The organism is Pseudomonas cichorii, assembly GCF_019719005.1.
GTDB classification, from domain to species: Bacteria; Pseudomonadota; Gammaproteobacteria; order Pseudomonadales; family Pseudomonadaceae; genus Aquipseudomonas; species Aquipseudomonas cichorii_E.
Genome location: NZ_JAIGPJ010000014.1, coordinates 3,713 through 114,559, shown reverse-complemented (window position 1 = coordinate 114,559; position 110,847 = coordinate 3,713). Strand labels below are relative to the sequence as shown.

Genomic DNA, 110,847 nt, shown 5'->3' with positions numbered 1-110,847 from the left:
ACTGCTTACCCGCATCGCCTAGCTGAGCGCGCCACCCATATTGAGTTTGGTGGGGTTTATGGAGCGCTTACAGTTATTCCACCACCGCCTTGGTTTTTGAGCATTCCTCGTGCGGCCTGCTGAGTCTCAGCCTGGGTGTCGTGAACGCTTGATGCTCGGTCAGAATTGTTGCGCTTGTTCTCCCTCTTTCCGTCCGGGCGCTGGGAAATGGTGCGGTCCTGAGGTTCGCTCATAATGAAGCTCCTATGATGGAGTTTCCATATATAGACCTAAAAGTGGCCTTTTGCTTGCTCGGTAAGCTGGCTTCTAGCCTTAGCAGGATTGCCAGTAAAAGCGAGAAGATGAAGGCAATCAAACTTTAGCTCCTGAAAAAAGCGCTTGAATTATCATTCGCTCTGAAGAATTACCCGCAACTGCAAGTGAGGCAGCACTGACGCTACTTCCGATCGCCGATATAAATTGCATAGCGCTGCTCGGGATAGAGCGCTACCCCATCGACCTCAACTGAGACAAACATATAATGAAGACCAGTGTACGAAGTGCCTTCCCAATGATGGGAAAAATACCAACCTTGTTCATTTCGACGAGCTGGAACTAGAGTACTATGATTGCCATTAGCTTTTTCCAATGAAGCTTCACTTCCGTAGTTTTCAACCCTGAATTTTACTTGGATATCCGAACTACCCCCTTCATACATAAATCGCGCCTTGAAATCTATCCCCTGATTCTTAGCAACACTTCTCGAACAGTTATAATAAATATCTCCCGAAGGCTGTAGGGATTTCTTTTTGATAGTGGTGGAGATTTTTATAGGGTACGTGTCATTATGAATAGGTAATAAACTATAGTAAACATTCTGCTTAAGAACGTATTGGCCATATGAGACTTCGTCGCCACTTAAGTCTAAGTAGCTTGGCACAACATTAGGCTCTGATATTTGCAAATCCCCCTTACCAATAGTTTTCACACTTAAGACATGATCATGAAGACCCAATAACTCAACAAGAGATTGCCCAAGCATAACATTATTTAAAGGCGCGCTTTGCTGAAGCTTGGCAGCAATATCTACATGAAAGGAAGTAGCGGTAACTTCTGAGGCTCCAGTATATCCATACATCGCCCATAATACTGACTCTTCGCTTCCGTAATCCACGCCTACCCGGATACCCAGATCACTAAGTAAACCATTATCCTGCAGCGCAGGAATAACTTTTCCTTGAACAAACTCCACCAATAAGCTTGCACAGTTTACTGCATCTATAGCACTATTCCTCGCGTTGTCGCCACCGCCACGGAAAAAGGCCAGCACCGCATCTCCCATGATCCGGTGCACGTGTCCGTCCATAGCTAAGATGCATTCAATAGCACACTTTATTACCTGATTCTTGATGGTATAGACAAGGCTGGGAGGATAACAGACACCAAGTCGGGTAGACCCTTGGATATCCACAAATAGAGTTGTAACGTAGCCTTGAGCACTGCTTCCCTTTTCTAAGTGATCAAAGTCTGGATGTCCGCCAATTTTCGGTTCATTTGACCCTTCTTTCCCAAAGTACTGACGTATCTGTTGTTGAATCTTATACTCCTGAACATGGCTGGCTAAGGCTTCAGTTCCAGCATAGTCCTCTAAACTCACGGATTCAAAGCGCTGCGATTCCATAACAGCATCGAATGCTTGAGCGGATTTTATCAAAGTGGACGGTAGCTTGAAATCGCCAAAAATCTCCCCAATTTTTGACATCATTTAGCTCCTTGGACAATCATCAAACCCAATAAAACAATCAACCCATAGAGACTATGCTTGGAGCAGCTAGCAGCATGAGAAACCCTGCGAAACTTATCCGAAGTCACCACGGCTACTTCGTGAACCTGTATCGCTAAATCACGCTCCAATTCTGAATACTTAATTTCGTCGACTCTCTTTGCATATTCATGGGCCTTAAATCTTTTAGCCACAGATCCAAAAAAAAGAATTGAAGGGCTTTCTGAGTTTTCAGTCGAAGGCGGTGCGGTGCTGGCACTGGTCATGTTGGGCCATATAGTTCGTATTACGGCCAAACAACCGAGGAAGGATGCAGCAGCGATATAAATCAAGGCCATTATAACCCAGCATTCAGTATAATCATGAGCAATAAAGTCTTTAGACTTTAAAATCACTCCGCCGATTACCGCAATATTGAAGGTCATCAACAAGCCGCATTTGAAGTTTACCGTGCCGATATAGCTATCGTATCGCTTTAAAGCGTCGGACAAACACGAAATTTTTATTTTCTGTTCATCAGAAACTTTTCCATAATCTTCAGACATAAAACTCACATCCCTTTGGCTGGTGAATGTATCAATGTAGCAAAATGCCAGCTTTATCGCCAAGATAATCTTGTTGGAAAAAAATCAGTCAAAAAGCACTTATCCCCCTCCAGCTGACGGGGTTTTTGTATTTTTTATGCAAATCCGGATGTAGTGTAAAGGGTCCTCTAGGCCGAGCGGGCCTTGGGCCTCTGTAGGGCATGCGCAATTGCACCAGAGTGTAAAGGGATTGCGAGGAAATGAACCGACTCTCGAGATCAGATCTGGGCTGTTTCGCGCGCGAGCGGCGTTGCAGGTGGAGGCTTTTCGGGCCAACAAAAATGCTACCTAGCTGCGATCAATAGCCCTGACGATACCTTGCTACCGGGTCGGCAAAGAACGCAGAAAGCGGCACCAATGGCTGAGTTTGGCCAAGAGCTTACAAACCGATCCCTGACTTGGAGAGCTGATAGTGAGCGCTCCACCGGAGGAGCGCTGCTGCTTTCAAAAGTAGTTACCGAATGGCTTGGTGGCTAGCCTCTCCATCGGGGAGCCGACGGTGAAAGGCAGTTTCGACCGTCGCAGCTCCGCGTGTTTGAGCTCGACGCGCCTGCTTTTCTTTACCAAAAAGCATATTAATCAATAGGTTGCATTTCTCCGACAGACTTTATTCAGTAAGTCGATCGACAAAACCTCAACAATTGGTGCTGCGACAGACTTTATTTCTGATTAGGATGCGGGCTAGCCCTGAAATTACTGGGCTCGATCCGACAGACTTTATTCAGTAGGATCAGGTGGTGGTTTTAGAGAATTAAAACTGTCCCGGAGCCGGTGAGATCAGTCACTCCCGGCTCCTGCTACTCCTTTTGAAAAAACTCGCAATACGGTCCCACCAACCGATTTTCCTCGAAGCAGGTTCTGGGTTTTCCGCAACTGTTGTTAATGGTGCAATCTCCGCAACCTCAGCTGGTACTGTTACCTTTTTTGTTCTTTGGCGTATTTGCGCATCACTCCATGAGTATGTGTAATTAGATTCAGGAACGAAATCGACCCCGCCAATAGAAGGCATGGTGAAAGCGTAATGGCTCTTGTAGCTGTCATAGAAGCCGGCAGCCCCGTTGGCGTTAATGTGGACTTGACCATTTATGAGCGGAATATAGGCGCCACCCTGACCGTACTCGGCGACAGTCCAATGAGACAGCTCAGGGATAGTCATTGGGTCAGGGTCTTCTGGAGCATACTTGCTCTCGGTACTCTTCATGACCTTCGCCATCAGGGCTCGGGATTCCTCCAACGAATGAGGCGGTGGCTGTTTTTCAAGCTCTTGATAAAACAGCTTGAGACGCTGGCCTTTTTTTAGGTTTTCGGTCATTTATGTTCTCAAAATACGAGTTGGTACCAATGTGGACTTTCCATTGCGCCCAGAGCTTTACCGAGAGTTATCGACTGATCATCTTTACCCGCAGTGTTGGCCTGGCTGCCCGTCAGGTCGCTGACGTCGTCAATGATCTCATGGTTGTGCCTTATCCTCCCCTGCAGGTCCCTGGGTCATAGTTGCATCTGGATAGAGTCATCCCTCAGGCCGCATTTTTTCCTTGCTCTTGTCCCGTCATATTCGGCATAAAGTGCCACTATCCTCACAATCAGATGCCCACTCATGATCAAAGCCAGTCTCCGTAGCCACCTGACCTTATGGTGTGCGGGCTTGTCGTTGTTTACGCTCTTGAGTGTCGGCTTCTATGTTGGGCATATCGCGACTGAACAGATGAAGCAGGCGAGTGCCAATACGTCATTGAGTACCGCCAAGTCGGCCGCCGCATTGCTGGGTGCGCAGCTCTATGAGCGGCAACTGGAGATGCACCTGCTCAGTCAGGAAAGCCATGTGATGAGCGGCAATCTGGACGACCCGGCGATCCTTCGGTCGATGGAGCTGCGCAGCCAGTCCCATTCCGAATACGCCTGGATGGGAGTTGCCGACAGGGACGGGCGTGTGCGGCAGGCGGTGAATGGCCTGCTGGTCAATCAATCGGTCAAGGAACGCCCGTGGTTCAAGGCCGGTTTGCAAGGCTCCTACACCGGCGATCCTCATGAGGCAGTCCTGCTGGCCAAGTTGTTGCCCAATCCCAGTGGCGAACCTGTACGTTTCATTGATTTTGCAACGCCCATCCGCAATGCCGAGGGCACTGTCATTGGCGTGCTGAGTGCGCATGCTCACTGGAGCTGGATGGCCAGGATTGTTGAAGCGGCCGTTCTGCGTGAAGGCATGCTGGCCAATACCGAAGTGCTGATCGTCGATCAGGCGGGCGATGTTCTTTATCCACAGCAACGTGTGGGTGAAAAACATCCAGAGTTGCTTCAGTCACCACCGCCGGGGTGGTTCGTGGGCGATGGTTTTCTGAGCAGCGTTGTGAAAGTGCCGACCCCTACGATTTCAGGGCTGGCCTGGTACGTCGCGGTTCGCCAGCCACTTGATCAGGCGCTGCAACCTGCGCATAGCCTCTTTTACCGTTTGCTGGGGCTGGGCGTCATTGCTGCCATCGCATTTGGTCTGGCGGCCTACTATCTGGCGCTGTACCTCAGCCGTCCAATCGAGCAACTGGCAAGGTCCGCCCGGCAGGTACAGGACCAGCAGCCACATGTGAGCTTCCCGCTGAGCCACCCTGTATTGGAAATCGCTCAGCTCGGCCAGTCGATACAGAACATGACGCAATCGCTACTGGGCAAGGAACGCGAACTGCATGATGCCAACAGCTCACTGGAAGTGACGGTTGCACAACGCACTGCTGCCCTCACCGAAGCCAATGCCGAATTGCTGAAACTGGCGACTCACGATGCGCTGACGGGTGTGTATAACCGACGCATGTTCGATGAAAAGCTGAACGAGTGCAGCCAGCACTTCGAGCGGACGGGATGCCCATTCGCCTTGCTGTTCATCGATGCTGACCACTTCAAGCGCATCAATGACACTTATGGCCATGCCATCGGTGATGAAGTCCTGTACCAACTGGCTCAGCTCATTGAGAAGAACACTCGCTCTTCAGACTTCGTTGCCCGCTATGGCGGCGAAGAGTTTGCGGTGCTGTTGCCGCAGTTCGATAACCTGGAAAGCCCGCAGATTGTGGCCGAGAAGATCCGCGCTGCTATCGCCAACGCAGACTTTGCCTTGGTTGGGCAGGTCACCGTCAGCATCGGTATAGGCCTGTCCGAAGCCACCGATGCCAACACGACTGCGCTTATCAAGCGTGCCGACCAGCAGCTCTACCATGCAAAACTGGCGGGCCGAAACCGGGTTGTCCGCAATGCCAGCATGAATGACGTGCAGATATCCACATAGTGTCAGCCGGTGAATTCACACCGGCTTGTGGTGCTTTGCCTGTACTCGGGTAGATGGTTGTTCAGTTTTATCTTGTGCGACCGATACACTGCCTTGCCGACTGTCATTTGAAGGTAATAAAGCCTTCAAATGCTGACTTTGTTGGCGTGGAGGCGGGGCAATGTTTGCAGCGGTCAACGGGGTTCTGGAAAACATCAGCGTCAGGTCAAAACTGACGCTGGGCTTTGGCATGGTGCTGGTACTGACGATATTGATTGCCCTGACGGGCTGGTCGGGAATCACGTCGTTAAGTGAGCGCAGTGACAGAATTCTGGACATTGCCAAGCTGAACGAGCTGGCCAGGGACATGCGTATTGCTCGCCTGTCTTACACCATCACGTTCGATGCCGAGCACGCGGCATCGGTGGTGAAGATACTGGACAGTCTGGATAGCCACCTCGTCAAAAGCCGCTCGGCCTTCAATTCGCCACTCAACGTTCCACATATCGAGTCGGCCACTGCGGCGGTGAAACGCTATCGGGCGCACTTCAACGATTTCACCCAGGCCATTCAGGCCCGTGAGGCGACCCGGTCGGTTTTTGGCAATCACTCCGATGCAGCTCTGGCCGAACTGGCAAAGCTTGAAGGCAGCACGGCTTCCGGCGATCAGGCGCTACGCGATGCTGTGGATAAACAGCTGAGGCTGGTTCAACAGGCGCGTTTTCAATTGCGTGGTTACACCTACAGCCTGAGAGCTGACCTTGAACAACCCGCCAAAGAGGCCATTGATCAGGCGAGCGCCTACGCGAAGACACTTGGGGCGCTTCTGCCAAGTACCCAGAGCGATAGTGTGCAGCGACTTCAGACTGAGCTGACGGCTTACCGCTCGGTTGTCGGGCTGTTCAGTGACGCCCAGGCCTCGGCTAACAAGGCGCAACAGTTACTCAATGACGACATCAAGGCTTTGTTCGAGGCGAGCAACCAGTTGGCGAAAAACCAGTCGGACCAGCGTGCTGCCGATGTGCTGAGTGCGCGTAATGTGTTGGGCAGTGCTGCGTTGGGTGCCTTGCTGCTGGGCATTCTGGCAGCCTGGGTCATCACGAAATTGATCGTTGTTCCGCTGATGGAAACCCTGCGCAGTGCTGAACTTGTTGCCAATGGCGACTTGAGCAACGACCTGAAAGTGGTGCGTCGCGACGAACTGGGACTGTTGCAGAGCAGCATGCAACGCATGACGCTTAATCTGCGTGAACTGATCGGCGGCCTGCGTGATGGCGTGGTCCAGATCGCCAGTGCTGCCGAAGAGCTGTCGGCGGTGACCGAACAGACCAGCTCTGGGGTCAACAGCCAGAAAGTCGAAACCGATCAGGTGGCGACGGCCATGAACGAAATGACCGCTACCGTTCAGGAAGTGGCACGCAATGCCGAACAAGCCTCCGATGCAGCCGTCAACGCTACACGTGAAGCCCGTGAAGGTGATGCCGTCGTAGGGCAAGCCATCGCCCAGATCGAGCGACTGGCCAGCGAAGTCGGGAACTCCACTTCGGCCATGACCAGCCTCAAACAGGAAAGCGACAAGATTGGCACCGTGCTCGATGTCATCAAGTCCGTGGCGCAACAGACCAACCTGCTGGCACTCAACGCGGCCATTGAAGCAGCGCGTGCCGGTGAAGCCGGTCGGGGCTTTGCGGTGGTGGCCGATGAAGTGCGCAGCCTGGCGCAACGCACTCAGGCGTCGACCGAAGAAATCGAACAATTGATCATCGGGCTGCAAGGCGGCACGCAGCAGGTCTCCAATATTCTAGAAAACAGCCGCTCGCTGACAGACAGCAGCGTCGATCTGGCTCGCCGCGCTGGCGTTTCTCTGGGCAGCATTACCCGTTCGGTGTCGGCCATTGAATCCATGAACCACCAGATTGCGGCCGCCGCCGAGCAACAGAGTGCGGTCGCTGAAGAGATCAACCGCAGCGTGATCAATGTGCGTGAAATCTCCGAGCAGACTTCGGCGGCCAGCGAAGAAACGGCTGCCTCCAGCGTCGAACTGGCACGCCTTGGTGGTTATCTGCAAACACTGGTGCGCAAGTTCAAACTGTAATCCGGATCACCTGTGGATAACCCGCCTGTGGGTAACTTTCATCCTCAGTGTTCTATCCGCTTCAGCCCTCGTCCGCAAAGGCACGGGAGCTGAAGCGCGCCTTGCCACGTCTGCATTCCAGAAATTTTTTTACCCCGACTCCTGACTTTTTGATCAAGTTTGTGGTCCTGTGGGCCGATATGTCATTCGCGCAACTCTGCTGCTTAAAAAAATAAAATCTTCAGCTTTTGCATGGGCGCATCGAAAGAACATCACGGAGAGTTTATGAACAGCAGTTTTGCGAATATCAGCGTCAACATGAAGCTGGCTTTGGGGTTTGGTCTGGTGCTGGTTTTTACCGCGTTGCTGGCCCTTGTCGGCTGGAACGGCCTGGACAAGCTGATTTCCCGTACCGACCGAATCGGTGATATCACCGAGCTGGGCAACAAGCTGACAGTGCTGCGTGTGGCCCGCTTGCAGTACATGCTCGCCGATGGCGACGATACCGCTGCACAGAATGTCCAGACGCAACTGGATACGTTCAAGAACACCCGGCAGTCCATCCTGAAGAACTTCACCAACCCGGCGAATGCAAAGCTTCTGGATCGCCTGGGCGATCATCTCAATGCCTATGAAAAGCTTCTGAACCAGATGCGCACGGCCTATCGCAACAGCGCCACTGTGCGTGCGGAAATGGGAGTCACGGCCGCCAAGGCGAGTGACCTTATTTCGGCGATCAATGAATCCATCGTAAAGATGGACTCTTCCGATCCTGCGCGTTCAGATCTGCTGCAACTGATTGCCAGCGCCCGTATGGACGTGCAACTGGTACGTTACGAAGTGCGCGGCTATACCGGCAACACGACGGAAAAGACCGAGCAGATAGCATTCCAGCAACTGGAGGCGACCATTGCAGGCGTCGACAGGCTCAAGGCTGCGTTCAGTGCGACCCATGGCGACAAGGTCGCACAACTGGAAACGACCCTGCGCGCCTATAAGGCCTCTGTACAGAGCTTCAAGGAAGCAGACAGCGCCATCAATTCAACGCGCAAGGAAATGACCGCTCTTGGGGATGAGATCTTCAAAGTCGGCACCGAGCTCAACGTCATGCAGAAAACGCTGGTTGAGCGAGACACTTCCCAGGCGCGCAGCCTTCAGCTTGTCGGTGCGCTGGTTGCTCTGCTGCTCGGTGTTTTTGCGGCCATCATCATTACTCGCCAGATCACCCGCCCATTGCAGGAAACCCTGGAAGTCGTGAACCGCATTGCCTCGGGCGATCTGAGCCACACCATGGTGGTCACTCGTCGCGATGAACTGGGCGTGCTGCAACAAGGCATCCAGCGCATGGGCACCACGTTGCGTGAGCTGATTACCGGCATTCGTGATGGCGTCACCCAGATTGCCAGCGCTGCCGAAGAGCTTTCAGCGGTGACCGAACAGACCAGTGCCGGGGTCAACAGCCAGAAAGTCGAAACCGATCAAGTCGCGACGGCCATGCATGAGATGTCAGCCACGGTGCATGAAGTGGCGCGTAATGCCGAGCAAGCCTCGGTTGCAGCGTCCACTGCCGACAAGGAAGCGCGCGAAGGCGACAAGGTGGTGGGCGAAGCCATTCACCAGATCGAAAAACTGGCCACGGAAGTGCTGCGTTCCAGTGATGCCATGACGGTACTGGAGCAGGAAAGCGACAAGATCGGCAAGGTCATGGACGTGATCAAGGCGGTGGCCGAACAGACCAACCTGCTGGCGCTCAACGCTGCCATCGAGGCGGCTCGTGCCGGTGAAGCGGGGCGTGGTTTTGCGGTGGTGGCTGACGAAGTTCGTGGTCTGGCCCAACGTACCCAGCAATCGACCGAAGAAATCGAAAGCCTGGTCGCGGCACTGCAAAACGGCACCCGTCAGGTCTCCGATATCATGCTCGGCAGCCGCAACCTGACCGACAGCAGTGTCGCACTGACCCGCAAGGCAGGCACGTCCCTGGAAAGCATCACGCGCACGGTTTCCAACATCCAGGCCATGAACCAGCAGATCGCCGCCGCAGCCGAACAACAGAGTTCGGTGGCCGATGAAATCAGCCGCAGCATCCTGAACGTTCGCGATGTGTCCGAACAGACAGCCGAAGCCAGCGAAGAAACCGCAGCTTCCAGCGTCGAACTGGCGAGACTGGGCAACCAGTTGCAGATGATGGTGAGTCATTTCCGCGTTTAATCCTTTCGCGAATGAATTCGCTCCTACGGTGGGAGCGAATTCATTCGCGAATAACCCCCTCTCATATACTTTGGTATACGCAACTTATATAGAAGTCTGTTAACGGGCTACTTTTGCAGGTTTCACGTATTTCCCGCACTTCTATAAACTTGCTCATCAATAGAGCACTGTTGTTTTACTTATAACTCTCCGCTCAATGCTCACGGCCAGTTCTTTGAACTTTGCCGCCCTTGCCTGTACGCAATTGTTCGAGGTGAGCCATGAACTCTGTCTTTGAATCCGGTAAAAAACTGCCACCTCTCAAGTACGGATCGACGCGCAATCATGTGTCCGGTCTGGCTGACTTTATCTGTGTGCTGCTTCTGGCAGTGATCGCAATGCTGGTGTTTCACGGTGTCCATCAGATGGCGCAACCCCTGACGGCACTGGACAGTTCGCCCATGGTGCTCGATACGGCGCAGTTGCCGGAGTATGCCTTGCGCACAACACTGCGCATGTTTGCAGCGCTGGCGGCTTCGTTGATCTTCACGTTTGCTGTGGCCACTCTGGCGGCCAAGAGTCGCAAGGCCGAGATGATCATTATTCCGGCGCTGGACATATTACAGTCCGTCCCGGTTCTGGGTTTCATGGCCTTTACCGTGACCTTCTTCATGGGCATGTTTCCCGGTCGGCAATTGGGCGCAGAGTTTGCGGCCATCTTTGCCATTTTTACCAGTCAGGCCTGGAACATGGCGTTCAGTTTCTATCAGTCGCTGCGCACAGTGCCGAGCGATTTGAATGAAGTCAGTCGCCAGTTCGGTTTTTCGCCGTTGCTCAGGTTTTTCCGGCTGGAGTTGCCATTCGCCATGCCGGGGCTGGTGTGGAACATGATGATGTCGATGTCTGGCGGCTGGTTTTTCGTGGTGGCCTGCGAAGCGATTTCTGTGGGTGATACCCAGATCAACCTGCCAGGCATCGGTTCCTGGCTGGCCCTGGCTATTGCCCACAAGGACCCTGCTGCTGTGGCCTGGGCGGTGGGGGCCATGGCGCTGGTGATCCTGTGCTACGACCAGTTGCTGTTTCGGCCGGTGGTGGCCTGGGCCGACAAGTTTCGTTTCGAGCAGACCGCCTCGCAAAAACGTCCGCGCTCATGGATGTACAGCCTATTGGGGCGTTCGCGGCTGGTGCCTGCTGTCTGTGCAGCGTTTACAGCGCCCTGGCGTGTATTGATGGCCGTGAACTGGTCGGCTTTGGGGCGTTCGCGCAAGACCGCGTCCCCGCCCAAAGTGAACCGCCTGGCTGACAGCCTCTGGCTGGTCCTGGTGCTGGCCGGTTGTGTGGCCGCGAGTGTCTGGCTGATGCACTTCATCAGCCAGACACTGGGGCTGGACGATGTGGCGAACGCTTTTGGCCTCGGGTTGGTGACCATGTTGCGTGTGATTCTGCTGATCGTCATTGCCAGCCTGATCTGGGTGCCGATCGGTGTGTGGATCGGCTTGCGTCCTGTGTGGGCTGAACGGCTGCAACCGGTTGCGCAGTTTCTTGCGGCGTTTCCGGCCAACGTGCTGTTCCCGTTCGCGGTCATCGCCATTGTCGGGCTGAAGCTGAACCCGGATATCTGGCTCTCGCCGCTGATGGTGCTGGGGACCCAGTGGTACATCCTGTTCAACGTGATCGCCGGGGCCAGCGCCTTGCCGACTGATCTGCGGGAAGTGGCGGGGATGTTCAACATGCGTGGCTGGCAATGGTGGCGGCGCGTGGCCTTGCCGGGGATCTTCCCTTACTACATCACCGGCGCACTCACCGCTTCGGGCGGTTCGTGGAACGCCAGCATCGTGGCCGAGGCGGTGTCCTGGGGTGACAAGTCCCTGCAGGCCACCGGGCTGGGCTCGTATATCGCCAGTGCCACTCAGGCGGGTGATTTCGCCAGGGTCGCCCTGGGGATCGTCGTGATGTCGGTGTTCGTAATTGCCTTCAACCGCCTGCTCTGGCGCCCGCTGTACGGGTTTGCCGAGCGGCGTTTGAGTCTGGTCTGAGGAGTGGAAAGCATGATGACTATCGAAAAGCGCTGCCTGGTGGATGTCCGCGAAGTCCGGCATGTCTACGGCAAGGCCAGCAAAGAACGGCTGGTGCTGGATAACGTGACGCTCAGGCTCAATGAAAACGAGATCATCGGCCTGCTGGGCCGCTCGGGTTCGGGCAAGTCCACACTGCTGCGCTCCATTGCCGGTCTGGTGGTGCCCACCGCTGGCGAAGTGAGTTTCCCCGCCGGGCCGCAAGGGCGCGCACCCACCGTGAGCATGGTTTTCCAGAGCTTTGCGCTGTTCCCGTGGCTGACGGTGCTGGAGAACGTGGAAGTCGGCCTGGAAGCGCAGCGAGTGCCTGCCGAATTGCGCCGCAAGCGCGCGCTGGCGGCCATCGACCTGATTGGCCTGGACGGTTTCGAGAGTGCTTATCCCAAGGAATTGTCGGGCGGCATGCGCCAGCGCGTGGGCATGGCCCGTGCGCTGGTGATCGATCCTGATGTGCTGCTGATGGACGAACCTTTTTCGGCCCTCGACGTGCTGACCGCCGAAACCCTGCGCACCGACCTGCTGGACATGTGGTCGGAAGGCCGGATGCCTATCAAGTCGATCCTGATGGTGACCCATAACATTGCCGAAGCGGTGCTGATGTGTGATCGCATCCTGCTGTTCTCTTCCAATCCCGGTCGCGTGGTCAGCGAAATCAAGGTAGATCTGCCGCAGCCACGCAATCGTCAGGATCCGTCGTTCAGGGCGCTGGTGGAAGAAATCTACGTGCTCATGACTCAGGACAGTGACGCTGGCGAACTGCGTCAGGGCGTCTTTCCGGGGACCGGACTGGGCATGGTGCTGCCGCAGGTTTCCATCAACGCGCTGACCGGGTTGATCGAGGCGATTCATGCGCCGCCTTATGGCGCCACGGCGGACTTGCCGGAGCTGGCCAGTGCTTTGCACTACAACGCCGACGAGCTGTTCCCGATTGCCGAGGTCCTGCAATTGCTGCGCTTTGCCGAACTCAAAGGGGGCGATATCCGCCTGCTGCCGTCTGCGCGTCGTTATGCCCTGGCCGATGTCGACGAGCGCAAACAGTTGTTCGCCCATCACCTGCTGAGTTTCGTACCGCTTGTGGCGCATATCCGCCGCGTGCTGGATGATCGCGCCACCCACACGGCCCCGGCGCGACGTTTCCGGGACCAGCTTGAAGACTTCATGTCCGAAAGCGATGCAATGCAGACCTTGCGTAGCGTCACCCAGTGGGGCCGCTATGCCGAGCTTTTTGCCTATGATGAAGTGCTGGATCAGTTCAGCCTCGACAATCCCTCATAAGCGCTCCACGAAAACTGGCATATTCAGCGTTCATCAACCAGCGAGACCTGGGCAATGCGTGAGTCGAAAACCTTTGGCAAGGCGGCAATGGCCGTTCGACTGGCCGCATTGCTCGCGCTGGCGGTGGCCATTGCGATTGCCGATACGCTGACGGATCTGGAAATTGCGGTAGGAGTTTTCCAGATCGCCGTGGTGCTACTGGCGGCGCGCTTCATGCCTGCGGGCGGCGTGATCGCTGTTGCGCTGGGCTGCATGGGGCTGACGATCATCAGCTACGAGTTGACCACTTCTCGCTCCAGCGAAGCGGGGCTGATCAACTGCGGCATCAGCCTTCTGGCCATCGCCATGACGACGTATCTGGCGTTGCGCCTGGCGGCGGCGATTCGCACGGCTCATGAGGCGCGTACCCAGTTGGCGCAGATTGCGCGGGTCAACATGCTGGGCGAACTGACGGCGTCTATCGCACATGAGGTCAACCAGCCGCTGGCGGCGATTGTCACCAGTGGCAACGCCGGTTTGCGCTGGCTGGCCAACGAGCCGGCGAACCTGCCCAAGGCCCGACAGGCCATCGAGCGCATGATCGGCGATGCCAATCGGGCCAGCGATGTGATCGTGCATGTAAGGGCGCTGGCAAAACCGGCCTCGACTCACAAGGAATGGGTGAGCGTGGCCGATACCGTCGCCGAAATCGTTTCCCTCGCCCATAGTGAAATGAACCAGCAGGGCGTTACCCTGACAGTGGAAATTCCCGATGGCTTGCCGCCGCTGCTGGCTGATCGCGTGCAGATCCAGCAGGTGCTGCTGAACATGATGCTCAACGCGATGGACGCCATGAGCGGCCATGAGCCGGGTCAGGCCCAATTGCAGGTGGTGGTGGACTGGCGCGCAGGCTCGGATGTCCGGTTCTCTGTATCCGACAATGGCATCGGCGTCCCGGCGGAACATATCGAGCGGATTTTTGATGCCTTCTACACGACCAAGGAACAGGGGATGGGGATTGGTCTGGCAATCAGCCGCTCCATTATCGAGGCCCATGGCGGCCGCATCTGGGTGACGCCCGGCGAGCAGGGCGGCGCGACGTTTCATTTCACCCTGCCTACCGCAAAGATGGAGAGTTGATGAAAACAATCGTTCCGGCGCCGCAGGACGAAGAACCGATCATTTACGTGGTCGACGACGATCAGTCGGTGCGTTCGTCTCTGGAGGATTTGCTGGCCTCGGTCGGGCTGCGCGCCATGCTGTTCGGTTCAACCCGGGAGTTCCTCGACAGCCCGCGACCCGATGCGCCCGGTTGCCTGATTCTGGACGTGCGGATGCCGGGCATGAGCGGCCTGGATTTTCAGAGTGAGATGGCGAAGTGGGGCATCGGGCTGCCGGTGATTTTCATCACCGGGCATGGCGATATCCCGATGTCGGTGCGGGCGATGAAGGCGGGTGCTCTGGAGTTTCTGACCAAGCCTTTTCGTGAGCAGGATTTGCTGGATGCGATCCAGCAGGGGCTGGTGCGGGACCGGGCAAGACGTCAGGTCCGTGCCGTGGAAACCGAGTTGCAGCGGCGTCATGCAAGCCTGAATGCGGGGGAGCAGCAGGTGATGGAGCTGGTGGTCAGCGGCCTGTTGAACAAGCAGATTGCGGACCGGCTCAACGTGAGCGAGATAACGGTCAAGGTCCGGCGTGGCTCGGTCATGCGCAAGATGCAGGCTGATTCTCTGGCGGATCTGGTCAAGTTTGCGGAACGCCTTCAGTCATCAGGCGCGCCGCTCGATCAGTGATTGCTGAGGCTGATGATCTTGGGGAAGTTGGTCAGCCTGACCGAGGTCGAGCAGCGGCTGGCCTGGCACTGCCATGACTGCTTGCTGTCGATGCGGCCCTGTTCGGGGTTGAGGGTATCGGTCAGCCTCACGGGTCCGCTCATGGGCTGTTCGCTGACGATCTGCTCATCCGTTGGCTGGCCGATGGCCCAGGCCACCAGGACCCGCTCATCGCCCTTGTCGAAGTACAACAGGTAAGTGCTGTCGCTCAGGGTGCTGGCCCGGGCGTCGTAGGTGTAACTGCTGATGATTGGCGCGATGGCTTGCATCATGGCGTAGGCAGGCTTGGGCGACAGGTCTTCATTGAGCACCCCGAAGTTGTGCTCCTGGTCGTAGCGGTTCGGCCCGTCATTGAACAGGTCGTACCACCACAGGCCTTTGACATTGGGGATCGTGCGCGCCAGGAAAAAGATCCGCGCCATGTAGACGGCCTGGGTGACTTCGCTCTTGCCGCAAGGTCCCTGATGGCTGGGCCAGCCCATTTCCGTGAGGTAGAGCGGCACGGCACGGCCCACGCGAGTGCGGATGTCCTGCTCGTAGCGAGTCATCCAGCGCACCCAGGCTTCCGGTGTATTGCCGTTGGTGGCAGAGCAATGGGCGTAAGGATGCAGGGAAAGACCGTCCACCAGACCCAGCACGCCGCTTTCGATCAGGCCGTTGGCGAAGCCGCCATTCATGCCGTCGCGGGTAATTGCACCTGCCAGGATCTTCGCCGGGGGCCCGTTGACGTCGCGGGTGTTCTTGCGAATCACTGGCACGGTGCTGGTGACCAGATCGGCATAGTCCAGGCTGAGCTTGCGGTCTTTCGGCCCGTCCAGATCCCACTCGTTCCAGACCTCGTAGAAACTCACCTTGTTGCCCAGTTGCCGGCTGACGTAGTCGACATACTTCAAGAACGCTGCTGTTACCTCGGGCGTGCGGGGCTTGGCGTTGCCATGAAACGAGGTGCTGTAACCCAAGATGGCCGTTCTGTTGAGGTTCAGGTCAATGGCCATGTTCAGGTAGTTGCGCCATTGCGGGATGATGCGCCACTGGTTGGGGCTGGGTTCGGCGGTGGACCAGAAGATATCGTCCCTGACCGCATTGAAGCCTGCCTGCCCGGCGAGATTCAGCGGTTGCCTCAGTTGGTGATCGAAGTTCATCAGATGGGTGCCGATCCCCGTCAGAAAGACCGGCTCTTCCTGGGCCGATGCGTGACCGGCCAGGCAGCCAAGCAGCAGCCATGCAAGGGTTCTCATGTCGTGGCCTCAGTGCGGGACGTGGAGGGCAGTGATCTGCATGGGCGCGGGACCGTTCGCCTGCACATCCTCTTCACGCCGGGCGAACAGCACATGACCCACCGCCAGACCGATGAACAGGTTGGCCACCGTCACTTCGAAGATATCCGTGGTCCAACTGATCAGGCAGCAACAGAAACTGATCGCCAGCAACATGCGGCTCAACGGGCTTTGCTCGTTGATCAGGGCAAAGAACAGGGGAATCTGCAGCGCATACAGCAACAGCCCACTCACCCCCAGCATCACCCACAGGTAGACGACGCTGCTGTCGATGGTCATGAAGATGTCGGCGCCCGGAACCGGAAACATCGTCAGCGTACTGCCGACCATTCCGAACCCCGCTCCGGTCATGCCCCAGCCTGCCAGGGTCATGGCGTCGACGATGTTAGGCCAGGTGTTGTTCAGCCGATCATACAGCGACGCCAGCGAGCTGCCGCCGCTGCTGACTGTCCGGGCATCGAAGTCATGCAAAAGCCCAAGCGTCGGCAGCAGCAAGCCGGCCATGACCGCCAGGATGCAGGCCAGTCGACAGGGCCAGGTCATGCGCTGGATCAGCAGTAAACCGAGGGTCAGCACGAAGGCGACGGCGGGCGCCTTGCTGGTGGTCAGCACAATCCCGTAGAGCGCCACTGCGCTCAGCAGCAGGATGAGCGGCCGCGAACGGATGAACATCAGCAGGTACAGGCTGTAGAGGGCGATGAGGATCGACAGCAGGCTCGACATCCGGGCGAAACCGGCAATCCGGTCTTCATCGTCCGCACTCCATGACATATTGGCGCTGAGCTGCGTTTCGCCCACGCTGTAGGTGTAGCCTTTCCAGGGCACGAAGGTGTACTTGTCCAGCGCCAGGCCTGCCAGTGACGCCAGCAGGCAAAAGCCGATGGCCCAGGCGAGCAGTTTTCTGCGCCGGAACAGGTATTCGCTGCACACCAGCCCGAAAAACAGCGGGCTCAAGGCGAACAGGCTGAAGGCAATATTGAACAGGCTGGCGCCATGCAGCATCGCCAGCATCGCGAAAAACACCCACAGCAACATACACGCCCAGAACAGCCTTCCGGCCCTGAAAGTGCGCAACTCCAGGGCAAACAACAGGACGCACGCCATCTTGGGCACATAGAGCAGCGGGCTGATGCCTGCCTTGTCGAAGTAGAAGCGCAGCACGCCGGAAAAGGTTTCGACCAGAATCAGGCCGATGACCACCCACACGACGACGGTCGATTTATCGAATGACAGGATCGACGGCTTCTCGGCCGTCTTGTCCGCAGGGTTCAACTCCATGATGTCGGCCTTCTGAAGAGCGTCAGGAATTTCGGATGGGCAAAGCTACCGCCCTCGACCGCGACAGGCGGGTCGATAAGGGAAGAACTGAAGGAGGGAAGAGCAGGTCTGGAGCGAATGCTCGCAACGGCGTGACAAGGGATATATCAGTCGCAGATCACGATACTGTCAACTTTTAGAGGTGATCAACACAAGGTAGGACCGGATTTATCCGGGAAGAGGCCGACATCTTCACCGTCAGAAATCACGTCTTCCCGGATAAATCCGGTCCTACAGGCTGTTTCAGAGCATTACGGGTACTTGCGTCTGTCCGGAGCAGGCGGGAAGTACTGGTACAGCCAGGTCTCGCTCAGGGTGCGATCCCCGGTGCGGATGAACATGCGCATTTCCACCGGTTCTACCGAGTCGCTGTCAGGCAGCCAGTCGAAGGTGATGCGGTAACCCTTGATGTCTGGCAGCACCAGGATGTTGAAGTCCTGAACCTTGCCATGGGAAACCTTGAGCACCGGCTCGATACCTGTGCCTTCTGGCAGGCGGTCCAGACCGCCGCCGTGGAAGTCCACCGCAAAACGCCGTGCCCAGTATTTCGGGTAGTGCTCGCCGGGAGCCCAGCCTTCGGTGAAGCCGCCCATGCCCGAACGGGTCGCATTGACCTGAGCCAGCGGAGTGCTGACTGGTGGCAGCGGGCTCCAGAACAGCTTGTAACCGTAGTTGAGTGACTCGCCCGCCTTGACCTTGGCCTTGGGGGTCCAGAACACCACGATGTTATCCATCGTTTCGCCGGTGGTCGGGATCTCCAGCAGGCTGATTTCGCCTTCACCCCATGGTGTGGTCGGTTCGACCCACAGGCTCGGACGGCGGTGATACCAGACCACGGTGTCCTGATAGCTGGCAAAGTTGTGGTCGTACTGGACCAGGCCGAAGCCCTTCGGGTCCTTGTCGGAGAAGGCGTTGAATTGCAGTTTGGCCGGGTTGTTCAGCGGGCGGCAGATCCACTCGCCGTTACCGCGCCACATGGCCAGCCGGTCGGAGTCGTGCAGTTGCGGGTGAATCGAGTCGCACATGCGGCGCTCGTGGGTGCCACAACTGAACATGCTGGTCATCGGTGTGATGCCCAGTTGCTCGATGTCGGCCCGCGCGTTGATGTGTGCGTCGACTTCCATCACCACTTGACCGGACTGGCAATCGATGTCGAAGCGATACGCACCGGTGGCGCTCGGCGAGTCCAGCAGGGCGTAGACCACAAAACGGGTGGCATTCTTGTCCGGCGTCTCGAACCAGAACTTGGTGAAGTCTGGAAACTCTTCCTGACGTTTGGCGTAGGTGTCGATGGCCAGACCGCGTGCCGACAGGCCGTACTGATTGTTGCCGTCCACTGCACGGAAGTAGCTGGCGCCCAGGAACGACACGATATCGTTGACGGCAATTTGCGGGGCCTTGAACAGCTTGAACCCGGCAAAGCCCAGGTCGCCCTTGACCAGGTTCTTGTCGATGCCGCTGTTCTCGTAGTTGAACAGCTCGTGACGGAAATGCACTTCCCGCGCCTGTTTGGTCTTGGCGTCGAGGCTGTACATGCGTACGGGAGTCTTGAAGCCCATGCCGACGTGGAAGAACTGCACGTCCAGCTGGCCTTTGACGTCGTTCCACAAGGAGTGCGCGGCGTCGTAGCGGATGGCGTTGAACTGCAACGGCGTCATGTCCGCCAGTACCGGCGGCAGCACCTGCTTGGTGCTGACATAGGCCTTGCCGGCCAGTTGTTTGGCGTGAGCCTGCAATGTCGGGAAATCGAAATGCTCTATCTCGCCGTCCGCAGCGGCGGCAAGGGCTCGCGCAGCAAAAAGCCCCGAGGCCGGCAAGCTGCTGTAGGCGGCCAACGCCATGGAAGCTTTAAGGAGATTCCTGCGATTCATAAAAGTGAAGCCTCTGAGTAATTCTGTGCGTCCTGCACAAGAAAATGGCGCGCCAACGACTCCTTGCCGAACGCAAACTACCCACAACAGATAACAAAGACGAGATGCTGTTCCAAAATAGGTGCAAAAAAATGCCGCTCATCGTCAATGAACACGGGCTGAGAAGGGCGAGTGGCGAGGGATTTCAGGGCTGCTCCGGCAACACCGTGATGGCTGGTGACCGCTTGGCACAAGGCTTTCAGACGAGTCGGGTGCGGATGAGCGTTCAGGAAGGGGAGTGAGCGGGACGTCGGAAAGCTATTTGCCATGCAATATTCAGCAATCATTTTGCCATGCCTGTCGGGCACTCCAACCCGTCAGTCGAGGGTGTTAACAGGCTGGAATGGCAGATGCTTGTATCGTTGCCCTGCTACAGCTTGTGAAAGATATAGTCACAATCATCCGGGGCGGCCAGCGGGACATGGTGTGCAAGCAGGCGCTCACGCAGTTGCGGATCGTCGGCCCGTACTTTCCAGTTTTCGCTCCAGTCCTCCACGGCGGCCTCCTTGCTGCTGCGTATCGCATCCATCAGTTGCAAACGCTCCGGGAAATAGACGGCGAATGCATCCTCCTTCCAGCTGGCCACCTTGATGCCCAGTTGCGCGCAGACGGCTATCTTGGTTGCTGCATCAGCGATGTCGGCCTGTCTGGACCGGTTGACCAGTGCCTGAAGTTCGGGATTGGCTACGCCATCGGTACACAGAATGTCGCCGCTTTCCCAGGACTCGGGCGGACAGATCTTGTTGTCCTTGCTGACCTCGATGAACGGATTGATTTCCATCGGGTAAATCCGGCAGACCAGCGGGCGTTCTTCATAGATGCCGCACAGGTTGTCCGCACGCAGATTCGGGCATTGCTCAAGGGCATTGCCAGCGAACACAGCAATAACGCGAATGCTGCTCCGGGCATCGTTGACCGCGACCGACCGGCCAGCGCTGTGGGCGTATTGTCTTGAGTCGGCTGGCCAGGTCAGCTCGTTGAAAGCCTCCAGTATTACCGCCACATCGTGTCCGCGAGCCAGCCATTGCTCGGCTTCGTTCAGCGTCAAGGGTACAAGACGGCCTTTACAGCAGATACCGCAACCCACGCAGTTATATCGGATTACATTGCTTTGCATGTTCCATACCTGGAGCTACAGATGCATTGGCACGGACGAGCCTGTGCTCAGGCTTGAGCCAGACCGTCATGTTATTTTTTGGGGAGTGAGCTATAGACCTGATCGGATTCCACGCTCGACGTCAGGACGGGCTGCCTGCTTGCAGGCCAACTTGTAACCATTTATGTGACATAATTTTTCAAGCCTTATATTTCGTAACGTTCATTACGAAATGCTTTTATCCCGGCCGCGCAGACGCTGTCAAACATTTCGTAGCGATCATTATGAAAACAGTCGAATCTAAAAAATCGGGACGTCCGCTTTCTTTTGACCGCGATGTCGTACTTGAAAAGGCGATGTTTGCTTTCTGGGAACATGGCTATGAGTCCACGTCCATGGCCACGCTGACGAAAGCCATGGGGGTTACGGCTCCAAGCATCTATGCCGCCTTCGGAGACAAGAAACAGCTTTTCCTGGAGGCTGTGGATCTGTATCTCAAAAAGGGAATGGCTTCCAGGAAGGCGCTGGCTGCGAACGCGACCGTGCGTGAAAACGTGCTGAGTTCATTGCGTCATGCGGTAGAGATGTTTACGACCAATGCCGACTCTTGCGGGTGCCTGCTCGCCACGGCTGCGGTCAGTTGTTCGGAGTCGGCTGCTGATGTTCGCGAACATCTGGCTGCCATTCGGCGTGGCATGGAAGATGACCTCGTCTCAACGATCAGGGACGGTATCCAGAAAGGTGAACTTCCGCCTGGCACTGACGCTTCGGTTCTGGCGGGTTTTTTCATGGCAACCATTCAGGGGTTGGCGGCACTGGCACGCGACGGAGCGGATAGGCAGAGGCTGTTTGAGATTTTGGATGTCGCCATGTCTGTCTGGCCTTCTCCGAGATAGCGGTCAGAGACGCGGAATCACCTGACGAAAGTTTCACGATAAGCGTTATATCGTAACGCTATCATTCACGGCATTAGTCAGGTTCCGGGGTAGCGATGCGGGTTGATCTGGATGTAGGGCACGCTGACCTCGAAGGGCTGCCGCGTTTTCAACTGGCGGCACAACAGGCCCGCCGCCTGAGTCGGCTCAGGTACCTGGCTGTTGCCACGAGCATTACCGGGCTGGTGCTGGCGCTGTTCATCGATCTTTTTTCCCCAAGCTCCTTGTGGATGGCGGTGCTGGTCAACAGCGCGGCGGCCTTTTTGCTGCTGGCGGCGGGTCTGCAATCGGCTCTGTCGGTTGCCCGCTGGCGTGCTCGTGCCCTCGGCACCCTTGCGCCGCTGGAGCAGAACCCGACGTTGCCGGAGATCGACGAGGCGGGCTGGTACGAACGCCTGCTGACCCGGCTCAGCGATTCAGGGGAATCCCTGCTCGCGCAATTGGGCACTTCTGCATTGTGGCTTGCCGGCTGGTCGCTGCTGGCGCTGATCTGCATCCGCATGGTCTGGGACCTGAGTTTGCCTGGCACCGAACTGTCGTCGGTCGCCAATCTGGCGGGCAGTCTATTGCTGCTGATGGCTTTCGGCTTGCTGGTGCTGGAGCGGCAGTTCAGTCACGAACAAAACGCCCAATGGCCTGAAGCCGGGCAACTGGCGCAACTGACCCGCATGGTGATCGGCGTCTTGCTGACCGGAGCGCTGTGCCTGTTCTTTGCCAGTGTCGATCGTATCTGGCCGCCACGGCTGGCGGTACTGATCGGCATTCTGCCGACCTTGGTGGCCCTCGAACTCCTGTTGCGCGCTGCGCTGTCGTTCTTCACCCCACGCAATGAGCGTCTTGAGCCTCGCCTGATGGCCAGCAGTTTCATGGCTGACCTGCTGCACTGGCCGCCGCGCCCGTTGCTGGTGTTGCAGCGTGAACTGCATAACCGCTTCGGTATCGACCTGCGCCAGATCTGGGCGCTGAGCTACATACGACGCGCGTTTCTGCCGGTATTGGCGGTGGTTGCCGCTCTGGGTTGGGCGCTGACCGGCGTGCATGAAATCCCGATGCAGGGGCGCGGGATCTATGAGCGTTTCGGCAAGCCGGCCGAGGTGTTCGGGCCGGGCCTGCATGTCGGGTTGCCCTGGCCGTTCGGCAAGGTGCTGGCGGTGGAAAACGGCGTGGTTCACGAGATGGCCACCAGCGTTTCTGAGGCCAGTGCGGTGGAGCAGCTTCAGGACCCCGCCGAAGGTCCGCCGCCTGCCAGCGCCAATCGCCTGTGGGACGCCAGCCACATCAATGAGAAATCCCAGGTCATCGCCAGCAGCGCCGGTGACAAGCAGAGCTTCCAGGTGGTGAACATGGATGTGCGCTTTGTCTATCGCATCGGCCTGAGCGACGCCGCTGCGCTGGCCGCGACCTACAACAGCGCCGATGTGCCGACCTTGATTCGCAGCACCGCCAGCCGTGTGCTGGTTCATGATTTTGCTTCCCGCACCCTGGACGAACTGCTCGGTGAACAACGCACAGGACTGGCCGAAGACATTGGCAAAGCGGTCCAGGCCGACTTGCAGCGTCTCGATAGCGGTGTGGAAATCCTCGCCACCGTGGTCGAAGCCATTCACCCGCCAGCCGGTGCCGCCAATGCCTACCATGCCGTGCAGGCTGCGCAGATCGGCGCTCAGGCCTTGATCGCCCGTGAGCGCGGCGCGGCCAGCGCGCAGGCCAGTCAGGCGCAACTCAATGCCAGCGTCGCCCATGACCAGGCCAGCGCCAATGCCCGTGAAGTGCTGGCCACGGCACAAGGCGCAGACCTGCGTTTCAGTGCTGAACGTCAGGCCTACGCCAAGGCCGGGCAAGCTTTTCTGCTGGAGCAATACCTGACCCAACTCAGCCACGGCCTGAGCAACGCCAGATTGCTGGTTCTCGATCATCGTCTGGGCGGCAACAGTGCGCCGACCATCGACCTTCGCACCTTCACCCCACCGGCAGACCCAACGACGCCGCGTAAAGCCGTTCAGTAAGGAGTCGTCCCTTGAGTCTGTTCCATCATCACCATGATCATCACGACCACAGCGACCATGCCCATGGTGGGCATCATCACCATCATCACGACGAAGCTGCGGTGCCGGGGAAACGCACCTGGCTGCGCATGGGCCTGGCGGGCCTGCTGATCGTCTTTGCCCTGGCGGCGGCGAGTCTGGTGCAGGTCCGTTCCGGGGAGGCGACGGTGATTACCCGTTTCGGCAATCCATCCCGCGTCTTGCTGGAGCCGGGCCTGAGCTGGCGCTGGCCTGCGCCGTTCGAGGCGACGATTCCTGTGGACCTTCGCTTGCGCACCACTTCCAGCGGTTTGCAGGACGTGGGGACTCGCGATGGCTTGCGCATCATCGTCCAGGCCTACGTGGCGTGGCAGGTGCAGGGCGACGGGGACAACGTGCAGCGCTTCATGCGCGCCGTCCAGAACCAGCCCGATGAGGCCGCCCGGCAGATCCGTACTTTTGTGGGGTCTGCGCTGGAAACCACGGCCAGCAGTTTCGACCTGTCGAGTCTGGTCAATACCGATGCCAGCAAGGTGAACATCACCGGCTTCGAGAACCAGTTGCGTCAGCAGATCGAGCAGCAGTTGCTTTCCACCTATGGCGTGAAAGTCCTGCAGGTGGGCGTCGAACGTCTGACCTTGCCGTCGGTGACGCTCAGCGCCACGGTCGACCGTATGCGCGCCGAGCGTGAAACCATCGCCACCGAGCGCACCGCCGCAGGCAAGCGTGAAGCTGCACAGATCCGTTCGGCTGCCGAGCGCGATGCGCGCATCGTCGAAGCCGATGCCACGGTCAAGGCCGCGGATATCGAAGCGCAATCGCGGGTTGAAGCCGCCGAGATCTATGGCCGCGCTTATGCAGGTTCGCCGCAGCTCTACAACCTGCTGCGTTCCCTCGACACCCTGGGCACGGTGGTGACGCCGGGCACCAGGCTGATCCTGCGCACTGACGCTGCGCCGTTCCGGGTCTTGGTGGACGGGCCGCCAACGCTGGACGCCAAGAGCGGATCGCAACCATGAGTGAGCCTTCAAGCCCGTGGTTGCAGGCCAGCCGCCTGGCGTTTCTGGGGCTGTATGGCGTAACGCTGCTGGCGGCCTTGGGCTGGGTAACGTCCAACGTACGGCAAATCGATCCCCAGAACCGCGCCGTGGTCATGCGCTTCGGTGAGCTGGAGCGTGTACAGAACGCCGGTTTGCTGATTGCCTGGCCGCAGCCGCTGGAACGTGTGGTCCTGCTGCCTTCGGCGGACCGGGTGATCGAGCGTCGTGTCGAAACCTTGCTGCGTTCGCCTCAGGCCCAGAAGGCCGACGAGGTCGCCACCTTTGCCGTGCCCATGAGCGATGCACTGGCGGGCTCGGGTTTTCTGCTGACTGGCGATGCGGGTGTCGTGCAACTGGACGTGACGGTGTTCTACAAAGTGATCGACCCGTACGCCTTCGTCCTGCAGGGCGAACATGTGCTGCCTGCGCTGGATCGACTGGTCAATCGTAGCGCCGTGGCGCTGACAGCAGGGCGTGATCTGGACACCATTCTGGTTGCCCGGCCCGAACTGATCGGGGTCGACAGCAAGGCTGCTGAGCGGCGTGAGCGGTTGCGTGGCGATCTGGTGCGCGGGATCAACCAGCGTCTGGCCGAACTGGCTGCGACAGGTTCGGGCGTGGGCATAGAAGTGGCGCGGGTGGATGTGCAGTCCAGTCTGCCCAAGGCCGCCGTCAACGCCTTCAACGCCGTGCTGACCGCCAGCCAGCAAGCGGATCAGGCCGTGGCCAATGCCCGTAATGAGGCAGAAAAACTCACCCAGGCTGCCAACCAGCAAGCCGACCGAACCTTGCAGGTGGCCCACGCCCAGGCATCGGAGCGACTGGCCAAGGCCCAGACCGACACCGCGACCGTGGCCAGCCTCTCGCAGTCGATCCAGAACCGCAACGATCCCGGCCTGTTGCAACGCCTCTATCGTGAGCGGGTGCCGAAAATCCTCGGTCAGGCCGGATCGGTCACGACTGTTAACCCCAAAGACGATTCCCGCCTGATCATTCAGGGAGCCGAACAATGAGTGGCGAAGCCGTTCACACCCACGCCAGGCCCGAAGCCGCCAGCCTGTTGAGCCGTGCGGAACAACGCAGCGCAGCCCGTCAATTGACCCTGGCCATGCTGGCCCTGGGCTTATTGGGGCTTGGCCTGATCTGGCGGCTGATTGCGCCTGAACAGACCGGTGTCAGCCAGTTGTTGCTGGGCGCGGCCTCGCTGCTGGTGGCGATCCCGGTAATCAGCGCCGGCTGGCACAGCTTGCGTCACCCGAGCCTGCACGGCATCACCGACCAGTTGATTGCCTTGGCGATGCTGGGCGCATGGGCTACTGGTGATCTCATGACGGCGGCCTTGTTGCCGATCATCATGATCTTCGGTCATGTGCTGGAAGAGCGCAGCGTCATCGGTTCCCAGGAAGCCATTCAGGCGCTTGGCCAGTTGACCCGCAGCCACGCGCGACTGATCAAGGCCGATGGCAGCGTGCATGAAGTGGATAACTCGACGCTGCAGGCGGGCGATCAGGTCGAGGTACGGGCCGGTGACCGCGTGCCTGCCGATGGCCGGGTGCTGTCCGGTCAGGCCAGTCTTGATACGTCTTCCATTACCGGGGAGTCGGTCCCGCTGGAAGCGCAAGCGGGCATGGAAGTCTACGGTGGTGCCATCAACCTCGATGGCTTGTTGCGCATTGAGGTGACGCGCACCGGCGACCAGTCCACGCTGGGCAAGGTCATCGCGTTGATGCAGAACGCCGAGCGTTCCAAGCCGCCCATCACCCGTTTGCTGGAACGCTATGCCGGCAGTTACATGGTGCTGGTGTTGCTGATTGCCGCGCTGACCTGGTTCATCACTCAGGATGCACAGGCGATGCTGGCCGTGCTGGTCGCGGCCTGTCCTTGTGCGCTGGTGCTTTCGGCTCCGGCCACGGCCATTGCCGGGATTGCCGTGGCGGCCCGTCACGGGATTCTGATCCGCAGTTCGGCATTTCTCGAAGAACTGGCGGACCTGACTTCGCTGGTTGTGGATAAAACCGGCACCCTGACGTTTGGCACCTTGCGCCTGCAATCGATACAGGACAGCGCAGGGCATGCGGATCTGCTGCCGCTGGCCGCGAGCCTCGGGTCGGCCAGCAGCCATCCGGTCAGTCGCGCACTGGCCGGGCTTGTGGATAAAGATCAACTGCTGCCGCTCAGCGACATTCGCGAGCGCCAGGGGTTGGGCGTGGTGGCTTTGACTGCCCATGGCGAAGCGGCATTGGGGCGTCCCGAGTTGTTCGAGCAACTGGGCATTGCCACTCCAGCGGTGCCCGAGCATGACGGCCCGCTGGCCGGGCTGGCGCTGGACGGCGTCTTTCAGGCCTGGTTGCTGTTGTCCGACACCCTCAAGCCCGAGGCAAAGAAAGCGCTGGGCGAATTGCGTGAGCTGGGCCTGGGACGGCAGTTGTTGCTGACCGGTGATCGTCAGACCGTGGCCGACACGCTGGCGTGGGAAGTGGGGATCGTCGATGTCCAGGCTCAGGCTCTGCCAGAAGACAAGCTCAACCGGGTCAAAGGTGAAATTGCCCAGGGCTTCAGGCCCATGGTGGTGGGTGACGGAATCAACGATTCCCTGGCCTTGAAGGCCGGTGTCGTCGGCGTCGCCATGGGCGCAGGTGGCGCCGATATCGCCCTGTCTTCGGCGGATATCGTGCTGATCGGCAGCGACTTGCGTCGTCTCGGCACTTGCGTGCGTCTGAGCCGTCTATGTCGTCAGACCTTGCAAGTGAACGTGGTCATTGGCCTGGGCTGGACATTGGCTATCGTTGCACTGGCAGCCTTCGGTTTGCTGGGTGTCGCGGGCGCCATGCTGGCCGCGGTGCTGCATAACCTCAGCACCTTGCTGGTACTGGGCAATGCCGGGCGGTTGCTGCGTTTTCAGGAGCCCTTACTAAAATTGTAAGACGGCGCTCAAGCTTGAAGAACTCCGTTACAAATTGATGGTCATTCAAGACTAGGGTGATCCATGAAAGGCTGCACGTTTGGCTCGAATCATTGGGCACAAGGCCGTTCCCTGTAATTTTTTCCCTGCCAATAGCCTCGGTTGCGGTTGAACCGCCTGGACTGCCCTTTTCCAGCTTCTGGATAGGGGGGCAATTGATATGAACGTGCAACTTCCATCGGCCTTGCAGAATCTCCACCTGCCATTGCGCCTCAAGCTCTGGGACGGCCATGAGCTGGATCTGGGGCCTGCGCCCAGTGTCACGATTGTCGTCAAGGACCCGCAACTGGTGTCCGATTTCAGCCACCCAAGCCTCGGCCTGCTAGGCAGCGCCTTTGTAGAAGGTCGGCTGGAGCTGGAAGGCTCCATCAGTGAAGTCATCAGGGTCTGCGACGAGTTGACCCGCGCACTGCTGGAAAACGAAGACGCCAGCTCTCCCGTGCGAACCCGGCACGACAAGGCCACCGATGCGGCATCGATTGCCTATCACTACGACCTGTCCAACAGTTTTTACCAACTCTGGCTCGATCAGGAGATGGTCTATTCCTGCGCCTACTTCAAGACCGGCAGGGAGACGCTGGAGCAGGCGCAGCAGGACAAATTCCAGCACCTGTGCCGCAAGCTGCGTCTCAAGCCCGGCGAGTACCTGCTGGATGTGGGCTGTGGTTGGGGCGGTCTGGCGCGGTTTGCGGCCCGTGAGTATGGGGTCAAGGTGTTCGGTATTACCTTGAGCCAGGAACAGTTGGCGCTCGCCCGTGAGCGAGTCAACGCCGAGGGGCTGCAGGACAGGGTCGAGCTGCAATTGCTCGATTACCGCGATCTGCCTCAGGACCAGCGCTTTGACAAGGTGGTCAGTGTGGGCATGTTCGAACATGTGGGTCACGGCAACCTGCCGCTCTATTCCCAGTGTCTTTCGGGGGCAGTGAAAGAGGGCGGTCTGGTGATGAACCACGGTATTACGGCCCTGCATACCGATGGCCGTCCGGTGGGGCGTGGTGCCGGGGAGTTCATCGACCGTTACGTGTTCCCCAATGGCGAGCTGCCTCATCTGGCGATGATCAGCACGCATATCAGTGACGCGGGGCTGGAAATCGTCGATGTCGAAAGCCTGCGCCTGCATTACGCCCGAACCCTGGAGCAGTGGAGCGCTCGCCTTGAGGCGCGCCTGAGCGAAGCCGCTGCGCTGGTACCCGAACACACCTTGCGCATCTGGCGGCTGTATCTGGCCGGTTGCTCCTATGCCTTCGCCAGGGGATGGATCAATCTGCACCAGATTCTGGCGGTCAAACCCTTTGCCGATGGAGGGCATGGCTTGCCTCTGACCCGTGAAGACATTTATCGCTGACGCTACAGGATTGGCGAGATCAACCTGGCCACGCGCATGCCCAACTGGTGCAGGTGGCGGGTTTCGCGGCTTTCCTCAAGGGAAATCTCGTGGCTCAGGTTGAAGTCGTCCGTCAGCATGGCTTCAACCTCACGAGCGAAATCCGTATCGACGGTCAGCAGCATCAGCTCGAAATTCAGCCGGAACGAACGGTTGTCCAGGTTGGCGCTGCCGATGGCGGTGATTTCGTTATCTACCAGCACTACTTTCTGATGCAGGAAGCCCGGCTTGTAGCGGAACACTCTGACTCCGGCCCGAACCGCATCGAAGGCGAACAGGCTGGAGGCGGCGTACACAACGTAATGATCGGGACGTGACGGCAGCAGCAGCCGGACATCGACACCACGCAACACCGCCAGGCGCAATGCCGCCGACACGGCTTCATCAGGGATGAAATACGGGCTGGTGATCCACACCCGTTCGGTCGCCGCGTGGATGGCTTCGACAAAGAACAGCGAACAGGTTTCCTGCGCATCAGCCGGGCCGCTGGCCAGCAATTGGCACAGCACGCCCTGTTCGGGAAAGGATTCAGGCAGGTTCATGGGTGGCAATTCACGGGTGGCCCAGAACCAGTCTTCGGCGAATGACTCTTGCAGGCAGGCCACCACCGGGCCGATCACCTGCACATGAGTATCGCGCCAGGGTGAGAGTGGGGGCTTGAGGCCCAGGTATTCATCACCGACGTTGTGCCCGCCCAGATAGCCTTTCAGCCCATCGACCACGACTATCTTGCGGTGATTGCGAAAGTTGATCTGGAAGCGATTGAGCCAGCCGCCATGGGTGGCAAAGGCCTTGATCTGCACACCGCCTGCGCGCAGCTTTTCGCTGTAGGAAGCGGGCAGGGCATGGCTGCCTATCCGGTCATAGAGCACGAAAATCGCCACACCCTCGGCGGCCTTTTTCAGCAGCAGGGTTTGCAGACGGCGCCCGAGCTCGTCGTCATGAATGATGAAAAACTGTACGAGGATCGTCTGCCGGGCCTGCTCGATGGCGGCGAACATGGCATCGAAACTGGCTTGGCCATTGATCAGCAATTTGACTTCGTTATTGGCCAGAGCCGGCATGCGCCCGAGTTTAGGCATGGCGCGCAGCGAGGCATAAGCGTCCGAGCGCCGTGCGGCCACGGCCTCTTCGATCCAGGGCCGCCAGTTCAGGTTGGCGATGGCGTTGCGCATTTCACTGTTGGCATCGCGTCGCGCCTTGATGTAGGCGTCGAACGAGCTGCGGCCAAAGACCAGATAAGGAATCAGAGTGAAGTATGGAATGAAAAACAGCGGCATCGCCCAGGCAATCGCGCCTTGCGCGGTGCGCACGGTCAGCAATGCATGGATAGCGGCAGCGGTACCCACCAGATGGATGAAAGCCAGGACGTAGCCAAAGAAATACGGGCTATGGAAATCCATACGTAAACAATGCTCCTCACTTTTGCGCCTATAACAGACCACAGCCGCTCGGGATTGTCGCTATTTTAATCGTGGTGCAACTGGTCAACGCTTCTGTCGTCTAAGATGCGTCGGCCCGCTCAGGCTTGTCTGGGCAATGTTCTTACGAGGATTTTTTAAATGAACAAACGCGCGTTGGCGTTGATGTTTTGTCTGGCAGCACCCGTGGCTCATGCCCAGATGCTGCAACCAGGCTTGTGGGAACTGACCTCCAGCAACATGCAAGTCGATGGTCAGGCGCTGCCGGATCTGCAACTGATGCTGGGCCAATTGAAGAACCTGCCGCCTGAGCAGCGCGCCATGATGGAACAGATGATGCAGAAGCAGGGCGTCACACTGGGTGGGCAAGGCGTGCGGTTCTGCCTGACCGAAGCACAGGTCAAGTCGGACGATATTCCCCTGACCGACCCTAAATCCGGCTGTTCGCAGAAGATCACTGCTCGCAACGGCCAGACCTGGAACTTCCAGTTCAGTTGCCCCAAGGCTCAAGGCACCGGGCAGGCACAGTTTCTCAGTAATCGCGAGTTCACCACCAAGGTGGTCGGCACCTTCAATGCTACCGGCCAGCAACAGAACGGCAGCATGGATACTCGTGCCGTCTGGCTAGGGCCGCAGTGCGGTGCAGTGGCTCCACGGAGCTGATGACGTTCCACGTGGAACATTTTTCTTGTCGGTCATGTACTTACTGCCCGTAATCAGAGGATTCTCGTCGGTGCCAATCTTCATGTAAGGCTTCAAGTTTCACTTGTAACATGGTGTTATGTTATTACTATTGTTGCGGTGATACTTCATGAGCCGGGATGCTCGCCTTGTTTCGTGAGACCTGCCATGCACCGACGTCAAATCCTGCTCAACATGCTTCTGGCCAGCGCTGCGCTGGCCTTGCCTTTTGGGGCCTACGCCACGCAGATCAGCAATGCACGGCTATGGCGCAGCGATGACAAGCTGAGGCTGGTGCTCGACCTGAGCGGGCCAGTGCAATACAAGACATTCACCCTGGTTGCGCCTGACCGTTTGATCATCGATGTCAGTGGCTCTCGGCTGACCGGTGATTTCAGTCAACTGGCGCTGGATCGTACGGTGATCAAGTCGATCCGTTCCGGGCATTACGGCCATGGCGACGACACGCGGATCGTGCTGGACCTCACTGCTCCTGTGCAGCTCAACAGCTTTCTGCTCGGGCCGGAAGGCGGGCAGGGCCATCGCCTGGTGCTGGACCTGAGTTCCACCGCCAGCGCGCCGGTGCAGATGGCTGCTGTCGCGCCGCCGCCTCCGGTTCAGGCCCAGGCCACGGATAAGGCTCACCCGAAGCGTGACATCATGGTGGTGGTCGATGCCGGGCATGGCGGCAAGGACCCTGGCGCTGTCGGTTCCCGAGGCGAGCGGGAGAAAGACGTTGTGCTGTCCATCGCCCAATTGCTGGCCAAACGTCTGAAGCGTGAAAAAGGTTTCGATGTGCGGTTGGTGCGCAACGATGACTTCTTCGTGCCTCTGCGCAAGCGCGTGGAGTTTGCCCACAAGTCCAAGGCCGACATGTTTATCTCGGTGCATGCCGATGCTGCGCCGCGCCTGACGGCTTCCGGCGCTTCGGTTTTCGCTCTGTCCGAAGGCGGCGCGACATCGGCGACGGCGCGCTTCATGGCCCAGCGTGAAAACGGCGCAGACCTGCTGGGCGCGACTTCGCTGCTCAACCTCAAGGATAAGGACCCGATGCTGGCTGGCGTGATTCTCGACATGTCGATGAACGCCACCATCGCCGCCAGCCTGCAATTGGGCCATACGGTGCTGGGCAGTCTGGAAGGCATCACCACGCTGCATCAGAAGCGTGTGGAACAGGCGGGTTTCGCGGTGCTCAAGTCACCGGACGTGCCTTCTATCCTGGTGGAGACCGGTTTCATTTCCAATAGCCGCGACAGTCAACGGCTGGTGACGGCGCGCCATCAGCAGGCCGTGGCCGATGGGCTGTTCGAGGGCTTGCAGCGTTACTTCCAGCGCAACCCGCCGCTGGACTCCCACATGGCCTGGGTTCAGGAACAGAAGAAGCAGGCGCAAGCCTGACGCTGTTCAGTGGCAGCCATTCAAGCGACTGCAAGTGATTTTGCTGCGTGTGCCGTCGGAACTGGACACCCGCGTGATGGTGGTCCAGCCGATGCGCTGGATAGTGCCGATCCAGGCATCCCCATTCGAGGCCAGGCCGGTGAAGAAGGTCAGTTGATCGAACCGGCTGTTGGTCTGCGCCCAGCGTTTTTTACCAATCACTTCATAGCCCCGCAAATACGTGGTCGAACCCGCCGTGGCGACGCTGTAGCCATTACCTTGCGCATCGCTGCACGCCAGCAGGGTCGCGCTGCGAGTGCAGGTCGCCATATCCACGCTGGGCCGCGGGCCTGCGGCCATTATTTGCGTGCTGATCAATAACAGTAACGTGAACAAGCCTTTTGAAATGTGTTTCACGCAGACGCCCTTTGTCGAACGGGTTGGCAATTTTGCATCGTTATACTATAACATTGGCGGGTGATTAGAGCTGGCTGCCAAGGTGTCGATAACAGACCCGGTGCAGCCTACATCAACAAGGCGCAAGCCTTGCAACCTGGCCCGAGAATCCTGATGTCGAATCGTCTGCCTGTTACCGTTCTGTCCGGTTTTCTTGGAGCCGGGAAAAGCACTCTGCTCAATTACGTGCTGCGCAATCGCGAGAACCTGCGAGTAGCCGTTATCGTCAACGATATGAGCGAGATCAACATCGATGGCAGCGAAGTTCAGCGCGATGTCAGCCTGAACCGCGCCGAAGAGAAGCTGATCGAGATGAGCAACGGCTGCATCTGCTGCACGTTGCGCGAAGACCTGCTCGAAGAGGTCAGCCGTCTGGCTCAGGACGGGCGCTTCGATTACCTGCTGATCGAATCAACCGGCATTTCCGAACCCTTGCCGGTGGCCGAAACCTTTACCTTCCGCGATGAAGCAGGCAAGAGCCTGGCGGACATGGCGCGCCTGGACACCATGGTGACTGTGGTCGATGGTGTTAATTTCATGCTCGATTATCAGGCTTCCGAAAGCCTGGCGACCCGTGGCGAAACCCTGGGTGAAGACGATGACCGCTCGATTACTGACCTGCTGATCGAGCAGATCGAGTTTGCGGATGTGATCCTGCTCAGCAAGATCGACCTGATCAGTTCCAGCGAACGCGAAGAACTGATGGCCATCCTCAAGCGCCTCAATGCCCATGCCGAGATCGTACCGATGGTCATGGGCCAAGTGCCGCTGTCGACCATCCTCAACACCGGCCGTTTCGACTTCGAGCGTGCTTCCCAGGCACCGGGCTGGCTCAAGGAAATGCGCGGCGAGCACGTGCCGGAAACCGAAGAGTACGGCATCGCCTCCACGGCTTACCGGGCGCGTCGGCCTTTCCATCCAGAACGCTTTTTCAGCTTTATCGACCGGCCATGGACCAACGGCAAACTGCTGCGCTCCAAGGGCTTCTTCTGGCTGGCGAGCAAATACAAGGACGCCGGTAGCTGGTCCCAGGCTGGCGGCCTGATGCGCCATGGCTTTGCCGGGCGCTGGTGGCGTTTCGTGGCGCGGGCGCACTGGCCTCAGGATCAGGAGAACATTACGTCGATCATGGACAACTGGTCGCCTGAAACCGGCGATTGCCGCCAGGAACTGGTTTTCATCGGGCAAAACATCGACTTCGCCCAGCTCACGGCTGAACTGGATGCTTGCCTGCTCACCGATGACGAACTGGCCATGGGCGTAGAAACCTGGCGCTTGCTGCCCGACCCGTTTGGCGACTGGCACGCCGAGGAGGCTGCCTGATGCTCGCGCCGGTCTTGAAGTTCCAGCCCCGCGCCCGTCAGGTGCAGGGCAATACCCCTGAAGTGCTGGGACAGGTGCTGGAGGACGGCGTCAATCTGTCGGTCTGGCAGCGCCAGTTGCCTGCGCATATCGAGGACTTCGGCGCCTTGCTGTTGTCCTTGAACGAGCCGTTGGCGGAATCCATGACCCTGGACGTGCAGGGCGGCGATGTCGAGCCCAATCTGCAAGGCCTGGCCTCGGGCTATGCCGACCTGCAGGGGTATGACGGATTCATCGCGGACGTGTCGTGGCTGGTCAGCGCCTATGCCTGTCTGCTGGGCGCCGAGTGCGTCGGCTTGCGCTTGCGGGCGCTGGACAAGGCCATGTGCCCGCGCTTTCACGTGGATCACGTGCCAGTGCGACTGGTCACCACCTATGCCGGGATAGGCAGCCAGTGGCTCAAGGAAAACGCCATCGACCGCAAGCAGCTTGGTAGCCCGGAAGCGGAACCGCAGGACCCGGATCGAATCCAGCAGATCGATTGCGGCGCAGTGGCCTTGCTCAAGGGCGAGCGCTGGAGCGGCAACGAAGGCCTGGGACTGGTGCATCGTTCGCCACAACTGGAGCGCAACGAGCGTCGCCTGATTCTGACGCTGGACTGGCTGGCTTAATCCGGCGTCAGCCACTTGCCCTTGCTTTGCCCCTCACAAAACGGCTTGAGGTAAAGCGCGTCGCTGGCAATGCCGTAATAGTGGATATTCTCGTGATAGGGCATATTGGCGACCTGTGCGTTGCTGCAGATGCCAAATGCGCCGGCCGGGCAGCTTTGCGAGAAGGTCACTTCTGTTTTCTGACCTGCCAGTTGCGGTTTGCAGAAGCCGTCGCGAAACAGGTCTTTCGGGATATTCAGGTTTTCCTGACAGACTTTGACGTCTAACCTCTCAGCCTGGCTGTGTACCAGACACGCTTGGGCCAATACCTTGCCGGATGTCATTGCCAGCAGCATCAACGCCAATCGAACGGGCAGCCTCAGGGCTCGCATTGTCAGCTTTCCTTCATCATTGTTTGCAAACGACATTCTCCAGAAGCGACCCAGATGCTGCAGAACATCCCGACTCATGTGATCGGTGGCCCGTTGGGTGCCGGCAAGACCAGCCTGATCAAGCACCTGCTGAGCCAGAAACCGGACGATGAGCGCTGGGCGGTGCTGATCAACGAGTTCGGCCAGATTGGTCTGGATGCTGCGCTCCTGAGCGTGGACGCCGATGGTATCGCACTTGGCGAAGTGGCTGGCGGCTGCCTGTGTTGCGTCAACGGCGTGCCGTTTCAGATCGGCCTTGGGCGTCTGCTTCGCAAGGCGCGTCCCGACCGGTTGTTCATCGAACCTTCAGGCCTTGGCCATCCGCTGCAACTCATGGCTCAGTTGCGACAGGCGCCCTGGCTGGGCGTGCTCAGTGTTCAGCCTGGCGTGATGGTGCTGGACGCAATCGCCATGGCGGCAGGCCAGCCGCTACCGGCCACCCAGCAGCAAGCGCTGACGGAGGCGGGGCTAGTGGTGATGAACAAGTCAAAGAGCATCGACGAAGCATCACGTCAGCGGCTGGCTGAGGCATTGCCGGAACATTCGCTGGTCTGGGTCGAGCAAGGGCGGCTTGAGCTGGCTCAACTGCCAGGCTTTTTGGCGCGCGGAGTTGTGGATAACAGCTCTGTGGATAACCTCGTTCTACCCCGAAGCCTCGGGCAATTGCCCGCCGTCTGGGCTGATCCGGGCGAGCCGATTTGCCTGAGCCAGGAGAGCCCGGATGGCTGGAGCATTGGCTGGCGCTGGCATCCTTCCCGGCAGTTTGATCGGGTAGCGCTGCGGCAATGGCTGGAAAGCCTCGCCTGGCGGCGTGCGAAGATGGTTATCCACAGCCCCGAAGGCTGGTTTTCAGCCAATGGGCTGAAGGGCTCGGGCCTTGAATGGCAAGGCAGCGAGTGGCGGCAGGATTCGCGTCTGGAACTGATCTTCCAGACGCCGCAGGACAGCGTCACGCTGCAAGCGCAACTGGCTCACTGCTTGCGTTGCTGATGAGTCTCGCGCCACTTGTTCATTTCGATGATTTCGGCGCTAGGTGGTGGCGTTTTAATTTCAAACGGGTAGGGTGCGAGTTCGATCTGCGCCGAATGGGCACCGAACATGGTGATAGTGCCCGGATGACGCTGTTCGCCGGTGACCGTGAACTCGAAGCCATAGATGCGTGCCAGACGCCTGTGGCCCTGAGCATCGCGGACCAAGGCCAGGCGGCGCAGGGCGACATTGCCGTCCAGCAGTTCCAGATCGAGCCGGGCGCAATGCTGTTTGACGCGCTCCAGCGCTCGCTCGCGCAGACCGTGGGCATGCCACAACCAGGCTGCCGCACTTGCGAACAGCATCAGCACGAAAATGTTTCCCAGGGTCAGCATGGCAGAGTGCTCCTACGCAGGAGTCTTCAGCTTAACTGCCCAAAGTGATTTACAGCCATACTGCGCGACTTAAATTTCTTATTACTGCATTTGCATCGTGTTCAGGATCTTCCCATGAAACGTACACCCCACTTGCTCGCCATCCAGTCTCACGTGGTTTTCGGCCACGCAGGCAACGGCGCAGCGGTGTTCCCCATGCAGCGTATCGGGGTCAATGTCTGGCCGCTCAACACGGTTCAGTTCTCCAACCACACCCAATACAAGCAATGGACTGGCGAAGTGCTGGCTCCGCAGCAGATCCCGGCACTGATCGAAGGTATTGCGGCGATTGGTGAGTTGGGTAACTGCGATGCCGTGCTTTCCGGTTACCTGGGCAGCGCGGCGCAGGGTCGGGCGATTCTGACGGGTGTGGCGCGTATCAAATCGGCCAACCCCAAGGCGTTGTACTTGTGCGACCCGGTGATGGGGCATCCCGAGAAGGGTTGCATCGTCCCGGCTGAGGTCAGTGATTTCCTGCTGGAAGAAGCGGCGGCAGTGGCGGACTTCATGTGCCCGAACCAGCTGGAGCTGGACAGCTTTTCCGGTCGCAAGCCTGAATCCCTGCTCGATTGCCTGGCCATGGCGCGGGCGTTACTGGCACGAGGCCCCAAGGCTGTACTGGTCAAGCATCTGGATTACCCCGGCAAGGCGGCGGATGGTTTTGAAATGCTGCTGGTGACCGCCGATGCCAGCTGGCACCTGCGTCGTCCGCTGCTGGCCTTTCCGCGTCAGCCGGTGGGTGTGGGTGATCTGACATCCGGCTTGTTCCTGGCGCGGGTATTGTTGGGTGACGATCTGGTGGCGGCTTTCGAGTTCACGGCTGCGGCAGTGCATGAAGTGCTGCTGGAAACCCAGGCCTGTGGCAGCTATGAGCTGGAGCTGGTACGGGCTCAGGACCGGATTGCCCATCCGCGGGTGCGGTTTGAGGCGGTGCGGTTGTAATGCTCTTAGCGAATGAATTCCCATAGTGGGAATTCATTCGCGAACAACGTATTACAGGGATTCTTCCTTGATTTCCTGATAACGCTTTTCCAGTTCCTGGCGAATCTGGCGGCGTTGCTGGGCCTGGATGAAGCGGCGTTTGCCTTCGGCGGTTTCAGGCTCCAGCGGCGGGACGCTGGCCGGTTTGCGGTTGTCGTCCACTGCGACCATGGTGAAGAAGCAACTGTTGCTGTGGCGCACCGAGCGCTCGCGGATGTTCTCGGTCACGACCTTGATCCCGACCTCCATCGAGGTATTGCCGGTGTAGTTCACCGAGGCCAGGAAGGTCACCAGTTCACCGACGTGAACCGGCTCGCGGAAAATCACCTGGTCCACGGACAGCGTCACCACGTAACGACCGGCATAACGGCTGGCGCAGGCGTAAGCGACTTCATCCAGGTACTTTAGCAACGTACCGCCATGCACATTGCCAGAGAAGTTGGCCATGTCCGGGGTCATCAATACAGTCATCGACAGCTGGGCGTTTCCGGGTTCCATAGCGTACTCACACGGTCAAGGTCATCATGAGTGGCGCCTTATGCTGGCGCTCACGAGGGTGGTTCAACTACCTGCAACAGACAGTTATCGGGACGCTGGCGGAGTGAATGCCGTCACGCTTGAGGTCTATCTGTTTCCATATATTGCACCGGCTTTCTCTCGACGGGTGCAGTGTTACTCTCCCAAAACCCGTGGATCGGGTTTTTTCTTACGCTTTTCGTAGCGTTTTATTGATGCAGCTTCCGACTTTTCAGCTTCGCTGGCTATTCGGGAGCTTCAGGCATCATTTATCAATAAGGAGCCACACCCATGCATGCCGTCAATTTTATCCAGGATTTGGCAGTGATCATGCTGGTGGCGGGTGTGGTGACCATTCTCTTCCATCGCCTCAAGCAGCCGGTGGTACTGGGCTATATCGTTGCGGGCTTCATCATTGGTCCGCATACGCCGCCAGTCGGGCTGATCCATGACGAAGACACCATCAAGACCCTCGCAGAGCTTGGGGTGATCTTCCTGATGTTCTGCCTGGGGCTGGAGTTCAGCCTGCGCAAGCTGTTCAAGGTCGGAGCCACGGCGTTCATCGCGGCCTTTCTCGAAATTGCCCTGATGATCTGGATCGGCTACGAAATCGGCCAGTTCTTTGGCTGGAAAACCATGGACTCGCTGTTCTTGGGTGCGATCCTGGCCATTTCCTCGACCACCATCATCGTCAAGGCCCTCAACGACCTGAAGATGAAGAACCAGCACTTTGCCCAGCTGATCTTCGGGGTGCTGATCGTCGAAGACATCCTGGGTATCGGCATCATCGCTCTGCTGTCGGGGATCGCGGTCAGTGGCTCGGTGAGTTCCGGCGAAGTCTTCTCCACGGTCGGCAAACTGTCCTTGTTCATGATCGTGGCGCTGGTGATCGGTATTCTGCTGGTGCCGCGCCTGCTGTCTTATGTCGCGAAGTTTGAAAGCAACGAAATGTTGCTGGTGACGGTGCTGGGCCTGTGCTTCGGTTTCTGCCTGCTGGTGGTGAAGCTGGAATACAGCATGGTGCTGGGAGCATTCCTGATTGGCGCGATCATGGCCGAGTCTCGTCAACTGGTGAAAATCGAGCACCTGATCGAGCCTATTCGCGACATGTTCAGCGCCATCTTCTTCGTCGCCATTGGCCTGATGATCGACCCCAAAGTCCTGCTGGAATATGCCTGGCCCATCGCGGTTATTACCGTTGCCGTGGTGCTGGGCAAGATGCTGTCCTGCGGGCTTGGGGCTTTCATTGCCGGTAACGATGGGCGGACCTCGCTGCGCGTCGGCATGGGGCTGTCACAGATTGGCGAGTTTTCCTTCATCATCGCGGCGCTGGGCATGACCTTGCAGGTTACCAGCGATTTTCTCTACCCCGTGGCGGTGGCGGTTTCTGCCATTACCACGCTGCTGACTCCCTACCTGATTCGCGCTGCCGACCCGCTGTCGCTGCAACTGGCGTCCATCGTGCCCGGTCGCGTGGCGCGGGTGTTCAACATGTATGGCGAATGGCTGCGCAGCATCCAGCCTCAAGGGCAGGGCGCTGTGCTGGCGTCGATGATCCGGCGGATACTGCTGCAAGTCGGGGTCAACCTGGCGCTGGTGATAGCGATCTTCTTCAGCGGGGGTTATTTCGCCGGACGTATCGGCGCTTACATGAGTGAGTGGGTCAGCGATGTGGGCCAGCAGAAGGCCTGGATCTGCGGGGCAGCATTGTTGCTGTCGCTACCGTTCCTGATCGCGGCGTACCGCAAGCTCAAGGCGCTGTCGATGCTGCTGGCCGAGATGGGCGTGAAGCCGGAAATGGCCGGTCGTCATACCGTACGGGTCCGCAAGGTGGTGGCTGAGGTGATCCCACTGCTGTCGCTGGTGGTGATCTTCATTCTGCTGGCGGTCCTGTCGGCGAGCATTCTGCCGACAAGCGAGTTGTTACTGGTGATCGTGCTGATTGCGGCGGTGGTTGCAGCATTGCTGTGGCGCTGGTTCATCCGCGTGCATACGCGGATGCAGATTGCCCTGCTGGAAACCCTGGGCAACAACAATCAGGAGTCGTCCGGGCATTGAGCCCGGCGATACCTGTGTGCGGGGTGTCTTAGGCTTTGTACGAAAAGTGGCTGCGCTCGGTGATGCTGCGTTAAAAACAGGCTCGTGCGCGAGTCCGATCGGAATGCTCATTTACAACACGTAAAGTCGAGCGCGACTCCGACCGTTCCTCGCCTGTTTTTGCCTTGCCTGACCTTCGCTCGCCGACTTTTCGTACAGAGCCTAGCTTTCCAGCCAGACGTCCCGTGCCCAGTGCCAGACAGATTCCCAGTTCTCTTCGGTCACCAGCTCTTCTTCGCCGGACCACAGCACGACGGTGCCATCTTCTTCGACGCAGTAATAATCGTCGCCGTCCTGGCAGATCGGGATCAGTTCACGAGGCACACCCAAGTCCCAGGCAGTCGCGGCGACATCCGGCAGATAGGTGTGTGACTGAGGGTCGGTAACGGTGACTGGCTCAAGGCTGCCATACACGACGTCGCTGACGGTCAGAAGGAATTCCTTGAAGACGTAAGGGATATTGATAAACAGCTGTTCTTCGATCTCGACGAGCTGGTCTTCATCAGGCAGTTCGAGGGGAACCGGAACCGGCTCGTTTTGTTCACGCAATTGTTCGATGACTTCTTCCACGACATGGGTCCTCTAAGCTTGATGGCGCGGGTTATACAGTAGCCTAAAGCTTTTCTCAAAATAACTACCCGATCGGATAGGCTCTGTACGAAAAATCCTGGCCTGCCTGCTTTCAATTCATATCAAGCGTCGGACCTTTCAGACTTGCATTTGTTAGCAGCAGGCGACCAAAAATAAAAAACCCCGGAACAAGTCCGGGGTTCGGTGCTGCTGGGTGTGCCTGGGAATCAGCCGTTCTGGCGAATACCGGCAACCAGCCATGGTTGGTTGTCGCCCTGGGCGCGTTCCATGTTCCAGCTTTCGCTGAACACTTCGCCCTGGTCAAAGCGCGAAGTCTTGGAGACGCCGGAGAAGGTCAGGGTCGCGATGGTCTTGTCGGCACGATCATCCACACCTTCCAGCTGGACGCTCAGGTTGTCGATGTAGGTCGACTGGAAACCGTCGCCCAGATCGGCACGTTCCTTTTTCAGGAATTGCAGCATCTGTGGCGTCACGAACTCGGCGATCTTGTCCATTTCGTTCGCATCCCAGTGCTGCTGCAGCGACTGGAAGTGGCTGCGGGCGGCTTCCAGGAAGCGCTCTTCGTTGAACCAGGCCGGAGCGTTGATGACCGGAGCCGCAGGAGCCGACGAAGCGCCACCGAAGATCGAGTTTTGCGCAGGCTGGCTGGTTTCACGCTGGTAAGGAGCACCGGCACCGGCCATTTTCGGCTGTTGCTGCTGACGACGACGTGCAATGAAGCGGAAGATCAGGAAGGCGATGAGGCCCATGATCAGGATGTCGAAGATCTGCAGGCCGTTGAAGCCGTCACCCATGAACATTGCAGCCAGCAGGCCACCGGCAGCGATACCGGCCAATGGGCCCAACCAGCGCGAAGCGCCACTGGCAGCGGCAGCCGGACGACCGGCAGCGTTAGGAGCAGCAGCCGGAGTGGCCGGAGCGGCCTGGCGTGCCTGGTGCGACGGTGCCGAGCCCATGCTCTTGCCACCACCGAAACGTGCGGCGTTCACATCCAGACTCATGGTGAGTCCGATGCACAGCGCCAGAGCCATGCTTAGAAAACGTTGCATAAGGGTATTCCCGTTGTATGAATGCATGCGCGCCATGTTGCACAGGAGGGCAGTCGCTGGCTAGTGCGTTAATGTTTCGGACTTTTGCATAGGTCCTTAAGACCTGTCTATTTGGGCGGTAGGCGGAGAAACAAAACGCTGTGGGAATTTTCTTTGTCCGCCGCCGTAGGAGCGAATTCATTCGCGAATGAATTCGCTCCTACGGAGTCCGGTCAGATCGGCACCAGCTTCGCATAACCCATCATCAGCCACTTGCTGCCTTCGGAGAAGTTGACCTGCACCCTGGCCTGGGCGCCGGAGCCCTCGAAGTTCAGGATCACGCCTTCACCAAATACGGCGTGCTGTACGTGCTGGCCCAGCGTGAACTGGGTTTCGGGGATGCCGGTGCCCGTGAACAGGCTGCTGTTGCTGACTTTCTGGGTGCCACCGAAAGGACGACTGACGCTATTGGACAGGCGCACTTCCTGGATCAGCGTCGGCGGAATCTCGCGAACGAAGCGCGACACCTTGTTATAGGTTTCGCTGCCATACAGGCGACGGGTTTCTGCATAGGTCATCACCAGTTGTTGCATGGCGCGGGTGATGCCGACGTAAGCCAGACGGCGTTCTTCTTCCAGACGGCCGGGCTCTTCCAGGCTCATCTTGTGCGGGAACAGCCCTTCTTCCATTCCCACCAGAAACACGTAAGGGAATTCCAGGCCCTTGGCGCTGTGCAGGGTCATGAGCTGAATGCTGTCTTCGTGCTCCTGAGCCTGTGTGTCGCCAGCTTCCAGCGACGCATGGCCGAGGAAAGCTGCCAACGGGGTCAGCTCTTCGTCATCTTCATTGTTCTCGAAGTTGCGCGCAGCGCTGACCAGTTCCTCAAGGTTTTCCACCCGGGCCTGACCTTTTTCACCTTTTTCCTGCTGGTGATAAGTGATCAGCCCCGATTGCTCGATGACGGTCTGGGTCATCAGGTGCAAGGGCATTTCCATGACCTTGGCCGAGAGGTTTTCGATCAGTTCCATGAACACGTTCAAGGCACCGGCAGCGCGGCCGGTCAGGCCTTTGTTGGCCACCAGCTGACGCATCGCTTCCCACATGGAAATGTCGGTGTGGCGTGCATGCTCGCGAATCGCCTCGACCGTCTTCTCGCCAATGCCCCGTGCGGGGACGTTGATGACCCGCTCCAGCGCGGCATCGTTGCCACGGCCTTCCAGCAGGCGCAGATACGCCATGGCGTTCTTGATCTCGGCGCGCTCGAAGAATCGCTGGCCGCCGTAGATGCGGTAAGGAATGCGCTCGCGCAGCAAGGCTTCTTCCAGCACCCGCGACTGGGCGTTGGAGCGATACAGAATGGCAATGTCGTTACGCGACAGGCCGGTCTTCAAGGCGCTTTCAATGGTTTCGACCACGTAGCGCGCTTCGTCGTGTTCGTTGAAGGCGGCATACAGGTTGATCAGGTCGCCATCGCCCACATCGGTCCACAGCTCTTTGCCCAGGCGACCGCTGTTATTGACGATCAGGCCGTTGGCAGCCTTGAGAATGCTCGCCGTCGAGCGGTAGTTCTGTTCAAGGCGGATGACTTCGGTATCCGGGAAGTCCGACGAATACTGATGAATGTTCTCGATCTTCGCGCCACGCCAGCCATAGATGGACTGGTCGTCATCGCCCACCACCATCAGGCTGTCGCCGCCCTGGGCCAGCAGCCGCAACCAGGCGTACTGCACGGCGTTGGTGTCCTGGAACTCGTCCACCAGCACATGGCGGAAGCGCCGCTGATAATGCGCCAGCAGGCCCGGATGATCGCGCCACAGGTCCAGCGCGCGCAGCAGCAGTTCGGAGAAGTCGATGACGCCGGCGCGCTGGCAGGCGACTTCATAAGCTTCGTAGATCGACTTCATGGTGCCCAGGAACAGATCGCCGCTGGCCTGGATATGTTTGGGGCGCAGGCCTTCGTCTTTCTGGCCGTTGATGAACCACTGGGCCTGACGTGCAGGCCAGCGCTGTTCGTCCAGCCCCAGCTCGCGGATCACGCGCTTGACCAGACGTTGCTGGTCGTCGCTGTCCAGAATCTGGAACGTCTGCACCAGCCCTGCTTCCTGCCAGTGAGCTCGCAGCAGGCGATGCGCCAGCCCGTGGAAGGTGCCGACCCACATGCCTGCCGGGCTGATGCCCATCAGTTGCTCGATGCGATGACGCATCTCGGCTGCGGCCTTGTTGGTGAACGTCACCGACAGGACCGAATGCGGGGAGGCTTGCTCGACCTGCATCAGCCATGCGATGCGATGCACCAGCACACGGGTTTTACCGGAACCAGCGCCGGCCAGGACCAACTGACGACCCAGAGAGGCAGCTACGGCCTGACGCTGGGCATCGTTGAGGGAATTCAAAAGGAGAGAGAGATCATCGCGCATCGACGCATTCTAGGGTGCTGCGCCATGGCGGGCAAACCATGCTTTGTCATGGGTAATAAAAAGTCGTCGATGCTGACGATCGGTCATGTGCGACGGCGAATGGCGTCCCTTGTGTCGAAGTTGTGCAGAACAGCGCTGAAAGTCACAGTTTTATGATGGCGGCAGTTTGGTCTAGCCCAGCGCTTGTGTATGCTCGGCACATGCCAAGGTCTTATCAAATACAAGAACCCCGCCATGCCTTTCAGCTTCAGTGCCCACGATGCTTCTGACACCAGCCGGCGGGCCATTCGCAAGAAGTTCGCGACCCGGTTGAGGGTCGAGCGTACGCGCATGCTTTATCAGGGTTCATTGCTGCCGACCCTGTTCATGTTCATCAGTGGTCTGGTCTGCGCATGGCTGCTCTGGAGTCCTGAACGCTACGTGCTGGTCAGTATCTGGCTGGTCTGGCTGGCGGTACTTGTGGGCTTGCGTGTCATTCAGGTTGCAGCGTTCCGGGCGGCATCTCCCGAGCGTCAGGCGCAACCGGTCTGGCGGCGAATGTTTCTGCTCGGCGCGGTGGTCAGCGGTCTGACTCTGGCCTGTGCGGCCATGGCCCTGGTGCCCGTGACCAGTTTCGAACAGCAGGCCTGGGTGTTCGGCATGATCGGCGGCGCAACGCTGTGCGCCAGCGTGGCCTATGCCGTCAGCCTCACGGCGTTTCTCACCTTCAGCCTGTCGTGTCTGTTACCTCCCATCGCCTATCTGTTTATGGGCGGCGACGTGCCTTTGCGTGGCTGGGGCTGGCTGGGTCTGATTCTGTTGTTTGCCCTGATTGTGGTGGCCTGGCAGATCAATCGCCTGATACTGCGCAGCCTGTTGCAGCGTTTTCAGAACCAGGCCCTGATCGAGCATTTGCAGCAGGCACAGGCCAAGGGCGATGAACTCAATGAAATTCTGGGCCGGGAGGTCGAGCAGCGTCGTCAGGCCGAGCACAGTCTGCGCGAGGCTCAGGCCGGTCTTGAGGAGCGTGTTGCGCAGCGTACCCTGGAGCTTGAGGCCGCCAATCTGGCCTTGAGCAAAAGCCCGCCGCGTCTGGCCGAGAAGGTTTTCGATGCGGTCAGCGAAAGCATCATGATTTTCGACCCGCAGTACCGGATTCTCACCATCAATCAGGCGTTCTCCAGGCTCACGGGCTATACGCCTGAAGACGTTGTGGGACGTCAGGTCATGGATATCGCCAGCAGCCTTGATGCCCGCCGTCACTTCCAGGCCATTCACCACGCCCTGGAGCAGACCGGAAGCTGGCAGGGCGAACTGGTTGAGGCGCGCAAGAACGGCGAGTTGTACCCGCAATGGCTCCAAATGACGGTCGTGCGCGATATTGCAGGCAATGTCAGCCATATTGTCGGCTTCTTTACGGATCTATCGGCCAATCGCGAATCTGAAGAGCGTATGCGCTACCTCACGCATTTCGATGAGTTGACCGGTCTGGCCAATCGCTCGCAATTCAAGGAACGCCTGCGCGAAGCGAATCAGCGGGTGCGCCAGGGCGGAAGAAGCCTGGCGCTGCTGCATATCAATCTGGATCGTTTCAAGCTGCTCAACGAGAGCCTGGGCCATGAAGTCGCCGATCAGTTGCTCAAGCATGTTGCCCGCCGCCTGATCAGCGCCATGCCGGAGGCGGACACCATTGCGCGTCTGTCCGGCGATGAATTTGCCGTGCTGTTCGATGCCTATGCCAACCTTTCCAGTCTGGCGCGGGTCACCAGCCGCCTGTTGAGCAAGCTGCGCACGCCGTTGTCTGTGGCGGGCAATGAACTTGTGATCAGTGCTTCGGTGGGTATCAGCCTGCTGCCGGACTCTGCCCGTGAAGTTTCGGCACTGGTGAGTCAGGCCAATATGGCGATGCAGCATGCCAAGCATCTGGGCGGTAACAACTTCCAGTTCTTCACCGAAAGCCTGCGGGCCAGCACCCTGGAGCGCCTGCAACTGGAAATCCAGCTGCGCAAAGCCATTGAAGATCACCAGCTACAAGTGTTCTATCAACCCAAGATGCTGTTGGAAAATGGTCGTCTGGATGCGGCCGAAGCACTGGTGCGCTGGCGTCATCCGACACGGGGCATGGTGCCGCCGGGCGAGTTCATTGGTCTGGCCGAAGAAACCGGCCTGATTGCCGACATCGGTGAGTTCGTGCTGCGCCAGGCCTGCTGGCAGGCTTGTGAGTGGCAGCGTCAGGGCTTTGAGCCTATCCGGGTGTCGGTCAATCTGTCAGTGCACCAGTTGCGACAGGGCAAACTGGTCAGTCTGGTGCGGCAGGTCCTGGACGAGACGGGGCTGGCGCCGCATTTGCTGGAGTTGGAGCTGACCGAAAGCCAGTTGCTCGACAGTGTCGAACACATCATCGCGACCTTTCAGCAGTTGCGTGAGCTGGGCGTCAAACTGGCCATCGACGACTTTGGCACCGGCTACTCTTCATTGAGTTATCTCAAACGCTTCCCTGTGGACTACGTAAAGATTGATCAAGCGTTTATTCGTGGCCTCGATGACGGCACGGAAGATGCGGCAATCACCCAGGCGATCATCGCCATGGCTCACAGCCTGGGGCTCAAGGTCGTGGCCGAAGGTGTGGAAAACGAGAAACAACTGGAGTTTCTGAAGGCGCAGGGTTGCGATGAAGTTCAGGGCTATCTGATCAGTCGACCGCTCGAAGCGTCGATGATGGAGGGTATGTTGAGCCTGGCCCGGCAATAGTGGCAGCGTTCCAAAATGTAGGATTATTCCCACAAAAAAGGAAGATTTGTCATTCAGTGGCTTGTGTATGACGTTCAGGGCTCGTTTAACTGGGCGGCTCGCAGGTCATGTAGTATAACTACAAGAAAGCTACAACCCGCCCACCGCATCATTAGCGAGTCTGCCTCTTGAATCTGCTGCAACACATCGCCCAGTCACGTAATCTGCTGCGCAAGTCGGAGCTCAAGGTAGCCGACCATGTGCTGCTTGACCCTGCGGCCGTGATGCACAGTTCCATGGCTGACCTGGCCCATAGCGTCGGGATCAGTGAGCCCACCATCGTGCGCTTCTGTCGCGCCATCGGCTGTACGGGCTTTCAGGACCTCAAGCTCAAGCTGGCGCAGAGCCTTGCCGCCGGAGCGAGTTTCGGCCAGTTCGCGATTCACGAAGACGATTCGGTTGCCGATTACAGCCTGAAGATTTTCGACACCACCCTGCACACTTTGATGGAAGTGCGTGAAAACCTCGATCCCCATGCCTTGCAACTGGCCGTGACCGCCATGGCGGGCGCCAATCGTGTGGAGTTCTATGGTTTCGGTGCGTCGGGTGCGGTAGCGGCCGATGCCCAGCACAAGTTCTTCCGTCTGTTGTTGAGTGCCGCTGCCTACTCCGACCCGCACATGCAGGCCATGTCGGCAGTGACCTTGAAGCCAACCGACGTCGCGGTGTGCATTTCCCAGTCCGGTCGCTCCAAGGATCTGCTGATTTCGGCGAATCTGGTTCGCGAAAGCGGCGCCACACTCATCACGCTTTGCCCCAGCCAGACGCCTTTGGCCGAGCTGTCGTCGGTCAATCTGGCCATCGACGTGCATGAAGACACCGAAATCTACACGCCGCTGACTTCGCGTATCGCGCATCTGGTAGTCATCGATGTGCTGGCGATGGGTGTTGCCATGGCTCGCGGCCCGAGCCTGGTCAACCACCTCAAGAGCGTCAAGCGCAGTCTGCGCAGCCTGCGGTTGTCCCCCAAGTCGGTAAAAGCCCACGAGGACTGAAGGTCGCCAACCTTCATCAACTTGTCATGCATTCGCCGTCTGAGCGTCATGCCCCGGCGTCACTCTGTACTCCCGCAACGTACTGGGAGACAGGACATGGCTCGGCATTACGATGACTTACCCAACAGCACCGTCAAGACTCGTCGTCAGCAGGAAGACCAGCGCCGAATGGAGTTTCGTCGTGCGATTGAAAGCTACTGCGAGGCGCGGCAGCTCAATCAGGACCTCTGTGATTACATGGACAGCATGACCGGCAACCACTGGCAGGCTAGCCAGCCGTCCGCGGACGCCCGTCGAAGCGTTCGACAAGCTGGCTGATCTGCGCACGTTCGGTGCGGATGAACGCAAGGAATGCGTGAGCCACGGGAGACAGGCGTTTATCCCTGGCTTGTACCACGCACCAGCTGCGATAAAGCGGCAACTCGGCCACTGGCAGCTCTTTGAGGGTGCCGGTGGCGAGCTCCGCGCAGACGGCGTGACGGGTGAGCAGCGCCACTCCAAGTCCTGCCACCACGCATTCGCGCTGCGCTTCGCTGGATGACACTTCCTGTGTCTGGGTGAAATGCACGCGCTTTTCCTTGAAGTATTCCTCACAGGCCCTTCGGGTCCCCGAACCCGATTCGCGAATCAGCAGCGGCCAGGGCTCCAGGTCTTTGAGGCTCAGTTGTTCCTGCTCGCAAAGCGGATGGCTGGCCGGCGCCACGGCCACAATCGGGTTATTGAGAAACGGCAGGAACTCCAGTCCCATGTCCTGCGGCACCATGGACATCACCACCAGATCGTCGCGGTTGTCCGACAGGCGCCTGATGACCATGGCGCGGTTGACCACGGTCAGGTTGAGGATGACCTCGGGATGCTGGCGCTTGAAGGCTGCGAACAGGTGCGGAATGAAATATTTGCAGCTCGACTCGATTGCCAGTTTCAACTGACCCTGCAATGAGCCCTGCATGTCGGAAAGCTGCATATCCAGGCTTTCCAGGCGACCGAAGATGTCACGGCTGGCCAGTTGCAGCGCTTCGGCGGCTTCGGTCAGGTAGAGTTTTTTGCCGACATACTCGAAAAGCGGCTGGCCGATCAGCTCTTCAAGCTGGCGGATCTGCAGGCTGACGGCTGGCTGCGTCAGGGACATTTCCTCGGCGGCGCGGCTGTAGGAGCGCAGATCGCACACTTCATTGAAAATTCGCAACTGACGCAATGTCATACGCATCAATGACTTACGCATCTTCAACAACTCCTGCCAATGGCTGAAGTACTGACTATAAGCTTTTACTTATGCCTATCCCAATTTTTACTCATTTTTATTAATCGCTGATCAGGAATAGGGTGTGCCTGCGTCATTCAGCCACATACGCAGTTACAAAAAGACAAGTAACTACACTGCGTATGCGGCCCTGCGCCGACCGGCTCTGCCGGTTCGATTGTCCTTATGGTCGAGGAAGTGCCAGTGATAACAAAAATCCTGATCGCCAACCGTGGAGAGATTGCCGTCCGCATCGTGCGCGCATGCGCCGAAATGGGCATCCGCTCGGTTGCGATCTTTTCGGACGCCGACCGGCATGCCTTGCATGTCAAACGTGCCGACGAAGCCTATAGCATTGGCGCTGAACCTCTCGCCGGTTACCTGAACCCGCGCAAGCTGGTGAACCTGGCAGTGGAAACCGGATGCGATGCACTGCATCCCGGTTACGGCTTCCTCTCGGAAAACGCCGAACTGGCGGAAATCTGCGCAGAGCGCGGCGTGAAGTTCATCGGCCCGTCCGCAGAAGTCATTCGCCGCATGGGCGACAAGACCGAAGCGCGCCGCAGCATGATAAAGGCCGGTGTGCCGGTCACGCCGGGCACAGAGGGCAACGTTGCGGATATTCATGAAGCACTGATCGAAGGCGACCGTATCGGTTACCCGGTGATGCTCAAGGCAACTTCCGGTGGCGGGGGGCGCGGCATTCGTCGCTGTAACAGCCGCGAAGAACTGGAGCAGGCGTTCCCGCGAGTGATCTCCGAGGCTACCAAGGCCTTCGGCTCGGCGGAAGTCTTCCTGGAAAAATGCATCGTCAATCCCAAACACATCGAGGCGCAGATCCTCGGTGACAGCTTCGGCAATGTGGTGCACCTGTTCGAGCGTGACTGCTCCATCCAGCGCCGTAACCAGAAACTGATCGAAATCGCACCCAGCCCGCAACTGACACCTGAACAGCGCGCCTATATCGGCGACCTGTCGGTGCGTGCCGCCAAGGCCGTGGGTTACGAGAATGCCGGGACCGTGGAGTTCCTGCTCGCTGATGGCGAGGTGTATTTCATGGAGATGAATACCCGGGTTCAGGTTGAGCACACGATCACCGAAGAGATCACCGGCATCGACATCGTGCGCGAGCAGATTCGCATTGCGTCCGGCCAGCCGCTGTCGATCAAGCAGGAAGACATCATTCATCGCGGTTTTGCCCTGCAATTCCGGATCAATGCCGAAGACCCGAAGAACAACTTCCTGCCCAGCTTCGGCAAGATCACCCGTTATTACGCGCCCGGCGGGCCGGGTGTGCGGACCGATACGGCGATTTATACCGGCTACACGATCCCGCCGTTCTACGACTCCATGTGCCTGAAACTGATTGTCTGGGCGCTGACCTGGGAAGAGGCGATGGACCGCGGCCTGCGAGCGCTGGACGACATGCGCCTGCAGGGCGTGAAGACCACGGCAGCTTATTACCAGGAAATCCTGCGCAACCCGGAATTCCGCAGCGGCCAGTTCAATACCAGCTTCGTTGAAAGCCACCCTGAACTGACCAATTACTCGATCAAGCGCAAACCCGAAGAGTTGGCCCTGGCCATCGCCGCCGCCATTGCCGCCCACGCAGGGTTGTAAAAGTTTGAGCGGTAAGCAGTGAGCTTCAAGCTGCAAGTGACAAGCTACAAGCAAAGGCGAATCGGCTTTTTCTTGCGGCTTTCAGCTTGCCACTTGCAGCTTGAGGCTTGCCCCTCCTGAGGAGCTCCGAAAATGCCTAAGAAAATCTTTGTCACCGACACCATCCTGCGCGACGCACACCAATCGTTGCTGGCGACCCGCATGCGTACCGAAGACATGCTGCCGATCTGCGACAAGCTCGACAAGGTCGGCTACTGGTCGCTGGAAGTGTGGGGCGGTGCGACGTTTGATGCCTGTGTACGGTTTCTGAAGGAAGACCCGTGGGAGCGCCTGCGCCAGTTGCGTTTGGCCTTGCCCAACACCCGTCTGCAAATGTTGCTGCGCGGTCAGAACCTGCTGGGCTATCGCCATTACAGCGATGACGTGGTGAAGGCGTTTGTCGCCAAGGCGGCGGAAAACGGTATCGATGTGTTCCGTATCTTCGACGCCATGAACGATGTGCGCAACCTGAAGGTCGCCATCGAAGCAGTGAAAGCGGCGGGCAAACATGCCCAGGGCACCATCGCCTATACCACCAGCCCGGTGCATACCATCAGCGCCTTCGTGGAACAGGCCAGGCAGATGGAAGCCATGGGTTGCGACTCGGTGGCGATCAAGGACATGGCCGGTCTGCTGACGCCTTTTGCCACTGGCGAACTGGTCAAGGCATTGAAGGCCGAGCAATCGCTGCCGGTCTTTATCCACTCCCATGACACCGCGGGTCTGGCAGCCATGTGTCAGCTCAAGGCCGTTGAAAACGGTGCCGACCATATCGACACGGCTATCTCCAGCTTCGCCTGGGGCACCAGCCATCCGGGCACCGAATCCATGGTTGCGGCCCTCAAGGGCAGCGAGTTCGACACCGGCCTGGATCTGGAACTGCTGCAGGAAATCGGCCTGTACTTCTATGCCGTGCGCAAGAAGTACCACCAGTTCGAGAGCGAGTTCACGGCGGTCGACACCCGCGTGCAGGTCAATCAGGTGCCGGGCGGGATGATTTCCAACCTGGCCAACCAACTCAAGGAGCAGGGCGCGCTCAACCGTATGGGCGAAGTGCTGGCCGAGATTCCACGGGTCCGCAAGGATCTGGGTTATCCACCTCTGGTGACGCCGACTTCACAGATCGTTGGCACCCAGGCGTTTTTCAACGTGCTGGCGGGCGAGCGCTACAAGACCATCACCAACGAAGTGAAGCTGTACCTGCAAGGCGGTTACGGCAAGGCGCCGGGTGAAGTGGACGCCAGGCTGCGTCGTCAGGCCATCGGCAACGAAGACTTGATCGATGTGCGCCCCGCCGACCTGCTCAAGCCGGAAATGACCAAGCTGCGTGGCGAAGTCGGTGAACTCGCGCAATCCGAAGAAGACGTGCTGACTTACGCCATGTTCCCGGACATTGGCCGCAAGTTCCTCGAGGAGCGCGCAGCGGGCACCCTGAAACCTGAAGAGCTGTTGCCGATTCCGGAAGCGGGCAGTGTGGGCAAGGTGGGCGGCGAAGGTGTGCCGACCGAGTTCGTGATCGACGTTCACGGCGAAACCTACCGTGTGGATATCACTGGCGTCGGCGTCAAGGCCGAGGGCAAGCGTCACTTCTACCTGTCCATCGACGGCATGCCGGAAGAAGTGGTGTTCGAGCCGCTCAACGAATTCGTCGGAGGCGGTGCCAGCAAGCGCAAACAGGCCCATGCACCGGGCCATGTCAGCACCACCATGCCCGGCAACATCGTCGATGTGCTGGTCAAGGAAGGCGACACCGTCAAGGCCGGTCAGGCCGTGCTGATCACCGAAGCGATGAAAATGGAAACCGAAGTCCAGGCCTCCATCGCCGGCAAGGTGGTTGCCATTCATGTCGCCAAAGGCGATCGGGTCAACCCTGGCGAGATCTTGGTCGAGATCGAATGACAGCAACGCCGTAGGAGCGAATCGGGCGGCGCTCCGCTCATTCGCGAAATTCGCGGATAAATCCTACCTAAACAGTTTTCCTCGGGGGAGCACACGTGGCTCCCCTTTTTTATTTCCCGGTCATCCGCGAAACGCTTCCAGCCCCTTAACCTGCTGCCCGTCCTTAAAGTTATCCACAGCCAGCCAGGCCTCGAAAGCCTTTTGCAGCTCGGGCCATTCGTTGTCGATGATCGAATACCAGGCGGTATCGCGGTTCACATCCTTGGTCACCATATGCTGGCGAAAGAGCCCTTCGTAGCTGAAGCCGAAGCGATCTGCCGCACGCCGGGAGCGGGCGTTGTTGGCGTTGCATTTCCACTCCAGCCGACGGTTGCCCAGAGCAAAGGCTTCCCGGGCCAGCAAGTAGATGGCTTCTGTGCCTTTGGGCGTGCGTTGCATGCTCGCACCAAAGGTCACGTGACCTATTTCTATCCGGCCATGGGCAGCGACGATGGACATCAGGCTGATCACGCCTTCGGTCACGCCTGTGGCCTGATCGACCACGCTGTAGAACCATGGGTCAGTGTCATTGGCATGTCGCTCCAGCCAGGCGTCGAAAGCCTTGCGTTCATTGAACGGGCCATAAGGCAGGTAATCCCAGAGCTTCGGGTCGGAATTCGTGCCATTGAGCGCAAGCCACAGATCATCGCCATGGCGTAGCGGGTCGAGTTTTTCCAGGCGAATGAAACGGCCCTCCAGTGTCTTGGTGCCTGGAAGTGTTGCGGGTTGCCAGTGGAGCGGGGTATCGGACATGAGCAGACTTCCAGCCTCAAAGGGCCTTGCGAAATTGAATGTAGCCGCCGCGTTCGGCGATGCGTTCGTAAAGCTGAATGGCCGTGGCGTTGGTTTCGTGGGTCAGCCAGTGAACCTTGTCGCAATTGTTGGCTTGGGCGGTCGCGTAGACATACTCGATCAGTTGCCTGCCGATACCGGTGCCGCGCTGTTCGGGGGCGACGATCAAGTCCTGTAGATAACAGGCATTCTTGATGCTCCAGTTGGAGCGATGGTAGATGAAGTTCACCATGCCCACCGCTTTGCCATCCAGCCAGGCCAATGCCGAGTTGGTGGTTTCGGCGGGGTCCAGGATGCGCTGCCAGGTGACGTCGCTGACGTCATCGGCCAGTTCGGTCTTGTAGAAGCGCAGATAGGCCTGCCACAACGGCAGCCATGCGCCGTGATCGTCGGCTGTTACTGGGCGGATTTGAACTACGGTCATGACAATCTCCTTCAGCTCATCAAGCGAGCGATTTCCTGGTCTTTTGGATCATGGCTGGCAGCCAGGCCATCGCGTACGCCCGCAATATCCGGGGCGTTGCGGTTCTGGCTGAGTTTGCGTTTGCCCTGCAAGCGTTCGATGGGCAAGGCGAAGCCGACAATCGCGCCCAGCATCTTTTCAATGTACTCGGCCGGTGCGTCATTGATGGACCAAGGCTGGGCACGACGGGACTCATGCTTGTCGGTGAGACGGCCGACCAGTTGGTGCAGGCGCTGGGCATCAGTGAAGACCTCGGCCTGGCCATAAGCGTGAACGGCCAGGTAATTCCAGGTCGGTACGACTTTTTCGTGCTCCGCCTTGCTTGGGTAAAAGGACGGGCTCACATAGGCATCGCCACCGGGGAAGATCACCATGACCTCAGTCGGTTTTTCGAGTGCTCGCCATTGAGGATTGGCTTTGGCCAGGTGCCCGTAGAGCGTGCCGTTGGGGCCTTGTTCGCGGCTCAGTAACAGTGGCAGGTGCGTCGCCTGCAAGCCGTCTTCGTCCTGAGTGACGAGAATCGCCAGACGTGTCTGCTCCATCCAGTCCTGCAACTGCAGCGTGTCGTTCTCACTGAAGGCTTTGGGCGTGTACATGGCAATGTCCTTGGTTAATGGCTAAATCCTAGGCAAGCTATTGGTTCCTTGTAAGAGCCATTAACGATAGATTTCATAGGTCCAATTCCATGCTTTCAGGCTCTCCCGCGTTTCCCTTGAACCTCGCCGGAATCGAACTGGATCGGCGCAGGGGCTTGAGTCGCCAGCTTTATCAGGTCTTGCGTCAGCGGATTCTCGATGGCGGTCTTGGCAGTGGCACGCGCTTGCCGGCCAGCCGTGACCTGGCCGAATCGTTGTCGATTTCTCGCAACAGCGTGATGCGTGCCTACGACCAGCTTTACGCTGAAGGCTTCATTGAAGGGCGTATTGGTGACGGGACCTATGTCGCTCAGTTGCCCGATAAAACAGCGGTTGTTGAAAATTCACCTGCGAAAAAATTATCCACTGAACTATCCACAGGCTTATCAACAAGGTTACGCACAGGCTTATCCACATTTACCTCTGAAAATCTTCAAAATGCGCCGGATCAAGTTATCCACAGCTCAGCGATAGCGCTTCTGCAAAAGCATCATTTGAGTACCCCTATCAAGGGCGCGCCACGTGCATTCCGGGTGGGTGTACCGGCATTCGATCTCTTCCCTTTTGCCATATGGGGCAAGCTGAATGCGGCTTTCTGGCGCAAGCCGGATCTTCAACTGCTGGGCTATGGCGAGGCTGCCGGAGAGTGGCGACATAGAGAGCTGATTGCCTTGTACCTGCGCTCGTCTCGCGGGTTGCATTGCTCGGCTGAACAAATAGTGATCACCAATGGCGCACAACAGGCAATAAGCCTTTGTGCACAGTTGCTGCTGGAGGCTGGCGACGGGGTGGCTGTGGAAAACCCCGGCTATCGTGCGGCGGGTCATGCCTTTGCTGTTGCGGGCGCGAGGTTGCAGGGTATTGCCGTGGATGAAGACGGCATGCGCTGTGCGGATCTGGAACACACCGACTGCAAACTGGCTTACGTCACGCCCTCCCATCAATACCCGACCGGGGTGGTCATGAGCCTGGCTCGCCGCCTGGAACTGCTGGCCTGGGCAAAAAAGACTCAAGGCTGGATTGTCGAAGACGACTACGACGGCGAGTACCGTTACAGCGGCGCGCCCTTGGCACCGTTGGCTGCGCTGGACGGGGACCGGGTTTTGTATGTCGGGACTTTCGGCAAGGTGGTCTTCCCGGCGTTGCGCCTGGGGTATCTGGTCTTGCCCCAAAAGCTGGTCAAGCCGTTCAGCCAGCGCCGTGGTGTGGACATGCGCCATTCCGAAGTCAGCACCCAGACGGTGATGGCGCAATTCATCGCTACCGGCCACTTTCAACGGCATATCCGCCGCATGCGCCGTGCGGCCTTGAGCCGTCGCAATGCACTGCTGGCGGGCTGGCCGGAGAATATTCCAGGCTGTGGCGCGATGCCTAAAGTCGTGGCCGGGTTGCATGTCACGGTCAGAGTGGACAGCCTGGCTCGTGAGCGTGAACTGATCGAAAAGGCCGAGAGTGTCGGAGTCGAGATCACGGCATTGAGCAGTTATTGGCTGCCGGATTCCACCGAGCCTGTGGATAACCGTGCCGGGCTGGTTCTGGGGTTTGCAGGTGTGCCGGAGGACGCGATTGCCGATGCGCTGGAGAGATTACGTCAGGTGTGGCGGTAGGGTGTTGGTTGGCCTTTCGCGAATGAGCGGAGCGCCGCCCGATTTGCTCCCGCACGGCCTGCACGGAAATATTCCGGATCGGATAAAAACGAACCATCCGGGCCAATGGCATTCAAACCTTGCGCAGTGGTGGGAAATTTTTGCAGTCCCACACGTTTATCGATGAGGTGATGCTTTGCAGCAGGCGATCATGGAGCGGTTCAGGTTTCTGAGCAGGACATTTGGTTATGTAGGGTGGTCGCTCTTCTGGCTGCTGATCTGGGACGTGATCGTCACGGTCGACTTCATGTTGTTCCTGGAGCGCAAGGTCACGCTGCCTTCCATGCCCCTGACCCTGCTGGGTTCGGCCTTGGTCGTGCTGATCAGTTTTCGCAACTCCAGCGCCTATAACCGCTGGTGGGAAGCCCGGACTTTATGGGGTGCGCTGGTCAACAGCTCCCGCAGTTTCGCCCGCCAGGTATTGACGCTGATCGACGACGAAGACGGCATCAATCCGGTCAAGGCGGTGCTGCTGCGCCGGCATGTCGCCTACGTGAAATCCCTTTCTGCGCACTTGAAGGGCGATATCACCAAGGCCGATGTGCAGGCGTTGCTTCCCCGCGAAGAGTTCGAGCGCCGTCAGGACACCAATAACTTCCCCAACGACCTGCTCAATGCTTCCGCAGCAATGATCGCCAAGGAGTACAAGGCCGGCCGCCTGGACAGCATCCGCCTCGCGCGCCTTGAATCGACAATGGTGGATATCTCCAACTGCCAGGGCGGCATGGAGCGTATTGCCAACACCCCGCTGCCTTATCCCTACGTGGCATTCCCTCGACTGTTTATTACCCTGTTCTGCGTGATCGTCCCCATCGGACTGGTTGAAACCCTGGGCTGGTTCACGCCACTTGCATCCACCGTGGTGGGCTTCATGCTGCTGGCCATCGAAAAGATCGGCACCGACCTGCAAAGCCCGTTTCGCGCCAGCGAACACGAAATCCAGATGACTGCACTGTGCGAGAACATCGAGCGGAATCTGGATTCGATGCTCAGGGATGCGCGGAAGGAAAGTACGGTGTCGGCTTAAGACTTATTGGTTAAGGCCTACATGTCATGAAGTGGGGGGAGCCTTGGCCGCGACGCCCTGTTTGGGTGCCATAGATGTGTAGGTGTTGACTGGTTCTGTCGTTGGATTGCCTCCATAACAAGCTCGCTCCGAATATATTATTCAGTATTATCAATCTTTGAGGCGCGTTCGCCATATACAGAAGGGTTATACTTTTTTGTTTTAAAGCTTGTATACTTGACCGCTACTGCAATAAGGAATGCAATGATCGGAAATGATGCAGTACCTGCGAGAAGTGTGAGTCCGCCTGATATAAGACCCGATGCTGCCTCACAGGTATTTGCAAGGGTAGAGTAAATTCCATAGTTTTTTCCCATCTCGCCTTTTTTTGAAAGTGATTGAAGATTAGTGATGATGGAGATATCCACAATAGCGCCTGAAAAACCCAAAAGCAGAATTAAAAGGACGGTAGTTATAAGGCTGAATTCGAGGGTGATGGAAACCAGCATGAAGAGCAGGCCATAGACCATCCATGCATTCATGAGCTGTGTCGGATTGGTGTTTTTTACAAGTGCCGTATAACTCATACCTCCTGCTACCGTGCCCAAAGACATAAGCGAAAATAGATATCCTACTAATGCCTCGTCGCGATAAGTTTCAATAATAGACGCTGGAAGAATAAAGCGTAATAGCGAGGCAGTAAACAAGACGCAAATAGAAGTGCCTCCAATGACCATTAACAAGGTTCGACTGTGTTGGTACATGTTCGTCAGGCTGGTTCGAGTATCCGTTAGTACTGCCGTAAATGAAAAGCCATCTCTAGAAGTCGGCGTGTTTTGCTGCAAGAATGACAAAAGTACTATCGAGAAAAAATACCCCATTGTGTACATGAGGATGATGTGACCTTTGTTACCCAAGGTAATTATAAGTGAAAAGGTGAGAGGGCCTAAGATGGAGGCGATATCTTCTATTATCTGCAATAGGCTATTACCAGCGGGTAGATCTTTTTCGTCGAGAATGGTTGGCAAGTAGGTACGGAAGCTTGGTTGAAATAGACTCCTACCTATCGTCATCATCATTGAGCTGATGACCAGTGTATAAATTTCGAGAACTTCAAATGTATACAGAGTGTACAAGATGGCTGCTACTGTAAATCTCAATAGTTCACTGGAAAGCATATTTACTTTATAAGAGCGCTTGTCTGCGAACCATCCACCTATCGGGCCAGTAAGAATATAAGGCAGAAATCTGAAAAAATACACTAGCCCCATGTGTAGATAATTAAAGGAAAGCAGTTCCAAGGCAATCATGGTAAAGGCTATTTCGTATGCATAATCTCCTGTTTTAGAGAGAAGACTTGAAAAAGACAGAGGGAGTAGTTTTTTATTCAGGATGATATTTAGCATTCGTGACTCCCAGCTGCCATCTTTGCAGGTTTTAAATGGTACGGCCAATCTTTCCATTGGCATAATAATTACTTTCAAGGACATCTTGAATTTGATAAATATCACCAGATCAGTCAACCCCAAGATTTTGTGAGAGCTTGCCATCACTGACCGAAACTTGGTCAGTTTTGAAATGAACTGTAGGAAAGTTCACGCATTAATTTATTTTAATTATTAAACCTGCGCGGTCATCTCGCGATTCTCATGTAGGACGCTGTAGGATGGAGTATCTTATTTTTTCAGAAATACTACGTAACACATGCGCTATGTATTTAGTGGTGCTTGATGCTCAAGAAAAGCTCATGAGAGGCAAAGTCTTGGGTAAACACTTTTACCAAAGGAATAAGAAAGCACTTTTCCGTCACCAATTGAACTGACGCCCTGTCAGTTCTATCAGGTTACAGGCGCTCGCACCGGGCCTACTCTGGCGATAACTTCCCTCTTCACGAGGAGTATCGCCATGAAGCTTTTAAAGCTCGGTGCGCTTTCAATTCTGCTGCTGGTGGCGCATGCCTCCAGCGCAGAGGACCTTCGCGGTAATACCCCTCAGGGCACGCGCAACGACGGTAACGATGAAATCGTGTTGCAAGGCTTTCACTGGAATTCCAGTCGCTCGAGCCCTGGCAGTTGGTACAGCACGTTGAAAACCATGGCCCCGCAGATTCGGGCTGACGGTTTTACCTCGGTCTGGATGCCTGTGCCCTGGCGTGACACTTCGCGCTGGAGTGATCCCGGTACTGGCGCATCAGGCGGTGGTGAGGGGTATTTCTGGCAGGACTTCGACAAAAACAGTGCTTATGGCAGCGATGCCGAACTCCGGCAAGCGGTCGATGCCTTGAGCGTGGCCAATGTCAAAGTGATCTATGACGTGGTGCCCAACCATATGGATCGCCAGCATGTCGGGCCTGGGCTCAAGGAGGCTTTGAGCGACAAGAGCAGTTGGCGCGATGGTTGTGCTCAGTGCGACGACGGCGATCCCTTCATGGGCGGTGATGCCGATCTCAATACGCAGAATCCTGAAGTGTTCAATCTCTTCAAGAATGAGTTCCAGAACCTGCGTGATCACTATTCCGCCGACGGCCTGCGTTTCGATTTTGTAAAAGGCTACAGCGCGACGACTGTGGATAACTGGATGAAGGCATTCGGCGATCAGCATTTCTGTGTCGGCGAACTCTGGAAGGCGCCGAACGAGTATCCCGCCAACGACTGGCGACATAACGCCACTTGGCAGGATGGTCTGAAAGTCTGGTCCGATCAGTCGCATTGCACGGTGTTCGACTTCGCGCTCAAGGAGCGTATGCAGAATGCCGGGCTCGCCGAATGGCGATATGGCCTCAACGGTAATCCCGATCCTGCATGGCGTGCCGCTGCCGTGACCTTTGTGGATAACCACGACACCGGTTATTCACCGGGAGCCAACGGCGGTCAGCATCACTGGTCATTACCTGAAAATCTTCGCGACCAGGCCTACGCCTATATTCTCAGCAGCCCCGGAACGCCAACGGTGTATTGGCCGGACATGTATGACTGGCCGCGTGGCCAACTGCTGCGCCAGTTGATAGAGATACGCCGCACGGCGGGTATCAAGGCCGATTCTGCGATCAGCTTTATGGACAACTATTCAGGGCTGGTGGCCGAAGTGACAGGCTCGCAACAGATGCTGCTGGTAGCGCTGGGCTCCAACTTCAAGAGCGAGAGTGTGCCGGACAGTTTCAACCAGGCATTGGTGGCGGGCGACAACGGTGCCATACGAATCTGGCGGGCCAAAGGGGTCGATGTGCAGTTTCGTTGCGACAAGGGCGAAACCCAGGTGGGCGAGGGCGTTTATGTCGTGGGGTCGGGCTTCGAGCTGGGTGAGTGGAACCCCGCACGGGCCGTGCGCCTGAGTGATGTGAGCCAGTATCCCGTCTGGAAAGGGCAGATCCGGCTTGCCGACAATACCCGCTATGAATGGAAATGCATCGTGCGCAGCGAGGCCGACCCGAACAAGGTCATCAAGTGGCAGGAAGGAGGGAATACAGTGTTTGTTGCAAATGAAAAAGGTAGCAGTGCTGCTACCTTTTAGGTGTTGCTACTGGTTCTGTTGTGATGACGAGCTGCTTAACGCAGCTCTCCACACAGATCCAGCTCTACCAGACGCCGGACTTCTTCAATCTTCAGACCAGCACCCAGCAGCGCATGCAGTTTGCCAAGCGCTGCTTCGCGGGTCATGCCGCCACCGGAAAGAACACCCACGCCACGCAGGCGGCTGCCTGCTTCGTAGACATCCAGTTCGACACCACCTTCATGGCATTGAGTGATCGCGACCACACAAATGCCCTGTTGTTGTGCTCGCTCCAGGCTGGTAAGGAACGCCGGATTATCGCTCGGGCCAGTGCCGCTGCCGTAGCATTCAAGCACCAGACCTTTGATACCGCTGTCGATCAGGCCATCGATCTGCGCTGCCCCGATACCGGGGAACAGTGGCAATGCCGCGACGTTGGCCAGTGCCTTGGGCTGGCGATAATCCAGCGCTTCAGGCAATGACGAGGCAGGCTGGCCGCCACGGGAGCGTTGCAGCGGTGCGAACGGATGACGACCGAAGCTGCGGATTTTCGCGCAGCGGGTAGGTGCCAGCAGTTCGCCGTGGAAGTACAGGTGAACACCCGATGCCAGACCAGAGCCCAAGGCAAGCAAGGCACCGTTGACGTTTTCCCAGGCATCGCTGTCCGGCACACCGGCTGGCAGCATGGAGCCGGTGAACACCACTGGCGCATTGAGGCCCAGCAACTGGAAGCTTGTGGCAGCAGCGCTGTAGGCCAGTGTGTCGGTGCCATGCAGCACCAGCACCGCGTCACAGCCATCCACATCCACGGCTTCGATCACCGCTTCGCGCAGACGCAACCAGTAATCGGGCGTCATGTTGGCGCTGTCGATCAGAGGTGACATCTCGCGAAAACTCCACTGCGGCACGATCAGTCCGGGAAGGTCGGCCAGTTGCCCGGCCATCCTTGCCTCGAAACCGGATGCCGGAGCCAGGCCATTGGCGCTGGCTTGCATGCCGATGGTGCCGCCGGTGTAAAGAACCATCACTCGCTGAGCGGGTTGGGGTGCATCATGAGCCATGGTTCTCTCCTGCGGCATTTCGGTGGTTAGTGAGCTTGTGAAGCAGGTTTGCCTGCCGCTTCAGCACCCGTCTGAGGCTGTTGAGTCGGGTTGGCTGGCCATGCGTTGCGGTCCAGATCCAGATCCGGGAACTTGCTGGAGTCGAAGACCGGCGTCTTGATGCCTGCCTTACGCTGCTCATCGTAGTCACGCAGGATACGCATGGCGACCTTGAACAGCAGGGCCAGGGCGATCAGGTTGACGAAGGCCAGCAGGGTCATGGCGATGTCGGCAAAGGCGAACACGGTCTTGAGGTCAACCACTGCGCCCCAGAAGATCAGGGCCAGAACCACGATGCGGAAGCCGATGATGGCCTGGATCTTCTCGCCTACCAGGAAGCGCAGGCTGTTTTCGCCCAGGTAGTAGTTGTAGAGGATCGAGGTGAATACGAACAGTGCCAGCGCAACGCTGATGAAGATCCGGCCCCAGTCGCCCACTACGGCTGCCAGAGAGTTCTGTGCCAGAACGATACCGTTGCCGCTGTAACCTACGTCGTAGATACCGGACAGCAGGATCAGCAAGGCGGTGCAGGTGCAGATCAGGAAGGTGTCGAGGAATACGCTGAACGCCTGGACCACGCCTTGGGAAACCGGGTGATCGACCTGAGCGACGGCTGCAACGTTCGGGGCGCTGCCCAGACCGGCTTCGTTGGCGAAGACGCCACGTTTGACGCCCATCACGATTGCGCTGCCGATCAGGCCACCGAACACAGGGTCCAGACCGAAGGCGCTTTTGACGATGGTCAGCAGCATGGCTGGAACGTGGTCGATCTGAATGGCGATGACATAGATGGTGACCGCGATGTAGGCCAGGGTCTTGACCGGTACCAGCAGGTCGGAAATCGCCGCGATACGCTTGATGCCACCGATGAACGCCAGGCCCAGCAGGACGACCAGACAGATACCGGTGGTCGTGTGGTCGACGCCGAAAGCGCTATTGAGCGAGTCGGTCACGGCATGGGATTGCAGGCCGTTGAAGGAAAGACCGAATGTCATGATCAGCAGGACCGCCATGACCATGCCCAGCCAGCGTTTGCCCAGGCCGTGCTGGATGTAGAACGATGGACCGCCGCGGAACTGGCCTTCGGAGTCCTTGCGTTTGTAGAGCTGAGCGAGAGAACACTCGATGAAGCTGCTGGACATGCCGACCAGTGCGGTAACCCACATCCAGAATACGGCACCAGGACCGCCCAGTGTCACGGCAAGGCCGACACCTGCGATGTTGCCTGCTCCGACGCGGCCCGCAAGGCTGAGCATCAGTGCCTGGAACGAACTCAGTTGACCCGAGCTGCTACGCAAGCTGTCGCGAAAGACCGCGAACATGTGGAAGAAGTGACGAAACTGAACGAAACGCGAGCGGATCGTGAAGTAACCACCAAGGCCTACGATAAGGACGATGAGGACCTTTCCCGAGAGGAAGTCGTTAATCATTTCCAACATTTTTGTTATTCCTCGCTACTTTTGAGGGAGCGCACTATACCGGTGCAAAGTTTTTACGTCTGTAGCCGCTTTGTTGTGTAACTGAATCTTCATTTGCGGTGCGAAACGCATGCTTTTGCCAGGACCTCAGCAAAAGCGGGGTTTTCAACTGCCCAAACTCCTTATTATTGGTCGTCAGCAAGCAGGCAAAAAAAAGGGTCTGGAGAATCACTCCCAGACCCCCAAAAGGTGAGGGGTGTCTAGGCCCTCAACCTGGTGAGCATGTTGCGAAAAGCATTTTCGGTCAGGCCTTCAGGGGAGCGAGGCGCGGAGCGATCATGTTCTCCGGACGCAGGATGTCATCGAGCATCGCGTCGTCGAGCAAGCCTTCTTCGCGGACCAGTTCCAGTACACCGCGGCCACTTTCCAGGGCAATGCGGGCGATACGGGTCGAGTTTTCGTAACCGATGTAAGGGTTCAGGGCGGTGACCAGACCGATCGAGTGCTCGACCAGTTCACGGCAGCGCTGTTCGTTTGCAGTGATGCCGACGATGCAGTGTTCGCGCAGCATGTCCATGGCGCGTTGCAGCAGGCGGATCGAATCGAAAATCTTGTAGGCGATCAGCGGCTCCATCACGTTGAGCTGCAACTGGCCGCCTTCGGCTGCCATGGTCAGGGCCAGGTCGTTACCGATGATTTCAAAGGCTACCTGGTTGACGGCTTCCGGAATGACCGGGTTGACCTTGCCTGGCATGATCGAGCTGCCTGGCTGACGCGCTGGCAGGTTGATTTCGTTGATGCCGGTGCGTGGGCCGCTGGACAGCAGGCGCAGGTCGTTGCAGATCTTCGACAGTTTGACTGCGGTACGCTTGAGCATGCCGGAGAACAGCACGAAGGCGCCCATGTCGGAAGTGGCTTCGATCAGGTCGGCGGCTGGAACCAGTGGATGGCCGCTGATGATTGCCAGACGCTCGACTGCCAGCTTCTGATAGCCCGGGTCGGCGTTGATGCCGGTACCGATTGCGGTACCGCCCAGGTTCACTTCGGTCAGCAGCTCTGGAGCCAGAGTGCGCAGGCGGTTCAGGTCTTCGGTCAAGGTTGTGGCGAAGGCACGGAATTCCTGACCCAGGGTCATTGGAACCGCGTCCTGCAGCTGGGTACGGCCCATTTTCAGAACGTGGTTGAATTCTTCGCCCTTGGCTGCGAAAGACTGGATCAGGCTTTCGAGGCTGGCGAGCATGGCGTCATGACCCAACAGCAGACCCAGACGGATTGCCGTCGGGTAGGCGTCGTTGGTTGACTGAGCCATGTTCACGTCGTTGTTGGGGTGCAGGTGCTTGTATTCGCCTTTCTCGAAGCCCATGGCTTCAAGCGCGATGTTGGCGATGACTTCGTTGGCATTCATGTTGGTTGAAGTGCCAGCGCCGCCCTGAATCATGTCGACCACGAACTGGTCGTGGAAGTCGCCGCGGATCAAACGTGCGCAAGCTTCGCTGATGGCTGCGTACTTGGCATCGTTGAGGTGGCCCAGAGCATGGTTTGCATCAGCTGCCGCCTGCTTGACCATCGCCAGTCCAACGACCAGTTTCGGGTAATGCGAAAGCGGTACACCGGAGAGGTGGAAGTTATTCACTGCTCGCAGGGTCTGGATACCGTAGTAAGCGTGAGCAGGTACTTCGAGAACACCAAGCAGGTCTTTTTCGATGCGCAGTGATGCAGGCGAGGACATGATAGAGATCATCTCAAATAAGGCACAACAATGCCGGAACGCCGCGAATGTTGGGGTTTGAGCTGGAAGTTGACCAATGCTGTTAAACGCTGCCCTATGCAATAACGGCATAATGCATATGTGACGTGGGTTTCTCTTTGTTCGTAAACAGGACAAAATGTCGCACTTGTATTTGTTTTTGTCGCAGAGGCGACGTTATCTGGCAAATTGCGCGGCAAAATGAATGAGCATGTGCAAAGTGAATGTCCCGGTTAAAGGGGGCATGTCCTGTCTGGACGTTGCGCAATGGGAGCGAATTTCTTTCATTCATGCCCCGAATGTCCGGGAGGACGTGATGAACCTGGAAAGCAAATGGCTGGAAGATTTCAGTGCCCTGGCTGCCACCCGCAGTTTTTCCCAGGCGGCCGAGCGTCGTTTCGTGACGCAGCCAGCCTTCAGCCGCCGCATCCGCAGTCTGGAATCGGCCCTTGGGCTGACGCTGGTCAACCGCTCTCGGACCCCTATTGAACTGACGGCTGCCGGACAGTTGTTTCTGGTGACGGCGCGCACGGTCGTCGAGCAGTTGGGTGAAGTGGTGCGTCACCTGCATCACCTGGAAGGCGGGCAAGGTGAAGTCATTCAGGTAGCGGCGGCGCACTCCCTGGCGCTCGGGTTCTTTCCCCGCTGGATCGCTCAGTTGCGTAACGATGGCTTGAACATCGCGACCCGGCTGGTGGCGACCAACGTTGGCGACGCGGTGCATGCATTGCGCGAAGGTGGCTGCGACCTGATGCTGGCGTTCTATGATCCGGATGCTGCCTTGCAGATGGACGCGGAGATATTCCCTTCGCTGCATCTGGGCCACACCGAAATGCTGCCGGTCTGTGCCGCCGATGCCAATGGCCAGCCACTGTTCGATCTGGAGAATGAACAGAGTGTGCCGCTGCTGGCCTACAGCGCCGGTGCTTTTCTCGGGCGCTCGGTGAATCTGTTGCTGCGTCAGCGCAACCTGCGTTTCACCACGGTTTATGAAACGGCAATGGCCGACAGCCTCAAAGGCATGGCGCTCGAAGGATTGGGGATTGCCTGGGTGCCGCATCTGAGCGTGCGGGCCGAGCTTGAGCGTGGCGAACTGGTGGTCTGTGGCGGGCCGCACTGGCACGTCCCGCTGGAAATCCGCCTGTATCGCTGCGCCTTGGTGCGCAAGGCCAATGTCCGGTTGCTGTGGCGCAAGCTGGAGGGCGGCGCTGCACAATAACGCGCAGCACCTGTTGAGTTTGCGGGCGGGTTTACGGGAATTGATTCAAGTGTTCGGCGATGGTCTTTTTGTTCTTGTCGCTGTAGACATAACAATTGGATCTTATCTTTTCCCGAGTGGGCGTTATGTTGGTTTCACACCACCAGCCACCTCGGAATAACACTTGCGAGTGCTCATGGGTTCCGCCCAGCATATGACCTATTTCATGGGCTGCCGTAGCGTAGGTCTGCATGGAGGCTATCGCCGCATAATGCTTCTCGCGGGTATAACCCAGGATTTTTTCGTTGACGGGGTGGCGAGTCAACAGCAGGTATTTGGTTGTTCCGTTTCGGGGAAGATTGTTCTCCTGAATATACCGGTCCACGAGTTGATCCCATTCCTGCTTGCCTCTTTTCAGGTCAGTGGTCTTGTAGGCGAAGCCGCTCAGCGTTGACTTTTTCTCGATGATATCGAGATAGACCCTGCGACCTGTAAAGCTTTCGAGGTCCTTGATCATCCATGAAAAGTAATCACGCTTCAGGTCGGTCCGTTCGGAAGCAGGTATGTCGTCATGCAGGAATACATACAGAAACAGCGGGCGTTTTTCCTTTACCTCGTTGGCGTAGGCCGGCGGGAAACTCAACAGCAGCACTGCACCGAGCAGGACCGCGAGTCTTTTGAAATTCATTTTCATATAAGTTAATCCATTAACAGAGTTGCAGTGTTTATCTGAACGACTCATGCCGTTCATCGGGTGGGTGAGATCAAGAGGTAACAGGAAGTTTTGAGAGGGTGTCAGTTGGCTTTTACTTCGTGAGAAGTAGTGGAGGGTGGACACGAACTGTAGGAATGACGGCTGCCGGTTCGTCGTTCACGGGGCGGCTGTGCAGGTGGTTGGCAAACTCTGCATACGGGGGGCTGTCATCCTTGCGCTTTGAGGTATACTGCGCGGCCTTTGGCCGGTTGAATCGGCCATTATTCGTACAGCAAGCCACGCCGGTCCTCCCGCGTGGCTTGTTGTTTTTTGACGCGCCTGCGGGCGCCCGATGAGAGGCACGACGATGAGCGCACTGGTTGGCGTGATCATGGGCTCCAAGTCCGATTGGTCCACCCTTAGCCACACCGCCGATATGCTGGAAAAGCTCGGCATTCCGTATGAAGTCAAAGTGGTGTCTGCCCACCGGACGCCGGATCTGCTTTTTCAGTACGCTGAAGAAGCCGAAGGCCGTGGTATCGAAGTGATCATCGCCGGTGCTGGCGGTGCTGCTCACTTGCCGGGCATGTGTGCTGCCAAGACGCACTTGCCGGTGCTGGGCGTTCCGGTTCAGTCCTCGATGCTGTCGGGCGTCGATTCCCTGCTGTCCATCGTGCAGATGCCAGCAGGCATTCCTGTGGCGACCCTGGCCATCGGCAAGGCAGGCGCGATCAACGCCGCTCTGTTGTCCGCCAGTATCCTGGGCGCCAAGCATCCTCAATTCCATGCAGTGCTGAAGAAATTCCGCACTGAGCAGACAGACAGCGTGCTGGACAATCCAGACCCGCGCCACGCCTGAGGTTTTTCCATGAAGATCGGTGTAATCGGTGGCGGCCAGCTGGGCCGCATGTTGGCTTTGGCAGGTACGCCGCTGGGTATGAACTTCGCCTTTCTCGACCCCGCACCGGATGCTTGTGCTGCTGCGCTGGGTGAGCATCTGCGTGCCGATTACGGCGATCTGGATCACTTGCGTCAGTTGGCCGATGAAGTCGATCTGGTGACGTTCGAGTTTGAAAGCGTGCCAGCCGAAACCGTGGCGTTCCTGTCACAGTTCGTGCCGGTCTATCCGAGCGCCGACGCCTTGCGCATCGCTCGTGATCGCTGGTTCGAGAAAAGCATGTTCAAGGACCTGGGCATCCCGACGCCTGCGTTCGCGGATATCCAGTCGCAGTCTGACCTGGACGCAGCTGTCGCCAGCATCGGCCTGCCCGCTGTGCTGAAAACCCGCACCCTGGGTTACGACGGCAAGGGCCAGAAGGTTCTGCGCACGGCTGCCGATGTGGTGGGTACGTTCGCTGAACTGGGCAGCGTGCCTTGCCTGCTGGAAGGTTTCGTACCCTTCACCGGTGAGGTTTCGTTGATTGCCGTGCGTGCCCGCGATGGTGAAACACGTTTCTATCCGCTGGTACACAACACTCACGAGAACGGCATCCTGCGCATTTCCATCGCCAGTACCGATCACCCGTTGCAGGCGCTGGCCGAAGATTACGTCGGTCGGGTTCTGAAGCAGCTGGATTACGTGGGTGTGCTGGCCTTCGAGTTCTTTGAAGTCGATGGCGGCCTGAAAGCCAACGAAATCGCGCCGCGTGTCCACAACTCCGGGCACTGGACCACCGAAGGTGCCGAGTGCAGCCAGTTCGAGAACCACCTGCGGGCGGTTGCCGGTCTTCCACTGGGCTCCACGGCCAAGGTCGGTGAGAGCGCCATGCTGAACTTCATCGGTGAAGTACCCGCCGTGGACAAGGTCATCGCCATCGATGACTGCCATCTGCATCACTACGGCAAAGCCTTCAAGGCCGGTCGCAAGGTTGGCCATGCCACCGTGCGCAGCGCTGATCGTGCGACCCTGGAACGTCAGGTCAAGCAGGTCGAGGCACTGATTCAAAACTGATTGCCTCTGATTCCCGGCCCTTTGTTTTCAAGGGGCCTGGAACCAATCCTCTCTCCGTGTTCTCAGATAGCAGTAAGCCAAGGCTGCAATCGGGCCTTGGCGTGTCCAACACACTGGGGGAAATGACATGGGCATTATCGGAACCATCTTTATCGGCTTGATCGTCGGCCTGCTGGCGCGCTTTCTCAAGCCGGGCGATGACAGCATGGGCTGGATCATGACCATCCTGCTGGGCATCGGCGGTTCTCTGGCCGCGACCTATGGTGGTCAGGCGCTGGGCATCTATCAGGCGGGCGAGGGCGCTGGCTTCCTGGGCGCGCTGGTCGGTGCAATCATCCTGCTGTTTATCTACGGCATGATTAAAAAGAAGAGCTGATTTTTCATCTGGCCCTCTGTGCGCAGAGGGCTAGAATGCGCGGCAGTATTTTCCACTTTTGCCGAGCTCTATGATGCGTCGTTTTCTGTTGATGTCCCTGCTACTGGTATCCGGGCTTGTGCATGCCGAGATTCCCGAGACCGACTGGCTTGATCTGATGCCCAAGTCGGACCAGAAAGCCCTCGAAGCCATGCCCGAGATCGACCATAACTCTCCCGAAGCCATGGGGACCTTCGATAGCAAGGGTGGTTTGAAGCAGAGCAAAGGGCTGCCTGCCGTCATGTATTCGACCAAGACCGTGGCCGACATGAATGGCAAGACGATCCGCCTCGGCGGTTATCCGGTTCCGCTGGAAACCGACGCCAAAGGCCATAGCACTTTATTTTTTCTCGTCCCTTATCCAGGTGCCTGCATCCATGTGCCGCCACCGCCTCCAAACCAACTGGTACTGGTTCGTTACCCCAAAGGCCTGAAACTGGATGATATCTACACACCTTTGTGGGTAGTGGGTACGTTGAAGGTTGAGAAGGTCAGTAACGATCTGGCCGATGCGGCCTACGCGATGGATGCTTCAAAGGTCCGCGTCGTGGTCGACTCAGACCTCTGATAGCCGGGTTTAGAGCGCTTCACTCCAGATACTGATCCCCAGGACATGCATGTCCTGAGGGGCCAGGGTCACTACATCGTCCAGCACGTTGGCGGTTTCGACGCAGACCATGCGCTGCCAGCCCTCGGGCTTCATGTCGGCGAGTTTGCTGGTCTTCTCGATCCACGGGTTCCACAGGACAGCGGATTTCGAGCCGCTGGTCTGGATGTGAACCCGGCGTTTCCACTCTGGATCGACGATGCTGAGCAATGGCGGCGTATCTTTGTAGATACGGTCGGTTTCGCCGACGAACGTCAGGTCGCCGCTCTGCTGGCGTTCTTCCCAGTTTTCCAGGGTTTCGATATAGCGCAGGCCATCGAGGCCTTCGATGTGGATCTGGTGAATATCGCTGATTGCGAAGTAAGTGTGCAGCGCCTGGCTGAAGCTTACGGTTTCGCTTCCGTTGTTGTAGCTGACCAGGCTGACATTGAGTGCATGGTCCAGACGGATGCTGAGTTTCAGGGCTACGTTGTGTGGCCAGCCGGGTAAATGGCCTTCAGCCTGCGGCAGGACGAACTCCACCAGCAGCGCATCGCCATCTTCACCAATCCCCAGCAGTTCCCAGTCCAGCGTGCGGACTTCCCCGTGGGCTTTGGCGGGCTCGCTGCTCTGACGCATCGCCTGCACGCTTTGCGGGTTGCGCTCCAGGCTGCCGAACCATGGCCAGCAAACCGGGATGCCGGCACGAATCGGCTTGCCTTGCTTGAACAGCGCACCGTCGTTCAGCCAGATCAGAGGCTCCTGGCCTGCGACCTGATAACTGAGGATATGCGCGCCTTGCTGGGCAACCAGCAGCTCTGCATCGCCATGACGGATACGCCAGCAATTCAGCTCGTCGTATTTTACGGATTCAACCTGCGGTGTTGGCATGCGAAGTTCTCACTCAAGGACCGTGACATGAATAGACGCTTTCAAGGTCGAGGAGTTTAGCCTTAACCGGCCAGTCTTTGCCCGAACGACAATTTACCGCCGTGCCGGGACCGAACGTGTCCGGCCACTGCTGTCGATGGCCACGAAGACGAAAACGGCTTCGGTGACCTTTCGCCATTCGCTGCTCAACGGGTCGTCGCTCCAGACTTCGACCATCATCTTGATCGAGGTACGGCCGACTTCCAGGGTCCGTGTATAGAAGGAAAGCTGTTCGCCAACGGCCACCGGAACCAGGAATGCCATGCGGTCGATCGCGACGGTGGCGACGCGGCCTCCGGCGATCTTGCTGGCCATGGCGGTGCCTGCCAGGTCCATCTGTGACACCAGCCAGCCGCCAAAGATATCGCCGAAACCATTGGTTTCACGGGGCAGGGCCGTAATTTGCAAGGCCAGGTCGCCTTGTGGGGTTGGATCTTCTTGTTCGAGCTCAATCATGCCTAGGGTGCCTCTGACCCATGACTCTCATTGTTTTTTACCGCGGTTGACGGGTGCCATTCAAAACTGCGCAGGTGAACATTGTATGTTCGGTTGGCGTATGACCCCAAAAGGGAAACTCTGCGAAAGCCGCTGGCTAAAGAGGTTTTTGCACAGATTCCCAGTGCGCTTGACGGTCTGCGAGTATATCGGGCGTTGCCTCGTACGACGACCATTGGGCTTTCTTTTTACCGGGTGCTGCTTCTTGCTAGGTGTTTTTTGAAACAATTTGCTATCTTGCCTGACCTCTACAGGTGACAAGACTGCCTGTAACACGCAATTTTGGTGCCTATCTGCACAATTGCCCCGGACAATCGCTTCTGCACGCCACCCCGCCGCAGCCAGCGTAGCTGTCGTTCGCTCATTCAAAGAAAAGCCCAAAGAGAAGCCTTGTCATGTCATCCGTACCTTTAGATTCCGCGAAGTCCGCGCGGCCCTTGACCCGCAGCGATTACAAAACCCTGTCGCTTTCAGCCCTGGGTGGGGCGCTGGAGTTTTACGACTTCATTATTTTCGTCTTCTTCGCGGCGGTGGTCGGGAAGCTGTTCTTCCCGGCGGACATGCCCGACTGGCTGCGCATGATGCAGACCTTCGGCATTTTTGCTGCCGGTTATCTGGCAAGACCGCTGGGCGGCATCATCATGGCGCACTTCGGTGACCTGCTGGGCCGCAAGAAAATGTTCACCCTGAGCATTTTCATGATGGCCGTGCCGACCCTGATCATGGGTCTGCTGCCCACCTACGCCCAGATCGGCATGTGGGCGCCGATCCTGCTGCTGTTGATGCGCGTCATTCAAGGTGCGGCGATTGGCGGTGAAGTGCCGGGCGCCTGGGTATTTGTGTCCGAGCACGTTCCGGCACGTTATGTCGGTTATGCCTGTGGAACGCTGACGGCCGGCCTGACGGCGGGCATCCTGATCGGCTCGCTGGTCGCAACCGTGATCAACAGCATCTACACACCGGTCGAGGTTTCCGATTACGCATGGCGGATTCCCTTCCTGCTGGGCGGTGTGTTCGGCCTGATGTCGGTCTACCTGCGTCGCCTGCTGCACGAAACCCCGGTGTTTGCCGAACTGCAACAGCGCAAGGCACTGGCCGAAGAGCTGCCGCTCAAAGGCGTGCTGCGTGATCATCGCGGTGCCGTGGTGCTGTCGATGCTGCTGACCTGGCTGCTGTCGGCCGGGATCATCGTCGTGATTCTGATGACGCCGACCCTGCTGCAGACCAAGTACGAGTTCCCGGCAGCCACTGCCTTGAAGGCCAACAGCCTGGCTATCGTTTTGCTGAGCCTGGGTTGCATCGGTGCGGGCGCGCTGGCAGATCGTATCGGCGCGGGCCTGGTATTGTTGCTGGGCAGCGCCGGTCTGTTGATCAGTTCCTGGACGTTCTACCATGTGCTGGCCGCGCATCCGGACTGGCTGTTCCCGCTGTATGCCGTGACCGGTCTGTTCGTCGGCACCATCGGCGCCGTGCCGTACGTGATGGTCAAGGCGTTCCCGCCTGTGGTGCGTTTCTCGGGGCTTTCGTTCTCCTATAACGTGGCGTATGCCATCTTCGGCGGCCTGACCCCGATGGTCGTGACCCTCATGCTCAAGACCAGCCCGATGGCTCCGGCCTGGTACGTGGCGGCGTTGAGTGGCCTGGGTATGGCGCTGGGCCTGTATCTGCTCTCCAAGAAGCGCTGATAGCCTCTCGCTGAAGCATTTTGTCTTGGATAAAGGCCGTCATCCCGAAAGGGGGACGGCCTTTTCATCTTATTGTCACAATCAATTCATAGAGTATTCATACGACCCTCCAATGAAGGCAGGTCGCAGATCCTCTACATACCCTGCAGGAGCGCAAGGCATGACAATCAAGAGCTGGATGACCGCACTGACATTTGTTGCCGCCGCCGTTGCGACAGCCAATTCCTTCGCTGCTGTTGACCCTGCGATCAAGCCTTACGCAAAAACCACGGGTGTATCCGGAAACCTCTCCAGTGTGGGTTCCGATACCCTGGCAAACCTGATGACCCTGTGGGCCGAGGCCTACAAGAAAGAATACCCGAGCGTGAACATCCAGATTCAGGCCGCCGGCTCGTCCACTGCGCCGCCAGCCCTGACGGAAGGCACTGCCAACCTCGGGCCGATGAGCCGCAAGATGAAGGACGGCGAGCTGTCGGCGTTCGAGTTGAGGCACGGCTACAAGCCGACCGCCATCCCGGTCGCCGTGGATGCCCTGGCCGTGTTCGTGCACAAGGACAACCCGATCAAAGGCCTGACCATGCAGCAAGTGGACGCGATTTTTTCCGTGACCCGTCTGTGCGGTGCCAAGGCCGATGCGAAGACCTGGGGCGAGGTTGGCGTGACCGGCGACCTGGCGAGCAAGCCGATCCAGTTGTTTGGCCGTAACTCGGTGTCCGGCACCTATGGCTACTTCAAGGAAGAGGCGCTGTGCAAAGGAGACTTCAAGGCCAACGTCAACGAGCAGCCGGGTTCCGCTTCGGTGGTCAGCGCCATCAGCAGTTCGTTGAACGGCATCGGTTACTCGGGTATCGGCTACAAGACTTCCAGCGTCAAGACTGTACCGCTGGCCAAGAAGGAAGGCGCAGCGTTCGTCGAGGACAATGAAGCCAACGCTTTGAACGGTACTTATCCGTTGTCGCGTTTTCTCTACGTGTATGTGAACAAGGCGCCGAACAAGCCTCTGGCGCCGTTGGAAGCCGAATTTCTGAAACTGGTGCTGTCCAGACAGGGCCAGGAAGTGGTGATGAAGGACGGCTACATTCCGTTGCCGTCCCGCGTGGTGGAAAAGGCATTGGCCGATCTGGGCCTGCAAGGTACCTCGGGTGTCGCTTCGAAATAACAGCAGCATGAGGGGAGGCTGAAGGATTGGCCTCGCAAGCAATTGAACAGTCCGCTGCCGGTTTTCCTGGGCGGCGGGCTTTTTTGCGTCACCTTGCTGTAATGTCTTTGTCATATAAGGCCGTTACGGTGTGCGCGCATGAATGATCTGGCTAAATCGAGAATGAATCAGAGTTCACCTCCAGCGCGCATTGATTTCAATACGCCCGAGATGCTGCGCAAGCGCCGCGTTCGTGCCTTCAAGGACCGCCTGACCCGCTGGTATGTCGCTGTGGGTGGCCTTGCCGTGCTGGCCGCTATCACGCTGATCTTTTTCTACCTCGCCTATGTCGTCGCGCCGTTGTTCAAGGGGGCCAGCCTGAGCGTCAAGACGCCGCTGAACGCTACCTGGATGCAGGACGCGGGCAAACCGCTGATGATTAGCATCGAAGAGCAGAACCAGATCGGCATGCGGGTTTCCGACAAGGGCGAAGTGATCTTCTTTGATATCAGGGAAGGCAGTGAACTGCAGCGCATCAGCCTGCCGCTGCCAGCCGGTGTGAGCGTTGCGTCCATCGGCAAGGACCAGCCCGGCGCGCCGCTGATTGCTCTGGGTCTGTCCAATGGTCAGGTGCTGATCTTCAAGCATGCTTACCAGACGACATATCCGGACAACAAGAAAACCATCACGCCGAGCATTGCCTGGCCTTACGGCGAGACGCCGCTGGTGCTGGACGATCAGGGCCGGCCGGTGGAGTACGTTACCGTCAGCGCCAGTGGCGACAATCTCAAGGTTGCAGGTTCAACCGGCACCCAGTTGCACGTTCTGGCTCTGGAGCAGACCGAGAACATGATGACGGGCGAGATGACCCGCGAGCAGAGCCGTATCGATCTGCCGCAGATGTCCGCTGCCGTCAAAGCCATCTATATCGATCCTCGCCAGCAATGGCTGTATGTGATCAACGGCCGTGCCCAGGCCGACGTATTCAGCCTGCGGGATCGCACCCTCAATGGCCGTTACAAGCTGCTGGAAGACGGCAACGCGGAAATCACCGCCAGCGCTCAGCTGGTGGGCGGCATTTCACTGATCATCGGTAACTCCAAGGGCAGCATGAGCCAGTGGTTCATGGCTCGTGACACCGATGGCGAACAACGCTTCATGCGCGTTCGCGACTTCAAGATGAGCCACGCACCGATCGTGCAGATCAGGGCCGAGCAACGTCGCAAGGGCTTCATCGCGCTTGATGCTTCGGGCAAGCTGGGCGTATTCCACAGCACGGCCCATCGCACCTTGCTGGTCGATCAGGTGGTAGAAGGCTCGGGCATTCTGGCGTTGTCGCCACGTGCCAACCAGATTCTGGTCGAGAGTTCAGGCCTGCTGCTGCCCATGACGCTGGATAACCCACACCCGGAAGTGTCCTGGAGTTCGCTGTGGGGCAAGGTCTGGTACGAAAACTACGATTCGCCTCAGTATGTCTGGCAGTCCACGGCGTCCAACAGCGATTTCGAGCCCAAGCTGAGCCTCGCGCCGCTGACCTATGGCACGTTGAAAGCCGCGTTCTACGCCATGATCCTGGCTGCGCCGCTGGCCATTGCTGCCGCGATCTATACCGCTTACTTCATGGCGCCGGGCATGCGCCGCAAGGTCAAGCCGGTCATCGAGCTGATGGAAGCGATGCCGACGGTGATCCTCGGCTTCTTTGCCGGATTGTTCCTGGCGCCGTATCTGGAAGGCCACTTGCCCGGCATCTTCAGCCTGCTGCTGTTGACGCCTGTTGGCATTCTGCTGGCGGGCTTCCTGTGGACCCGTCTGCCCGAGTCGATTCGTCTGCGTGTGCCTGACGGTTGGGAAAGCGCGATTCTGCTGCCGGTGGTGGTGCTGGTGGGCTGGTTCTCTCTGGGCATGAGCCCGCATCTGGAGAACTGGTTCTTCGGCGGCGACATGCGCATGTGGATCAGCAATGACCTGGGTATCACCTACGATCAGCGCAATGCACTGGTCGTGGGTATCGCCATGGGTTTTGCGGTCATTCCCAATATCTACTCGATTGCCGAAGATGCGGTCTTCAGCGTGCCGCGCAGCCTGACCCTCGGTTCGCTGGCCCTTGGCGCGACGCCCTGGCAAACCCTCACCCGCGTGGTGATCCTGACCGCCAGCCCCGGCATCTTCTCGGCGCTGATGATCGGCATGGGCCGTGCCGTGGGTGAAACCATGATCGTGCTGATGGCCACCGGTAACACGCCGATCATGGACATGAACCTGTTCGAGGGCATGCGCACCCTGGCGGCCAACGTCGCCGTGGAAATGCCCGAGTCGGAAGTGGGAGGCAGTCACTATCGCGTGCTGTTCCTGGCGGCGCTGGTGCTGCTGGTGTTCACTTTTGTCATGAACACCCTGGCAGAGCTGATTCGTCAGCGCCTGCGCAAGAAATACTCGTCGCTTTAAGGAAGGCAGAACTTAGTGAAACGGGACTCTCTCAAGAGCTGGTTCAAAAGCGGCGCCCCCGGCGTCTGGCTGAGTGCGGGCGCTGTTTCCATCGCGGTGATCATGACCATCGGGCTGCTGGCGGTGATTGCCGTGCGTGGCCTGGGGCATTTCTGGCCAGCGGATCTGGTGCATGCGCAATACGATGTGCCCGGTCAGCCGCCGCATGTGCTGGTGGGCGAACTGGTCGAGCAGGAGCAGGTTCCGCTTGCGCGTCTCAAGGGTGCCGGCTTGCCAGTGCCGGACAGCGGCCCCGAATTCATGACCCGCGAGCTGTTCAAGGTCGGCAACCGCGACCTGAACCCCAGCGATTTCACCTGGGTGGTCGGTGAATGGCTGACCCAACAGAGCCTGCCTGCCGAACTGATGACCCTGGAGCGTCGTGAGTGGGGCAACTTCTATGGCTATCTGGTCAACGTCAAGGAAAACGGCACGGTCGTGGCTGAAGGCGAAGCGGCCTGGCCGACCCTGCAAGAGCGTATCAAGCGGGTCGAGAAGCTGGCCGACGAGCTTTACAGCCTGGAAAAGAAAGACATTGGCGCCATCAACCACGGTATCGAGCGTCTGCGCCTGCAGGCCCGCAAGCTGGAACTGGAAGGCCGGCTCGATGCGACGGCCCAGGCGGACATGGCTGCCGAACGGGCTGAACTGGATGCCCGCTATAAAGTGATCGAAGAGCGGCTTGGCGGCCTGCATCAGGCGTTCGACCGGGACAGCCTGACCGTCCGCGATGCCAACGGTAAAGAGGTGGAGATCAGTCTGGGCAAAGTGGTGCATGCCTATCAGCCCAATGCCATGGGGTTCTTCACCAAGATCGGTTTCTACTTCAAGAAACTCTGGGAATTCCTGAGCGAAGATCCACGGGAAGCCAACACCGAAGGCGGCATTTTCCCGGCCATTTTCGGCACGGTGATGATGACGCTGATCATGGCTGTGATTGTCACCCCGTTTGGCGTGCTCGCAGCGGTCTATTTGCGTGAGTACGCACGCCAGGGCACGGTCACGCGGCTGATCCGCATTGCCGTGAACAACCTGGCCGGTGTGCCGGCCATCGTCTATGGCGTGTTTGGCCTTGGCTTTTTTGTCTATGTGTTGGGCGGTTCTCTGGACCACCTGTTCTTCCCCGAAGCGCTGCCCGCGCCGACTTTCGGCACGCCAGGCCTGTTGTGGGCTTCGTTGACTCTGGCCCTGCTGGCGGTTCCGGTGGTGATTGTGGCCACCGAGGAAGGTCTGGCGCGCATTCCCCTGAGCCTGCGTGAAGGCTCGCTGGCGCTGGGTGCAACCAAGGCCGAGACCCTGTGGAAAATCGTCTTGCCCATGGCCAGCCCGGCAATGATGACCGGTCTGATCCTGGCGGTGGCCCGCGCTGCAGGCGAGGTCGCGCCCTTGATGCTGGTGGGTGTGGTCAAGCTGGCACCGTCTCTGCCGCTGGATGGCAACTACCCCTACCTGCATCTGGATCAGAAGATCATGCACCTGGGTTTCCATATTTATGACGTGGGCTTCCAGAGCCCCAATGTCGAGGCCGCACGTCCGCTGGTGTATGCCACGGCCTTGCTGCTGGTGCTGGTGATCGCCTTGCTCAACCTGTCGGCGGTCGCCATTCGTAACCATTTGCGCGAGAAATACAAGGCGCTCGACAACTGATCCGAAAGTCCCGCCCCGCAATGACAGGGCGGTTCGATGATGCGAAAAGTTCGCACAGGAGCAATCCATGCAACACGAAGGCTCAAACCACGGCGTCAACCTGTCGGCCCTGGGGCGCAACAAGTCAGGTTTGCATCTGGCCGATGAAATCGTGGCAATCGAAGTGCCGGGCCTGAACCTGTTCTACGGTGAAAAGCAGGCGCTGTTCGATGTCAGCCTGAATATTCCCAAGCAGAAGGTGACGTCGTTCATTGGCCCGTCCGGTTGCGGCAAGTCGACGTTGCTGCGCACCTTCAACCGTATGAACGATCTGGTCGATGGCTGTCGTGTGGAAGGCGCTATCAACCTCTACGGCCACAACATCTACAGCAAGGGCGAGGAAGTCGCCGAGCTGCGCCGTCGCGTCGGCATGGTGTTCCAGAAGCCGAACCCGTTCCCCAAGACGATCTACGAGAACGTGGTCTATGGCCTGCGTCTTCAAGGGATCAACAAGAAGCGCGTACTCGATGAAGCTGTCGAGTGGGCACTCAAAGGTGCGGCCTTGTGGGATGAGGTCAAGGACCGGCTGCATGAGTCGGCGCTTGGTCTGTCCGGCGGTCAGCAGCAGCGTCTGGTGATTGCCCGCACTATCGCCGTGGAGCCGGAAGTCCTGCTGCTCGACGAACCCTGTTCGGCGCTCGATCCGATTTCGACGCTGAAAGTTGAAGAGCTGATCTACGAACTGAAATCCAAATACACCATTGTGATCGTTACCCACAACATGCAGCAGGCGGCACGGGTCTCTGATTACACCGCTTTTATGCACATGGGCAAACTCGTCGAGTTCGGTGATACGGATACCTTGTTCACCAACCCGACCAAAAAGCAGACAGAAGACTACATCACCGGTCGTTACGGCTAGGACGTGCTCCGTCAGCCCTGAACCACCGCTGCGTTTTCGCAATTAACCGGACGTTCCAAGGACACCCAGCATGATCCACAAAGACAGCCATACACATCACATCTCGCAACAGTTCAACGCCGAGCTCGAAGAAGTTCGCAGCCATTTGCTCGAAATGGGTGGCCTGGTCGAGAAGCAGGTCAACGATGCCGTCACGGCCCTGATCGAAGCCGACTCGGGCCTTGCCCAGCGGGTCCGGGAAGTCGACGACCGGATCAACCAGATGGAGCGCAACATCGACGAAGAATGCCTGCGCATTCTCGCCCGTCGTCAGCCTGCGGCTTCCGACCTGCGCCTGATCATCAGCATCTCCAAGTCGGTTATCGATCTGGAGCGCATCGGTGATGAAGCCACCAAGATCGCCCGTCGTGCCATCCAGCTGTGCGAAGAGGGTGAGTCGCCGCGTGGTTATGTGGAAGTGCGTCATATCGGCGATCAGGTGCGCAACATGGTCCGCGATGCGCTGGACTCGTTCGCACGCTTCGACGCCGAACTGGCCCTGTCCGTCGCCCAGTACGACAAGATCATCGACCGCGAATACAAGACGGCGCTTCGTGAGCTGGCGACCTACATGATGGAAGATCCGCGCTCGATCTCCCGTGTACTGAACGTGATCTGGGTCCTGCGCTCGCTGGAGCGTATCGGTGACCACGCCCGCAATATTTCCGAGCTGGTGATCTATCTGGTGCGTGGTACGGACGTGCGCCACATGGGTCTCAAGCGCATGAAAGAAGAAGTACAGGGTATCCTGAGCGAAACATCTAATGTTCCGGGTAAGACTGACGATAATTAAGATTGCCTGCGAAAAAACGCCCGGCACTTGCTGGGCGTTTTTCGTTCAGGGGATTAAGATTTGTAACCGCCCGCGAACTTCCGTGCTGGCGCAGTCATTCAATATGGCAGTTGGCTACCCTCCAACGCTATGCTTGCCGAAACAAAGGGCGTGTTGGCATACCGCAGTTCACCTTCAAGGTGAACACGCCCGCAGGAGCGTCGATGAGTAAAGTCAGTGTATTGGTGGTGGATGACGCGACTTTCATCCGCGACTTGGTAAAAAAAGGGCTGCGCAATTATTTCCCCGGTATTCATACCGAGGATGCAGTCAACGGTCGCAAGGCCCAGACGTTGCTGGTTCGCGAGACCTTCGATCTGATTCTCTGCGACTGGGAAATGCCCGAAATGTCGGGCCTGGAGCTGTTGGCCTGGTGCCGTGAGCAAGACAGTTACCTCAAGACCGTGCCATTCATCATGGTGACCAGCCGTGGCGATAAGGAAAACGTTGTTCAGGCCATTCAGGCTGGCGTAACCGATTTCGTCGGCAAGCCGTTCACCAACGAACAGTTGCTGACCAAGGTCAAGAAAGCCCTGGCCAAGGTGGGCAAGCTTGATCAGGTGATGTCCAGTGCTCCGGCGCGCATGAACTCTCCGCTCAATGACTCCCTGAGTGCATTGACCGGTGGCAAGGCCGAAGTGGTCCGCAGTGCCGCGCCTGCCCAGGCATCGGCTGGTATTGCCAAGGCGCCGCCTGTGGTTGCCAAGGCGGCTGAGCCTGCAGGTCGTGGGCAAGGCCAGTTGCGCCTGCCTAACGGTATTCAGTCGTGCGTGATCAAGGCCTTGAGCCTGAAGGAAGCATCTCTGCTCGTACGTCGCAGCGATGCGCTGCCGCAGGTTCTCGACAGTGCCGTCCTGGATCTTGAGCAGGGCGAGAGCAATGAAGTCGCGCGTTTGAACGGCTACCTGCATTCCGTCGCAGCCTTTGAGCAGAAACCTGACAGCGAATGGATACAAGTGGCCTTCCGCTTCGTCGACCAGGATGCCCAGAAGATGGACTACCTGTCGCGCCTGATCGCCCGCGGCACTGCCCAGAAGCACTTCGTTCCTGGCGCCTGATTGCTGCTGACCTCTTCTCGAATGAATTCGCTCCTGCGGTAGGGGCGGATTTATCCGCGAGACGATCTTCCAGATATCCCCCGTTTCAGAACTTTCCTGCGCAATAAATGCTGGTTTTCCGGTTTCGGAGGCTGGTTCTTGCCTATTCAGTTTGTCTCGCCGCATGACATATGCATACGAGACTACTCAAATGACGCCTACCGCAATTCAACCGCTGAATATTCAAACCATCAGCTCCAGTCGATTGTTCTTCAATATCCATCACGCCCTGGGCGTCGATCCTGCCGAACACTATATGGTCGATGCTCAGGCCTTGCCTGAAGAGCATTTTCGAGTGACCAGGCTCGTTCTCCAGCACTTGCTTGGCGAGGATACGAGCTTCTCGAACACTAACCCTGCACACCCGAAGTCGCTTCAGGGCCAGAAGCTGTTCCTGATTTACCAAAGCGAAAAAGCCTGGAAACTGTACGCCGATGCAATGCAAACACCTCTGGCAGAGGTGACACCCTGGAGGGTGCATCAGTTTTTCGCACGACTTGCCTGGCTCGATGAATCGGCTGTCACCACTGAAACGGCCAGAGCGCAGCTAAGCGCTTACCTGTACGGGCTTCGTCCTTATCGGGGAGCGGATGTTGTGCTGGACCCCAAGGACTATCCCGAGCTGGGCGGGTTATTGACGGCTGTCCCGCAAGACTTGCGCCTGTGGATGGTGCAATTCAAGCGTGGTGCCCGCCTGATGCCAGTCGGTGAATGGATAGCGCGCAGTTCAGGGCGTTCGCTTTATAACGGCATCGCTGCATCCAGAGACGAGCAAGCCCGACGCCCGTTGAGTGTATTGTGTGATGCCATTGCCGACATGTTGCCGCCCGGCGAGTATCGCGACAAATCCTTATCGGATGCCCTCGATCAGAAGCTGGCAGCGATTGCGACCTGGTGGCTGTTCGAGTTCTATCTGAAAGCGGGTTCGCAGATAGCCTCGCCTTGCGAGGGCTTGCAGATCGATTTCCTGACGCCGATACCTGTCGCCAGCCGGGCCGAGTTTTATCGCAAGGTCGCAGCGTATGCCGTGAACCCCGATGACGAATCCTGGTTGTCCCTGGCCATCGCCAATGCAAAGGATGCACCCGGCATGCGTGCGCTCTCGCTGGGGACTGAGTTGCGTTTCACGCATTCAGGCCTGGTGTTCGATTCAGCTATTGCGCTGGCCGCTCTGTTGCTGACGTCGCAGCTGCAATCGAGCCCCGAGTTGAGCCATTCGCTGCCAACCGGCCTTGGACTGAATGTCCATGTTCCGCCGCTGGACTCCTGGAACCCCGTGCGTGATGCCGATGTTCTGTTCCAGCAATTGGGCATCGGTTTGCTGTGCCGGGCTGATGGCGATGCCAGTGTCTTGCGCTGGAGGCCTTCGCAAACCTGGCATGCGCTGATCCAGACTGCACGCTTCAGATCCATGTTTGCCCCGTTGCTCAACAGCATGCAGTGGTACGGAGCGCTGGCACACGAACAGGCTTCGCCGGTTATCACTCAGGCGTTGGCGGGTCGCGCCATAGTCGATTACTTCCTTGGTGCAACCCGGACTTTTGCCGAGCCACTGGCAAAGACGCTTCGCGGCACGTGGGTCTGTGAGTACAGCCATGTGCAGCTTTGCGCCAGGGTGCGGGCGGATATCAAGGCGCGCCAGCCCACGGTATCGTCATCGACGCTCGACATGCTTTATTACCTGTTTGCACGTGAAGCCATGCCTGAACTGCTGGTGGAAGGCGTTCCCGATCACCTGCAATACGGGCGATCGCTGCAAAGCGTGGCCTTGTTGCATGGCGTTGCTCTGGTTGAAAGCATGCGGCCGGGCCATTCCCAGGCCCCTCAGTTTGATGACCTGATCGGGATCAGCTCCGAACTGACCCAATCAAGTGATGCCAATGTCCATGCCTTGTGGGCAAGGACGCTGGCCATTCCGGCTTTGCGCTATGCCATTGCCCATGGCGGTATTGAATGGTCTGGCCCCGACAATATTGATCAGGCAAGCACCGCGCAAATCAGCAAGGCCTTGAGTTACCTCCAGCAACAACAGGCGCTTCATGCCTCAGAGCTGAATGATTTACTGAGTATCAAACCGCCGGACCGCAAGCGTCTTGCCGAGCAAATGCTGAGCGAGGCGAATGTGGATCGCCGGATCTGGGCGCTCTCCATCAAGCTTCACGGCTGGCCAATCCTGCAGGAGCACGGCTTCACCATCGCCGATTCCTACTCCATTGATCGCCTGTTGGCTGTCGGGCGTCCGCAAGCCAGCGTTCTGGAACTGGTGATGATGGGGGAAGCGTACATTCCGGGAAAACCGACGATTCCCGAAGCCTACGCCAGCGCGTTCGACGCATTCCAGCAAGCCCTGACCCGTGCTGAAGCCAGGGTCATGACCCGGTTGCTGGCCGAGATGCAGGTCGCCGACCGCACAGCGTTGCTGAACTCGACCTGTGAAGTGAGCCGGGTGGTGTTTGATACGGAAGAGGGTGTTCACGGACTCTTCATTCGTTGCCAGCCGGGCGATCACCGAGCGTACTTTCACGATCACACGGCCGCAGAGATTTTCTATGAGTTGATTCCTGCTGGCGGAGTGGTCCGAAAAGTCGCTCAACGCTTCCAGTACCAGGTCGAGCCCGACACCGGTTTTAGCGGAAATATCGTGGAAACCGTCGAGAAGAGAGAGCGAAATGCCGCAAATGTCGCCAAGGCCCGTGTGACGCCATTGCTGCCATTTGATGGCGATGCGTACCTGAAAGGGACCGCATCACGCTCTTCGGTGGCCTATCACCAGCCACGTCAAGGCGTGCTGATTCCTTGCGCCGAACTGATTTACCTACCTGACGGCACTGAGCAGGCCAGGCTTGAAGCCTTTGTGCAGGTTGCTGCGGGTCACCTGTTTACCAGCTTTCTGGAAAGGAGCAGGGCCGAACATGAGCATGCGACCCAATGGGAGCAGCTCTGGGCCAAAGAGCGCGAATATGCTGACATCGCCGCACGCTTGCTCATTCCCTTCTATGGCTGCATCACGGATCTGGTCCATGGCGAGCACTCTGCCGGTGTCATCATCGGCTGTGTAATGGATGTGGCCTTTGCGTTGATTCCGGCCGGGCAATTCGTTGGTTCCACGGCGCGGATTGTCATTACGGCCGGTGAAATGAGCGTGATGTCGGTGTTCAGGCTGACGGGTAAAGCGGTGGCTCGCCTGATCGCAGGGCTGGCAGAGCAAAGCGCACTGTTTATTGTGCGTGACGCAGGCAAGTTCGCGCTGAAGGTTGGCAGGCTTGGCTGGTCGCGGTTGCTGGAACAAGTGCCTTCGCTGAAAAAACTCTTTGCTTCGCAAGCCTTTCTGGACAGCGGTATTTGCCTCGACAAGGGCATGTACAGGATTGTCGACAGTGCGGAGCACCCCTGGCAGCCCAAGGTTAAAGCGCTGGATAAGCGGGTGATTGTCGATGGCCGATCCGATGTGGTTGTGCGCAATGTCGGTACAACGCAAGAACCGGATTTCAGGTTGCTTGATCCTGAGTCCGATGCAGTGTTCGGAAAAAAACTGACATCCGTTTCAGGCAACAGGCCGCTGGAGTTCTCAATGTCGTCCGCCGCCGATGGCATTGTTCGTGGTCACTATCCGGTGGTTTTACCGGTGGTCTCGACAGTGGAGGGCTTCACTGAAATTCGTATCGCCGACAGCTGTGTCGTGCAGGTCATCGAAAGAGAGGAGGGTGTGTTCGATATCCTTGTGGATGGCGAGGTCTATCATCTGGATGCTGGCACGCCGAGTGCAGCCATGCGCAAGCTGTCGGTCAGCAAGGTTTCTTCCCGGGCTGGCTGGCTGGAGGAAACCGAGAACCTGTGCAGGTTTCGTCGCAACCTGGAGTCTGTGCCCTGCGCGACAGGTGTAAAACTGGTCACGCCGACACCTGAGCCCTTGAAGCCTGGATCGCTTTCCCCTAAGCGAACCGGCAAATACCCGAGTCATGCCATTGATGCCCGTGAGTTCACGCTGGCCACCCTGACGACAGGCGCTGGAGAGACTTCGCAAAGTCTCGATGTCTTTGTCTATGAAGGAAAGTTCTGCAAATGGGCCGAGTCGTCTGAAGTGACGCCATCGACTTCGGCGCAGGCCCCGACAGGGAAAGTGGTCGTGCCTCTTTCACAGGAAGAACGGGAGCTTTTTTCGTTGCCCGAAACACCGGTTTACTTGTCGGAGCTGGATGGGATCTTGTCGGCTGAGGGCAAGTTGGGTGTACCGCCCAACTTCACGCCTGAAGATACCGCTTTCGTTTATGAGTTTGCCCCGGTGATCGAATTCGGGTCCATAGCCCAAGGGGTCAGTGATACTCGGACCTTGCGCGGCATGCGCATCAACCTGGCGGAAAAAGACTGGATTTTCGTCGAGCCTGACACGGGGGCGTTCTATAAGACCCTGGCTCCCACCAGTAACCGCATTGAGTTGAAGTTCTCTCGCGTCACGGATGTCGACGAGATCAATGAGTTCATCCGTGTGTCGGAGAAATACCGATTGGTGCGGGAGCGTCCGAATATAGAGACGGATCGGGAAAATATCGCACGCTTGCTCTTTGACATGCTCGATGATGCCGAGCGCGATGTGTGGAAAGTTTCCTGGACCCCGCAGATCACTTCTTATGATGACTATGCGCGGTGGTGTATTGCCAATGGGGAGGAAAATGCACTTCTGGGATTTGCCAGTGAAATTCTGGCGGGTGAGGAAATCCAGAAGAAATTCGTGGAGCTTGCCAAGCAGTGCATTCCCGACTTCAAGAAGATTGCTCAGAGAAGCGTGCCCGAAAAGCAGCATATCCTGGAAGTTCTCAACAGGCTTTTGCCGGTAGCGGGCTCAAAAGGCAAATGGGTGGAGCTCAATATGCAGAGCATTATTACCTCCAAGGCGACCAACGCGATTCTGAGCCAGATCAAGGGGGCCAATCTTTCCTTTGCTCAGGTTTATACCGAGTCCGGGGAGCGGGTCGTGTATTACGCGCTTTCGGGGGGCGAGAAAGCCAGAGGCCTTAAATTGCGGATCGATTCTGCTGAAACGACCGAGCAGATCTTTGACGGGGTCATCTTCCGCGATGCCCGTGCCCGAATGGCAAGCCGCCCGCCCGATCCCCGGTTTACCAGCCTGCCGGTGGTCAGGGATGCTGTTCGCACGGTGATTCGGGATTTCAGCCGCGACCTCGATGCAGAGCGGTTGATCGCAACCGTGTTGAAAGAGGATATGGCGACGACGCGCTTGACTCATATCAGGTTCTTTACCGTGCTCGATACCTGTCGATCCTGTGGCGGATTCGTGCTGCCTCGCTTGAAACTGGATTTTCCTGACGCCCTGTTTTCCGTGACCTACCTGAAAAATTACACCTTTTCGTAACGGACCCTGACCTGTGCGGTGTGCCGGGCGCACCGCACAGCGGCACCATGGCGTGTGTTTCTTGACGCCTCTACGATTATCGATTGATATCGTGGTGTCCATTTCTGCGCGCAACGCTGCTAGGCTTGGCCGCTCTTGTCCGCGACCCAGAACATTTCTGATGCTTGAACGCCTGCTGATCCTGACTGCCCTGACGCTGGCCGTACAAACGGCGGGTGCGGTCACGATTTATAAAACCGTCGATGCCGATGGCGTCGTTTCGTTTTCCGACCGCCCTGCGGCCGGTGCTTCTGTCGTGGTCTTCAGGGACCGGATGGTCGAGCATTTCGAGAAGCAGGTGCATCTGAGCGTCAAGAAGGAAGGCGGCATCCACAGCCTGTATGTGCGCAACGACCTGTATGCGCCGGTCGAGGTTGAGCTGAAACTTTCCGGGCTGAGCAACGTGCTCGGGGTGACGGGATCGTCGTCAACCATTCGCCGCACGGTGCCTGCGCGCAGCAACGAACGCATGATCGTGCTGAGCCCCAAACAAACGGGCAAGGCCATGAACTACGCCTCGATACTGACTTCCACTCTGGGAGACTCCAAGCGGGCTATGCAGGCCTACAAGTATCCTTTGCCGTGGGTGGGCGGGCCGTTCCGACTGACTCAGGGGCCTGGCGGCAAATACAGCCATTACGGCCCGAAGGGACGTTACGCGATGGACATCGCCATGCCGGAAGGCACGCCTATCATCGCGGCGCGTGCAGGCACGGTGGTGAAGGTCGAGAACAATCAGACTGGCCGAGGCTCGAACCCGTCAGGCAATTTTGTGCGAATCCTGCACAATGACGGCACCATGGGCGTCTATCTGCACCTGATGCGTGGCTCGGTGAGTGTCAGGGAAGGCCAGCAAGTGCATGTCGGCAGTCCGCTGGCGCGCTCCGGTAATACCGGCAACAGCACCGGCCCGCATTTGCACTTTGTCATCCAGCGCAATACGGGACAGGCGCTGGAATCCATTCCCTATGAATTCGCCACGCCGGTCCAGAGCCTGCCCAATTTCGCCGTGGGCGGGAATTAGCCGCCCGATTTTTGGGAGCGAGCTTGCTCGCGAAGAGGCCGGTGAAGTCAGAAGAAAGTCATTGTCTTCTCCGCCGCTTTCGCGACTGAAGTCGCTCCCACAGGTGTGCAGCAGGCTCAATCGATCTTCAGCACCTTGGCCAGCACGATCTTCGGGCCTTTCATCTTCTTGATGATGATGCGCAGGCCTTCGACTTCCATTTGCTCTTCTTCTTCCGGCACCCGTTTCAGGGTTTCGTAGATCAGGCCGGCCAGGGTTTCGGCCTCGATGTGGTCCAGATCGATGCCCAGCAGGCGTTCGACCTTGAAGAGCGGGGTATCGCCACGTACCAGCAGTTTGCCCGGCTGGTAGGCGAGGATGCCGCGTTCGACCTTGCGGTGCTCGTCCTGGATGTCGCCGACCAGCACTTCCAGCACGTCCTCCATGGTCAGGTAGCCGATGATCTTGCCGTCAGCTTCTTCCACCAGCGCGAAATGCGCGCCACCCTTGCGGAACTGCTCCAGCAGTTGCGACAGCGGCATGTGCCGTGAGACGCGCTCCAGCGGGCGGATCAGTTCGGACAGGTTGAAGGACTCCGGAATATGGTCCAGTGCCGCCAGTTCCAGCAGCAGATCCTTGATATGAAGCAGGCCGACGAACTCGTTGTTCTCGGCATCGTAGACCGGATAACGGCTGAATTTGTGGCGACGGAACTGGGCCAGGATTTCCTTGAGCGGCGCGTTGCAATCCAGGGAAACCAGGTCTTCGCGGGAGTTGGCCCAGTCGACCACTTCCAGCTCGCCCATTTCCACGGCCGAAGCCAGCACGCGCATACCCTGATCGCTGGGGTCCTGGCCGCGGCTGGAGTGCAGGATCAGTTTCAGCTCGTCACGGCTGTAGCTGTGTTCATGATGCGGGCCGGGTTCGCCCTGGCCGGCAATGCGCAGAATGGCGTTGGCGCTGGCGTTGAGCAGGTAGATGGCCGGGTACATCAGCCAGTAGAACAGATAAAGCGGCACGGCAGTCCACAGCGACAGCAGCTCCGGCTTGCGAATTGCCCAGGATTTTGGCGCCAGCTCACCGATCACGATATGCAGGTAGGAAATGATGAAAAACGCCGTGAAGAACGACACACCTCTGATCACTTCTGCGGATTCCACGCCCATCGCACCGAGCAGCGGTTCCAGCAAGTGGGCGAAGGCAGGTTCACCGACCCAGCCCAGGCCGAGAGACGCGAGGGTAATACCCAACTGGCAGGCCGACAGGTAAGCATCCAGTTGCCCGTGAACCGTGCGCAGGATGTGCCCGCTCCAGCCGTTTTTCTTGGCGATGGCCTCGACGCGGGTCGAGCGCAGTTTGACCATGGCGAACTCTGCTGCAACGAAGAAACCGTTGAGCAGGACCAGGAACAGTGCAAAAAGAATCATGCCGAAATCGGCGAAGAGTGAAGCCGTCGTGAAACTAGGGGATGGGTCCATGGTGGGGTTTTGCGGAATCCGTTGTATTCAAAGATAAGGGCGTGCGGCACAGGAAATGGCGCCATGAACGAGGCAATGTAGCGGCTCGCAGCGAGCTTGCCTAGTAGTCTGGATCCACATCTCCGGGTTTTGCCAACTGAATGGCGGCGAAATGGCAGGTAAATACGCTGCCTTTGCCCATTACGCTGTTGATTTCAAGTGTGCCGCGATGGCGCAGCAGCACATGCTTCACGATAGCCAGGCCCAGGCCGGTACCGCCGGTATTGGAGGCGCGGCTGGTGTCGACGCGATAGAAACGCTCGGTCAGACGCGGCAGGTGCTTGGTTTCGATGCCGATGCCCGAATCCTGCACGCTCAGGTGCGCGCCGCGGTCGTCGGTCCACCAGCGAATGCGGATGTCGCCTTCTGCCGGCGTGTATTTCACGGCATTGAAGATCAGGTTGGAAAACGCGCTGCGCAGCTCGGTTTCGCTGCCCTTGAGCTGCATGTCGCTTTCCACATCGAGGGTGATCTGGTGATTCTTGCTGGCTGACAAGGCCTGAGCATCGGCCTTGATGGTCTTGAGCAGTGTCACCACGGCGACCGGATGGTTGTCCGAGGGATAGTCGGTGGCTTCGAGCTTGGCCAGCAGCAGCAAGTCGTTGAGCAGCGTCTGCATGCGCCCGCCTTGCTGGTGCATCTGCTGCAAGGCCCGCACCCAGCGCGGATTGACCTCTTCGACGTTGTCGAGCAGCGTTTCCAGATAACCGAAGATCACGGTCAGCGGTGTGCGCAGCTCATGGGAAACGTTGGCGACGAAATCCTTGCGCATCTGTTCCAGTTGATGGATCCGCGTGACATCGCGCACCAGCATCAGGTGCTCGTTGTTGCCGTAGCGGGTGATCAGCAACTGGATGCGCAGGTGGTCCTTGGTTGGCGAGGGGATTTCCAGCGGCTCGCTGTAGTTGCCCAGCGCGAAGTATTCCTTGAAGCGTGGATGGCGTACCAGGTTGGTGACCGGCTGGCCGCTGTCCTGAGGCGTCTTGAGGCCCAGAAGCGTTTCGGCAGCGCGGTTCCACCATTCCAGGTTGCCCTCGCTGTCGAGCATGATGACCGCATCGCGCAAGGCTGCGGTGGACTCCTGAACCCGGTCGATGACCGCCTGCAGACGACCACGTACGCGCTGATCCCGGCGTTGCAGGTGATAGATGCTGTCGAAGACTTCGCCCCACAGGCCATAGCCGTCAGGTGGCGGCTCGTCGGTGCTGTGGTTGCTCAGCCATTCATGCAGGCGCAGCAGTTGCTTGAGGGTCCAGGCCAGGTAAAGCCCCAGCCCGATAGCCAGGCTCCAGCCGTACTCGCCACTGATCAGGCCGACCACGAGGCAGGCGGTGACCAGCAGCAACATGTGGCGTATCAGCGTGCCGTGCCAGTTTCGATTCAATTAAAGGTACATCCTTGACGGGTACACATGGGCCGCTGCCTTGTGTCTCTTCGCAAACGGTTCTCAGCTTTTGGTGGAAAAGCGATAGCCGGTGCCGCGCACGGTTTGTACCAGATTCTCGTAAGCATCACCCAGGGCTTTGCGCAGGCGCCGGATATGGACGTCCACGGTACGTTCTTCGACATAGACGTTGCCTCCCCAGACTTGATCCAGCAATTGGCCGCGAGTGTAGGCGCGTTCCTGGTGAGTCATGAAGAACTGCAGCAGACGGTATTCCGTAGGGCCCATTTCCGCAGGCTTGCCATCGATGGTTACGCGGTGGCTGACCGGGTCGAGCAGCAGGCCGCCGACTTCAATCGGCGCTTCGCCATCGCTTGGGCCTGCACGGCGCAGCACGGCTTTCAGACGTGCAACCAGTTCCCGTGGGGAGAACGGCTTGGTGATGTAATCGTCGGCACCGACTTCCAGGCCCTGGATCTTGTTGTCCTCTTCGCCTTTGGCCGTCAGCATGATGATCGGAATGTCACCGGTCAGTTCGTCGCGCTTGAGGCGGCGCGCCAGCTCGATACCGGATGTGCCGGGCAGCATCCAGTCCAGCAGGATGAGGTCTGGTTTGCGGTCGACGATGATTGCGTGGGCCTGCTGGGAGTTTTCCGCCTCCATGCAGTCATAGCCAGCCATTTCCAGTGCGACGGCGATCATTTCACGAATGGGGGCTTCGTCGTCAACGATCAGGATGCTCCTGCCAGCCATGCTCGAACCTCTTGTCATTTAACTGTCTTGGGGCGCATTAGATAACGGAAATATTGCAGTCGTGTGACATCTTGAGATGAGGCTAGCACGAGGGCCGGAATCAGCGCAGTGCGTAGTCCGCCACAATCCCCAGGAAGATGGCCAGCCCGGCCCAGTGGTTATGCAGGAAAGCCTTGAAACAGGCGTCCCGGTCCTTGAAGCGGGTGCTCCGGTATTCCCAGGCAAAACAGCCGGCGGCGACCAGCAGGCCCGTGTAGAAAAAGGCGCCCAGCTCGAAACGTACGCCGGCCAGTATCAGGCAGCCCAATGCCAGGCCTTGCAGCGTCAGGATGATGATCCGGTCAGCATCGCCGAACAGTACGGCTGTGGATTTCACACCGATTTTCAGATCGTCGTCGCGGTCCACCATGGCGTAGTAAGTGTCGTAGGCCACGGTCCACAACAGGTTGGCGATGTAAAGCAGCCAGGCGGCGGCAGGCAATGCGCCTGTTTCTGCGGTGAAGGCCATGGGCATTCCCCACGAGAATGCTGCACCCAGTACCACTTGCGGGTAATAGGTATAACGCTTCATGAACGGATAACAGGCAGCCAGCGCCAGCCCGCCGAACGACAGCCAGACCGTCGTCGAATTGGTCAGCAGCACCAGCAGGAAGCTCAGGGTCACCAGAATGGCGAACAGCGCCAGTGCCTCCCGCGAACTGACCTTGCCGCTGACCAGCGGGCGCTGCTCGGTGCGTTTTACATGGCCATCCACCTTGCGGTCGGCGAAGTCGTTGATGACGCAGCCGGCGGCACGCATCAGAAACACGCCGGTCACGAAAATCAGCACATTAGCCAGCGAGGGTGAGCCCTCACCGGCAATCCACAAGGCCCAGAGCGTTGGCCACAGCAGCAGGTAGACGCCAATCGGCTTGTCGATGCGGGTCAGCTGGATGAAGTCCCAGGCGCGAGGGTTCAGGCGATTGAGGGATTTGAGCAGCGACAGGTACATCAAGAGTGTTCCTCGTTCTTGAGGGCGTTCCAGAAACTGGGCAGGAAAATCTCGGCGACCAGCACGCTCAGCGGGCCACGGCTGAAGCACGAACGGCGGGCCCACAGATCGCTGGCGGCATCCGCTTCGGGTAGCCAGGCCTCAGGATAGCGGCAGACTTGCAGCGGGCCGCGCTCAAAGGCCTTGTCGCTGAACAGTAACTCGCCCAGCGAGCGTGTGCCCAGTTCATCCATATTCAAGCCGCCTTCAAGCAAGGCACTGCGGGCCGCGACGCTGCGGGCGAATACCCACTTTTCGCCGCGACCGCGCAAATACACTTCACGCACCCAGCCCAGGCTGGCCTCGGGTAACTCAAGCGCGCTGCATTCGTCGGGGCGTAGCGGCTGCCAGCCTTCAAACAGCAGCGTGACGCTGAAACCGTCTGACGACAGGCGCGTCAGGCGTCGGGTCAGGGAGTCCTGATTGAACAGCCAGTCGAGAATCAAGGGCCCCGGCACATCGGCCAGTTGCTCGTGTTCAAGCCATACAGGGGCAGGCAATGCGGGGTTTTGCTGGGACACGGTAAGCGATTATCGGCAGCCATCAAGGAGTGCGAGCTTAGCATGATTGCCGGATCTGACCGACGATGGGCAGCGTACCCGGTATCACAAACAGGCTTGCATATGAGTGCCGTGGACAGTACAAACCTCGCGGGGATTTGACTCCTGACACCCGGACCGGTGGCAATCGACCGCTGCGCCAGTATTTAGCCTGATCATCGAGGGACCTGAACCATGAAAAAGTGGCAATGCATTGTCTGCGGCCTTATCTACAACGAAGCCGATGGCTGGCCCGATGACGGTATTGCGCCCGGCACTCGCTGGGAAGATGTGCCCGAAGACTGGCTTTGCCCGGATTGCGGTGTCGGCAAGATCGACTTTGAAATGATTGAAATCGGCTGATTTTGTGCAGGACTAATGCCGATCAATTAAGGCATACCTGGTCCTTGTGGGAGGGGCCTTGGCCGCGACGGCTTGCTTACAGGCAACACATTTCAACGCCTGAAAAGCTGGCTGTCGCGGCCAAGGCCCTTCCCGGATAAATCCGGTCCTACAGTGATGCGTCTGACCATGACGCTGGATTTTTTTGATGAGAGAAGTAATGAGCGCACCTGTCGTCATCATCGGTACCGGCCTTGCTGGCTACAACCTCGCCCGTGAGTTTCGCAAACTGGACGGCGAAACGCCGCTGTTGCTCATTACAGCCGATGATGGCCGCTCCTACTCCAAGCCTATGCTGTCCACCGGCTTTGGCAAGAACAAGCAAGCCGACGAACTGAGCATGGCGCAGCCCGGCGCCATGGCAGATCAGCTCAAGGCGCAAGTTCGCACCCATACCCGCATCAGCGGCATCGATCCCGGCCACAAGCGGCTGTGGATCGGTGAAGAGGCGGTTTATTACCGCGATCTGGTGCTGGCCTGGGGCGCTGAAACCATTCGGGTGCCGGTGGACGGCGATGCGCAGGACGCCATTTTCCCCATCAACGATCTTGAAGATTACGCCCGCTTCCGCGAGGCGGCGGCAGGCAAGAAGCGGGTTCTGATCCTGGGCGCAGGCCTGATTGGTTGTGAGTTTGCCAACGACCTGATCCTTGGCGGCTATGAGGTCGATCTGGTCGCGCCCTGCGAGCAGGTCATGCCGACTCTGTTGCCTCCCGCTGCTGCGGCTGCGGTGCAGGCGGGGCTCGAAGGCATTGGCGCTCGTTTCCATCTGGGGCCGATCCTTAGCCGTCTTCAGCGCAATGAACAGGCACTCGAAGCGCACCTGTCCGACGGGCAGGTGATTGCCTGCGATCTGGTCGTCTCGGCTATCGGCCTGCGTCCACGAGTCGATCTGGCGGCCGCTGCCGGTTTGCTCATCGGGCGCGGTGTCGTGGTTGATCGGCACCTGCAGACCTCGCACGCCAACATCCATGCCCTGGGCGATTGTGCCGAGGTCGATGGTCTGAACCTGTTGTACGTCATGCCATTGATGAGCTGTGCCCGTGCCCTGGCGCAGACACTCGCGGGCACGCCGACTGCCGTTAAATATGGCCCGATGCCTATCACCGTAAAGACTCCGGTTTGCCCTCTGGTGGTTTCGCCACCTCCTCGCGGCACCGAAGGAAGCTGGAGTGTCGAAGGTGAGGGCGCGGACATCAAGGCCGTGTGTCATGACGCCGAAGGCCAGTTGCTGGGCTACGCCCTGACGGGAGCCGCAGTGTCGGAGAAACTGGCCTTGAACAAGACGTTACCCCCTCTATTGCCCTGAATATGGGGCGTTTTGTCGGATATGTCGCTTTTTTCGTCCTATAAACGTTGCGCATGTACTGGCGCGTGCCTCAACGGCATGCCATCCTCGGTTACGTCTGCCGCTACGTAGAGCTGTCGCGGCACCTTGTCGCTGCTTTACCCAGGCAGTACGGGACATAAAAACAAAAAACCGTAAAGAGGCTTCATACATGCGTAAACCAGATATTGCAGCCGCTATTGCTGAAAAAGCGGATCTCACCAAAGAACAGTCCAATCGCGTTCTCAACGCCATTCTTGAAGAAATCACCGGCGCACTGCACCGCAAGGACAGCGTGACCCTGGTAGGCTTCGGTACCTTCCTGCAACGCCATCGCGGTGCCCGCACCGGCAAGAACCCGCAAACGGGTGAACCGGTGAAAATCAAAGCCAGCAACACCGTTGCCTTCAAGCCTGGTAAGGCTCTGAAAGACAGCGTCAATCCATAACATTCACTGCGCGCCTTGGCGGGAGGCGAGCAGTCATCGAAACGGGCACACCCACTGGATGGGGTGCCCGTTTTTTTGCCTGGGACAGCGAAATGTGTCCGTATGAATAGGTTTTTGAGTGCGATAACTGCTTTTGATTGGTTTTTAGAAATTTCCTACCTAAAGGTGTTATTTGTCTCTATTTGCGTAGGAATCTCCTGACTTTTTCCAATGGCTCATTTCCTTAAAGTGCCGCCCCTGCTGCACCTCATTAAAAATGACCCTTGGAATCAAGAATGAAAAAGCTATGGATGACTGCTGCCGTTGCAACCCTGATCGCCACCACCAGTGGTTGCGTGAGTTACAACGTGAGCCAGCCGACCGCACCGCTGGAAGGCGTGGTCAAAACGGACCTCAAGGCTGACGTCAAAGTGGGCGGCGCTATCAGCGGCGAATCGTCGACCAACATTCTGTTCAACGTCCTGAGCTTCGGTGGCGATAATCGCTACGCGGATGGCGTTGTGTATGGCGGTGCGAGTGGCGGTGGCGCTCTGGGCCTGCCTCTGCCTGACCCGGTTGCAACAACCAAGGCCGCGGCTGCCTACAAGGCGGTCAAATCGTCGGGTGCCGACCTGATCGTCGCGCCACGCTATGAAGTCAATGTCCAGGACTACTTCATCTTCAAGAAGGTGAATGTGAAGGTCACGGGCAACAAAGGCAGTATCAACAGCATCCGCTGATCTGATTCTGTGCGGTCACGCTGCTCTCCATGCAGGGCAGCGTTTCCGGGTTAATGATGCGATCTTCGCCGAAAAACACGATTGTCCTACAGGATTGCCGCCAATAACCCGCTACACTGCCTCACCAATCGCTCTGACCGGGCTGACTTTCTGCTGAGGCAATGTGTATGAAGTTTCGTTTCCTGCTCTGGATGCTGGGCCTTCTGATGGCTCGGGCCAGCCGTACCAATCCTGCGTTTCAGCAGCAGCTTGCCGACAAGGAGCTGACCTTTCAGTTGCAGACTGCCGATGGCAAGGTCGCTCGTCATTTCATCGTCAGTGGCCAGCGCATCCGCAGTGCCGGTGGCGTGGTTGCCGAACCTGCATTCGCCATTGTCTTTCGCGATGCGGCCTTCGGGTTTGCCACGATGCAGGCCAGTAACAAGCAACTGGCGTTCATGAAGGGGATTCAGGACAAGGACATCCAGATCAAGGGCAATACTTCGCTGGTGATGTGGTTTCAGGGCCTGACCAAGTACCTGAAACCGAAACCGAAAAAGAAGGCCAACTGATTCAAGGTAGCTGCAACCCGCCTGCGGCTTTGTGAAGTTCGCGCAAGTGTTCACCCATCTGTTTGAGATTGGCTTCGTTGGCCGCGATTTCAGTGGCGCGTTCCGGCTCAAGCAAGGCACGTACTTCCTTGTCGAGATCGCCGGTCAGACGCTTCAATTGCTTCTGGCGCTGGCTGCTCTCGGCTTCAAGTCGCTGCCACTCGCCCGCCTGTGGCAATCCATAACCGCTGCTGCCCAGCAATTCTGCTGGACGGCTGAGAAAGCCGCTGCTGGCGAGAATCTCTTGCAGCGTCTTTGACGCCTGGGAGACGCTGCCGTCTTTCTGTTCCCTTGCTCCGAGATAGCGTTGTTTCACTTCATCCTGAGCCAGCAGCAATTGCCGGCGCAGGCTTGCCTGTTCCAGCAGCAAGATAGCGGCACTGGTGCGCAGGTCGGCTTTATCGAACCACTGGCTGCGTTCTTTGGCTGACAGCAGCAGCCAGTCTTCGACGGTGGTCTGCGGGATGGGCAGATGCTTCTTCAAGACCTCGAACATCGCCTGATAGCGGTCGCGATAGGAGTCGAAGCGATAACCCATGCGCAGCGCTTCCTTTGGATCGTCCAGCACGCTGGTGTCTGCAAGGCCGCGGCCTTTGAGCACTTCCAGCAAACCGTTGGGCAGGATGCTGTCCAGGCCGACAAGTTTGGGGTTGTGGGTGCCGCTGCGTAGCAGCTTGAGGTTTTCCACAGCACAGTTGTTGGACAGGAAGTAATAGTTGCCGTCGTAACTCCAGTGCATCTCGGCCGCATGCTGCACCAGCCCTTCGATTTCCGGGCGGGACAGTTTGATCGGCACGGAGGCGAGGCTGCGCAGTTCGGTCTTGGTGTATTCGTCGATGACCTGGGCCAGCGGCAGCACAAACAGTCGCGACGGATAAGCGCCCATCAGGCCATCCCAACTGGACAGTTGCACATCGCCCACGAATGCCCGGTACGACAGGACCAGATGCTGATCCAGGTCCAGGCGGCAATCAGGCCCGCGTGGTCGTCCCGGCTTGCAGATCACCAGGCGCAACATGCTGTGGCCCCAGCGGCTTACCCAGTTCTGGTTGGCTTCAGCCAGCAGGTAGTCGACTTCATAGACCCGCTCCGGATCAAGCTTGCCCAGAGGTTCGCGTCCGAAATCGCTGCCGGCATTCAGGTACGGAAAGAAGGATGGGCACTCGTCTTTCTGTGGTGGAGCCCAGCCGAAGTGTTCCTTGTAGTAGGTGTAGAGGGCCGGACGACGACAGGCATAGGCCGGGTCGAGCAGGAAGTACTCCATATTGACGGCCACGAATTCCAGCGGGCTGGTGGTTTCGTAGATATCCGGACTGCGGGCGACCTGCCCGTTGTGTTCTTCCCGCTCGCCGCGTCGGCCGACATATTGCTGCCAGCCTGCCAGGTCCAGCAGGCGCGGGTCATCGCTGAGGGTGAAGCGTCGCTCGGTTTCACCACGGCAACTGTCAGGCAGGCCAATGTTGCCTGCTGAACTGTTCTGGCGTGAGCAGCGGAAAATCAGGGCGCGCTGCGTTGAAGACCACAGGCGGGCGCGATCGTAGACGTGAGTCAGCTCGTGCAGAACCGTGGCGAGCATTTCACGCCGGACCGTGCCGTGGGGGCGTCCGGTCTGGGTGGTGGCTGCCGAGCCGTCGGTCAACGGCGCCAGCAGTTTTGTATTGAGATAAAGCTGGTAGGGACCGGCAGCCTGGCCATAGGCGTTTTCAGGCATATCGTCGGACCAGCGCACGTCAACACGCCGGTCCAGATCCTTGATGAAGCTTGGCGGCAGAGCGCGCATGGCTTCATCAAGGAGTGTCTGGCTCGCATGTTGTTGGGCTGGGGTCAGGCCGTCGGTCTGCAGCTCAAGCGTCAGGCTGGCAAGAGCATGGGGCGCGACCAGCGACAATGCGCCGGCAAGCAGCCAGGCGCCAAGTCGTCTCACAGAGCGAGAATGGCTTCGGCCAGTGTCCGGTCACTGGCATCACGTGCTTCAGGCACGCGGGTGCGCAGGGTATCGAAAGCGGCATCGAGTTGCGCTCCGTGGATGTCACCGTCGCTGGCGACATAGCTGGCGGCGTCGTCTTTGGCCTGGATCACGACCTTGGAGTCGCGAATGGAGGTCGTGGTGTCCGAGGTGAAGTCGATGGAACGACCGAAAGCGCGAACGATGATATTGCTCGTGGCCACGACGGTCTGGGCCTGGGCAATGTCTGCCATGACGAGCAGGCCAAGGGTAGCGGCAATCAGCGGGGTACGCATGTAACGTCTCCAGTTACGCAAAGAGGTCGAAAGTGACTATTGGACGAGGATTGTTTCAGCCAGTTCAAGGTCGCTGGCATGAAGTTTTGACTGGGTGTTTCGCAGGTTGCGCAATGCTGACTCCAGTCGGACACCGCGGATCTGGCCGTCAGTGGCAACGAACGCCGCCGCATCATCCTGGGCGGCCAGGATCAGCTTTCTGTCGAAAGGCGCAGTGGTGACCTGAGTGGTGACGTATCCGGTAATGACCAGGCTCTGTGTCGTCGTATCGAAGGCCTGAGCCGGGCTGACCCAGATCAGGCTGGCGACTGGAGCTGCAAACAGAAGAGGTAATAAACGCATGGCTTTCAATGGCTGGCAAAACGAGGTCCAAGGCTAGCGCAATGCCAGCCATGGAGCTACCCCAGGACTGGCTTAGATGGCCAGAATGGCTTGGGCCAGTTGTGTATCTGTTGCGCTCAGGTTCGGGTATTGCTGGCGGATGTGCTGGAACGCGCCTTCCAGTTGAGCACCGCGGATGTCGCCTTCGCTGGCCACGAAGCTGGCAGCTTCGTCACGGGCGGCGCGGACGATCTTGTCGTCTCTCAAAGAAGAAGAGGCATCGGAAGTAGCTTCACTGGAAGCTGCCACTGCGCCCACGACAGCATCGGTAGTGACGATGAAGCTGGTAGCGCTTGCGCTGGCAGCCGCTGTCAGCAGTGCGGCTGCAGCGAGGATACGGAACAGAGTCATTGTGGAATTCCAAAGTGTGACAGAGTGGGCATTAGCCTATCGCAGCGGTAACGAGATTGTCATTGCAGCGTGAGGGCCGTTGGGCGAATACCGATGGTTTGTGGGGGGCTGGTGCGAACAAACTGTACAGGTGTTTATTTGTTTTTAAAAAACTGTATCTGTTCAGGATATTTCACCCCACAAACGACAAAGCCCGTCTCGGTTGCCTGAGACGGGCTTTGTGTTACGCAATTCTGGGTGCTGGTGAGAGACCTTTGGGGTCTGGACCAGCGGGCGCTTCAGTTAGCGCCAGAACGGCTTGCTCAGCTCTTCGTAACGCTGTGCTTCGCTGATACCTGCGTCGGCGAGCAGGCGAGCATCCAGGCGAGCCAGTTGGTGGCGGCTGGAGAGGCGACGCTGCCAGAGCATCAGGTTAGCGAGTACGCGCAGAGGCCATGCAGCTTGAGCGGTGTTGACGGTGCTTTCGTTGAACAGGTCGGAACTGACTGTACGTTCCATGGTGTGACTTCCTTCCGCTTGTGGCGGGTTTAGAGAATGACTTGACTGGTGCCTATCTTCCTCTCAGTCGGCCAGTATCTATAGACACAGTTCATTTGTATTGTGATGGTTCAGTTAACTGTTTATAGGCACTGTTTTGTTCATAAATGGGGCAACTGTACCGGTGAGCACTTATATGGTGCGTTTTGTGGTCATGCTTGGTGAGTTTTGCTGTTTTTAGCCGTTTTTTGACCGGTACAGAAGTACAGTTTGTTTCAGATAGGTTGAGTGACACTGGAAAGTGAGCAAAGAAACCTCTTGCTCACTTGCAACTGTGTTCCTCAGGTTGGCAGCATGCGACCGGTCTCTTCCAGGTTGATGTGCCAACTCAGTGCTTCGCGCAGGATGTGCGGGGTGTGTCCACCGATGGCGCAGGCGGCCGCAAAGTATTGATTCAGAGCCTCGCGATAGTCTGGATGCACACAATTGTCGATGATGATCCGTGCGCGCTCGCGAGGTGCCAGGCCGCGCAGATCGGCCAGGCCCTGCTCGGTCACTAGGATGTCCACATCGTGTTCGGTATGGTCCACATGGCTCACCATGGGCACCACGCTGGAAATCGATCCGCCCTTGGCGATGGATTTGGTGACGAAGATGGCCAGGTGGGCATTGCGCGAGAAGTCGCCGGAGCCGCCGATGCCATTCATCATCCGGGTGCCGCAGACGTGGGTCGAGTTCACGTTGCCGTACAGATCGAATTCCAGTGCCGTGTTGATGCCGATGATGCCCAGGCGGCGAATGACTTCAGGGTGGTTGGAGATCTCTTGCGGGCGCAGCACCAGGCGTGACTTGTAGCGATTGAAATCCGAGAACACCTGCTCGTGCTTGGCGGCGGACAGGGTCATGGAGCTGCCTGATGCGAAGCTCAGTTTGCCTGCATCGAACAGGTCGAAAGTCGAGTCCTGCAGCACTTCGGAATACATGGTCATGTCATGGAACGGCGAGTCCAGCAGGCCGTGCATCACGGCATTGGCGATGGTGCCGATCCCGGCCTGCAACGGCATCAACTGGTTGGTCAGCCGGTCTTCGCGCACTTCCTTCTTGAAGAACTCCACCAGATGGTTGGCGATGGCCTGGGTCTCGGCATCCGGCGGCAGTACAGTTGAAGGTGAGTCGCCCTGATCACTGATGACAATACCGACGATCTTTTCCGGGTCGATCTTCACGGCGCTGCTGCCAATGCGCGAGTCGGCATCCAGGACCGGGATCGGCAGGCGTGTCGGCCGATAGCTGGGGATATAGATGTCGTGCAGGCCTTCCAGCTCCAGCGGCTGTGACAGGTTGATCTCCACGATCACCTGCTTGGCCAGAATCGCGAAGCTGGCCGAGTTGCCGACCGACGTGCTCAGCACCAGATGGCCTTCTTCGGTAATCGCCACGCATTCGATGACGGCCAGATCCACTGCCTTGATCTGGCGGTTGCGCAACTGTTCAACTGTATCGGACAGGTGCTGGTCGATGAACATGACCGTACCGTTGTTGATGGCCTTGCGCAGCGTATTGTCGACCTGGAAGGGCATGCGACGAGACAGCACGCCGGCTTCGGTCAACTGCTTGTCCAGATCGTTGCCCAGGCTGGCGCCGGTCATCAGGCTGATCTTGAGTGGCGACACTCTGGCGCGTTCGGCCAAGGCATGGGGAACGGCCTTGGCTTCACCGGCGCGGGTGAAGCCGCTCATGCCGACGGTCATGCCATCTTCAATCAACGCTGCAGCTTCTGCTGCGCTCATTACCTTGCTCATCAAAGAAGGCAAACGTATACGGTCGCGGTACATGGATTCTGTCTCGAAGGTGGAAGCAAGGGTCAAGTCTAGAGACTTGAGGTTTTTCCGTCCCGCGACCAAGGTCGCATTGGAGGCCTCTAATCAGGGCCTTTCAAGGCAAAACACTGTTACGCGGAATGTAAAAAAGCCCCAGGCGCAGAACGCACTGGGGCTCTTTCAGGCGGGTTGGAGGCTAAGCGTTTTCCACAGCCTTAACCATGTCCTCGATCACCTTTTTGGCGTCTCCGAACACCATCATGGTTTTATCCATATAGAACAGTTCGTTGTCCAGACCGGCATAACCGCTGGCCATGGAGCGCTTGTTGACGATGATCGTCTTGGCCTTGAAGGCTTCGAGGATCGGCATCCCTGCAATCGGCGACTTGGGGTCGTTGCGGGCTGCCGGGTTGACCACGTCGTTGGCGCCCAGCACCAGCACCACGTCGGCCTGACCGAACTCGGAGTTGATGTCTTCCATCTCGAACACCTGATCATAAGGCACTTCGGCCTCGGCCAGCAGCACGTTCATATGCCCAGGCATCCGGCCCGCAACCGGGTGAATCGCGTATTTCACGGTGACGCCGTGATGGGTCAGCTTTTCAGTCAGTTCTTTCAGCGCATGCTGCGCCCGTGCGACTGCCAGGCCGTAGCCCGGGACGATGATCACGGTGTCGGCGTTGGTCAGCAGGAAGGTGGCATCGTCCGCCGAGCCGGATTTGACCGGACGAGCTTCCTTGGCGCCTGCCGGGCCACCTGCTTCTGTTGCGCCGCCGAAACCGCCGCCGATCACGTTGAAGAACGATCGGTTCATGGCCTTGCACATGATGTAGGACAGAATCGCGCCCGAAGAACCTACCAGCGAGCCGGCAATGATCAGCATCGAGTTGTTCAGCGAGAAGCCGATACCTGCCGCCGCCCAGCCCGAATAACTGTTGAGCATCGACACCACCACCGGCATGTCCGCGCCGCCAATCGGGATGATCAGCAGCACGCCGATCACGAAGGCCAGGGCCAGCATGATTGCGAAGGCGGTCAGGTTGCCGGTGAACATGAACGTCAGGCCAAAGAACAGCGTGGCGAGCCCGAGAATCAGGTTCAGCTTGTGCTGCCCGGCAAACTGTACCGGTGTGCCCTGGAACAGACGGAATTTGTACTTGCCCGACAGCTTGCCGAAGGCGATGACCGAACCAGAGAAGGTGACGGCACCAATGGCCGCGCCCAGGAACAGTTCCAGACGGTTGCCTGCCGGTATTGCGTCGCCCAGATTGCGCACGATGCCCAGAGACTGTGGCTCCACGACGGCAGCAATGGCGATGAACACCGCTGCCAGGCCGATCATGCTGTGCATGAAGGCGACCAACTCCGGCATTTTGGTCATCTCGACACGCTTGGCCATGATCGACCCCGCCGTGCCGCCGACCAGCAGGCCGATCACGATATAGCCAATACCCGCGCTGGTGCCTTCGACGGTCGAAAGGGCCGCCAGCTTGAAGACCAGGCCGACGGTGGTTATCACGGCCAGGCCCATGCCCAGCATGCCGAACAGGTTGCCGCGACGGGAGGTTGTCGGGTGCGAGAGTCCTTTGAGCGCCTGAATGAAGCAGACCGAAGCGACCAGGTACAGCAGGGTGACCAGATTCATGCTCATTACTTTTGCACCTCGTCTTTTGCCTTGGGTGCTTTCTTCTTGAACATTTCCAGCATGCGACGGGTCACCAGAAAGCCACCGAACACATTCACGGCAGCCAGGGCCACGGCAAGCGTGCCCATGATCTTGCCCAGCGGCGTGACCGTCAGGGCGGCGGCGAGCATGGCACCAACAATCACGATGGCGGAGATGGCGTTGGTCACGGCCATCAGCGGCGTATGCAGGGCAGGCGTCACGTTCCAGACCACGTGGTAACCGATATAGATCGCCAGTACAAAAATGATCAGGTTATAGATACCAGGGGAGATCAACTCTTCCATTGTCTTGTCCTCAGCCGTTCTTGCGAATGACTTGGCCGTCGCGGCACATCAGGCACGCGGCGACGATGTCGTCTTCGAGATTGATCTGCAACTGGCCGTCCTTGTCGAACAGCAGCTTCATGAAGTCCAGCAGGTTGCGTGCGTACAGCGCGGAAGCATCTGCTGCGACCAGAGCGGGCAGGTTGGTATGGCCGACGATGGTCACGCCGTGCTCCAACACCACCTGATCGGCTACTGTCAGCGGGCAATTGCCGCCTTGTGCCGCGGCCAGATCGATGACCACCGAGCCGGGCTTCATCTGTGCCACGGTTTCGGCACTGAGCAGCACCGGCGCCTTGCGGCCGGGGATCAGTGCGGTGGTGATCACGATGTCCGACAGTCTGGCGCGCTCATGCACGGCAACGGCCTGGCGCTGCATCCAGCTCGCAGGCATTGGACGTGCGTAACCGCCAACCCCTTCGGCGCACTCGCGCTCTTCATCGGTTTCGTACGGCACGTCGATGAATTTGGCACCCAGGGATTCGATCTGCTCTTTGACGGCAGGTCGCACGTCGGAAGCCTCTACTACCGCGCCCAGTCGCTTGGCGGTGGCAATGGCCTGCAACCCGGCAACACCGGCACCGAGCACCAGAACCCGAGCGGCTTTCACGGTGCCTGCAGCAGTCATCAGCATCGGCATGAAGCGCGGGTAGTGATGGGCTGCCAGCAGTACGGACTTGTAGCCGGCGATGTTGGCCTGGGACGAAAGCACGTCGAGGCTTTGCGCACGGGAGGTGCGCGGGGCCGCTTCCAGGGCGAAAGCGGTGATGCCGCGTTCGGCCAGTCTGGCGATGGTCTCGTTGCTGAACGGGTTGAGCATCCCGATGACGATTGTGCCGCTCTTTATCAGAGCCAGTTCGCTGTCGTTGGGGGCTGTGACCTTGAGGATCAGCTCACCTGCGAAGGCTTCGCTTGCTCCACCAATGGTGGCGCCTGCGGCCTCATAGGCACTGTCCGGCACGCTGGCATGGATGCCTGCTCCGCTTTGCACAGTGATTCTATGGCCTTGGCTGATCAGCTTTTTGATGGTTTCCGGGGTGGCAGCAACCCGGGTTTCACCCGTTTGGGTTTCAAGAGGAACACCAATGTGCACGTCAAATCTCCTGCGTGATCTTTTTATCTTCATAAATAGGCCAGCGCACTACGGCTGGTGCGTCTGGGGTGGCCGATCAGCATTTCCCCAGGCCTTGAAAGCCTTGGGGGCGGAGCATTCTGCAATTGAAGTCTGGGCGCTTCAACACATTCTGTAACGAGACTATAAATTAACTACAAGTCATCCTGTGACCTATTGTCGCAAGTAATGGCTGTAAGCCTTTATTTATAGGCCTATCAGGAGATTCCATCTGAAAATTGTGGAAAAGAGGATTTTTTCAGTGATTTGCCCGAAGCGCTTCAAAAACAGCTAAAGAGCCTGTAAATAAAGAGCATTCGTCAGTTTTTGCGCCATGGTGAGAGATTGTCCTCAGGCGACAAAACCTTATATCTGTAGGTGTTTATAGGGCGTCACTACTTTCTGGTTTCGGTGCTCAATCCCTTGCTGGCGGCAGCCTGTAGCCTTTTGCCTGATCGATCAGCCAATCCCGGAATGCGCGCAGAGACGCTGATTCGACTTTTCGCTCCGGAATCATCAAGTGGTAGGCCTTGATGCTGTCGAGTGCGTGGGTGTTGGCGATGACCAGCCGTTTTTCCTGTAACTCACGCTGGATCAGGAAAGGAGGGATCAGGGCAATTCCCATCTCATGCATCGCTGCCTGGGCAAGCATGGAGAATAGCTCGTACCGAGGACCTGTCATGTCGCGGGGGATATTCAGGTGCTGCGCGCTGAACCATTGCCGCCAGGCGTAAGGGCGCGTGGTCTGTTGCAGCAGTGGCATCTCGGCGATCTGCCGGGCATCCAGACTGTCGCGACCTTGCATGAATTTCGGGCTGCAGATCGGCATGGGGTTTTCGCCCATCAGGCGATGGGCTTCGGTGCCTGGCCAGTCGGCATCGCCAAAGTAGATAGCGGCGTCGAAATCGGTGTCGGCAAACAGGAAGGGGCGAGTCCGGTTGGTGAGGTTGACCGTGACTTCAGGGTGGCGCTGCTGGAAATCCTTGAGCCGTGGCAGCAGCCATTGCGTGCCGAATGTAGGCACGACTGCCAGCTCGATCACATTGGCACCTTGCTGACCCATGATCGACAGCGTGTCGCGTTCCACGGCATCCAGTTGCGCGGCAACACGGCGGCTATAGGAAAGGCCGGCTTCGGTCAGCTTCACGCCACGCCTGGAGCGTCGGAAAAGCTCGACGCCCAGGAATTCTTCCAGGCTGCCGATCTGTCGACAGATGGCGCTCTGGGTCAGCGACAGTTCGTGTGCCGCCTTGGTAAAGCTCTCGTGGCGAGCGGCGGACTCGAAACTGACGAGTGCGGCTGTGCTGGGGATTTTTCGCCGCATATACGCTGGCCTCACTCGTCGTTGATAAATCTGGCGGTTTTACGAATCACGGAGTGAGAAATTAGCACAAGAGCTTGAGTAATCGTCGTTTGTCGCCTTGTGAAAGCGGGTCTAGGATCACTTCACAACATTTGCGAGCGACGCGAGGAGTGGGTCATGGGTGGTAAAGCAAGCTTCAACTGGATTGATCCGCTGCTGCTGGATCAACAGCTCACAGAAGAAGAGCGCATGGTGATGCGCAGTGCTGAACAGTTCGCCCAAAGCAAGCTCGCTCCCCGGGTGCTTGAAGCCTTTCGTCATGAGCAGACCGATCCCGCCATCTTTCGTGAAATGGGCGAGGTCGGCTTGCTGGGTGCGACCATTCCTGAAGAGTTCGGCGGCAGCGGCCTGAATTACGTAAGCTACGGACTGATTGCGCGGGAAGTGGAGCGCGTCGATTCGGGCTATCGCTCAATGATGAGTGTTCAGTCTTCTCTGGTGATGGTGCCGATCAATGAGTTTGGCACTCTGGCCCAGAAGCAGAAGTACCTGCCAAAACTGGCGTCCGGCGAGTGGATCGGCTGTTTCGGCCTCACCGAGCCTGATCACGGTTCCGATCCGGGTGCGATGATCACCCGGGCGCGCAAGGTCGATGGCGGGTATCGCCTGACCGGCAGCAAGATGTGGATCACCAATAGCCCTATCGCGGATGTGTTCGTGGTCTGGGGCAAGGATGACGAGGGCGATATCCGTGGCTTCGTTCTGGAGAAAGGCTGGGCCGGGCTGAGTGCTCCAGCGATTCACGGCAAGGTGGGATTGCGTGCATCCCTCACTGGCGAGATCGTGATGGACAACGTCTTTGTGCCTGAAGAAAACATCTTCCCGGATGTGCGTGGCCTCAAAGGCCCTTTTACTTGCCTGAACTCGGCCCGCTACGGAATCTCCTGGGGGGCCCTCGGGGCTGCGGAGTACTGCTGGCACACTGCGCGGCAATACACGCTGGACCGCAAACAGTTCGGGCGTCCTCTGGCCGCAAATCAGTTGATCCAGAAAAAGCTCGCTGACATGCAGACTGAAATCACTCTGGCGCTGCAAGGGTGTCTGCGACTGGGGCGCATGAAGGACGAAGGTATCGCGGCGGTGGAAATCACCTCGATCATGAAGCGCAATTCGTGTGGCAAGTCGCTGGATATCGCTCGAATGGCTCGCGACATGCTGGGCGGCAATGGCATCTCCGACGAGTTTGGTGTTGCCCGTCATCTGGTGAACCTTGAAGTCGTGAATACCTATGAAGGCACGCATGATGTGCATGCATTGATTCTGGGGCGTGCGCAGACCGGCATTCAGGCTTTCTATTAAGGAGTCTGCCATGGGCGCGCTTTCGCATATTCGAGTGCTTGACCTGTCGCGTGTCCTGGCCGGTCCCTGGGCGGGGCAGATCCTGGCGGACCTCGGGGCTGACGTCATCAAGGTCGAGCGTCCTGGCAATGGTGACGATACGCGTTCATGGGGGCCGCCATTCCTGAAGGATCCGGCGGGTGAGAACACCTCTGAGGCGGCTTATTACCTCTCGGCCAACCGTAACAAGCAATCCGTGACCATCGACTTCACCCGGCCTGAAGGGCAGAAGCTGGTGAGGGAGTTGGCGGCGCGCTCCGATATCGTGATCGAGAATTTCAAGGTTGGTGGGCTGGCCGCGTATGGGCTGGACTATGGCGCGCTCAAGGCTATCAATCCACGCTTGATCTATTGTTCCATCACCGGCTTCGGGCAAAACGGGCCGTATGCCAGGCGAGCGGGTTATGACTTCATGATCCAGGGACTTGGCGGGCTGATGAGTCTTACCGGGCGGTCTGAAGGTGAAGAGGGTGCCGGGCCGGTGAAGGTGGGTGTTGCGTTGACGGATATTCTCACCGGGCTCTATTCGACCAGTGCGATGCTAGCGGCCTTGGCTCATCGGGATCAGAGCGGCATTGGGCAGCATATCGATATGGCCTTGCTGGATGTGCAGGTGGCTTGCCTGGCAAACCAGGCGATGAACTATCTCACCACGGGCAATGCTCCACGTCGCCTGGGGAATGCTCATCCCAATATCGTGCCTTATCAGGATTTCCCGACGGCGGATGGCGACTTCATTCTTACGGTCGGTAACGACAGCCAGTTCAGGAAGTTTGCCGAGGTGGCCGGGCAGGCTCATTGGGCTGATGATCCTCGCTTCCAGACCAACACGCTGCGGGTGGCCAATCGTGCCGAGCTTATTCCGCTGATCCGCCAGGTGACGGTGTTCAGGACGACAGCGCAGTGGGTCGAGGTACTTGAAGCGGCGGGTGTGCCGTGTGGGCCGATCAATGACCTTGCCCAGGTGTTCGCAGATCCGCAGGTTCAAGCGCGTGGACTGGCCATAGAGATGCCGCATGCACTGGGTGGCAGCGTTGCGCAGGTGGCCAGCCCGATTCGGCTTTCCGAGACGCCGGTTGAATACCGGCGTGCGCCTCCATTGCTGGGTGAGCATACACAGGAAGTCTTGCAGAACATTCTGGGGCTCAAGGCTGAAGAGGTGCTGGCGCTCCGTGAGGCCGGGGTGCTTTAGCTCCTATATAGAAGCGAGAGGCTCTTCTTCTATATAGGAAGCGTCCGTTTCGGTTAATTTCAATGAAATCGAAATTAACGGTTGACGGGCGATTTAATGTCTCTATAATTCGCCCCACTTCCGGCGCAGACGGAACTGAAAAAGCCTTGTAAATCAATAGTTTGCAAGTTTTTAGCGGTTCTGGAGTCGAGCGGGAAGTGCTTCGGTCGTGGTTGGGTCGACAGCGGTATGAGAAAGCGTTTGACACAGCCTTCGGGTCCTGTAGAATTCGCCTCCCGCTGACGAGCAACTTGAGGTTGATCGAAGCGCAAGTGGTTGAAGTTGCAAAGGAAACTTTGAAACTTGTTGAAATAACCGCTTGACAGATACAGAGGGCGCTGTAGAATGCGCGCCTCGGTTGAGACGAAAGGCTCAACCCACCGCTCTTTAACAACTGAATCAAGCAATTCGTGTGGGTGCTTGTGGTGTAAGACTGAAGTCAACAGATTATCAGCAACGCAAGTTACTCCGCGAGAAATCAAAGATGTAACCAACGATTGCTGAGCCAAGTTTAGGGTTTTCTCAAAACCCAACGATGTTTGAACTGAAGAGTTTGATCATGGCTCAGATTGAACGCTGGCGGCAGGCCTAACACATGCAAGTCGGGCGGCAGCACAGGTACTTGTACCGGGTGGCGAGCGGCGGACGGGTGAGTAATGCCTAGGAATCTGCCTGGTAGTGGGGGATAACGCTCGGAAACGGACGCTAATACCGCATACGTCCTACGGGAGAAAGCAGGGGACCTTCGGGCCTTGCGCTATCAGATGAGCCTAGGTCGGATTAGCTAGTTGGTGAGGTAAAGGCTCACCAAGGCGACGATCCGTAACTGGTCTGAGAGGATGATCAGTCACACTGGAACTGAGACACGGTCCAGACTCCTACGGGAGGCAGCAGTGGGGAATATTGGACAATGGGCGAAAGCCTGATCCAGCCATGCCGCGTGTGTGAAGAAGGTCTTCGGATTGTAAAGCACTTTAAGTTGGGAGGAAGGGTCGTTACCTAATACGTGACGATTTTGACGTTACCGACAGAATAAGCACCGGCTAACTCTGTGCCAGCAGCCGCGGTAATACAGAGGGTGCAAGCGTTAATCGGAATTACTGGGCGTAAAGCGCGCGTAGGTGGTTCGTTAAGTTGGATGTGAAATCCCCGGGCTCAACCTGGGAACTGCATCCAAAACTGGCGAGCTAGAGTAGGGCAGAGGGTGGTGGAATTTCCTGTGTAGCGGTGAAATGCGTAGATATAGGAAGGAACACCAGTGGCGAAGGCGACCACCTGGGCTCATACTGACACTGAGGTGCGAAAGCGTGGGGAGCAAACAGGATTAGATACCCTGGTAGTCCACGCCGTAAACGATGTCAACTAGCCGTTGGAATCCTTGAGATTTTAGTGGCGCAGCTAACGCATTAAGTTGACCGCCTGGGGAGTACGGCCGCAAGGTTAAAACTCAAATGAATTGACGGGGGCCCGCACAAGCGGTGGAGCATGTGGTTTAATTCGAAGCAACGCGAAGAACCTTACCAGGCCTTGACATCCAGTGAACTTACCAGAGATGGTTTGGTGCCTTCGGGAACACTGAGACAGGTGCTGCATGGCTGTCGTCAGCTCGTGTCGTGAGATGTTGGGTTAAGTCCCGTAACGAGCGCAACCCTTGTCCTTAGTTACCAGCACGTTATGGTGGGCACTTTAAGGAGACTGCCGGTGACAAACCGGAGGAAGGTGGGGATGACGTCAAGTCATCATGGCCCTTACGGCCTGGGCTACACACGTGCTACAATGGTCGGTACAGAGGGTTGCCAAGCCGCGAGGTGGAGCTAATCTCACAAAACCGATCGTAGTCCGGATCGCAGTCTGCAACTCGACTGCGTGAAGTCGGAATCGCTAGTAATCGCGAATCAGAATGTCGCGGTGAATACGTTCCCGGGCCTTGTACACACCGCCCGTCACACCATGGGAGTGGGTTGCACCAGAAGTAGCTAGTCTAACCTTCGGGAGGACGGTTACCACGGTGTGATTCATGACTGGGGTGAAGTCGTAACAAGGTAGCCGTAGGGGAACCTGCGGCTGGATCACCTCCTTAATCGACGACTCAGCTT

Annotated in this window: 92 protein-coding genes, 1 rRNA gene and 1 pseudogene; 52 read left to right on the top strand and 42 right to left on the bottom strand. The window is 58.0% G+C overall.

Annotation, left to right across the window (positions count from 1 at the left end; genetic code table 11):
- Positions 1-56: 56 nt before the first annotated feature.
- The 4 genes from K5D32_RS13080 to K5D32_RS13065 form a co-directional block, all read right to left on the bottom strand.
- Positions 57-233, bottom strand: coding sequence for a DUF2188 domain-containing protein (locus tag K5D32_RS13080; RefSeq protein ID WP_221600562.1), 177 nt, complete (start codon positions 231-233; stop codon positions 57-59).
- 203 nt (positions 234-436) lie between these two features.
- On the bottom strand, positions 437-1,744 hold the full coding sequence (locus tag K5D32_RS13075; RefSeq protein WP_260407374.1) for an adenylate/guanylate cyclase domain-containing protein: 1,308 nt from the start codon (positions 1,742-1,744) through the stop codon (positions 437-439).
- Positions 1,741-2,307 carry a Pycsar system effector family protein gene (locus tag K5D32_RS13070; protein WP_221600560.1) on the bottom strand — a complete coding sequence of 189 codons (567 nt, stop codon included), beginning with the start codon at positions 2,305-2,307 and terminating at the stop codon, positions 1,741-1,743. The genes K5D32_RS13075 and K5D32_RS13070 overlap by 4 nt, the downstream gene beginning before the upstream one ends.
- An 820-nt stretch (positions 2,308-3,127) precedes the next feature.
- The gene (locus K5D32_RS13065; RefSeq protein WP_221600558.1) at positions 3,128-3,658 is read right to left on the bottom strand and encodes a hypothetical protein; all 531 of its coding nucleotides are present in this window, start codon (positions 3,656-3,658) and stop codon (positions 3,128-3,130) included.
- A 285-nt stretch (positions 3,659-3,943) separates the two neighbouring features.
- Here K5D32_RS13065 and K5D32_RS13060 point away from each other — a divergent pair, with 285 nt between their 5' ends.
- The 8 genes and pseudogenes from K5D32_RS13060 (at position 3,944) to K5D32_RS13030 (ending at position 14,982) form a co-directional block, all read left to right on the top strand.
- Entirely contained in the window at positions 3,944-5,620 is a 1,677-nt protein-coding gene (locus K5D32_RS13060; RefSeq protein ID WP_221600556.1) for a sensor domain-containing diguanylate cyclase, read from the top strand.
- Between the two features lie 160 nt (positions 5,621-5,780).
- On the top strand, positions 5,781-7,694 hold the full coding sequence (locus tag K5D32_RS13055) for a methyl-accepting chemotaxis protein (protein ID WP_221600553.1): 1,914 nt from the start codon (positions 5,781-5,783) through the stop codon (positions 7,692-7,694).
- Between the two features lie 231 nt (positions 7,695-7,925).
- A pseudogene (locus K5D32_RS26285) lies at positions 7,926-8,978 on the top strand (methyl-accepting chemotaxis protein); the annotation flags it as partial.
- Positions 8,964-9,881: a methyl-accepting chemotaxis protein gene (locus K5D32_RS26280; protein WP_409339063.1), complete on the top strand. Its 918-nt coding sequence runs from the start codon at positions 8,964-8,966 to the stop codon at positions 9,879-9,881. The pseudogene K5D32_RS26285 and the gene K5D32_RS26280, both read left to right, overlap by 15 nt.
- A gap of 260 nt (positions 9,882-10,141) precedes the next feature.
- The gene (locus K5D32_RS13045; protein WP_221600549.1) at positions 10,142-11,896 is read left to right on the top strand and encodes an ABC transporter permease subunit; all 1,755 of its coding nucleotides are present in this window, start codon (positions 10,142-10,144) and stop codon (positions 11,894-11,896) included.
- 12 nt (positions 11,897-11,908) lie between these two features.
- Positions 11,909-13,210 (top strand): AAA-associated domain-containing protein, encoded by a 1,302-nt coding sequence (locus tag K5D32_RS13040; RefSeq protein WP_221600547.1) that lies wholly within the window; start codon positions 11,909-11,911, stop codon positions 13,208-13,210.
- A gap of 54 nt (positions 13,211-13,264) precedes the next feature.
- On the top strand, positions 13,265-14,329 hold the full coding sequence (locus K5D32_RS13035; RefSeq protein WP_221600545.1) for a sensor histidine kinase: 1,065 nt from the start codon (positions 13,265-13,267) through the stop codon (positions 14,327-14,329).
- On the top strand, positions 14,329-14,982 hold the full coding sequence (locus K5D32_RS13030) for a response regulator transcription factor (protein WP_221575287.1): 654 nt from the start codon (positions 14,329-14,331) through the stop codon (positions 14,980-14,982). The genes K5D32_RS13035 and K5D32_RS13030 overlap by 1 nt, the downstream gene beginning before the upstream one ends.
- Here the strand turns inward: K5D32_RS13030 and K5D32_RS13025 are convergent.
- The 3 genes from K5D32_RS13025 to K5D32_RS13015 all read right to left on the bottom strand — a co-directional run bounded on the left by K5D32_RS13025 (position 14,976) and on the right by K5D32_RS13015 (position 19,486).
- Entirely contained in the window at positions 14,976-16,259 is a 1,284-nt protein-coding gene (locus tag K5D32_RS13025) for a hypothetical protein (protein ID WP_221600542.1), read from the bottom strand. The two genes, K5D32_RS13030 and K5D32_RS13025, sit on opposite strands and share 7 nt — an antisense overlap.
- A 9-nt stretch (positions 16,260-16,268) precedes the next feature.
- Positions 16,269-17,576 carry a hypothetical protein gene (locus K5D32_RS13020; RefSeq protein WP_221600540.1) on the bottom strand — a complete coding sequence of 436 codons (1,308 nt, stop codon included), beginning with the start codon at positions 17,574-17,576 and terminating at the stop codon, positions 16,269-16,271.
- 290 nt (positions 17,577-17,866) lie between these two features.
- Positions 17,867-19,486, bottom strand: coding sequence for a glucan biosynthesis protein D (locus tag K5D32_RS13015; RefSeq protein ID WP_117167893.1), 1,620 nt, complete (start codon positions 19,484-19,486; stop codon positions 17,867-17,869).
- Positions 19,487-19,530: 44 nt separating this feature from the next.
- Here K5D32_RS13015 and K5D32_RS13010 point away from each other — a divergent pair, with 44 nt between their 5' ends.
- On the top strand, positions 19,531-19,767 hold the full coding sequence (locus K5D32_RS13010) for a hypothetical protein (protein ID WP_221575284.1): 237 nt from the start codon (positions 19,531-19,533) through the stop codon (positions 19,765-19,767).
- Between the two features lie 128 nt (positions 19,768-19,895).
- On the opposite strand, the gene K5D32_RS13005 is transcribed toward K5D32_RS13010, so the two are convergent.
- On the bottom strand, positions 19,896-20,642 hold the full coding sequence (locus K5D32_RS13005) for a YkgJ family cysteine cluster protein (protein ID WP_221575283.1): 747 nt from the start codon (positions 20,640-20,642) through the stop codon (positions 19,896-19,898).
- Positions 20,643-20,905: 263 nt separating this feature from the next.
- Between K5D32_RS13005 and K5D32_RS13000 the strand changes: the two genes are divergently transcribed.
- From K5D32_RS13000 to cfaB, 6 genes are all read left to right on the top strand, one after another.
- A complete protein-coding gene (locus K5D32_RS13000) occupies positions 20,906-21,517 on the top strand; it encodes a TetR/AcrR family transcriptional regulator (RefSeq protein ID WP_221600538.1) in 612 nt (203 codons plus the stop codon).
- A gap of 95 nt (positions 21,518-21,612) precedes the next feature.
- On the top strand, positions 21,613-23,562 hold the full coding sequence (gene hflK / locus K5D32_RS12995; protein WP_221600536.1) for a protease modulator HflK: 1,950 nt from the start codon (positions 21,613-21,615) through the stop codon (positions 23,560-23,562).
- Positions 23,563-23,573: 11 nt separating this feature from the next.
- Positions 23,574-24,599, top strand: a complete 1,026-nt coding sequence (gene hflC, locus K5D32_RS12990) for a protease modulator HflC (protein ID WP_221600534.1) — start codon at positions 23,574-23,576, stop codon at positions 24,597-24,599.
- Positions 24,596-25,633 carry a protease modulator HflK gene (gene hflK / locus K5D32_RS12985; protein WP_221600532.1) on the top strand — a complete coding sequence of 346 codons (1,038 nt, stop codon included), beginning with the start codon at positions 24,596-24,598 and terminating at the stop codon, positions 25,631-25,633. Before hflC ends, hflK (K5D32_RS12985) begins: the two co-directional genes overlap by 4 nt.
- Positions 25,630-27,543: a cation-translocating P-type ATPase gene (locus K5D32_RS12980; protein WP_221600530.1), complete on the top strand. Its 1,914-nt coding sequence runs from the start codon at positions 25,630-25,632 to the stop codon at positions 27,541-27,543. Before hflK (K5D32_RS12985) ends, K5D32_RS12980 begins: the two co-directional genes overlap by 4 nt.
- Before the next feature lie 199 nt (positions 27,544-27,742).
- The gene (gene cfaB, locus K5D32_RS12975) at positions 27,743-28,927 is read left to right on the top strand and encodes a C17 cyclopropane fatty acid synthase CfaB (RefSeq protein WP_221592895.1); all 1,185 of its coding nucleotides are present in this window, start codon (positions 27,743-27,745) and stop codon (positions 28,925-28,927) included.
- Positions 28,928-28,929: 2 nt separating this feature from the next.
- On the opposite strand, the gene cls is transcribed toward cfaB, so the two are convergent.
- A complete protein-coding gene (cls, locus tag K5D32_RS12970) occupies positions 28,930-30,369 on the bottom strand; it encodes a cardiolipin synthase (protein WP_221561557.1) in 1,440 nt (479 codons plus the stop codon).
- Positions 30,370-30,528: 159 nt separating this feature from the next.
- On the opposite strand from cls, the gene K5D32_RS12965 reads away from it, so the two are divergent.
- Positions 30,529-31,050, top strand: coding sequence for a DUF3617 domain-containing protein (locus K5D32_RS12965; RefSeq protein WP_025262591.1), 522 nt, complete (start codon positions 30,529-30,531; stop codon positions 31,048-31,050).
- 186 nt (positions 31,051-31,236) lie between these two features.
- A complete protein-coding gene (locus K5D32_RS12960; RefSeq protein WP_221600528.1) occupies positions 31,237-32,466 on the top strand; it encodes an N-acetylmuramoyl-L-alanine amidase in 1,230 nt (409 codons plus the stop codon).
- A 6-nt stretch (positions 32,467-32,472) separates the two neighbouring features.
- On the opposite strand, the gene K5D32_RS12955 is transcribed toward K5D32_RS12960, so the two are convergent.
- Positions 32,473-32,805, bottom strand: a complete 333-nt coding sequence (locus tag K5D32_RS12955) for a glutamine synthetase (protein ID WP_236249439.1) — start codon at positions 32,803-32,805, stop codon at positions 32,473-32,475.
- A gap of 210 nt (positions 32,806-33,015) precedes the next feature.
- Here K5D32_RS12955 and zigA point away from each other — a divergent pair, with 210 nt between their 5' ends.
- Positions 33,016-34,224, top strand: coding sequence for a zinc metallochaperone GTPase ZigA (gene zigA / locus K5D32_RS12950; RefSeq protein WP_221561555.1), 1,209 nt, complete (start codon positions 33,016-33,018; stop codon positions 34,222-34,224).
- A complete protein-coding gene (locus K5D32_RS12945) occupies positions 34,224-34,874 on the top strand; it encodes a DUF1826 domain-containing protein (RefSeq protein WP_221527781.1) in 651 nt (216 codons plus the stop codon). The genes zigA and K5D32_RS12945 overlap by 1 nt, the downstream gene beginning before the upstream one ends.
- Here K5D32_RS12945 and K5D32_RS12940 read toward each other — a convergent pair.
- Positions 34,871-35,245, bottom strand: coding sequence for an NADH:ubiquinone oxidoreductase (locus K5D32_RS12940; RefSeq protein ID WP_221561554.1), 375 nt, complete (start codon positions 35,243-35,245; stop codon positions 34,871-34,873). The two genes, K5D32_RS12945 and K5D32_RS12940, sit on opposite strands and share 4 nt — an antisense overlap.
- Before the next feature lie 54 nt (positions 35,246-35,299).
- Between K5D32_RS12940 and K5D32_RS12935 the strand changes: the two genes are divergently transcribed.
- On the top strand, positions 35,300-36,274 hold the full coding sequence (locus K5D32_RS12935) for a GTP-binding protein (protein WP_221561553.1): 975 nt from the start codon (positions 35,300-35,302) through the stop codon (positions 36,272-36,274).
- Here K5D32_RS12935 and K5D32_RS12930 read toward each other — a convergent pair.
- Positions 36,256-36,648 (bottom strand): DUF3301 domain-containing protein, encoded by a 393-nt coding sequence (locus K5D32_RS12930; protein WP_221561552.1) that lies wholly within the window; start codon positions 36,646-36,648, stop codon positions 36,256-36,258. The two genes, K5D32_RS12935 and K5D32_RS12930, sit on opposite strands and share 19 nt — an antisense overlap.
- Before the next feature lie 114 nt (positions 36,649-36,762).
- Between K5D32_RS12930 and pdxY the strand changes: the two genes are divergently transcribed.
- Positions 36,763-37,629 carry a pyridoxal kinase PdxY gene (pdxY, locus tag K5D32_RS12925; protein ID WP_221561551.1) on the top strand — a complete coding sequence of 289 codons (867 nt, stop codon included), beginning with the start codon at positions 36,763-36,765 and terminating at the stop codon, positions 37,627-37,629.
- Between the two features lie 51 nt (positions 37,630-37,680).
- On the opposite strand, the gene K5D32_RS12920 is transcribed toward pdxY, so the two are convergent.
- Positions 37,681-38,166, bottom strand: coding sequence for an acyl-CoA thioesterase (locus K5D32_RS12920; protein WP_025262582.1), 486 nt, complete (start codon positions 38,164-38,166; stop codon positions 37,681-37,683).
- Positions 38,167-38,475: 309 nt separating this feature from the next.
- On the opposite strand from K5D32_RS12920, the gene K5D32_RS12915 reads away from it, so the two are divergent.
- Entirely contained in the window at positions 38,476-40,242 is a 1,767-nt protein-coding gene (locus tag K5D32_RS12915; RefSeq protein ID WP_221575272.1) for a cation:proton antiporter, read from the top strand.
- A 201-nt stretch (positions 40,243-40,443) separates the two neighbouring features.
- Here K5D32_RS12915 and K5D32_RS12910 read toward each other — a convergent pair whose 3' ends face one another.
- The 3 genes from K5D32_RS12910 to uvrD form a co-directional block, all read right to left on the bottom strand.
- Entirely contained in the window at positions 40,444-40,851 is a 408-nt protein-coding gene (locus K5D32_RS12910; RefSeq protein ID WP_025262580.1) for an SMI1/KNR4 family protein, read from the bottom strand.
- 227 nt (positions 40,852-41,078) lie between these two features.
- Positions 41,079-41,921 carry a Tim44 domain-containing protein gene (locus K5D32_RS12905; RefSeq protein ID WP_095068075.1) on the bottom strand — a complete coding sequence of 281 codons (843 nt, stop codon included), beginning with the start codon at positions 41,919-41,921 and terminating at the stop codon, positions 41,079-41,081.
- Between the two features lie 212 nt (positions 41,922-42,133).
- Positions 42,134-44,317, bottom strand: coding sequence for a DNA helicase II (gene uvrD / locus K5D32_RS12900; protein WP_221575270.1), 2,184 nt, complete (start codon positions 44,315-44,317; stop codon positions 42,134-42,136).
- Between the two features lie 234 nt (positions 44,318-44,551).
- On the opposite strand from uvrD, the gene K5D32_RS12895 reads away from it, so the two are divergent.
- The 3 genes from K5D32_RS12895 to K5D32_RS12885 all read left to right on the top strand — a co-directional run bounded on the left by K5D32_RS12895 (position 44,552) and on the right by K5D32_RS12885 (position 48,399).
- Complete coding sequence (locus tag K5D32_RS12895) at positions 44,552-47,047, top strand: EAL domain-containing protein (RefSeq protein ID WP_221575269.1); 2,496 nt, start codon at positions 44,552-44,554, stop codon at positions 47,045-47,047.
- A gap of 167 nt (positions 47,048-47,214) precedes the next feature.
- The gene (hexR, locus tag K5D32_RS12890; RefSeq protein ID WP_025262576.1) at positions 47,215-48,081 is read left to right on the top strand and encodes a transcriptional regulator HexR; all 867 of its coding nucleotides are present in this window, start codon (positions 47,215-47,217) and stop codon (positions 48,079-48,081) included.
- Positions 48,082-48,177: 96 nt separating this feature from the next.
- Positions 48,178-48,399 carry a PA3496 family putative envelope integrity protein gene (locus K5D32_RS12885; RefSeq protein WP_221592888.1) on the top strand — a complete coding sequence of 74 codons (222 nt, stop codon included), beginning with the start codon at positions 48,178-48,180 and terminating at the stop codon, positions 48,397-48,399.
- Here the strand turns inward: K5D32_RS12885 and K5D32_RS12880 are convergent.
- On the bottom strand, positions 48,350-49,303 hold the full coding sequence (locus K5D32_RS12880; protein ID WP_221592887.1) for a LysR family transcriptional regulator: 954 nt from the start codon (positions 49,301-49,303) through the stop codon (positions 48,350-48,352). The genes K5D32_RS12885 and K5D32_RS12880 overlap by 50 nt on opposite strands.
- Before the next feature lie 222 nt (positions 49,304-49,525).
- Between K5D32_RS12880 and K5D32_RS12875 the strand changes: the two genes are divergently transcribed.
- Positions 49,526-50,941, top strand: coding sequence for an acetyl-CoA carboxylase biotin carboxylase subunit (locus K5D32_RS12875; RefSeq protein WP_198727927.1), 1,416 nt, complete (start codon positions 49,526-49,528; stop codon positions 50,939-50,941).
- Between the two features lie 132 nt (positions 50,942-51,073).
- The gene (gene oadA, locus K5D32_RS12870; RefSeq protein ID WP_221600526.1) at positions 51,074-52,879 is read left to right on the top strand and encodes a sodium-extruding oxaloacetate decarboxylase subunit alpha; all 1,806 of its coding nucleotides are present in this window, start codon (positions 51,074-51,076) and stop codon (positions 52,877-52,879) included.
- A 120-nt stretch (positions 52,880-52,999) separates the two neighbouring features.
- Here oadA and K5D32_RS12865 read toward each other — a convergent pair whose 3' ends face one another.
- Genes K5D32_RS12865 through K5D32_RS12855 form a run of 3 tightly spaced genes read right to left on the bottom strand, consistent with a single transcriptional unit; the run spans position 53,000 to position 54,769 of the window.
- Positions 53,000-53,671, bottom strand: coding sequence for a GNAT family N-acetyltransferase (locus K5D32_RS12865; protein WP_221592885.1), 672 nt, complete (start codon positions 53,669-53,671; stop codon positions 53,000-53,002).
- 16 nt (positions 53,672-53,687) lie between these two features.
- Positions 53,688-54,134, bottom strand: a complete 447-nt coding sequence (locus tag K5D32_RS12860) for a GNAT family N-acetyltransferase (protein WP_221600523.1) — start codon at positions 54,132-54,134, stop codon at positions 53,688-53,690.
- 11 nt (positions 54,135-54,145) lie between these two features.
- Positions 54,146-54,769, bottom strand: coding sequence for an FMN-binding negative transcriptional regulator (locus K5D32_RS12855; protein WP_221600522.1), 624 nt, complete (start codon positions 54,767-54,769; stop codon positions 54,146-54,148).
- Between the two features lie 89 nt (positions 54,770-54,858).
- Here K5D32_RS12855 and K5D32_RS12850 point away from each other — a divergent pair, with 89 nt between their 5' ends.
- On the top strand, positions 54,859-56,415 hold the full coding sequence (locus K5D32_RS12850) for a PLP-dependent aminotransferase family protein (protein WP_221600519.1): 1,557 nt from the start codon (positions 54,859-54,861) through the stop codon (positions 56,413-56,415).
- Between the two features lie 190 nt (positions 56,416-56,605).
- Entirely contained in the window at positions 56,606-57,481 is an 876-nt protein-coding gene (locus K5D32_RS12845) for a bestrophin family protein (RefSeq protein WP_221575263.1), read from the top strand.
- 137 nt (positions 57,482-57,618) lie between these two features.
- Here the strand turns inward: K5D32_RS12845 and K5D32_RS12840 are convergent, their stop codons facing one another.
- The gene (locus K5D32_RS12840) at positions 57,619-58,866 is read right to left on the bottom strand and encodes an MFS transporter (protein WP_221600517.1); all 1,248 of its coding nucleotides are present in this window, start codon (positions 58,864-58,866) and stop codon (positions 57,619-57,621) included.
- A gap of 499 nt (positions 58,867-59,365) precedes the next feature.
- Between K5D32_RS12840 and K5D32_RS12835 the strand changes: the two genes are divergently transcribed.
- The gene (locus K5D32_RS12835; protein ID WP_221600515.1) at positions 59,366-60,970 is read left to right on the top strand and encodes a glucan 1,4-alpha-maltotetraohydrolase domain-containing protein; all 1,605 of its coding nucleotides are present in this window, start codon (positions 59,366-59,368) and stop codon (positions 60,968-60,970) included.
- Positions 60,971-61,005: 35 nt separating this feature from the next.
- Here K5D32_RS12835 and K5D32_RS12830 read toward each other — a convergent pair whose 3' ends face one another.
- The 3 genes from K5D32_RS12830 to aspA all read right to left on the bottom strand — a co-directional run bounded on the left by K5D32_RS12830 (position 61,006) and on the right by aspA (position 65,196).
- The gene (locus tag K5D32_RS12830; protein ID WP_221600512.1) at positions 61,006-62,010 is read right to left on the bottom strand and encodes an asparaginase; all 1,005 of its coding nucleotides are present in this window, start codon (positions 62,008-62,010) and stop codon (positions 61,006-61,008) included.
- Between the two features lie 26 nt (positions 62,011-62,036).
- The gene (locus K5D32_RS12825) at positions 62,037-63,488 is read right to left on the bottom strand and encodes a sodium:alanine symporter family protein (protein WP_221575259.1); all 1,452 of its coding nucleotides are present in this window, start codon (positions 63,486-63,488) and stop codon (positions 62,037-62,039) included.
- Positions 63,489-63,771: 283 nt separating this feature from the next.
- Positions 63,772-65,196 carry an aspartate ammonia-lyase gene (gene aspA, locus K5D32_RS12820; RefSeq protein WP_025262560.1) on the bottom strand — a complete coding sequence of 475 codons (1,425 nt, stop codon included), beginning with the start codon at positions 65,194-65,196 and terminating at the stop codon, positions 63,772-63,774.
- A 334-nt stretch (positions 65,197-65,530) separates the two neighbouring features.
- Between aspA and K5D32_RS12815 the strand changes: the two genes are divergently transcribed.
- On the top strand, positions 65,531-66,433 hold the full coding sequence (locus K5D32_RS12815; protein WP_025262559.1) for a LysR substrate-binding domain-containing protein: 903 nt from the start codon (positions 65,531-65,533) through the stop codon (positions 66,431-66,433).
- Positions 66,434-66,464: 31 nt separating this feature from the next.
- Here the strand turns inward: K5D32_RS12815 and K5D32_RS12810 are convergent, their stop codons facing one another.
- Positions 66,465-67,154: a hypothetical protein gene (locus tag K5D32_RS12810; RefSeq protein WP_260407373.1), complete on the bottom strand. Its 690-nt coding sequence runs from the start codon at positions 67,152-67,154 to the stop codon at positions 66,465-66,467.
- A 319-nt stretch (positions 67,155-67,473) separates the two neighbouring features.
- Here K5D32_RS12810 and purE point away from each other — a divergent pair, with 319 nt between their 5' ends.
- The 4 genes from purE to K5D32_RS12790 all read left to right on the top strand — a co-directional run bounded on the left by purE (position 67,474) and on the right by K5D32_RS12790 (position 70,040).
- Positions 67,474-67,965, top strand: coding sequence for a 5-(carboxyamino)imidazole ribonucleotide mutase (gene purE, locus K5D32_RS12805; protein WP_025262557.1), 492 nt, complete (start codon positions 67,474-67,476; stop codon positions 67,963-67,965).
- Positions 67,966-67,974: 9 nt separating this feature from the next.
- Entirely contained in the window at positions 67,975-69,057 is a 1,083-nt protein-coding gene (locus tag K5D32_RS12800) for a 5-(carboxyamino)imidazole ribonucleotide synthase (protein ID WP_221600510.1), read from the top strand.
- A 127-nt stretch (positions 69,058-69,184) separates the two neighbouring features.
- Entirely contained in the window at positions 69,185-69,433 is a 249-nt protein-coding gene (locus K5D32_RS12795) for a GlsB/YeaQ/YmgE family stress response membrane protein (RefSeq protein WP_117167855.1), read from the top strand.
- A 73-nt stretch (positions 69,434-69,506) separates the two neighbouring features.
- Positions 69,507-70,040 (top strand): DUF3299 domain-containing protein, encoded by a 534-nt coding sequence (locus tag K5D32_RS12790; RefSeq protein WP_221575257.1) that lies wholly within the window; start codon positions 69,507-69,509, stop codon positions 70,038-70,040.
- 9 nt (positions 70,041-70,049) lie between these two features.
- On the opposite strand, the gene K5D32_RS12785 is transcribed toward K5D32_RS12790, so the two are convergent.
- On the bottom strand, positions 70,050-70,949 hold the full coding sequence (locus K5D32_RS12785) for a D-hexose-6-phosphate mutarotase (protein ID WP_025262553.1): 900 nt from the start codon (positions 70,947-70,949) through the stop codon (positions 70,050-70,052).
- Positions 70,950-71,042: 93 nt separating this feature from the next.
- The gene (locus K5D32_RS12780; protein WP_025262552.1) at positions 71,043-71,444 is read right to left on the bottom strand and encodes an acyl-CoA thioesterase; all 402 of its coding nucleotides are present in this window, start codon (positions 71,442-71,444) and stop codon (positions 71,043-71,045) included.
- A gap of 434 nt (positions 71,445-71,878) precedes the next feature.
- On the opposite strand from K5D32_RS12780, the gene K5D32_RS12775 reads away from it, so the two are divergent.
- The 9 genes from K5D32_RS12775 to K5D32_RS12735 all read left to right on the top strand — a co-directional run bounded on the left by K5D32_RS12775 (position 71,879) and on the right by K5D32_RS12735 (position 87,740).
- Entirely contained in the window at positions 71,879-73,168 is a 1,290-nt protein-coding gene (locus K5D32_RS12775; protein WP_025262551.1) for an MFS transporter, read from the top strand.
- 160 nt (positions 73,169-73,328) lie between these two features.
- On the top strand, positions 73,329-74,327 hold the full coding sequence (locus K5D32_RS12770) for a phosphate ABC transporter substrate-binding protein PstS family protein (protein ID WP_221600508.1): 999 nt from the start codon (positions 73,329-73,331) through the stop codon (positions 74,325-74,327).
- Positions 74,328-74,717: 390 nt separating this feature from the next.
- A complete protein-coding gene (locus K5D32_RS12765) occupies positions 74,718-76,751 on the top strand; it encodes an ABC transporter permease subunit (protein WP_221600565.1) in 2,034 nt (677 codons plus the stop codon).
- Between the two features lie 15 nt (positions 76,752-76,766).
- Positions 76,767-78,437: a phosphate ABC transporter permease PstA gene (gene pstA, locus K5D32_RS12760; RefSeq protein ID WP_221592875.1), complete on the top strand. Its 1,671-nt coding sequence runs from the start codon at positions 76,767-76,769 to the stop codon at positions 78,435-78,437.
- Positions 78,438-78,504: 67 nt separating this feature from the next.
- Positions 78,505-79,338, top strand: coding sequence for a phosphate ABC transporter ATP-binding protein PstB (gene pstB / locus K5D32_RS12755; RefSeq protein ID WP_025262547.1), 834 nt, complete (start codon positions 78,505-78,507; stop codon positions 79,336-79,338).
- 70 nt (positions 79,339-79,408) lie between these two features.
- Positions 79,409-80,170 (top strand): phosphate signaling complex protein PhoU, encoded by a 762-nt coding sequence (gene phoU, locus K5D32_RS12750; protein ID WP_025262546.1) that lies wholly within the window; start codon positions 79,409-79,411, stop codon positions 80,168-80,170.
- 203 nt (positions 80,171-80,373) lie between these two features.
- A complete protein-coding gene (locus K5D32_RS12745) occupies positions 80,374-81,267 on the top strand; it encodes a response regulator (RefSeq protein ID WP_221575253.1) in 894 nt (297 codons plus the stop codon).
- Between the two features lie 190 nt (positions 81,268-81,457).
- On the top strand, positions 81,458-86,677 hold the full coding sequence (locus K5D32_RS12740) for a deaminase domain-containing protein (protein WP_221600506.1): 5,220 nt from the start codon (positions 81,458-81,460) through the stop codon (positions 86,675-86,677).
- Positions 86,678-86,837: 160 nt separating this feature from the next.
- Entirely contained in the window at positions 86,838-87,740 is a 903-nt protein-coding gene (locus K5D32_RS12735) for a M23 family metallopeptidase (RefSeq protein ID WP_221575251.1), read from the top strand.
- A 116-nt stretch (positions 87,741-87,856) separates the two neighbouring features.
- Here the strand turns inward: K5D32_RS12735 and K5D32_RS12730 are convergent, their stop codons facing one another.
- From K5D32_RS12730 to K5D32_RS12710, 5 genes are all read right to left on the bottom strand, one after another.
- Positions 87,857-89,197, bottom strand: coding sequence for a hemolysin family protein (locus K5D32_RS12730; protein ID WP_221536170.1), 1,341 nt, complete (start codon positions 89,195-89,197; stop codon positions 87,857-87,859).
- Positions 89,198-89,297: 100 nt separating this feature from the next.
- Positions 89,298-90,620, bottom strand: a complete 1,323-nt coding sequence (gene phoR, locus K5D32_RS12725; RefSeq protein ID WP_221600504.1) for a phosphate regulon sensor histidine kinase PhoR — start codon at positions 90,618-90,620, stop codon at positions 89,298-89,300.
- Positions 90,621-90,683: 63 nt separating this feature from the next.
- Positions 90,684-91,373: a phosphate regulon transcriptional regulator PhoB gene (phoB, locus tag K5D32_RS12720; RefSeq protein WP_025262540.1), complete on the bottom strand. Its 690-nt coding sequence runs from the start codon at positions 91,371-91,373 to the stop codon at positions 90,684-90,686.
- Positions 91,374-91,473: 100 nt separating this feature from the next.
- Entirely contained in the window at positions 91,474-92,364 is an 891-nt protein-coding gene (gene ubiA, locus K5D32_RS12715; RefSeq protein WP_221536172.1) for a 4-hydroxybenzoate octaprenyltransferase, read from the bottom strand.
- Positions 92,364-92,924, bottom strand: a complete 561-nt coding sequence (locus K5D32_RS12710; RefSeq protein WP_221575249.1) for a chorismate lyase — start codon at positions 92,922-92,924, stop codon at positions 92,364-92,366. Before K5D32_RS12710 ends, ubiA begins: the two co-directional genes overlap by 1 nt.
- Positions 92,925-93,137: 213 nt before the next feature.
- Here K5D32_RS12710 and K5D32_RS12705 point away from each other — a divergent pair, with 213 nt between their 5' ends.
- The 5 genes from K5D32_RS12705 to K5D32_RS12685 all read left to right on the top strand — a co-directional run bounded on the left by K5D32_RS12705 (position 93,138) and on the right by K5D32_RS12685 (position 96,389).
- A complete protein-coding gene (locus tag K5D32_RS12705; RefSeq protein ID WP_025262537.1) occupies positions 93,138-93,305 on the top strand; it encodes a rubredoxin in 168 nt (55 codons plus the stop codon).
- Between the two features lie 199 nt (positions 93,306-93,504).
- On the top strand, positions 93,505-94,653 hold the full coding sequence (locus tag K5D32_RS12700; RefSeq protein ID WP_221592872.1) for an NAD(P)/FAD-dependent oxidoreductase: 1,149 nt from the start codon (positions 93,505-93,507) through the stop codon (positions 94,651-94,653).
- 190 nt (positions 94,654-94,843) lie between these two features.
- Positions 94,844-95,119, top strand: a complete 276-nt coding sequence (locus K5D32_RS12695; protein ID WP_025262535.1) for an HU family DNA-binding protein — start codon at positions 94,844-94,846, stop codon at positions 95,117-95,119.
- Positions 95,120-95,394: 275 nt separating this feature from the next.
- On the top strand, positions 95,395-95,838 hold the full coding sequence (locus K5D32_RS12690; RefSeq protein ID WP_221536175.1) for a hypothetical protein: 444 nt from the start codon (positions 95,395-95,397) through the stop codon (positions 95,836-95,838).
- 167 nt (positions 95,839-96,005) lie between these two features.
- Positions 96,006-96,389, top strand: coding sequence for a helicase (locus K5D32_RS12685; RefSeq protein WP_221536176.1), 384 nt, complete (start codon positions 96,006-96,008; stop codon positions 96,387-96,389).
- Position 96,390: 1 nt separating this feature from the next.
- On the opposite strand, the gene K5D32_RS12680 is transcribed toward K5D32_RS12685, so the two are convergent.
- The 10 genes from K5D32_RS12680 to K5D32_RS12635 form a co-directional block, all read right to left on the bottom strand.
- The gene (locus K5D32_RS12680) at positions 96,391-98,352 is read right to left on the bottom strand and encodes a DUF4105 domain-containing protein (protein WP_221600502.1); all 1,962 of its coding nucleotides are present in this window, start codon (positions 98,350-98,352) and stop codon (positions 96,391-96,393) included.
- Positions 98,349-98,669 (bottom strand): DUF2388 domain-containing protein, encoded by a 321-nt coding sequence (locus K5D32_RS12675; protein WP_025262532.1) that lies wholly within the window; start codon positions 98,667-98,669, stop codon positions 98,349-98,351. The genes K5D32_RS12680 and K5D32_RS12675 overlap by 4 nt, the downstream gene beginning before the upstream one ends.
- Before the next feature lie 36 nt (positions 98,670-98,705).
- Positions 98,706-99,011: a DUF2388 domain-containing protein gene (locus tag K5D32_RS12670; RefSeq protein ID WP_025262531.1), complete on the bottom strand. Its 306-nt coding sequence runs from the start codon at positions 99,009-99,011 to the stop codon at positions 98,706-98,708.
- Between the two features lie 72 nt (positions 99,012-99,083).
- On the bottom strand, positions 99,084-99,401 hold the full coding sequence (locus K5D32_RS12665; protein ID WP_025262530.1) for a DUF2388 domain-containing protein: 318 nt from the start codon (positions 99,399-99,401) through the stop codon (positions 99,084-99,086).
- Positions 99,402-99,683: 282 nt separating this feature from the next.
- Entirely contained in the window at positions 99,684-99,899 is a 216-nt protein-coding gene (locus K5D32_RS12660; protein ID WP_025262529.1) for a DUF1127 domain-containing protein, read from the bottom strand.
- Between the two features lie 320 nt (positions 99,900-100,219).
- Entirely contained in the window at positions 100,220-101,713 is a 1,494-nt protein-coding gene (locus K5D32_RS12655; RefSeq protein ID WP_221600563.1) for an acetyl-CoA hydrolase/transferase family protein, read from the bottom strand.
- Between the two features lie 181 nt (positions 101,714-101,894).
- Complete coding sequence (locus tag K5D32_RS12650; RefSeq protein ID WP_221592871.1) at positions 101,895-103,349, bottom strand: NAD(P)(+) transhydrogenase (Re/Si-specific) subunit beta; 1,455 nt, start codon at positions 103,347-103,349, stop codon at positions 101,895-101,897.
- The gene (locus K5D32_RS12645; protein WP_025262526.1) at positions 103,349-103,669 is read right to left on the bottom strand and encodes an NAD(P) transhydrogenase subunit alpha; all 321 of its coding nucleotides are present in this window, start codon (positions 103,667-103,669) and stop codon (positions 103,349-103,351) included. The genes K5D32_RS12650 and K5D32_RS12645 overlap by 1 nt, the downstream gene beginning before the upstream one ends.
- A gap of 10 nt (positions 103,670-103,679) precedes the next feature.
- The gene (locus K5D32_RS12640) at positions 103,680-104,801 is read right to left on the bottom strand and encodes a Re/Si-specific NAD(P)(+) transhydrogenase subunit alpha (RefSeq protein ID WP_221592870.1); all 1,122 of its coding nucleotides are present in this window, start codon (positions 104,799-104,801) and stop codon (positions 103,680-103,682) included.
- 433 nt (positions 104,802-105,234) lie between these two features.
- Complete coding sequence (locus tag K5D32_RS12635) at positions 105,235-106,143, bottom strand: LysR family transcriptional regulator (RefSeq protein ID WP_221575242.1); 909 nt, start codon at positions 106,141-106,143, stop codon at positions 105,235-105,237.
- A 156-nt stretch (positions 106,144-106,299) separates the two neighbouring features.
- On the opposite strand from K5D32_RS12635, the gene K5D32_RS12630 reads away from it, so the two are divergent.
- From K5D32_RS12630 to K5D32_RS12620, 3 genes are all read left to right on the top strand, one after another.
- Complete coding sequence (locus tag K5D32_RS12630; RefSeq protein ID WP_221575241.1) at positions 106,300-107,481, top strand: acyl-CoA dehydrogenase; 1,182 nt, start codon at positions 106,300-106,302, stop codon at positions 107,479-107,481.
- 10 nt (positions 107,482-107,491) lie between these two features.
- Entirely contained in the window at positions 107,492-108,712 is a 1,221-nt protein-coding gene (locus tag K5D32_RS12625; protein ID WP_221592868.1) for a CaiB/BaiF CoA-transferase family protein, read from the top strand.
- A gap of 580 nt (positions 108,713-109,292) precedes the next feature.
- Positions 109,293-110,831: ribosomal RNA gene (locus tag K5D32_RS12620) — 16S ribosomal RNA — on the top strand.
- The last annotated feature ends 16 nt before the right edge of the window (positions 110,832-110,847 follow it).

What these genes read in the sequence shown, in the direction of transcription:
- K5D32_RS12940 (WP_221561554.1), bottom strand. Translation starts at nt 35,245, where the DNA reads ATGCGAGCCCTGAGGCTGCCCGTTCGATTGGCGTTGATGCTGCTGGCA.
- K5D32_RS12915 (WP_221575272.1), top strand. Translation starts at nt 38,476, where the DNA reads ATGCATGCCGTCAATTTTATCCAGGATTTGGCAGTGATCATGCTGGTG.
- cls (WP_221561557.1), bottom strand. Translation starts at nt 30,369, where the DNA reads ATGGATTTCCATAGCCCGTATTTCTTTGGCTACGTCCTGGCTTTCATC.
- K5D32_RS12855 (WP_221600522.1), bottom strand. Translation starts at nt 54,769, where the DNA reads ATGTACACGCCCAAAGCCTTCAGTGAGAACGACACGCTGCAGTTGCAG.
- K5D32_RS12740 (WP_221600506.1), top strand. Translation starts at nt 81,458, where the DNA reads ATGACGCCTACCGCAATTCAACCGCTGAATATTCAAACCATCAGCTCC.
- K5D32_RS12695 (WP_025262535.1), top strand. Translation starts at nt 94,844, where the DNA reads ATGCGTAAACCAGATATTGCAGCCGCTATTGCTGAAAAAGCGGATCTC.
- K5D32_RS26280 (WP_409339063.1), top strand. Translation starts at nt 8,964, where the DNA reads ATGGTGGTCACTCGTCGCGATGAACTGGGCGTGCTGCAACAAGGCATC.
- K5D32_RS12630 (WP_221575241.1), top strand. Translation starts at nt 106,300, where the DNA reads ATGGGTGGTAAAGCAAGCTTCAACTGGATTGATCCGCTGCTGCTGGAT.
- K5D32_RS13075 (WP_260407374.1), bottom strand. Translation starts at nt 1,744, where the DNA reads ATGATGTCAAAAATTGGGGAGATTTTTGGCGATTTCAAGCTACCGTCC.
- oadA (WP_221600526.1), top strand. Translation starts at nt 51,074, where the DNA reads ATGCCTAAGAAAATCTTTGTCACCGACACCATCCTGCGCGACGCACAC.
- K5D32_RS12655 (WP_221600563.1), bottom strand. Translation starts at nt 101,713, where the DNA reads ATGTACCGCGACCGTATACGTTTGCCTTCTTTGATGAGCAAGGTAATG.
- K5D32_RS12835 (WP_221600515.1), top strand. Translation starts at nt 59,366, where the DNA reads ATGAAGCTTTTAAAGCTCGGTGCGCTTTCAATTCTGCTGCTGGTGGCG.
- cfaB (WP_221592895.1), top strand. Translation starts at nt 27,743, where the DNA reads ATGAACGTGCAACTTCCATCGGCCTTGCAGAATCTCCACCTGCCATTG.
- K5D32_RS13065 (WP_221600558.1), bottom strand. Translation starts at nt 3,658, where the DNA reads ATGACCGAAAACCTAAAAAAAGGCCAGCGTCTCAAGCTGTTTTATCAA.
- K5D32_RS12880 (WP_221592887.1), bottom strand. Translation starts at nt 49,303, where the DNA reads ATGCGTAAGTCATTGATGCGTATGACATTGCGTCAGTTGCGAATTTTC.
- K5D32_RS13040 (WP_221600547.1), top strand. Translation starts at nt 11,909, where the DNA reads ATGATGACTATCGAAAAGCGCTGCCTGGTGGATGTCCGCGAAGTCCGG.
- K5D32_RS12895 (WP_221575269.1), top strand. Translation starts at nt 44,552, where the DNA reads ATGCCTTTCAGCTTCAGTGCCCACGATGCTTCTGACACCAGCCGGCGG.
- K5D32_RS13045 (WP_221600549.1), top strand. Translation starts at nt 10,142, where the DNA reads ATGAACTCTGTCTTTGAATCCGGTAAAAAACTGCCACCTCTCAAGTAC.
- K5D32_RS12685 (WP_221536176.1), top strand. Translation starts at nt 96,006, where the DNA reads ATGAAGTTTCGTTTCCTGCTCTGGATGCTGGGCCTTCTGATGGCTCGG.
- K5D32_RS12860 (WP_221600523.1), bottom strand. Translation starts at nt 54,134, where the DNA reads ATGACCGTAGTTCAAATCCGCCCAGTAACAGCCGACGATCACGGCGCA.
- K5D32_RS12765 (WP_221600565.1), top strand. Translation starts at nt 74,718, where the DNA reads ATGCAGGACGCGGGCAAACCGCTGATGATTAGCATCGAAGAGCAGAAC.
- K5D32_RS12650 (WP_221592871.1), bottom strand. Translation starts at nt 103,349, where the DNA reads ATGAGCATGAATCTGGTCACCCTGCTGTACCTGGTCGCTTCGGTCTGC.
- K5D32_RS12945 (WP_221527781.1), top strand. Translation starts at nt 34,224, where the DNA reads ATGCTCGCGCCGGTCTTGAAGTTCCAGCCCCGCGCCCGTCAGGTGCAG.
- K5D32_RS12745 (WP_221575253.1), top strand. Translation starts at nt 80,374, where the DNA reads ATGAGTAAAGTCAGTGTATTGGTGGTGGATGACGCGACTTTCATCCGC.
- K5D32_RS12790 (WP_221575257.1), top strand. Translation starts at nt 69,507, where the DNA reads ATGCGTCGTTTTCTGTTGATGTCCCTGCTACTGGTATCCGGGCTTGTG.
- K5D32_RS12885 (WP_221592888.1), top strand. Translation starts at nt 48,178, where the DNA reads ATGGCTCGGCATTACGATGACTTACCCAACAGCACCGTCAAGACTCGT.
- K5D32_RS13000 (WP_221600538.1), top strand. Translation starts at nt 20,906, where the DNA reads ATGAAAACAGTCGAATCTAAAAAATCGGGACGTCCGCTTTCTTTTGAC.
- K5D32_RS12905 (WP_095068075.1), bottom strand. Translation starts at nt 41,921, where the DNA reads ATGCAACGTTTTCTAAGCATGGCTCTGGCGCTGTGCATCGGACTCACC.
- K5D32_RS12665 (WP_025262530.1), bottom strand. Translation starts at nt 99,401, where the DNA reads ATGACTCTGTTCCGTATCCTCGCTGCAGCCGCACTGCTGACAGCGGCT.
- K5D32_RS13025 (WP_221600542.1), bottom strand. Translation starts at nt 16,259, where the DNA reads ATGAGAACCCTTGCATGGCTGCTGCTTGGCTGCCTGGCCGGTCACGCA.
- K5D32_RS12930 (WP_221561552.1), bottom strand. Translation starts at nt 36,648, where the DNA reads ATGCTGACCCTGGGAAACATTTTCGTGCTGATGCTGTTCGCAAGTGCG.
- K5D32_RS12645 (WP_025262526.1), bottom strand. Translation starts at nt 103,669, where the DNA reads ATGGAAGAGTTGATCTCCCCTGGTATCTATAACCTGATCATTTTTGTA.
- K5D32_RS12965 (WP_025262591.1), top strand. Translation starts at nt 30,529, where the DNA reads ATGAACAAACGCGCGTTGGCGTTGATGTTTTGTCTGGCAGCACCCGTG.
- K5D32_RS12700 (WP_221592872.1), top strand. Translation starts at nt 93,505, where the DNA reads ATGAGCGCACCTGTCGTCATCATCGGTACCGGCCTTGCTGGCTACAAC.
- K5D32_RS12960 (WP_221600528.1), top strand. Translation starts at nt 31,237, where the DNA reads ATGCACCGACGTCAAATCCTGCTCAACATGCTTCTGGCCAGCGCTGCG.
- K5D32_RS12955 (WP_236249439.1), bottom strand. Translation starts at nt 32,805, where the DNA reads ATGGCCGCAGGCCCGCGGCCCAGCGTGGATATGGCGACCTGCACTCGC.
- aspA (WP_025262560.1), bottom strand. Translation starts at nt 65,196, where the DNA reads ATGTCCTCGCCTGCATCACTGCGCATCGAAAAAGACCTGCTTGGTGTT.
- K5D32_RS12690 (WP_221536175.1), top strand. Translation starts at nt 95,395, where the DNA reads ATGAAAAAGCTATGGATGACTGCTGCCGTTGCAACCCTGATCGCCACC.
- ubiA (WP_221536172.1), bottom strand. Translation starts at nt 92,364, where the DNA reads ATGTACCTGTCGCTGCTCAAATCCCTCAATCGCCTGAACCCTCGCGCC.
- zigA (WP_221561555.1), top strand. Translation starts at nt 33,016, where the DNA reads ATGTCGAATCGTCTGCCTGTTACCGTTCTGTCCGGTTTTCTTGGAGCC.
- K5D32_RS13070 (WP_221600560.1), bottom strand. Translation starts at nt 2,307, where the DNA reads ATGTCTGAAGATTATGGAAAAGTTTCTGATGAACAGAAAATAAAAATT.
- K5D32_RS13055 (WP_221600553.1), top strand. Translation starts at nt 5,781, where the DNA reads ATGTTTGCAGCGGTCAACGGGGTTCTGGAAAACATCAGCGTCAGGTCA.
- K5D32_RS12830 (WP_221600512.1), bottom strand. Translation starts at nt 62,010, where the DNA reads ATGGCTCATGATGCACCCCAACCCGCTCAGCGAGTGATGGTTCTTTAC.
- phoU (WP_025262546.1), top strand. Translation starts at nt 79,409, where the DNA reads ATGATCCACAAAGACAGCCATACACATCACATCTCGCAACAGTTCAAC.
- K5D32_RS12730 (WP_221536170.1), bottom strand. Translation starts at nt 89,197, where the DNA reads ATGGACCCATCCCCTAGTTTCACGACGGCTTCACTCTTCGCCGATTTC.
- K5D32_RS12865 (WP_221592885.1), bottom strand. Translation starts at nt 53,671, where the DNA reads ATGTCCGATACCCCGCTCCACTGGCAACCCGCAACACTTCCAGGCACC.
- pstB (WP_025262547.1), top strand. Translation starts at nt 78,505, where the DNA reads ATGCAACACGAAGGCTCAAACCACGGCGTCAACCTGTCGGCCCTGGGG.
- K5D32_RS12815 (WP_025262559.1), top strand. Translation starts at nt 65,531, where the DNA reads ATGAACCTGGAAAGCAAATGGCTGGAAGATTTCAGTGCCCTGGCTGCC.
- K5D32_RS12660 (WP_025262529.1), bottom strand. Translation starts at nt 99,899, where the DNA reads ATGGAACGTACAGTCAGTTCCGACCTGTTCAACGAAAGCACCGTCAAC.
- K5D32_RS12840 (WP_221600517.1), bottom strand. Translation starts at nt 58,866, where the DNA reads ATGCTAAATATCATCCTGAATAAAAAACTACTCCCTCTGTCTTTTTCA.
- K5D32_RS12980 (WP_221600530.1), top strand. Translation starts at nt 25,630, where the DNA reads ATGAGTGGCGAAGCCGTTCACACCCACGCCAGGCCCGAAGCCGCCAGC.
- K5D32_RS12785 (WP_025262553.1), bottom strand. Translation starts at nt 70,949, where the DNA reads ATGCCAACACCGCAGGTTGAATCCGTAAAATACGACGAGCTGAATTGC.
- K5D32_RS12675 (WP_025262532.1), bottom strand. Translation starts at nt 98,669, where the DNA reads ATGCGTACCCCGCTGATTGCCGCTACCCTTGGCCTGCTCGTCATGGCA.
- hflK (WP_221600532.1), top strand. Translation starts at nt 24,596, where the DNA reads ATGAGTGAGCCTTCAAGCCCGTGGTTGCAGGCCAGCCGCCTGGCGTTT.
- K5D32_RS12800 (WP_221600510.1), top strand. Translation starts at nt 67,975, where the DNA reads ATGAAGATCGGTGTAATCGGTGGCGGCCAGCTGGGCCGCATGTTGGCT.
- K5D32_RS12780 (WP_025262552.1), bottom strand. Translation starts at nt 71,444, where the DNA reads ATGATTGAGCTCGAACAAGAAGATCCAACCCCACAAGGCGACCTGGCC.
- K5D32_RS12845 (WP_221575263.1), top strand. Translation starts at nt 56,606, where the DNA reads ATGGAGCGGTTCAGGTTTCTGAGCAGGACATTTGGTTATGTAGGGTGG.
- K5D32_RS12795 (WP_117167855.1), top strand. Translation starts at nt 69,185, where the DNA reads ATGGGCATTATCGGAACCATCTTTATCGGCTTGATCGTCGGCCTGCTG.
- K5D32_RS12735 (WP_221575251.1), top strand. Translation starts at nt 86,838, where the DNA reads ATGCTTGAACGCCTGCTGATCCTGACTGCCCTGACGCTGGCCGTACAA.
- K5D32_RS12810 (WP_260407373.1), bottom strand. Translation starts at nt 67,154, where the DNA reads ATGAGTCGTTCAGATAAACACTGCAACTCTGTTAATGGATTAACTTAT.
- K5D32_RS13005 (WP_221575283.1), bottom strand. Translation starts at nt 20,642, where the DNA reads ATGCAAAGCAATGTAATCCGATATAACTGCGTGGGTTGCGGTATCTGC.
- K5D32_RS12850 (WP_221600519.1), top strand. Translation starts at nt 54,859, where the DNA reads ATGCTTTCAGGCTCTCCCGCGTTTCCCTTGAACCTCGCCGGAATCGAA.
- K5D32_RS12770 (WP_221600508.1), top strand. Translation starts at nt 73,329, where the DNA reads ATGACAATCAAGAGCTGGATGACCGCACTGACATTTGTTGCCGCCGCC.
- K5D32_RS12775 (WP_025262551.1), top strand. Translation starts at nt 71,879, where the DNA reads ATGTCATCCGTACCTTTAGATTCCGCGAAGTCCGCGCGGCCCTTGACC.
- K5D32_RS12825 (WP_221575259.1), bottom strand. Translation starts at nt 63,488, where the DNA reads ATGTTGGAAATGATTAACGACTTCCTCTCGGGAAAGGTCCTCATCGTC.
- purE (WP_025262557.1), top strand. Translation starts at nt 67,474, where the DNA reads ATGAGCGCACTGGTTGGCGTGATCATGGGCTCCAAGTCCGATTGGTCC.
- pdxY (WP_221561551.1), top strand. Translation starts at nt 36,763, where the DNA reads ATGAAACGTACACCCCACTTGCTCGCCATCCAGTCTCACGTGGTTTTC.
- uvrD (WP_221575270.1), bottom strand. Translation starts at nt 44,317, where the DNA reads ATGCGCGATGATCTCTCTCTCCTTTTGAATTCCCTCAACGATGCCCAG.
- phoB (WP_025262540.1), bottom strand. Translation starts at nt 91,373, where the DNA reads ATGGCTGGCAGGAGCATCCTGATCGTTGACGACGAAGCCCCCATTCGT.
- K5D32_RS13060 (WP_221600556.1), top strand. Translation starts at nt 3,944, where the DNA reads ATGATCAAAGCCAGTCTCCGTAGCCACCTGACCTTATGGTGTGCGGGC.
- K5D32_RS12670 (WP_025262531.1), bottom strand. Translation starts at nt 99,011, where the DNA reads ATGCGTTTATTACCTCTTCTGTTTGCAGCTCCAGTCGCCAGCCTGATC.
- K5D32_RS13020 (WP_221600540.1), bottom strand. Translation starts at nt 17,576, where the DNA reads ATGGAGTTGAACCCTGCGGACAAGACGGCCGAGAAGCCGTCGATCCTG.
- hflK (WP_221600536.1), top strand. Translation starts at nt 21,613, where the DNA reads ATGCGGGTTGATCTGGATGTAGGGCACGCTGACCTCGAAGGGCTGCCG.
- K5D32_RS12635 (WP_221575242.1), bottom strand. Translation starts at nt 106,143, where the DNA reads ATGCGGCGAAAAATCCCCAGCACAGCCGCACTCGTCAGTTTCGAGTCC.
- K5D32_RS12920 (WP_025262582.1), bottom strand. Translation starts at nt 38,166, where the DNA reads ATGGAACCCGGAAACGCCCAGCTGTCGATGACTGTATTGATGACCCCG.
- K5D32_RS13015 (WP_117167893.1), bottom strand. Translation starts at nt 19,486, where the DNA reads ATGAATCGCAGGAATCTCCTTAAAGCTTCCATGGCGTTGGCCGCCTAC.
- K5D32_RS13080 (WP_221600562.1), bottom strand. Translation starts at nt 233, where the DNA reads ATGAGCGAACCTCAGGACCGCACCATTTCCCAGCGCCCGGACGGAAAG.
- K5D32_RS12935 (WP_221561553.1), top strand. Translation starts at nt 35,300, where the DNA reads ATGCTGCAGAACATCCCGACTCATGTGATCGGTGGCCCGTTGGGTGCC.
- K5D32_RS12625 (WP_221592868.1), top strand. Translation starts at nt 107,492, where the DNA reads ATGGGCGCGCTTTCGCATATTCGAGTGCTTGACCTGTCGCGTGTCCTG.
- K5D32_RS13010 (WP_221575284.1), top strand. Translation starts at nt 19,531, where the DNA reads ATGGCGCGCCAACGACTCCTTGCCGAACGCAAACTACCCACAACAGAT.
- K5D32_RS13030 (WP_221575287.1), top strand. Translation starts at nt 14,329, where the DNA reads ATGAAAACAATCGTTCCGGCGCCGCAGGACGAAGAACCGATCATTTAC.
- K5D32_RS13035 (WP_221600545.1), top strand. Translation starts at nt 13,265, where the DNA reads ATGCGTGAGTCGAAAACCTTTGGCAAGGCGGCAATGGCCGTTCGACTG.
- K5D32_RS12705 (WP_025262537.1), top strand. Translation starts at nt 93,138, where the DNA reads ATGAAAAAGTGGCAATGCATTGTCTGCGGCCTTATCTACAACGAAGCC.